Raw genomic sequence first — 114,935 nt, 5'->3', positions numbered from 1 at the left:
AGCGCTTCCACAACGAGACACTCGAGCTCAGAGCACCGTACTTCGCAGGCAGGCCGGCCGCCACGCTGCTGGAGGTGTCGCGGTTGATCGACCCGCGCATGCTGGTCGAGATAGAGGCGGTGGTGCATCTGCCGCAGCAGGCACCATGAGCGAGGCGCAAGTCGATGCGGGCGCGTTCCTGCGCCGCGAGACCGATGACCTGCTGTCGGCGTGCACGGGCTGCGCCCGGTGCGTCGAGGTGTGCCCGGTGGTGCCGCATGGTGCCGCATCAGGCGCTGATCCGCGCCAGGTGATCGGCGGTGTCCTGGACCTGTTGCGCGAAGGGCAGGCCCCGGAGGCGGCCTCGGCGGACTGGTTGCACGGCTGCAACGGATGCGGCGACTGTGTTCCCGCATGTCCTGAAGGCGTCAATCCCCGCCGCCTGCTGATGCTGGCCAGCATGCACGACGCCGCAAGGGAAAGCCGGACGCCGCAGCTGTTCAGGCGCATGGCACGCTCCATCAAGCTGATGATCGCCATGCAGCTGCTGCCCCCCGACTACGCACGCCTGTTCAAGCCGGTGCGTCCCCGCAAGTCGCAGATGGTCTTCTACACCGGCTGCAACGCGCTGCGCACGCCCAATCTGCTGTTCAACACCATGGCGGTCCTGGACGCCCTGGAGGTGGACTACGAAGTGGCCGGCGGTCCCTCGTCCTGCTGCGGCGTCATCGCCTCCAAATGGCAGGGCGAAGTGCAGGTGGGGGGACGTGTCACGGCGCACACGCTCAGCCGTTTCGGCGCATTCGAACCGGAAAAGGTTCTGAACTGGTGTCCGACCTGCGACCTTCATCTGAACGAAACCCTGCACGGCTTTGCGCCGCGCACGTACGACTTCGATCACGTGACGTCCTACTTCGTGTCGCGCGCCGACCGGCTGAAGGCGCTCTTCGTGCACCGGATACCGCGACGCGTGGTGCTGCATGCCCATCATGGCGTGCCCGAGGTCGGCCGCAACGTCGAGGCATTGTTGCGCGCGATCCCGGGGCTGGAGGTGGTCGAGACGGTGCTGGAGTCGTCCTACACCTGTGGCGGTTCCGGCTGCTCCAAGACGCCGACGCTGCAGGCAGAGGAGCACCAGCACCTCGTGGACCGCGTGAGGTTCCACAAGGCCGACGCGCTGGTCACGCTCTATCACGGCTGCCACATGGCCTTCATCGGCCTGGAGCGCACCGAAGCCTTCGAGGTGGTGAACTTCACCGAGCTTCTTGCCCAGGCATTGGGGCAGGCGCCGCACCCGGACCGGTTGAAGGCGCTGCGACACCTGGAGGACTGGAAAGCCATCGTGGAGGCATCGCAGCCATTGCTGCAGAAGAACGGGCTGTCCGTCGACAGCGAATGGCTGGAGCGCCACGGCGCGGAAATCTTTGCGGTCTCCGAATTCAAGGGCGGACTGGACTGCCTGGCCCACGAGGCGCCGCAGGGCGACCCGAAAAGCGCCGTCCATGCGCCCCATCCCGCCACAACCGAAGGTACCCCATGAAGAACTCGATCCGACTCATGCTCGCACTGGCCGCCACGGCCTGTGCCGTATTGCCCTTGCGCGCGCAGGAGACGTTCCCGTCCCGACCGGTGCGCATCTTGGTGCCGTTCACCGCTGGCGGGCCGACCGACGTTCTCGCCCGCATGCTGGGCGAACGCTTGTCCGAGAAGTGGAAGCAGCCCGTGGTGGTGGAGAACCGCGCAGGTGGAGGCTCCACCATCGGCACCAACCTGGTCGCCAAGGCGCCCCCGGACGGACACACCATCGGCATGGTGGTCATGGCCCATGTGGTGAATCCGGCCATCCGAAGCGACTTGCCCTACGACACGCTGGGGGACCTGGCCGGCCTGAGCCAGATCACCACCTCGGCATGCGTTCTGGTCGCCCATCCGTCGCTGCCGGCCAACAGCGTGGGCGAGCTGATCGCGCTTTCCAGGACCCGGCCCGACTCCCTGAGCTACGCCACGCCAGGCGCCGGTACGCTGAACCACATGTCCGGCGCATTGCTGAACGCGATGGCCGGCACCGACCTGCTGCATGTGCCGTATGGCGGCAGCGCGGCCGCCCATGCCGACGTGCTCAGCGGGCGGGTTCCCCTGATGTTCGATGTCTGGGCGCCTGTGAAGGAGTACGTCCGCGGGGGCAGGCTCAAGGTGCTTGGCATCACGCTGAAGGAGCGGATGGCCAGCGACCCCGCGTACCCTGCGATTGCAGAGACGGTGCCGGGCTTCGAAGTGGTGTCCGCTTTCGGCATGGTCACCTCGAGCAAGGTGCCGCGGCCGCTGATCGACAAGCTCGGTGCGGACATCGCGGCGGTCGTGAAAGAGCCGGCTTTCGCGGCGAGGGTGCGGGATTTCGGGATGGAGCCGGTGGGCAGCAGCCCTCAGGAATACGACCGGTTCATCCGCTCGGAGGTCTCTCGCTGGTCCCGGGTGGTACGGGAAAGCAACATCAAGGTTCAGTGAGCTCCGCATGACCGCAATCACCACTCAGCGCGTCACGTCCGTGCGCCACTGGAACGACACCCTGTTCAGCTTCACCACCACGCGTGCACCCGGACTGCGATTTCGCAATGGCCATTTCGTCATGGTGGGGCTGCCGGTAGCGGGAAGGCCGCTGATGCGCGCCTACAGCATCGCCAGTCCGAACCACGCGGAGGAACTCGAGTTCCTCAGCATCAAGGTGCGCGATGGCGCGTTGACCTCGCGGCTGCAGCACTTGAACGACGGCGACGAGGTGCTGGTGGGGAGCAAGGCGGTGGGGACGCTGGTGCTCGACGACCTGCGACCGGGCCGCAACGTCTACCTGCTGGCCACCGGCACGGGTCTGGCCCCGTTCATGAGCCTCGTGCGCGACCCCGAGATATACGAGCGGTTCGAGCGCGTGGTTCTGGTGCACGGCGTGCGGTACGTGAGCGAACTGGCGTACGCAGAAGAGCTGCAGTCGCGCCTGCCTGGCGACGAGTACCTGGGCGAGCATGTTTCACGCGGCCTCGTGTACTACCCGACCTGCACCCGAGAGCCATTCAAGGCGACGGGCCGCATACCGGCGCTGATTCGCAGCGGACAACTGTGCCGGGACCTGGGGCTGCCCCCGCTGTCGCCCGAGCGCGATCGGGTGATGGTGTGCGGAAACCCGTCTGCTTTGGCAGAAATCCGCGCCGAGCTGGACGCCCGTGGGTTCGAAGCGTCGCCCTGTACCGGCGAGATGGGCGACTACGTCTTCGAGCGGGCATTCGTCGACAAATGAGCTACGTCGTCACCGAGGCCTGCATCCGGTGCAAGTACACCGATTGCGTCGCGATCTGCCCTGTGGATGCGTTCCGTGAAGGGCGCAGCATGCTGGTCATCGATCCGGCGGTCTGCATCGACTGCGGCGTGTGTGAGCCCGAATGCCCTGCCGGGGCCATCGCGTTCGACATGGATGCCGCGCCACGCTGGCGCGATCTGAACCGGCGGCTCGCGGCCGAGTGGCCGGTGATCACGAGCCCCAGGCCTGCGCCACCGGACGCCGAGCGCTTCCGGGACGAAGCCGACAAGTTCGATCGGTATTTCGACGGGGCTGCGGCATAGTGAGCGGCAATGGAACAACAGCGGATCGACCCCAAGTGGAACCAGGCGCTGCACGGTCTGAGCCATGCAGAGGCGGAGGCCGTGCACGGCCTCATGCGTGCGCGCTCCTATGCGCCTCGCTCACTGATCTTCAGCCAGGGAGAACCCAGCGATACGCTGGTGGTGGTACGCAACGGGCGTGTGCGCCTGTTCATCATCTCGCCCGAGGGGGACGAGTTCACGTTCAGCATGCTCACGGGCGGCAGCATCCTCGGGTTGGCCGCAGCCGTGCTGCAGCGCCCCCGCATTCTGTCGGTGGAGGCGGCCGGGCCTGTGGATGTGTCCATTCTGTCCACCTTCGACTTTGCGGCCTGCCTGGAACGGATTCCCCGCTTCTCGCACAACATCACCCGCCTGCTGGCCCTGCTGGCGGTGGAGAACATCGAGCGCAGCGCGCCGCTGGTGCTCGATTCAGCCTCGCAACGGCTCGGGCGCATTCTCGTGGCCTTGGCCACCCGCACGCCGGGGGGCAAGCAGGCCGTGCACGATCTCACTCACGATGACCTCGGAAAGATGATCGGCGCGAGTCGGACCTGGGTGAGCCTGACGCTCGCGGACTTCGAACGCCGCGGTCTTGTGAACCGCCAGCCAGGTTGCATCGCGATCCTGGACCCTGCCGGATTGACGCGCTGAGCGCGCCCGAGGCGCTTGCACAACCCATGGAGGCAACTGAATGAAATTCGCGACCTACCGCGACGGCTCGCGCGACGGGCAATTGGTGCTGGTAACCAAACGGCTGGACAGGGCAGTGTTCGTCGCAGACATTGCACAGACGCTGCAAGGCGCGCTGGACCGCTGGATGGCGGTCGAACAGGATCTGAAGCTGCGGGCCTCACAGCTGGAAGCCGGACGACTGGCGGGGGCATTCCCGTTCCAGGCATCCATGTGCATGGCGCCGCTGCCGCGCGCCTACCAATGGGCAGACGGCTCAGCCTATCTGCATCACGTCGAATTGGTACGCAAGGCCCGGGGTGCGGCCATGCCGCCCGAACTCTACAGCGACCCCCTCATGTACCAGGGGGCCAGCGACGGCTTTCTCGGACCCAACGAGGACATGGCGTTCGACAGCGCTTCATGGGGCATCGACTTCGAAGCCGAATTGGCGCTGGTGCTGGGAGACCTGCGCGCGGGCGCAACGACCGAAGAGGCATCCAGCGCGGCGCGACTTGCGGTCCTCGTCAACGACGTCTCGTTGCGCGAGCTGATCCCCGCCGAACTGGCAAAAGGTTTCGGCTTCGTTCGCAGCAAGCCGGCATCGGCGTTCGCGCCCGTGGCGGTAACGCTCGATGAATTCAGCACCGCGTGGGATGGGCAGCGCCTGCACCTGAATCTGGCTGTCTGGCGCAACGGGGAACAGGTGGGGAGTCTCCGCAGCGGCGACGATATGCATTTTTCGTTCGCTGAACTCGCCGCGCACCTTTGTTGCACGCGCACCGTCTGCGCCGGCACATTGCTGGGCGCCGGTACCGTCTCCAACCGCCGAGCCGACGCGGGATATGGCTGCATCGCGGAGCAGCGGATGCGCGAGGTGCTGGAGGGAGGAGAGCCTGTCACTCCCTATCTGCGGGATGGCGAGACCGTGCGGATCGAAGCCTTCGACGCAAGCGGCCATACCGTCTTCGGCGCGATTCAGCAAAGGGTCGCAGCACCCCGATAAGGGGTGGTGCCAGAGAACGGTCAACGCTGCCGAAGTTGGCCGCTGTCGCGCGCCTGGGCATAGCCGAGGAAAGCTCGCAACTGGGGAGGTCGCACCGGCTTGATGATCACGGGCAGATCTGCCGCGCGCGCCGTCATCAAATTGACGCTGGCGACGTCGCCGGTGATGATCACCGCGGGCAGCCCGGGGTCCTCGAGTGCTGTGCGCAGGGCTTCGATGGCATCGATGCCACTCGCCTGCAGGCCAAGCCGCAGATCCACCACCAGTGCGTTCGGACGAAAGCCCGTTTCCAGCAAGCCCAGCGCGCCCGCCATGTCGCTCGCAGCGCGGACCTCGGTGCCCCAGGAAGCCAGCAGCCCTTGCAGCGCCTGCCGCGAACTCTGGTCGTCATCGACCACCAGCACGCGCGCCGCCAACGCAGTGCTCGATGACGCGGCGAGCCGCTCGGCATCGTCCGGCCGGCCGCCTTCGGCGACGTCGGCCATCGGCACCTGCACTTCGAAGACGCTGCCTTGCCCCTGCAGGGACCGCACGGTCACGCCCAGGCCGAGCAGTTCGCTCAAGCGCTTGACGGTCGCGAGGCCGAGGCCGTAGCCCAGGCGGCGGTCGCGCGCGGGGTTATCGATTTGATAGAACTCGTCGAAGATGTGCGGCAGGTGCTCGGGCGCGATGCCGATCCCTGTGTCCTCGATGGCCAGGCGCAACCGGCCGTTGCCACCGGAATGGCTCCCGATGATCCGCACCGTGCCGCTGCGCGTGTAGCGGATGGCGTTCGCCAGCAGGTTGGTGATCACGCGCGTGAGCAGGGCGGGGTCGCTGCGGACCATGGCGGGGTCGATGGCCATCTCGAACTTCAGCCCCTTGGCTGCGGCCACCGCCTGGTGGGGCCGACAGCAATTGCGCAGCAGGTCGTCGATGGCGAATAGCGCCCATTGCGGGCTGATCGACTCGGCATCGGCCCGCGTGATGTCCAGCAGGTCGTCCACCACCTCGGTCATGCCGTCGGCACAGGCCACGAGCTGCTCCGAAAGCGCTTGCACCTGGGGCTGCGTGCTGACGGTGTGCAGGGTCTGCGCGAGCAGTGCCATCGCGTTGAGCGGCTGGCGAAGGTCGTGGTTGGCCGAGGCGAAAAAGCGCATGCGCGCCGCAACGGCTTCTTCGGCGGTCTGGCGGGCCGAGCGGCTGCGCTCGTTTTCGGCGCTCAGCGCAATCACCAGTTCCGCATTGCGCCGGCGCTGCGCCTGGATCTCGTGCAGCGCGCGAGACAGCTCCCTGGAACTCAGCAGGGTGTAGACGCCGATCAGCGTCACGATCAGCGCCATGGCCAGGTGGTAGTTGCCGCCAAACCAGATGTCGCGCAGCACCAGGGGGCCGAGGATGAGGCCCACGTAGACGATGGCCGACCGTTCCATCGTCGAGAGCCGGATTGCCCCGCCGAGCGAGACGGTGACCATCGCGATGTGAAGGATGGCCTCGGCCTGCGGTGGTCCGTCTTTTTGCAGCAGGACGCACAGGACACCCCATGACAAGGCCAGGCTCTGGCTGCTGGCCATGATGGGTAGCGCCATTGCCGCGAGGTTGGATCGAAGGCCGGGCCGCAGCACCCAGGCCACCCAGATGCCGGCCCGCACGGCCACGAGAAAGCAGTAGACGGCGAACCACGCCTGCACGCGCGCGCCGTCCGCGCCTGTCGCGTACTCGCGGTAGCAAAGGTAGCCGCCGAGCGCGGCCAGCATCCACACCCAGGGCGTGGTGCGGATCATCTGCTCGACCTGCTGGAGCTGGAGGTCCGAGAAGCGCAGGCGCGCGGCGATGACGCCGCGCACACCGGGCACGCTCGGCGCTTTCAGCGGGGCTGCCGCTGGAGCCGAAGGTTTCATCGCGGCTCCAGCAGCAGCCCCGCGCGCCGCGCCTGGACCAGAAGGTGGGTGCGATTGCGCGCATCCATCGTGTCGAGCAGTGCCGTGATGTGGAGCTTGACCGTGCGCTCCGCGATCGCCAGTTCGGCGGCGATCTGCTTGTTCTGGCGGCCTTGCGCCACCAGCAGCAGCACTTCGAGCTGGCGCGGAGTGAGGCTCGCGACCGGCAGGCCGGTGCGCGAGGGCAGCACATCGAAAGACTCGCCACCGGCAGCCACCTCGTCCAGCGCCGCCGCGATCTGCGCCACCGACCGCGATTTGCCGATGAAGCCGGCTGCGCCCGCGGCGCGTGCGCGTGCGGCAAGTGCCGGCTCCTCGTCGCCCGAGATCATCAGGCGCGACACGAGGGGATGCCGAGCGCCGAAAAGGCGCAAGCCTTCGAGCCCGTCCTCGCCGCCCAGGCGGTAGTCGATCAGCACGATGTCGGGGGCGCATTGCGAGGCACGCTCCACACCCTCGCCCAGCGAGAGCGCGGTCTGCACCTCGAAGTCGGGACGGGCGTGCGTCAGCGCATGCGCAAAGCCGACACCGAACAGCGGGTGATCGTCGACAAGCAGGAGTTTCATGGTGCCGTGATTTCGGGTGCGGGCCCGGCCCGCACGCTCTCCTCATAGGGCGCCATTGTTGTCCACACCGACGGGTCGGCGCAGCACCGGCCTGCGCGAAGCCTCAGCGGCAGCGACCGGCGGCGCGCGGACGGGGGTGCATTGCTCTGGCAGAGGTCATGCCGGAAGCCTATCGGGACACCTTGCGCCGGCCCATAGCACCTTCGGGCATGTGCCCCAAGGTGCTATGGGCCGCACACGGAGCCGTCTCTACGATCCGGCCTTCTTGAACGAACAAGCAGAAGGCGCCGGGCCCCGGCGCCAGCGGATGAGGAGAACACGGACATGACGAAGACGAGCAGTTGCGGACGGTGGATGGTGTGGGGAGGAGCGCTGGCCCTGTTGGCCGCCTGTGGCGGTGGCGGAGGATCGGGCGGCGGCGCGCTGCCGCCCTTCGGCATCCTCCCGCCCGCACCCCCGCCGGTGGCGGTGGCCCATCGCCTGGAGGTCGACATCACCGGCAACGGCCGCGTCGGATCGCAGCCCGCGGGCATCGACTGCACCGATCGCTGCAGTGCGGATTTCAGCGCAGGTACCGAGGTCGTGCTTGCAGCCACGCCGGCCGCGGGACAGGTACTCGGCAATTGGGGTGGCGCGTGCAGCGGCAACGCCAGCACCTGCATCGTGCGGATGGACGCAGCGCTCGGTGTGACGGCCGCCTTCGTGGCCGCGCCGCCGGCGATCGGCTGGGGCGATGCGTCGGCGCTGTCGGCCGGCGGCGCCAGCCTGCCGAAAACCGCGATCGACGCCCAAGGGCGTGCGCTGGTCGTGTGGCGCCAGGTCGAAGGCAGCCCCCAGGAAGATCGCCTGTGGGGCAGCCGCTACCTGCCCGGGAGCGGCTGGACCGCGCCGCAGCGCCTCGAGGCCAACGCCGGCAGCGTGCGCGACATCCGCATCGCCATCGACAAGCCCAGTGGCCGCGCCGTCGTGCTGTGGACCCAACTGAGCTCCGTGACGGGCTACGACTTGTGGGCGCTACCGGTCGACCCTGCGGGCGGCTGGGGCAGCCCCGCTCTGCTGGAGACCGGCACCGGCATCGTCGGCAACGCCAGCGTGGGCATCGACGCCAGCGGCAACGCCGTCGCCGTGTGGTCGCAGATCGGGCCGGCCACGCGCTTCAGCATCTATGCCAACCGCTACACCTGGGCCGGTGGCTGGGGCACCGCCGCACTCATCGAGACCAACGAGGTCGTCGGCAGCGTGGATGGCGACCCGGCGGTCGTGGTCGCGGGGTCGGGCGAATCGGTTGCGGTGTGGAAGCGCTCAAACGGCGGCAGCGCCTCGCTCTGGACCAACCGCGCCAATGCGAACGGCACCTGGGCCACCTCGATCGAACTCGTGCCGGACACCGGCACCGCGCACTCCATCGGCGCCCACGACCTGGCGATCGACGCCACCGGCAGCGCGCTGCTCGCCTGGGGCCAGGCCGACCTGCCCGGCGGCAGCAACCAGTGGGAGAGCGCCGTGTGGTTCAAGCGCTTCTCGGCAGGCGCGTGGCAGAGCGGCACCGCACGGGTGGGTGCACCGTTCGTCGCCACGCAAGCGTTGTTGAGCACGCCCGTGCTGCGCATGAACGCGGCCGGCTCGGCGGTCGTGAGCTGGGGCCGGCTGGACAACGCGCTCATGGCTGCGACGGCGGCACCAGGGGGCGCTTTTGGCGCGGACCATGTCGTGCGGGCGGCCGCTTCACCGGCGCTGGCGAGCTTGCCTGCACTGGGCCTGGACGACGCGACCAACGCGCTGGTGGCGTGGGCGCAGGCCAATGGTGCTGGGACCAGCGACCTCCATGCGGCCCGATACACGCTGGCAGATGGCTGGGGCATGCCGGTGCTTCAGGAAAGCACCGACGAAGTGGCTGCCACGCCCGACCTGGCGATGAATGAGCTGGGGAATGCGGTTCTGGCGTGGCAGCAATTCGAGCCGGCGAGCGGGACGCGCATTCTGGTACGGCAGTACGGTTCCGGCCGATAAGCCTTGCGGTCCTGCGCGTCTTCAACGCCTGGCCTGCCGGCCAGCCGCGCCCCACGCGCGCCCCCATGCAAACCAAACGTCACATTCCAGTCACGCACCCCAGATACCCTCGCGCCCTAAATGACACGTACTTCCGCATCGGGCAGTGCCCTGACACTGTCCTGGTGCCTCGTCATGGCGCTGGTGGTGAGTGCAGGTCTCGCCGCCGCACAGGCCGCCTCGGCCGGTGGCATGGTCATGCGGTTCGACCTGCCGGCCCAGCCGCTCGAGATTTCTCTCTCCGTCTTCGGCCGCGTCACGGGCCACTCGGTACTCGTGGCGAGCAGCGTCACGGCCGGCCGCGAGGCTGCCGCGGTGCATGGCGACTTCACGCCGCGCGAGGCGCTGCAGCAGTTGCTGGCCGGCACCGGCCTGGTGGCGCGCTATTCGGGCGCCGACGCGTTCACGCTCGTGCCCATCGCGCCGCGCGACGAGGGGGAAGTCGCGCAAGGCCTGACACCTGAAAGTGAGAGTGCAGCGTCAACCACCGAAGCCGCCCGCGCGCAGGCCGGCTATGCGGGGGTGCTGCAGGCCTCGATCACGCGCGTGCTCTGCATCGCGCAGCCCGACGCTTTCGGCCGTTACCGCCTCGGCCTTCAGCTGTGGATTGACACGGCGGGCACGGTGAGCGACGCGCGCGTGCTGCAGGGCAGCGGGCTGGCGCCGCGCGACGCGGCGGTGCTCGCGAGCCTGCGCGCGATGGCGCTCGATGCACCGCCGCCGCCGGGCCTGGCGCAACCCCTGACGATCCTGCTGACGCCGCGCGCCGACCCCGCGCGCGACTGTCGTCCCTACGAACGCGCCGCGCGAGCGCGCTGAAGAAAAAGCAGCAAGGCCCCCGCGACCATGCCCGATTCGATCAAGGCAGCGCTGCGCGCGCTGTTCCTCTCGCGCTATGCGCAGTTCAGAAAGCACCTGCAGATCCGGCTCGGCTCCGAAGACCTGGCCAATGACGCGCTGCAAGAGGCCTACCTGCGCGTGGAGACCAGCAACGTGCGCACGGCGGTGCGCTATCCCTCGGCCTACCTGTTCCGCATCGCGCTCAACGTGGCGGAAGACCAGCGCAAGCGCAATTCACGGTTGCTGAGCGTCGGCGAGGTCGATGCGCTGCACGACATGGTCGACGAGATGGCCGACCCCGCGCGCGGCGCCGAGGCACGCAACGAGCTCGAGGCGCTGGAGCGCGCGCTGGCCGAGCTGCCGCGGCGTCGCCGCGCGATCGTGCTGGCCGCGCGCGTGGACGAGATGCCGCACAAGGACATCGCGGCGCGCTATGGTGTGTCGGCGCGCACGGTCGAGAAGGAATTGCGCGCCGGGCTGGCGCATTGCTGCGAGCGATTGGGAAGAGATTTCATCCAGCGCTTCGGTCCCGGCGCGGGAAAACAGTCTAAGCGTGATGGCAGCTGAACGACCCGAAGAATCATCCGCGGAGACCGACCCCATGAACGCCACGCACCTTCAACGCGAAGCGCAAGCCTGGGTCGTGCGGCTGGGCTCGCACCAGGTGACGGACGAGGATGCACAAGCCTTTCGCCGCTGGTGCGCGCAGAGCCGCGCGCATGCCAACGCCTTCGTCCAGGCGCGCGAGGTCTGGCAGGCCATGGCGCCGGCGGCGCTGCGCGTGCGCCGGCACGAACAGCAGCAACAACAACGCAGCAAGGCCGATGCGCGCATGCCCGTCGCGGGACGGCGGGCGCTGCTCGGGAGCGCGGTCGCGGCGTCGGTCGCGTACCTTGCGGTCTCGCCACCGCTCGGGCTGTGGGCGCCGGCCACCGAATGGGGCGCCGACTACCGCACCGGCACCGGCGAGCAGCGCGAGGTGGCCATGGGCGGCGGCACGGTGCTGCAGCTGAACACGCAGACGCGCGTCAACGTGCAGCGCGCCGGCAGCGGAACGGGCGAGGGCGGCGATGTCATCGAGCTGCTGGCCGGCGAGGCCGAGGTGCTGGCCGGCGCCTCGGGCGCGGCACGCATCACCGTGGCGGCCGCACAGGGCAGGGTGTCGGCGCTGCGGGCGCGCTTCAACATCCGCCACCTCGACGGCGAGGTCTGCGTCACCTGCCTGGCGGGCCAGGTCGAGGTGGCGCGCGGCACGCAGCAGGTGCGGCTGGCCGAAGGGCGGCAGCTGCGCTACGGCGCCGCCGGCCTGGGCAGGCCCGCGTCGGTGGACACCGCGCCCGTCAGCGCATGGCGGCGCCGGCAGCTGGTGTTCAACGAAGTGCCGCTCGCCGAGGTGGTGGCCGAAGTCAACCGCTACCGGCGCGGCCGGCTCGTGCTCACGAGCGAGGCGCTGGGCCGCAGCCGGGTGCAGGCGAGCTTCTCGATCGACCGGCTCGACGACGTGGCGTTCCTCGTGCGCGACGTGTATGGCGCCGAGCTCACGCAGCTGCCGGGTGGCATCGTGCTGCTGGGCCTGCCTGCGAACGCCTGAGCGCCGCGCGCATGAAGATTTCGTGACATGGTGCAGTCGCGCCCGGGTGCCGCTGTCATAGATCGGTAGACCACGGGCCGGCCGATTTCCGGGTGCGCTTCGTGGCAGCGATCGAACAGCAGCAATGAAACACGAACCCCTGGAAGTCCGCATGCAACGCAGCAGCAGCACCCGCAGCACGGTGGCCCGGCGCCCGCGCACGAATCCGTCGTCCCTCGCCTTGCCCTTTGCCTTCGTTCCGAAGGCCCGGCTCACTCCCATGGTCCACGCGATCGCGCTGATGCTGGCCGCGGGCGCGGCGGCTTCCTTCGATGCCCAGGCGCAGCAGGCCTTCAGCGGCGCCTGGATGGCGCAGAAGAACATGGCGCAGAGCGCCGCCATCGCCACCGGCCGCCTGCCCAACGGCATGCCGGCCTCCATGCTCACCAGCCCGCAGGCACAGCAGCAGCGCGCCAACGAGCAGCTGCAGCGTTCCATCGGCAACCTCAACCTCACGGCGCGCACCATCGCGGCGCAGCAGGCCGCACAGGAAGCCGCCCGCCGCGCGGCGCTCGCGGCCGGCGGCGGCGTGCCCGACGGCATGGCCGAAGGCGGACTGCGCGTCGACACGAACAGCCTCACGTCCGGCTGGGCCAACGCGAATGCACCGGTGCAGACGCAGGAGGGCGGGCGCACGCAGGTCACCGTCACGCAGACCGGCGAGCGCGCGGTGCTGAACTGGGAAAGCTTCAACGTCGGGCGCAACACCACACTCCGGTTCGAGCAGCAGCCGAGCTGGGCCGTGCTCAACCGCGTGAACGATCCGCAGGCACGGCCGTCGCAGATCCAGGGGCAGATCCAGGCCGACGGCACGGTGATGGTGGTCAACCGCAACGGCATCGTGTTCAGCGGCAGCAGCCAGGTGAACACGCGCAACCTGTTGGCCTCGGCCGTGGGCATGACCGACGCGCAGTTCCAGCGCGGCATCTACAGCCAGGCGCTGGGCACGGGCCATGTGCCCACGCTCGCCAACGACCTCGTGGTCACTCCCACTGACTCGTCCCACGGCGCGGCCACGGCCGACGTGGTGGTGGAGGCGGGTGCGCGCATCGAGACGCGCAAGCCGCAGTCGGTCACCGAGGGTGGCGGCTATGTGCTGCTGGCCGGCCGCGAGGTGCACAACCGCGGCGCCATCGTCACGCCGGCCGGGCAGGTCACGCTGGCGGCCGGCGACAGCTTCGTGATCCGCAAGGGGCTGGGCACCGACGGCAACCTGCAATCGAGCACGCGCGGCAACGAGGTGACCCCGGCGCGCGTCGAGGGCAGCGCGGCCGGGCGGGTGTCGAACAGCGGGCTGATCCAGGCGCTCACGGGCGACATCACGCTGACCGGCCACAGCGTCGAGCAGGCCGGCGTGCTGGTGTCGAGCACCGGCGTCAACACGCGCGGCACGCTGCACCTGAACGCGGCCGGCGATGCCGACGCGCGCGTCACGCTCGCGCCGGGCAGCGTCAGCGCGGTGCTGCTCGACGACAGCAACGCGACGGCGCTCGACGTGCAGCGCGACACGCTGCTGAAGGAGTCGGCCATCCTTTCGGACGGCGCCTACAACCGGCGCGACCAGTCGCTGGTGCAGATCGCCTCCAGCGGCGACGTGGCCTTCGAGGCCGACTCGATGACGCTCGCCACCGGGGGCCAGGTCAACGTGACCGCGGCGCGCCGCGTGCAGCTGGCCGAGCGCGCCGCCATCGACGTGGCGGGTGCGGTGGGCGTGCGCGTGGCCATGGCGTCGAACAATGTCGAGGTCAACGTGCAGGGCAACGAGCAGCGCGACGCGCCCGGCAACCGCGACAGCAAGAACCTCAACAACGCCAACCTCTGGATCGACCGCCGGTACCTGGTGCGCGTGCCGGCCGGCACCCAGGGCCATGCGACCGACCGCTGGTACACCGGCGGCGGGCTGCTCGAGGTGAGCGGCTACCTCAACACCGACGGCCACGGCATCGGCGAATGGGCCGCCTCGGGCGGCACCGTGGCCTTCGGCGGCGGCGAGCTGGTGACGCGCACGGGCTCGGCCATCAACGTCTCGGGCGGCTCGCTCGACGTGCAGACCGGCATGCTCAAGCAGAGCTGGCTCAAGGGCCGCGACGGCCGGCTCTACAACCTGTCGAGTGCGCCGGGCGACATGCTCTACGACGGCGTGTACCGCGGCTTCGAGAGCCCGCATGAACGCTGGGGCAAGAACACCACCGATTTCTTCTACAACCCGTTGATCGCGCCGCGCGAGCGGCTCGAGAACGGCTACACCGTGGGCCGCGACGCGGGCCGCGTGATCGTCGGCACGCGCTCGGCGGTGCTCGAAGGCCACATCGAGGCCACGGCGTTCCAGGGCGAGCGGCAGCGCAATGCGCCCGACGCGGGGCTCGACGGCTACCGGCAGTCGCAGAACGCGGCGCCACGCGCGGGCCAGCTCGTCATCGGCCGGCTGCAGCCGGCGGTCGATGCCGCCACCGGTGCGCTGCGCGACAGCCCGCAGGCGCTGGCCGAGCGCATCGACATCGGCGCGGTGCAGCGCATCGCGCAGGACCTGCAGCTCGACGACGCGCTGCCCGCCGAGCTCGACGGCAAGATCGGCATCGACGCGGGCTGGCTCAGCGACCTGCGCCTCGGCGGTTTCAAGGCCTATGCCACAGGCGGCATAAGCGTCGACGCCGACGTGACGGTGGCGCCCGGCGGCAGCATTGCGCTGCATGCCACGCAGGTCGACGTGAATGCCGACCTGACGGCACGCGGCGGCAGCATTGCGCTCGGCAACATGGTCGGCCGGCTGCAGACCGGCAGCACCACCAACTGGATCGACCAGCCGATCGCCGCGGCGCCGCCCGAAGGCTACACGGCAGGCGTCACGCTGGCCGGCGGCACCAAGCTCGACACGCGCGGCCTGTGGACCAACCTGCGCACCGAGCCGGCCGACATCGGCGGCCTGCCCTACGTGAACGGCGGCAGCGTCTCGATCGCCAGCACCGGCGACCTGCGGCTGCATGCCGGCTCGGTGATCGACACCTCGTCGGGCGCCGCGCTGATGGCGAACGGTGCGCTGCAGGGCGGACGCGGCGGCGACATCACGCTGCGCTCGAACCAGTACGACAGCACCGGCCGCGGCGCGGGCGTGCTGCTGCTGGACGGCATGCTGCGCGGCCACGGCGTCAAGGGCGGCGGCACGCTGACGATCGACACCGGCATCGGCGTGGCCATCGGCGGCGGCGTGCTCGCGCATGCGGGCCGGCTCACGGCGGGCGAGGCGGTGCCGGTGCACCTCACGCTGGCCGAGGCCTTCACCGTTCCCGCCGGCACCGCGCTGCCCACGGACTTCAGCTACATCGCCAACACCGTGGCGCCGGGCGAGGCCCTGAAGGTGGCGCCGATGTTCACCGCCACGCGCAGCTACACGCTGCCGGCCGCCTGGGTGGTGCCGGCCGCGACCGTGGCCTGGGAATATGTCTACGTCTACGCGAAGAGCGGCACCTTCTACCCGAGCGGCAGCACCGTGCCTGCGGGCACCGAGCTGGTCAACATCAACGGCACGATGGCGCCGGGCTATGTGGTGCCAGCCGATGCGTTCCCCAACGGCATGCCGGTGGCCGACTACACCGCCACGGTCGCCGCGGGCACGCCGTTCGCGCGCGACGTGGTGCTCGGCGAAGGCGCACTGCTGCTGGCCGGCAACCGGCTGCCGGCCGACGTGGCGGTGAAGCCGCTGCTGGTGCTCGACGACGGCCTGTTCCGCAGCGGCTTCTCGCGCTACGCGGTCAGCGCGCAGCAGGGCGTGCAGGTGGCCGCTGGCGCGCGGGTCGACGTGGCGATGCCCGTGCTGCGTGCTGACCCGGCAGCGGCCCTGGCCACGGCCACCGGCGCCGATCCATCGGCCGTGCTGCAGCCGTGGCTGCCGCCGCTGTGGCAGGAAGATCCGCTCGCCGGCGTGCTCACGCAGCGCGCGGGCGCCGACCTGGCGCTCGGCGCGGGTTCGGTCAACAGCCAGGCGCCGCTGGTGGTGGGCCGCGGCGCCACGATCTCTGTCGATCCGGGCCGTTCGCTCACGCTCACGGGCAATGCGCAGATCACCATCGACGGCACGCTGAATGCCTGGGGCGGCCGCATCGGCGTGCTGCCGGGCGGCTTCGGCATCGGCAACGACGCAGACCGGCCGTCGGGCACGGCCAATGCCACCTCGATCTGGATCGGCGACAACGCGGTGCTCGACGCCGCGGGACGTGCGACGACGGCCATCGATGCGCGCGGGCGCAGCTACGGCCAAGTGGGCGAGGGCGGGCGCATCGAGATCGGCGCGGCCCATGTCGACGGCGCACGCGAGGTCGATGCGGCCGACGCCTTCGTGGTGCTGCGGCCCGGTGCGCGGCTCGATGCCTCGGGCGCGGCCGCACGGCTCGACGTGCCGGGCTACGGCGTGCGCGAGGTGGCCACCGACGGCGGCGTGATCGCGCTGAGCTCGTACCGCGGGCTGTTCCTCGACGGCGACATGCGCGCCGCGGCGGGCGGCGAGGGCGCGGCCGGCGGCACGCTGGCGCTGAACCTCGAAACACCGAACTACGGCCCGGTCGGCCGGCAGGACCTGAAGGGCATAAACGTCGAGGACGCGGTGCGCGTGCCGCGCGAACTGGTGCTGGCGCAGGTGCAGGGCGACAGCGGTCTCTCGGGCGAACTCGCACCCGGCGAGCGCGAGGCCGCGCTGGCCTTCGGCCGCGCACGCATCGGCGTGGACCGCATTGCCGCGGGCGGCTTCGACAATCTCTCGCTGCTGGCCAACGGCCTCGTGAGCTTCGACGGCAGCGTCGACCTGCGCCTGGGCCAGAGCCTGCACCTTGCGGCCAGTGCCATCGGCCTGGCCGAAGGCAGCGCCGCCGATGCGCAGGTGCGCCTGGCCGCGCCCTCGATCCGGCTCGCGGGCAGCACGCGCGGCCAGGAAGAGGGCGAGATCATGCCGAACCCGGTGCGCGGCTCGCACAACAGCGGCGCCGGTGCCGGCGCGCTCGGCCTGCCGCTGGTGGCAGAAGGCTCGGGCCTGGCGCTCGATGCGCAGCTGATCGACATCGTCGGCCAGTTCAACGTCGGCGCGCGCGGCAGCATCGTGCAGAACGCGGACGATCCGCTCGCGGTCGAGCGCCTGGCCTTCGACCAGATCGTGATGCGCACGCGCGGCGACCTGCGGCTGTCGCAGGCTGCGGCGTTCCATACGCCCGGCAGCCTGCGGCTCGCGGCCTCGCAGATCTATCCCGCCATGAACGACAGCGGCAGCTTCGTGGTGGGCGAGCGCGGTGCCTTCAACGAGTTCGGCACGCTGGAGCGCGAGTTCGATCCTGCGCGCAGCCTCGACATCGAACGCATCGATCCCACGGCCGCGCTGCCGGCGCAGCCGTACTCGGTGTTCGGCCGGCTGAGCTTTGTCGCGGCCACCATCAACCAGGGCGGCGTGGTGCGCGCGCCACTGGGCGAGATCGTGCTCGGCGCGGTCGGGGTGCCGGTGCTCTCGGGTGCAGTCAACCTGCTGCCCGGCAGCGTCACCTCGGTCAGCGCCAACGGCCTCACCATGCCTTACGGCGGCACGCTCGATGGGCTGAGCTACCTGCACGACGGCAAGGACGTGGTGTGGAAGGGCGTGGGCAACGACCCGTCGGTCACGCTGGCCGCGCACGCGGTGGACGTGCAGCAAGGCGCGGTGCTCGACCTGCGCGGCGGCGGCGAGCTCACGGGCGCGGCGTTCCTCGCGGGGCGCGGCGGCTCGACCGACGCGCGCCTGAATCCGCTGGTGCAGACCAGCGCGCGCGGCAGCTTCACGCTGCCGGGCCTGGCCACCAACCCGGTGTACGCCATCGTGCCCGGCGCGCAGGCAGGCTACGCGCCGCTGGTCAACGAGCACGGCGCCGGCGACCCGGCGCTGGGCCGCCAGATCACCATCGGCGCGGGCGTGCCGGGCCTGCCCGCCGGCACCTACACGCTGCTGCCTTCGACCTTCGCCCTGCTGCCCGGCGCTTTCCGCGTCGAGCTCAACGGCCTCGCGGCCAACCTGCCGCCCGCGGGCGTGACGGTGCCGATGCGCAACGGCTCCTACGCGGCCGCCGCGCAAATGGGCACGGCGCACACCGCGCTGCGCGATGCGCTGCCCACGCAGGTGTTCCTCACGCCGGCCGACACGCTGCGCAGCTATTCGCAATACAACGAGACCAGCTACGCCGCCTTTGCCATCGCAATGGCCGAGCGCAACGGCGTGCCGCGCACGGTGCTGGAGCGCGACGCGAAGATGCTGCGCTTCGACCTGGTCGCGCCCAGCCGCGCCGGCGCGATCGAGGCCATCGGCGACGTGCCCGCGCTGCGCTTCGCCGGCCAGGCCGACTATGCCCCGGCCGCGGGCGGTTTCGGCGGCAGTGCGCTGCTGGTCGGCGGCTATGGGCAGAGCTACGAAGTGCTGGCCGACGGCGCCGCACCCACGCCCGACTTCGCGGGCGTCTCGGTGCATGCCGGCGCGCTCAACGCGATCGGTGCGCCGCGCCTGGGCATCGGCGCGCTGCCGAGCGTCTCTTACATCGACCACACCGGCAGCTCGCAGCGCGCCAACATCGCGCGCTTTCTCACCGGCGCCAGCAGCATCGTGCTGCGCGAGGGTGCAGTGCTGCGTGCCGGCGAGGTCTACCTCGTCACCAACACCAAGACCGGCGGCATCGTCGTCGAGCAGGGCGCGGGCATCAACACGCTGGGCCGCGGCCGTGCGGCCTGGGATTCGCGCGACGGCTTCGTCTATGCGCCGGGCACGGTCAGCGTGCTGGCGGTGTCCAATGGCTGGCTCGACCTGCTGGCGCCGGAGTTCAGCACCTCGCCCGACGCCGGCGCGGGGCGCATCGACATCGGCGTCTGCGCCACCGGGTCGCTGTGCCAGGGCACGACACAGCTCTATTCCGAGGGCACGCTGGCCGCTTCCACCGACCAGAGCTTCGAACTGCGCGACGGGGCGCGCTACGGCACGCGCAACCTCGTGCTGTCGGTGGGCGGCATCAACGTCGGCAGCGACGCCGCACTGGCCGCTGCGGCCGCGCGCAACGCACTGCCGCCGGGCCTCACGCTGAACCAGGACATCCTCGACCGGCTGCTGCGCGGCGACACCGCGAACGGCGCGCCCGCGCTCGAGAACCTGGTGCTCACCGCGCGCGACGCGGTCAACTTCCACGATTCGATCACGCTCTCGACCATTGACCCCGCCACCGGCCGCTCGTCGCTCGAGCGGCTGGTGCTCGGCGCGCCGGCGCTCTACGGCGCGGGCGGTGCCGATGCGGTGGCGCGCATCCACACCGGCATCCTGGTGTGGAACGGCGCCGCCACGCCACCGGGCCTGGTGGCCGCGGGCGGCGCGGGCACAGGCAGCGGCCGGTTGCAGATCGACGCCAACCAGATCGAGTTCGGCTACGGCCCCAACAGCCGGCCCGACACCCTCCACGGCGTGGACCGCCTGGTGCTCGGCTTCAAGGACGTGGTGTTCAACGCCAGCGAGCGCGTCACGGCCAACCACACGGGCTCGCTCTCGGTGTACCAGTCGCAAGGCGCCTGGGACGATGCGTCGAAGGGCTTCGCCTTCAGCGGCGGCAACCTGCGCATCGAGACGCCGCTGCTCACCGGCCAGGCCGGCTCGGTGAACAGGATCAAGGCGGGCGGCGACATCATGGTCGCCGCGCCGGGTGGCCTGGCGGCACCTGCACTCGCGGGCCCGGCGCTCGCCGAGGCGCTCGGCGCGGAGATCGGCCTCGACGCCGGCGGCCGCCTCACGCTCGACAGCCGCATCGCGCTGCCGAGCGGCAAGCTCACGGCCTCGGCCGGGGGCGACCTGCGCCTCGAAGACGGCGCGCAGCTCGACCTGGCGGGCCGCCGCATCGACTTCTTCGACGTGCCCAAGTACAGCTGGGGTGGCGATGCGATCCTCGAGAGCCGCGGCGGCGACGTGCGCCAGGCGGCGGGCTCGCGCATCGACCTGTCGGCCGAGCACAACCGCGCGGGCAAGCTCACGGTGCTGGCACTGAGCGAAGGCGCAGGCACGGTCGCGCTCGACGGCGCCATCGCAGGTGCGAGCAGCGGCGTGTACGACGCGGGCGGCACGCGCGTGCCCTACGCAGCCGGCGGCGCCGACATCCGCGGCCAGCACATCGACGACTTCGCGGGCCTGAACCGGCGCCTCACCGAAGGCGGTGTCGTCGGCAGCCGCAGCTTCCAGCTCAAGCAGGGCGACCTGGTGCTGGGCGACGAACTCAAGGCGCGCGAGATCAGCGTCTCGGTCGACGGTGGCCGGCTGGCCGTCGACGGCACGGTGGACGCGAGCGGTGCGCAGGCGGGCAGCATCCGCCTGGCCGCGCGCGACGGCGTCACGCTCGGCGCCGCGGCGGTGCTCGACGCGCACAGCCGCATGCTGCGCCTGGACAGCTACGGCCAGGTGATCGAGGCGCCCAACCGCGCCGTGATCGAGATCGATGCCGGCAGCGGCCGGCTCGTGCTCACGAGCGGCGCGCGCATGGATGTGCGCGCGGGCACCGACGGCGCGGCGCTGTCGCTGGGCACGGTCGAACTCAGTGCCCAGCGGCTGGGCGGCGCGCGCGGCAACGACATCGCGATCGACGCGGGCGGCACGCTGCAGATCGACGGCGCACGCGCCGTCACCGTGAACGGTTTCTGGACCTACAAGGACGCCGTGCCCGGCACCGATGCCGCGGCCGACGGCCGGCCCTACCAGGTGGTGAACCAGGCCTACCTCGACGCCAAGCATGCCGACAGCCAGGCCTTCATGACCAACGTGCTCGCCAACGGCGGCCTCATGAACGCACGGCTAGCAGGCCTGCGTGCCTACGGCGACGCCTTCCACCTGCGCCCCGGCGTCGCGATCGCGAGCGCCACGCCCGACGGCGATCTGCACATCGACGGCGACATCGACCTGTCGGGCCACCGCTATGCCAGCGTGAACCCGCACACGCCGCAGACCGGCGTGCACGGCTCCGGCGAATCGGGCGCGCTGGTGCTGCGCGCGGGCGGCAACCTCAACGTGTACGGCAGCATCACCGACGGCTTCGACACCTCGGTGCTGCAGCCGACGCCGAGCGACCGCGGCTGGGTGCTCATCAAGGGCCGCGTGCCCTGGGGCGGCGACCTGGTGGTGCCGCGCGGCGGCATGGCCGAGCTGGCCGAGGGCACCTTCTTCCAGCCGGGCCGCACGCTCAACTACGCCTTGCCGATGCAGGCCATGAGCCTGCGCGCCGGCACCGTGCTGGCCACGACCGCCACGCTGGCCGAAGACTTCGTGCTGCCTGCGGGCACGGTGCTCGGCGGCGCGGTGCGCGATGCGGCGGGCAACGTGCTGCATGCGGCCGGCACCGTGCTGGCCACGGCCGTGACGCTGCAAAGCGGCATGAAGCTCGACGCCGGCAATCGCCTGCCCGGCGGCGCGCGCGTCGCGGCCATGACCTGGCCGGCCGGCGTGCCGCTGCCGTTCCCCATCGGTGCCGTCAACGACACGCCGAGCCCCGACTACAACGGCGACGGCGTGCCCGACCAGCCGGCCAACGGCGTGATCCTGGCCGGCTCGCTGAAGCTCGCCAAGGGCGCCGTGGTGCCCGCCGAGACCTTGGTGCTGCTGCCGGACGGCGTCGACTTCGTCAACCTGCGCCCGGCCGATGCCGCCGGCGACCAGGGCCGCAACCTGGCGCTCGCGCCGATGCTGGCCGAAGGCTCGCAGTCGTGGTCGATGCGGCTCGTGGCCGGTGCCGACACCGGCGCAGCCGACACCCGCGCGCTGCGTGCGCGCCAAGCGAACGGCCAACTGCTACTGGCCGACACGCACTACGGTATGGGCAGCGGCCTCACGCTGCAGCTGCCGACACCGGGCGTGCCGGGGCAGTTCTATTGGATGGGTGACTCGCTCAACCAGATCGGCTATGCGCCGGGCACCCGCATCAACCTCGACGAATGGGGCGGCGAAGAGGCGGTGCTCGCGATCAACGACTGGGGCCTGGGCAACCTCGTGACCTGGGCGCCCGAAGGCGAGCAACCGAAGACCGTGCCGCTGCCGGCCACGCAGCAGCTCTTCAGCGTGCTGCGCACCGGTACCGGCGACCTCGACCTGCTCGCGGGCGGCGACTTCACGATGAGCTCGCCGTATGGCGTGTACACCGCCGGCACGCAGGCCCGCGGCGTGGGCGCGGCCTACAACCTGCCGCGCGCCACGGTGGGCGGCACCGTGCTCGGTGCCGACGGCGCGGCGTACGAACCCTTCGTCGACGGCGGCACGCAAAGCCTCTACCGCGCCTGGTATCCGGAGCACGGCGGCAATGTACTGGTGCGCGCTCAGGGCGACGTGCGCGGCGACCTGATCGGCCGGCCGGGCAGCCAGACGCGCCCCGACGCCATCGGCGTCATCCGCCCGATGGGCGCGAGCGCCGACGTGGGCAACTGGCTCTGGCGCCAGGGCACCGGCAGCACGGTGGCCGGCAGCGAAGGCGTGCCCACCGCATGGTGGATCAACTTCGGCAGCTACGTGCCCGGCCCGAGCACCGCCTACGACCTGTTCGGCACCGTGCCGTTCATGACGGGCTTCACCGGCATCGGCACGCTCGGCGGCGGCAACCTCGTGCTCGAGGCCGGCGGCGACGCGGGCATGCTGAGCCGGCGCATGGACCTGCTCGGCACGTTCGTCGCGCGCAGCACCGGCCTCAACCTGGTGGTGGGCGGCAGCGGACGCGTCTCGGCCGATGGCCAACAGCTCACGCTCACCGGTGGCGGCGATCTCGACGTGCGCATCGGCGGCGGCCTCAATCCGGTGGCCGAGCTGCGTTCGTTCCCGAACGGCGCCGACATCACGCCCCAGACGACCTGGCGGGGCGCACGCCCCGACCTCAACAGCACCTTCGTCAACCTGCGCGGCGCGCTGCGCATGCAGGCCGGATCGGTGGGCGGCCTCGAGCTGCGCTTCGACCGCGCCGACCCCGAGGAATCGCGCGCCTACGAGGTCTATACCGCCACCTCGTCGATCGCGGGCGGCGGACCGATGCTGGTGCCCGGCGATGCCGCGGTGCAGATCGACGCGCGCGGCGACCTGGTGCTGGGCGGCGTGGCCGACGCCGGCCGCGTGGCGCAATTCAACAACGGCACGCCATTCGTGGGCGAAGGCGAGCAGCGCCCGGGCGACGGCTACAGCTGGTTCTCGTTGTGGACGCCGGCCAGCGGCATCGACCTGTTCAGTGCCGGCGGCAACCTCGCGCCGTCGAGCGCCATCGCCGGCTACCGTACCCGCAGCGACGCGCAGCCGACCGACGGCCGCTTCGTCGTGCCGTCGATGTTCCGCGCGGTTGCGGCGAGCGGCAGCCTCTACTACGGCAACGCGATCACCGGCGCCATGGACGGCAGCAACAAGCCGGTGCAGCCGGGCACCGGCGTGGTGCTGGCACCGCCGCCGGCGGGGCCGCAGTTCACCGGCACGGGCACGGGCGGCTTCGAGCTCATGGCGGGCGATTCGATCTATGCCGGCGGCTACAGCTTCACAGCGTCGGGCGCCGACCCTACCGCGCTGCCGACCCCGTTCAATCCGGGCTTCAGCGGCAGCCTCGAGCAGGTCTGGTTCGGCATGCGCAAACTCAGCAACGTGAGCCCCGATGCGCTCGCGCCGTCGGTGTTCCTCTCGCCCTTCCGGCCGGGCGAAGACAACCAGGTCTATCCGCTCTTCAGCCTCGCGCCGTCGGGCGCGTCGGGCTACAGCGTGCCCGGCCGGCAGCCGGCGCGCTTCTACGCGCTCGAAGGCGATTTGATCGGCGTGCGCACGGGCGCCATCGTCTACCGCGGCCGCGGCGCCAGCGGCGGCTCGGCCGGCGAGGAGTCGACCTGGTACGAAGGCGGCGGCCCGGTCGCGCTGCGCGCGGGGCGCGACGTCGTCAACGCGGGCACCGGCCTGGGCGAGTACGAAGAGGTTCCGGTCGGCGCGCTCGGCTGGACCACGCAGGTCAACCGCGCCGATGCCGGCGCACCGCTGAAGCCGATCGCGGTCGAACTCGGCAGCGCGCGCGGCAACCTGATCGTGCACAACGACCCCGACGACGTGTCGGTGGTGTCGGCCGGGCGCGACGTGCGCCACAGCAGCTTCTACGTCGCCGGCCCCGGCCTGCTCGAAGTGACGGCCGGGCGCGACGTGTACCTGGCCGACAAGGGCGAGCTCAAGAGCATCGGTGCCGTCGTGAACGGCGCGCCTGGCGAGCGCAGCAGCGGCGCGGGCATCGCGGTGGCCGCGGGCGTGGGCGCGAGGGGGCTCGACTTCTCGGCCTTCGCCGCGCGCTACCTCGACGCAGCCAACCTGGCCGAAACGGGCCGGCCGCTGGCCGACCAGCCCGGCAAGGCCGTGGCGGTGTACGGCGGGCGCCTCACGCTCGCGCAATGGCTGCAGGCGGAGTTCGGCTACGGCGGCGACGAAGCCGGTGCGGCGGCCTACCTTGCCGGCAAGCAGGCCGAGATCGACCGCGCACGCGCAGGCGCTTCGGGCAACGCCGCGCCGGCGCGCGACCTGCAGCGCGAGTACGGCCAGCGCAGCCAGCTGCACCTGGTCAACTGGCTCGAGGAGCGCTTCGGCGATGGCAAGCGCAACGGCCTGGGACTGCGCTTCGACGCCGCGACGATGGACGCGCGCGGCTTCTTCGCCGCGCTGCCGGCCGAGCAGCAGCGCGCCTTCCTGCGCCCGGTGTACTACGCCGAGCTCAAGGCCGCCGGCCGCGAGTACAACGCCGCGGGCGGCCCGCGCGAGGGCAGCTACCTGCGCGGGCGCGAAGCCATCGCCACACTGTTCCCCACGCACGACGCCGAAGGCAAGGCCATCGACTACCAGGGCGACCTGACGATGTTCAGCAGCGCGCGCTACTTCGAGGACACGGTGACCGCGATCCCGACCACACGGCCGAAGCCCGGCGTGAATTACCTCACCGAGGCCGAATGGATCGCGCTCGGCCGCCCCTCCTACGACGTGCCGCACTACGAGGTGCAGGACGCCGGCATCCACACCGACTTCGGCGGCGACATCCGTGTGATGGTGCCCGGCGGGCGCACGCTGGTGGGCGTGGACGGCGGCTTCGTGCCGGGCGAAGGCTCGGGCGTGCTCACACAGGGCACGGGCGACATCGAGATCTTCTCGAACGGCAGCATCCTGCTGGGCCAGAGCCGCGTCTTCACCACCTTCGGCGGCAACATCCTCGCGTGGTCGGCGGGCGGCGACATCAACGCGGGCCGCGGTTCCAAGTCGACCGTGGTCTACACGCCCCAGCGGCGCGTGTACGACGACCTGGGCGGCGTGACGCTGTCGCCGAACACGCCCAACACCGGCGCGGGCATCGCCACGCTGAACCCGGTGCCCGAGGTGCCGCCGGGCGACATCGACCTGATCGCGCCGCTGGGCACCATCGACGCCGGCGAGGCGGGCATCCGCGTCTCGGGCAACGTGAACCTGGCGGCGCTGCGCGTGGTGAACGCCGAGAACATCCAGGTGCAGGGCGAGTCCACCGGCATTCCGGTGGTGGCCGCGGTGAACGTGGGCGCACTCTCCAACGCCAGCGCCGCGGCCTCGCAGGCCGCCACCGCCGCGCAGGAGGCGGTGCAGCGCGACCGCACCGCGCAGCGCCAGGCGCTGCCGTCGGTGTTCACCGTGCGCGTGCTGGGCTTCGGCGGCCAAGTCGGCGAGGGCGGCGCGGGGGAGGGCGGTGGCAGCAGCAGCAACACGCCGCCCGCACGCGATGCGCGCGCGAGCTACGACCCCGAGGGCGTGGTGCAGGTGCTCGGCGCCGGCACGCTCACGGCCGCGCAGAAGCAGGCGCTGACGCCGGGCGAGCGCGGCGGGCTCGTGCGCTGAGGAAGTGGGTCAGGGGCGGTGGACTGAAGGGATGGGGCGGGTGTCGCGGTGCACCGGGGAGCGCGGTCGGTCGCCGCGGCAGAATGCGACTGCCGGCTGCACGCGACCAGCGCCGGACGGTCGAAGCTGTTCTTCGAATTGCTGCCTGAGGAGCCACCGTGTTCTCCCATGTCTTTGTGAGCGTCGGAGATTTCGAGCGCGCCTTGCGCTTCTACAGCGCGTTGATGGACAGCCTCGGCGTTGAATTGCGCTTTTGCGAGCGCGAGCGGCCATGGGCGGGCTGGCACAGCGCAGGTGGGGCACGCCCCTTGTTCGTCATCTGCAAGCCCTTCGACGGCCAGCCCCACCACCCTGGCAACGGGCAGATGACCGCCTTTGCCGCGGCCTCCAGGGAGATCGTCCGAGCGGCATACCGCGCGGGGCTGGACCACGGCGGAACCTGCGAGGGCCCGCCGGGCCTTCGCCCCGAGTACCACGACAACTACTACGGCGCGTATTTTCGCGACCCGGACGGGAACAAGCTGTGTGTCGCGTGCCATGTGGCGACGGGGGATGGTGCATGAGCTTGTCGCCAGCTTGGTTGGGACAAGGTTCGGCCAGATCCGGTCCTTCAGCTTTGCGCTCGTAAGCCGACAGTCGGGCGGATGCAATCGCGCTTCGCGATGGCCCCCCTTGAGGTTCTGCCGTTCAGCGAGTGACACGTCGAGGGAAGGACTGGGCCGAACAAGCGAACAAACTTCGTTGGCTCAGGGCCCACCTGCCGTGACTCGAAGATCGCACAGGTGGTTGTTGCATGCGCATACAGCTTTCCGTCGGGCCCGATGATCCTGGCTTCGGAGGTGCCGACCTGCCGACCGACGTGCAGAGCCGCGCCCACGCAGCGCAGCGCAGCGGGACAGTCTTCGTGTGGGCCGCGCGCACGATGTTTAGATTGATCTGGCTGGTCGTGTAGCCTCGTCCGGCTGGTAGCTTGGTCTGCACCGCGCAGCCGAGTGCGAGTCGAGCAGGGGCGCGTACCAGCCCCCCCTGCACCGATCCCTGCGGGTTGTAGTGCTTGAGCTGCGGCGTCGCCTGGAAGACCTCATGGCGATCCGGCTGACGGAGTGGAATGGGGCTGAGCCAGCAGCACGGCTCACTTCGGCGACAGCACGCGGAACGGGCGTGTCCCGATCTCTGCACCCGTCACCGCGTCGATCGCCACCGGCTCTATGTCAAGGCCGGTCTCGGCATCCAGGTAGCGCGCCAGTTTCCCTTTGCCACGGTACTTGCGGCCCCAGGCGCCGATCATGAAGAGCACCGGCAGGTAGGCGCGTCCGGCCTCGGTCAGCAGGTACTCCTCGCGCGGCGGGCGCTCCGAGTACAGGCGCTTCTCGAGCAATTGCTCCTCAGTCAGCGCCGCCAGGCGCTTGGTCAGCATGGTCGGGGCGATGCCCAGGCTCTTGCGGAACTCGTCGAAGCGGGTCAGACCGACAGCTGCGTCTCGCAGGATCAGCATCGACCAGGCATCACCGAGCACATCCAGGGCACGCGCGATGGGACAAGGATTCGCGGAAGAATTCGCCGAGTTCATATCATTTCAGTATTTACTTACTACTATATCGATACTAACATGTGCCCTCAGACGGTCCACACACCAATGGGCCGTGCTGATGGCTACGACTCTTCCAACCCGTCGACCTGTCCGGAGAACCCACGACATGACCAAGACCATCCTCATCACCGGCGCCTCGTCCGCCTTCGGCCTGATGCGCGCCCAACGGTTGCACGCGCAAGCCTTCACCGTCATCGGCTGAGTACCATGAAGCACTACCTCTGCAAGTTCATCCCGCCGCGCGCGGATTTCCTGCCCACGATGTCGGCCGACGAACGCGAGTGGATGCAGCAGCATGGCCGCTACCTGGACGAGTTGCTCGATCAAGGCCTCATCGTCGCCCATGGCCCGGTGATGGACCCGGCCGGCGGCTACGGCGTCTCGCTGTTCAGCATCGCCGACGACCAGGAGATTGCCGCGCTCACCTCGGCCGATCCGATTGTCAGGAATGGCGTCGGCCATTGCGAGCACCACCCCATGCTTCACCTGAAGTCCCGTGCCTGAACGCCGCGGAATTTCGAAGGAACATCATGAAGATCCAAGGTTCTGTCGCACTCGTCACGGGTGCCAATCGCGGGCTGGGCGCGGCGTTCGCGCGCGGGCTGCTCGCCGCCGGCGCGGCCAAGGTCTATGCCGCCGCTCGGGACCCCGCCAGTGTCACCGTGCCGGGTGTGGTGCCCGTGCGGCTGGACGTGACCCAGCCCGACCAGATTGCTGCACTCGCCCGCGAATTGACCGACGTGAGCCTGCTGGTCAACAACGCCGGCATTGGCGGCTCCGGCCCAGTGCTGGACCCGAAGGCGATCGACACGCTGCACCGGCAGTTCGAGACCAACGCAGTCGGGCCGCTGCGCATGGCGCAGGCCTTTGCGGGTACGCTGGGCGAGCGCGGCCACGGCGCCATCGTCAACGTGATCTCGGCGCTGAGCTGGGTCACGCTGCCAGGCGCGACCGGCAGCTACAGCGCATCGAAGGCTGCCGCCTGGGCGCTGAGCAATGCGATGCGGCAGGAACTGCGGGCACAGGGCACGCAGGTGCTGTCGCTGCATGTGGCCTTTATGGACACCGACATGGCGCGCGGCGTACCGGGGCCGAAGGCTTCGCCTGACGAAGTCGTGCGCCAGGCCCTTGCGGCGCTCGAAGCCGGGCAGTCGGAACTGCTGGCCGACGACATGACGCGCAGCGTGCACGCCGGGCTGACACCCAGCCGCCGATGTACCTCGGAATGGTCGGGTGAGCGGCGCGGGCTCGAAAGAGGAAGTCCGCTTTCCCTCGACCGGTGCTTGAGCTATGGGCCCCTACCGGCTGTACGGCTCGCTCCAAAGCAGCCGCTCGCGTCGCTGCCACGCCACGTCGTTAGTCTCCAGTGGCGCGGAACCCGTTTGGTCGTTAACACAGGAACGGCACGCCGGTGTTGTGCAGCACGATGGCTGAGCCAGTTTGCGCGTCCGACCTCCGTTATCTGTAGCGACCTCGGCCTAACGCGCGTTTGCCGCCACGACGGCTCTTAGCGTGCGCTTCTGCTCCGCGATGCCCTGCCGCGTTTTCCGAGGGCCCACGGCTTGTTCGCCGTAACGAAATTGGTGACCGCCTACATCGGCGGAAGGTCGGTGATTCGAGTGTCGGCAATGGTCTCGGCGAGCCGTGGCCGAACAGCGCTGCGGGCGTCGAAAACCCGGGCTGGACCTCGCCAGCAAGCACGCGGCGTGCTGCCTCCGCAGCCGCCATCGCCGTGATGGTATAGCCGTTGACCGTATCAAGCACTGAGCGCACCACCGTCCCATCCGCAGCGACATGAACGAAGGTTTCGACGTCGGAAACCCCGGTGGCGCGATGAATGGTTAGGAGGTCTGGCAACGTCACAGGAAACGAAGACTTCAGGCCCTTGCCGAAGTCGAAGTCACGCAGCTCCTCAGGGCCGCGAACAACCAGCCGGCCATCTTCGAGGCGCAACGTCTCCGTGACGATCGCACGTGCAGCGGCATGGCTGGCAAGGCTACCGAGCATCGCGACGCTGCCGCCGCTTCCGGGAAGAAGCATAGCGCCAGCGCCACGGGCTTGCTCGTCCAGCGCAAGCGCCTGTCGATACGTGTCGAGTTCGGCGGAGAAGTCGAGGTAGTGGACACCGCAACGGATAGCGGCGGACATCAGCGGCTTGGCCGTGATGGTGAATGGACCCGCGGTTGTTAGGGCGCCGCGACGTTTCGTGCGCAGCGAATTCGATACGGGCGAGATGCTCAGGGCTCTGCTTTCTCGAGGTCGGCGTCGATGTGGGAAATCAACCCTCCCTCCATGACCGTCAGCTCAAGCAGGCCAATCTCGTGGCCGAAATCACCGGCGAAATCGACCCGCACCCGTGCTTGGTCCCTGCCAACTTGCTTGATGGACAGGAAGCGCGTCACCGTGTGGTAGCCGATGAAGTAGCGTTCGATGTAGTCGCGAATCCCCTTGTGGCCCTCGAAGCTATGGCCGGTGGAGGGGTCGTCGATGACCGCCTTCTGCGTGAACAGGGCGAGCGCGCGCTCGACGTCGAAAGCGTTGGTTGCGTCAATCAACGCCTCGGCTATTGCATGCAGGTTGTCCTTCTTTTGCGGCATCGCTCAGCGTCCGTGTTGCCAGCTCTTGTAGACGAACTCGAGGCTGTAGCCGTCGAGGTCCCGGACCTGCGCCGCGTAGTAGCGCGGGTCGTAGTGAAGCTGCGCTCCGGGCGGATGAATCTCGGCCCCGCCGGCCGCCAGAGCAGCGGCATGGGCCTGCTCGACCATCTCTTCGGAATCGGCAGCCAAGCCGATGTGCACCGCGCCGGGCGCCGCCGCTCCCTGCCGAAGCCAAAAGAACATCCGGCCCTGCGCGCCAAATCCTTTCAGGTCTGGATGCCTCGGCGGGCCGTCCTTGCCGTCGTAGTCGTGCCGGTTGGTGATTCCGAGAACAGGCAGCACCCGCTCGTAGAACGCGATGGAACGGTCAACGTCGGTGACCGTGAGAAAAAGGTGGTCGAGCATGTGGGTCCCTTCAAATCGTGTAGCCACCGGCGACTTCGATGCTCTGGGCGTTGACCCACCGGCCGTCCTCGGTCAGCAGCATGGCAATCACACGCGCGACCTCTTCAGGCTCGCCGACTCGCGCCAGCGCAGTTTGCGAAGCCAGCAGCGTCTCGAACTCGGAGGTCAGGCCGCCACCGAGCTGGGTGCGGATGGCCCCCGGCGAGACGGCGTTCACCCGGATGCGGCGCTCGCCGAACTCCTTGGCCATGTAGCGGGTCAGCACTTCCAGGCCGCCCTTGAAGGCGGCGTACGGCGCGACGCCTGCAGTGACGACTCGGGTTGTTGCGCTGGTCATGTTGACGATGGCGGCACCGTCCTTCAGCAACGGCAGCAGGGCCTGCGTCAGGAAGAACGGTCCTTTCAAGTGCACATCCATCAGGCCGTCGAACTGAGCCTCGGTGACGGTCTCGATGGGGCTGTAGAGGCCGTAGCCGGCGTTGTTCACCAGGCCGCCGAGGCGGGCTTCTCTCCACTTCGAGGTGAGCACCTCTTTCACGGTCTGCCGGAAGGCGGCAAAGGTCCCGATTGCGGCCACGTCGAGAGGAAGTGCTACGGCGCGGCCGCCAGCCTCGGCGATTCGACGAACGACGCCCTCTGCCGCGTCCGGGTTCTGCTTGTAGGTCAGGATGACGCCCAGTCCACGACGAGCGCATTCGATAGCGGCGCTCGCGCCGATGCCTCGGCTGCCTCCGGTGATGACGATGGTTTCCATGCATTGCTCCAGTGGGTTTCAGTGCCTCCACGATAGGTTTTTGCTCGCGCCGCCGCCCACCTGTTTCTGCCTCGTTCGTGCCTATTCCTGCTTCATCCCTTGTGCCGGGAGCCCGGCCGCAGTCCAATCGCTCCATGGAAGAACAGTTGAACGAGCTTCGAAGGTTGGCGGCTCATGCACAGAACAAGCGGACTGAAACGGGCATTCCCCGTGTGGCGATGGTGCAGGGGGCCATTCCGGAGCATGAGCTTGCTGCCGTCTATGACCCCATGGTCAATGTCATCTTGCAGGGTAGCAAGTCGATGACCGTGGGCGGGCAGACGCTGCACTACGACCCGGCCACCTACTTCGTGATGTCCATCGGCCTCCCGGCGGCGGGAGTGGTGCGCAGCGCCAACTCGGGTGCCCCGTACCTTGCTGTGAGTCTCACGCTAGCGCCCGCTGTACTGACCAGCTTGCTGTCCGATTTGCCTGAAACTGCCGACTTCGCCGGCCAAGAATCAGCCTTCTCGGTGGCAGCAGTGACTCCGGAGTTGCTGGATGCCTGGGTCCGGATGCTGCGGTTGATGGGCCATCCCGCGGACATCCCGGCGCTGGCCCCGGCCTATGAGCGCGAAATCCTCTACCGAGTGCTGCAGGGGCCCATGGGCTGGATGCTGCGCGACATCGCGACGCCGGAAACTTCCTTGGCGCGAATCAACCGCGTGGTCCAACGTATTCGCGAAGAGTTTGCGCGCCCTTTGCGCATGGAGGAACTCGCCGAGGATGCGGCCATGAGCGTCTCGGCGTTCCACCGTCACTTCAAGGCGGCAACGACACTCAGTCCACTGCAGTACCAGAAGCAGACCCGCCTGCTGCAGGCCAGAACGTTGCTGATTTCCGCCGGCGCCAACGTCACTTCCGTTGCACATGAGGTGGGGTACGAAAGCCCAACCCAGTTCAGCCGGGAATACGCGCGTGCCTTCGGGTTGCCTCCTTCGAAGGACGCTGCGCGAATTGCCGCAAGCATGCGATGACCACTACTCAAGAGGTCGAAGCATAAGGGGCGCGGTGTATTGCAGACTTTCTTGCCGCCGTCGAAGATACGCGGCAATGCAACCGACAACGGTTCTGAGTTCGATGTCGCTTGTGCGCCCGATGCCGCCATTCAGTTTGCTCAAAGCGGTCGTCCATGGCTAAACAACGCAGCTCTGCCGTGGGTCCTGTTTACTCAGGCTGCTGACAGACGACCTCCACGTTGATGCCGTCGGGGTCTAGCACGTAGGCAGCATAGTAGTGCTCGTGGTAGCGCGTCCGAATTCCTGGAGGCCCGTTGTCGGACCCGCCGGCCTCCAGCGCGGCCTCATGGAAGGCATCAACGAGAGCCCGGCTCCGCGCCGCGAAGGCGATGTGCGTGCCCGCTCCAGGGGGCTCGCTATCGTGGATCCAGAGAGTTGGGTAGTCATCCTTTCCGAAACCGTGGCGTGTGCCCCCTGTGCGGGTGCGCTGGGGCCCGACGGTGATGATTCGGGTGATGCCCAACGGCGCAAGCGCAAGTTCGTAGAAGCGCCGCGATGCCTCTGCATCGCTCACGGCAAATTCAATGTGGTCCAAGAGTGTCATGGTTGTACGGCGCTCTGCTCAGGCGGTATGCAGGAACGACTCGAAGGCTCGGCCGGCGAGCTTTGCGACAGACACTACGCGGGCCCTAGTCATCCCGGCGCGAGCCGCTGCTGAAAGGCCCTGCAAGGTTGTCACGACGTAGTCGGCGAGCTCCCGCGCACGCTGTGGCTCACTTTGGCTGATGTATCGCTCGATGAAGGTGGCGGCTGCCTGCCCGTAGGCGCTTGCCAAAGCGCGGGCATGTGGGTCGCTCGCGCGCATGCCTTCGGTCGCCATACAGCCGCGCTTGGTCTTTGACTTGGTGTACAGCACGGCAGCGTGCAACAGAAAATCCTTGATTGCTTCAGGCAGTGGTCTGGTCGGGGTCAGGATCTTGTCTGCGGGCAGGTTGGCTTCCTCCACGTAAACAGCTAGGCACTGCTCGAACAGGCCGGCCTTGCTGCCGTAGGCAGCGTAGAGACTCGGTGGATTGATATCAAGGGCGCGTGTGAGCTCAGCGATACCTATCGCGTCGTATCCCCGTTCGTGGAAAAGGTCCTTGGCGACGACGACGCCTGCCTTACGGTCAAAGGCGTGCCGGGGTGGTTGGCCCGATGGGCGCTTGGCAGTGGCCTTGGACGTTCCTGGATCTCTTTGCTTCATTGTTCTACAGGCTCCTTCGACGTTCCTCGAGAGACGCATGACCGAGGCAAGAGCGTTGCAAGTGCCAGGGCTTTACGTCGGACCGGCAAGGGGTGGGTTGAAGCGTGCCGCCGAACGTCCACCCTCTTGCTTTAGCGATCACTATAACTTATTGTAGCGGTCACTACAACACAAGGTGCGCAATGAAAAATCTAATCGGAAAAATAGCCGTCGTGACCGGTGGTGGAAGCGGGATCGGGCTGGCCATAGCCAAACGCCTGGCGAACGATGGCGCCAGCGTGGTAATAACGGGTCGGCGGCAGGCAGTACTTGACGAAGCCGTAGCCTCACTGGGCGGCGACGCCGTTGGGATCGTTGCCGATGTCAGCCAAGCGGCAAGCAATGAGGCGCTATATGCGAATGTTCGGCGCCGCTATGGCCGAATTGATGTTCTCGTGGCAAGCGCTGGCGGAGGCGTGCATGCACCGCTCGGCCAGATTACCGAGGCTCAAATCGACCAGCAGTTCTCAACCAACGTCAAGGGCGTGGTTCTGACGATCCAGGGAGCTTTGGGGCTGTTCCTGCCCGGCTCCAGCGTGGTGATCATTGGTTCTACCGCATCCATGGACCCAGGCCCGACCATGAGCATCTATGGCGGCACCAAAGCGGCTGTGCGCAACATGGTTCGCAGTTGGGTGACGGAACTCAAGGGAACGGGCATCCGCATCAACATCTTGAGCCCTGGGCCGACCAACACTGAATCCCTGCGCGAAGCATTCGGAGATCAGGCTGACGAAGGAATGGCCTTTCTCACTGCCAAGAGCCCGCTGGGCCGCATCGGGGAGCCTGATGAGATCGCTTCGGCCGTAGCGTTTCTTGCAAGCAACGCGTCAAGCTACATCAATGGGGTGGAACTGTTCGCAGATGGCGGAGCCTCGCAGACGTAGCAAGCACGGATATCCGAAAGCCGATTGCGTTTCGCCTTTCAGCCTGAATCAGGTGAGAGGTTGAGGCGAACGACCGCTCCTTGACCCGATGGCAGTCTTCGCTGTCGGCAAACTGCCGCATTCTGCCTTCGGCGGTTCAGGCTCCGTCTAAAAGGTGCGCCACATCATCACAGGAGTCGAATCCTGCGTCCGAGACGAGGCGTTGGACACATCGAACCAAGTGAAAAGAGATGCCAGTCGTCATGCGCGACCAGCGGCGCATGGCCATCGCGCAGCTCTGGCTCGTCCGGCCATCGTCCAGCAGACGGTCCAGCGCAATGACGAAGTGCCGCAGCCGCGACACGCCGGTGGCACGGTGAAACGAGGCGGCATTGGAAGAGAGGCGGCAGGGGCGCTCGGCATGGCGGCCTGGACCGCGCGTGGCAAACACCGACCTTGAAACAAGGTCGGTGCGCCGGCTGCACGCCAAGGCAATGCGAGGGCCGCCCTGCCCGAAACCTCAGGCAGCGGCCGTCAGGCTCACGGGAACGCTGTCGCCAGCCCGGTTCGTACCGAAGAGGTTGCTTCCGGGCCGATCTCCATGAATGCATCCCCCGTCACGGTGTAGGCAGGCCAGTCCAGCGTGGCCGTGCCGGGACGCCCATGCTTTGCGAAGTTGGTCCAGAAAGTCATCGTCTGTTCCGAGATCGCGGTGTCGGCCGGTCCCCATTCCATCGCGGCCAATACGTCGGCCTCGTCGCCGGCGCTGCCTCTCACGCCGTTGCCGTTGAGGTCACCGATCGGCGGCTTCTTGCCGTCGGGCGTGAGCGTCAGGCCCAGGCTGTAGTTGGTCGCAATGCCGCGCGGGTAGTCGAACAGGTAGGGCAACTCGCCGCTGTGTCCGCTCAACAGGCCGAGCCGCGTCCAGCCGGCGGGCACGCGGCTGAACTTGTAGACGTACTGCGGCGAGCGGTAGGTGGGCGTGCGCTGCGTCATGAAGACCGGCAGCGCGGCGCGCAGCGAGGGGTAGTCACCCGAGGTCGCGCCCACCATCAGCGGCACGTCGCTGGGCATCCCGTCCGTCATGTTCTGGCCATAGGTCTTGACCAGGTAGCGGTAGTCCACATTGGGCCGGTAGGTCTCGCGCGGGATGCCGGCGTCCAGGTCGGCCTGGGTGAACGCGGTCCACGGCAGGGCACGCGCCTGCGCCAGGCTGGTGGCGCCCACGCGCGCGAACACCGCCTTGCCGATCGCTTCGCCTGTAGCCAGGGAAGACTGCGGCGTTCCCTCGGTGGCGATTTCGCTGGCACCGCTTTGCACGATGGCCTTGTGGAACAGGCCCTTTGCATCCGGCGAATTCATCAGCGAATAGACCTTCCCGCCCCCGCCAGACTGGCCGAAGATCGTCACGTTGTCCGCGTCGCCCCCGAAGGCTGCGATGTTGGACTTCACCCATTGCAGCGCCGCCACAAGGTCCATCTGCCCGTAGTTGCCCGAGCCGCCGTGGCCGCTCTCGGCACTGAGCAGCGGATGGGCCAGATACCCGAACGGCCCGAGCCGGTGGTTGACCGTGACGAGCACCACGTCCTTGGCCGGCAGGCTGGCCGCGTTGTTGTACTGCTTGGAGTTGCTGGTGAGGATGGCGAAGGAGCCGCCATGGAACCAGACCATCACGGGCAGCTTCGACGCGTTCTTGGGTGCCGTCACGTTCAGGTAGAGCGAGTCTTCGCTCATGCCGCCTTCGCCGAGCGGCTCCATCGTCGGGTTCTGCGCCGCCTGGTTGGACCACGCGGTGGCCTCGCGCACACCGGGCCAGGGCAGGGCGGCCTGCGGTGCACGCCAGCGCAGATCACCCACGGGCGGCTGCGCATACGGGATGCCCAGGTACTGCCAGGTGGTCGGCGTGGCCTCGAAGCCGCGCAGCGAGCCGCCCGTGGTGCTCACCACATGGCGCACGCTGGTCGCGCGCGCAAACTGCTCCTGCGCCGCGGTTGCCGTGCGCGCCGTGCGGGGGCGCGGGTCCAGATCGGAGAACACGTTGGCCTGCTCCAGCTCAGCCAGCACGGTCGCCAGGCTGGTGCGGAAGGCGGCCGAGGGCTGCTTGAAGTCGATGGCCGCCGCGTGTCTGGAAACCGTGTCGCGAATCGGGTCCGTGATCTGGATGCCGTTGTTCAGGTCGCCATCGGCGTCCAGGGTCTGCAGCAGCACCAGCTTGTTGCTCACCTGCGGGTCGGCGGGGGACGCAGCGCCTTCGCTGAGGCTCAGCGGCGACAGCGATTCGGCGCCGGCGGCCGAGCCCAGCACGAGTGCACCGATAGAGAAGCTGACCGTTTCGCCCGATGCGTACAGGAAGCGCCCCTCGTCATCGGTGGTGCGCGCGCCAGACACGGAGCCGCTGTAGTTCAGCCCGACCACCGGCCCGCCGGCGAAGGTGCCCGACAGCCGCGGCTGCGTGTCGGGCGCGGGCGGCGGCACGAAAGCGAAGCCGCCTCCGCCTCCGCCGCTGCCGCCACCGCAGCCCAGGATCAGGACCGAGCCGACCAAGGCGGCCGCAGCGCTTCGCGGGCTGCGCCGGTTCATGCGAGTCATTTGTGCTTCTGTGTGCATGGGGTCTCCAAAGAGAAGAGGGGATGCCGTCGGCCACATCGCCGACGGCGCGATCAAGGGCTCAGGGAAAGACGTGCGAGAAACCGGACTTGACCGTGGGCGTCGCGCCCAGGTCCACGTAGGCGTCGCTTGCGGGGGTGAACACGGGCCAGTCCACCAGTCCCGCCACGCTCGGGCTTCCGGAACGGGCGAACTGCGTCCAGATGGCCATGCTGTTCTGAACGGCCTGCAGGTCGACACCGTCGATGCCGGCCGACGCCAGGATGTCCTGCGTGTCACCGGCCGACCCCGTGACGCCATTGCCATTGAGGTCGCCGATGACCAGCTTTTGGCCGGTGGCCGGATCGATCACCAGGTCCAGCAGGTAGTGCGTCACCACGCTTTCGGGGGCGTTGAAGACATAGGCCAGCTCGCCCGAGTGATAGGTCTGCACGCCGCGCGCGCGCCAGCCACCGGGCACCTGGCTGAACAGCGCGGTGTAGTGCGGGCTTGCGCTGTGCTGTGCCATCCAGGGGAAGACGTTCTTGGCCGTCTGGATCGGATCGGGCGTGTCGTTGGTGTTCACAACGCCCAGGAAGGGCACGTCGTTGTGGGTGCGCGACTCGAAGCTCACGCGCTCGCTGTGCGGCAGGTAGTGCTTGTCGATGTTGGTGTAGGGCACCAGCGTGGCGGCTGCGGCGACGACCTCGGTCCAGGGGCGCTTGCGCATGTCCTCGACGGAGGCCGCACCCAGTCGCTTCTGCAGTTCCAGGCCGATGGCCTCGGCCGAGGCCAGCGTGCGCGTGTCCCGGATCAGCGTGCCGCTCTGGCTGATGGCCTTGTGGAAGAGCCCGCTGGCACGGGGCGAGGCCATGAGCGACAGCACCTTCCGGCCGCCGCCCGACTCGCCGAAGACTGTCACGTTGCGCGGGTCTCCACCGAAGGCGGCGATGTTGGCCTTGACCCATTCCAGCGCCATGATCAGGTCCAACTGCCCATAGTTGCCCGAGCCGCCATAGCCGCTTTCGGCCGACAGGGCCGGATGCGCGATGTAGCCGAACGCGCCGAGCCGGTGGTTCACCGAAACCTGCACGACGCCCTTCGTCACCAAGGCCTTCGCGTTGTTGAAGGGCTTGGTGTTGCTGGTCAGCGCGGTGAAGCCGCCGCCATGGAACCACACCATCACGGGCAGCTTCGACGCGCCCTTGGGCGCTGTCACGTTCAGGTACAGCGAGTCTTCGCTCATGCCACCTTCGCCAAAGCGCTCCAGCGCGGGCACCTGCGCGGCCTGGTTGGACCACGCGGTGGCCTCGCGCACGCCGCTCCAGGGCAGGGCCGCCTGCGGCGCGCGCCAGCGCAGATCACCCACGGGCGGCTGCGCATACGGAATGCCCAGGTACTGCCAGGTGGTCGGCGTGGCCTCGAAGCCGCGCAGCGAGCCGCCCGTGGTGCTCACCACATGTCGCACGCTGTTGGCGCGCACGAACTGCTCCTGCGCCGCGCTGGCCGTGCGCGCCGTGCGCGGGCGCGGGTCCGGATCGGAGAAGGCGTTGGCCTGCTCCAGCTCAGCCAGCACGGTCGCCAGGCTGGTGCGGAAGGCGGCCGAGGGCTGCGCGAAGTCGATGGAAGCGGCGTGTCTGGAGACCGTGTCGCGAATCGGGTCCGTGATCTGGATGCCGTTGTTCAGGTCGCCATCGGCGTCCAGGGTCTGCAGCAGCACCAGCTTGTTGCTCACCTGCGGGTCGGCGGGGGACGCAGCGCCTTCGCTGAGGCTCAGCGGCGACAGCGATTCGGCGCCGGCGGCCGAGCCCAGCACGAGTGCACCGATAGAGAAGCTGACCGTTTCGCCCGATGCGTACAGGAAGCGCCCCTCGTCATCGGTGGTGCGCGCGCCAGACACGGAGCCGCTGTAGTTCAGCCCGACCACCGGCCCGCCGGCGAAGGTGCCCGACAGCCGCGGCTGCGTGTCGGGCGCGGGCGGCGGCACGAAGGCGAAGCCGCCACCGCCTCCGCCGTTGCCGCCACCGCAGCCCAGCACGAGCGCGCTGCCCACGAGGGCCGGCAGCCACCATCGCTTCGATGCGCGCGCATCGAGGGTCTTCCTGTCTCTCGTCATGTTCGTCTCCTTCAAATCGGGATGTCTGCGGGCACGGCCAGCGCATGGCGCGCGCTTTTCACAGCAGCCATAATTCCACTGAATTAATTCACTTGAATTAGGGATGACCCGCCGTGCGCGTCACAATCGCGACGCCATGCCCAAGCCTCCGACGCCCGCCCAGGACACCCGCCGCGATGTCGCATGCACCGGCACGCGGGAGCGTCTGCTGCTCGAAGCCATGCGCCTGTTCGCTCGCGAAGGCATGAATGCCGTGTCGTTGCGGCGCATCGTGGCCGCTGCGGGCGCCAGCAACCTGTCGGCGCTGCACTATCACTTCGGCAATCGCGAGAGCGTGGTGCGCGAAGTGGCGCAGATGCTCAAGCGCATCCTCGAACCGCGGTGCCTGGAGCGCCTGAACGCATTGAGTGCGGACAGTGCGCGCGGCCACGGCGTGCGCGAGGTGCTGGAGGCAGCCTTCGGTCCGATGATCGACATGCTGGCCGAGCCCGGACTGGGGCGCGACGCCGTGTGTTTCATCGGCCGACTGGGTTGGGACTTCGGCGAAGAGGGGCAGCGCATCTCGGCCGACCTGCACCGCGACCTGCTCACGCTCACGCTCGAGCGCCTGGGCATGCTGATGCCCAACCTCGAGACGGAGCATCTGAAGTTCCGCCTGCTGCTCACCATGAACTCGCTGTACTACGGCATCTCGTACCGCAGCTACGCGAAGCGCTCACCGTTCGGGCCGCTGAGCATCGGCCGCCGCGGCAACGAAGCGCAGGAACGCGCCCTGTTCATGGACTACCTGGAGGCCGGCATCCGGCATCCGTCTCCGGTGCCTGCGAACGCGGCATAGCGCGATTCGCTTCGACCGACTGGTCAGGCCTCTTGGTCCGCCATGTTGCGGATCACGTCCATGAACGCCTGCACGGCCGTGCTGGGGGGCTCGCCTTGCAGTGTGATCAGGCCGAAGTCGGGTATGCGGTTGGGGAGCTCGACCGCAATGCGCGTCAGCAGGCCGCGCCGCACGTACTTTTCTACCAGCGCGGCGGGCTGCAGCGACAGCATGGTCGTGCTCTGCATCAGCTCCAGCGCGATCAGGAACGACGACGTCTCGACGATGCCCGAGGTGAGCGACAGGCCTCGGCTGTGGAAGATGTCATCCGACACCTTGCGCAGCGCCGTGGATGTCGGATACAGAATCCACGGCCAGTTCGAGAGCTCCCTCAGTCCGGTGGTGCTCGGTCCGCGCAGCGGATGGTGCACGCCTGCGGTGACCTGCAACCTTTCACCGGTCAGGTTTTCGTAGTGGAACTGGTCGCGCTGGGATTCATCGGTGAAACGGCCGATCATCACGTCGATCTTTCGCTCGGACAGCCACACGATCAGCTGATCGCTGCTTTGTTCCTGCACCTTCACCACCAGCAGCGGCCGCAGCCGCTGCAGCTCGGCCACTGCGGCGATCAGCAGATGCGCCGCCGCACCCGAGATGGCGCCGATCGACAAATGGCCGTGCCCGCCGAGCTTCAGATTGCTGAACTCGTCGACGAACTTGCGGTGGCCGTCGAGTGCCGAGTGCGCATAGCGCAACGTGAAGAGCCCCAACTCATTGGGTTGCATGCCGCGCGGCAGGCGATCGAACAGGCGCGCTTCCAGCATCTCCTCGATGTCCATCAACACCTTGGTGGCCGCCGGCTGCGTGATGTGCATCTGCTCGGCAGTCAGGCGCAGATTGCGCGTCTTTCCCAGGATGTCGAGAAACTGCAGATGCCGGAAACGCAGTCTCGAGACTTGCGCCAGCAGCAGGGGTTTGTCCGAAGTCTTGCCTGAACTCATAAGCATTTGGAATGGATGCTACCGAAAAAGTCAGTGGACCGTCAGGGGGCCGTGACCTAGCCTTCGGGTCGATCAAGCACGGCCCCGCAGAGAGCCGGCGAGTCGCGGCAAGGTCGGCGCACGCCGCGTATCCATTCCGGAGACATCATGAAAATCAGATCACTGGACCTGGCGCCGGTGCGCACCGATGGCCTGCACCAGGTGCTGCCGCAGGACGGCCTGGCCGGAACGCTCGTCGGCCGTGTCTGGCGTGCCGGCACGCCCGCGGGCCCGGCCGTGGTGGTGCTGCGCCCGGAGGGCGTGTTCGATCTGAGCAAGCACTTCGCCACCATGAGTACGCTGCTGGAGACGGACCATCCGGCGCAAGCTGTGCGTTCAGTGGCCGGCGAGTTCCTGTGCAGCGTCGATGCGCTGCTCGACAACAGCAAGGCGGAAGGCCAGGACCCCGCCGTTCCCTGGCTGCTGGCGCCCTGCGACCTGCAGGTCGTCAAGGCCGCGGGCGTGACTTTTGCCGGCAGCATGATCGAACGCGTGATCGAGGAGCAGGCCGGCGGCGACGCCAGTCGTGCGCTCGCGCTACGCAGCCAGATCACCGCGTCGATCGGCACCAGCCTGTCCGACATCCGCCCCGGCTCGGCCCAGGCACTGGCGTTGAAGAACCTGCTGCAGCAGCAGAAGCTGTGGTCGCAATACCTGGAGGTCGGCATCGGCCCCGATGCCGAGGTCTTCACCAAGGCGCCCGTGCTGGCATCGGTGGGGCATGGCCAGGACATCGGCATCCGCGCCGAATCGACCTGGAACAACCCCGAGCCCGAGGTGGTGCTGGCCGTCAACAGCCGTGGTGACATCGTCGGCGCCGCGCTGGGCAACGACGTCAACCTGCGCGACATCGAAGGCCGCAGTGCGCTGCTGCTCGGCAAGGCCAAGGACAACAACGCGTCCTGCGCCATCGGCCCCTTCATCCGCCTGTTCGATGGCCACTTCGGCCTCGATCAGCTGCGCCACGAGACCGTGCACCTGCAGGTGGCCGGCGACGACGGCTATACGCTGCGGGGCATCAACACCATGGCCAGCATCAGCCGCGACCCGGTCGACCTGGTGGCGCAGACACTGGCCTGCCACCAGTATCCCGACGGCTTCATGCTGTTCCTGGGAACGCTGTTCGCGCCCACCGAAGACCGGGACGAGCCTGGCGGCGGGTTCACCCACAAGCTGGGCGACATGGTCAGCATCCACAGCCCCTGGCTGGGCTGCCTCCTGAATCGGGTGACGCATTGCGAGGCCGCGCCGCCCTGGCGCTTCGGCCTGCGTGCATTCATCGGCAACCTGGCCGAGCGCGGTCTGCTGCAGGGGGGACGGCTGTGACGGCCGGCCACCGCCTGGAACCCGCCCGGAGTGAGTCCTTTCAACCCAAGGAGACAAGCATGCATCTGACCATCGAACGTGGATCTGCGAGGGGGCGCAGCAGACCTGGCTTCATGCGGCTTTTGATTTCGCTGCCAACCGGACTCGTGATCGCGAGCGCTGCCCTGGCGGCTGATCGGCCTTCGGATCCTGCGGCCTGGCCGGCGCTGAAGGACGTGTACAAGAACTACTTCCTGATCGGCAGCACCAATCTCGACGCGCGCAACTTCGGCGCCGAGGTGGTGCCGGGTGAAAACTCGGTCGCCGCCATGACCCTGAAACACTTCAACGCGGTGACGCCGAGCAACGCGATGAAGCCCGATTTCTGGAATGGGGGGATGAGCAATCTCACCCCCAATTTCCTTACCAATCTGACCTCGGGCATCAACGCCGACATCAGCGCGGCCAATGCGCGCGGCGTCAAGGTCACCGGGCACGTGCTGCTCTGGCACAACCAGTCGGCGCAATGGCCGGCCCCCAACGTCCTGACTTCGAACGGCGGATGGGAAACGCCGTGGGACTACGCAACGGCGAAGACCGGTCTGGAGCACTACGTGCGGACCGTGGCCGGCCATTTCGATCGGGAACCCTTCAAGGCCTACTCATGGGACGTCGTCAACGAAGCGTTCAAGGACAACCCCGACAACCCCGCCGACTGGAGGAACGCCCTGCGAACGGGCTACAGTCCCGAGGAGCGGCCGGCCCGATGGGCGCAAGCCTATGCCAAGGGTGGGAAGAGCTGGGAATACATGTATGACGCTTTCTATTACGCGCGCCAGAACACGACGGCCATCCTGAACTACAACGACTTCAACGACAACGAGCGCGCCTCGAAGGCCACGGCGATCGCTGCGATGGTCAAGGAATTCAATGAACGGTACGCGGCCGAATCGGCTGCCGGCAAGGGGCGGATCCTCCTGGACGCCAAGGGCAAGCCCAGGCCGCTGATCGACGTCATCGGCACGCAGGGGCATTGGGACATGAGGCTCAACCTCGACGCCTTCGAGCGGACCATCAAGACCTATCTCGAAACCGGCGCGAATGTCGATCTGACCGAGCTGGATCTCGCGCCGAACCTGGGCCTGGACAAAGGACAGCGGATCCAGAATGGCCCCGAAATGGAGGCCCTGTTCATGGAGCAGGGCATCCAGTACGCGAAACTTTTCAGCCTGCTCAAGGAATACGCCGCCGGCCCGGGAGGTCGTCACCCTGAGTACAAGGGAGGCGTGCACCGGGTTACCTGGTGGGGGATGACGGACCCGGGCTATCACACCAACGGGTACCCGTGGTCCAGCGTCGGCAAACCCAAGGAGGCGTACTGGGCCACGACGAACCCGGAGCAGTACCTCATCGATGCGGGCTTGCCGCCGAACGGCGTGACCGCCACTTTCAGCTATGGCGGCGAATCCTTCAAAGCCCGGACCTGGGGCGGCAAGAACGCTCAGGCGATGCTCGACATCAACGTGCCGGTCGACACGAAGAACGTCGTCTTCACCGCTGCCAACGTCTCCCTGCCCTCGGGGTTTGCCGTCGAGAGCATGAAGTTCAACCCGCCCGACTGCGCTGTGATTCCCGGCAAGCCCTGCCACGTGACGGTGACCGCGAGGGGGCCCGCACCGGCGGCTGCCCACGTGGAGAACACGGCGACGTTCGTGCTGTCCTTCGGCAAGATGACCGTCGGCTGGATGGATGCCGCCAACGCACTGGAGGCACCCCTCTCGTATGCGGAAGTCCGCTTCAGTGACGGTGTGACCCCATTCAAGCAGTACAAGACCTCCTACGGGAACGACGGCATGGCGAGAGCGACCGGCGTCACGGAAATGAAGGCGGTGCCGAAACATGGCCACAACACGCTCGTCCTGTCCTCACGAGACCCGATCAACAATCCGGTCGGACTGCGGTTGCAAAAGCATGCAGCGACGGAAAAAGCCTGGCGGCTCGCCACGAGAATCGAACCCGGGAGGACGTACATGGTCGTGTCCGGGGCGTCGGATCTCAACGGACAGACACAAGCCGCTGCTTTGACCAATCGAAGCAAGCCCGCGACCACGGCCTCGCCTGAATCGCTGTCGCGCACGCCTGTCATCGTCCGTGGCGACATCCTTGTGCCCTTGCCCAATTCGAATGCGCCCGCGAGCGAGCCCGCTCTGGCTCAGGACAACCTCAAGTTCGTCTTCGAAGAGGCAAAGAGCCCTGCAGCAGGGCCGTACGCCGCGGAGGAAGGGCACACGATGCAGAGCTTCATCCATGGCACCAATGTCTACCCGCATGTGATGTTCAGAGGCAATGGCGCGAATGGCACCGTCGTGGGGAACCAGCACTCGCTGATCACGCGCCAGACGAACGGCCAGGAGGGCTCGCAGATCGCCGAGAGATCGCTCGATCAGGCGGTCTGGTTCAACACGCCCATCGACCCGAAGACCGGCGAGATGAAGATGTTCCAGTATTCCGACAAGGACGGTGTCAAACAACACCATGTCCTGAAGGAAGTTAGCGATGGCGAGACGCCGAACAGGGACGCCGGGAACGCCATCAGCCAGCGGCAGGCATCGGTTGGCGGGTTCGTCGCCATGCAGGCGGAGGGTCCCGCGGAGGGAACGAGCGTCAAGCTCTATGCCTACGACATCGAGCCCCAGGCGCCGAACAATGAGCCGCCGCCGACGACACAGCCCCCTGCGTCGCCGGGGATGGCGATCGCCTTCCCATTCACCAGGCGCGGCGGATCGTTCGACGCGGGCGACCTCGCGCTGGCGCTGGCTGGCCTCGCAGCGCTTGCGCTCGTCCGCCGCCGCCGGCCCTGAAGCTGTGAAGCTGTGAAGCGGGCGCCGAGGTCAGTCCTCGGCGCCGGCCTTTGCCCGCGGCAAGTGCGGCCACGCGCCCTGCCAGAGGCAGAGCGCTCCTGCGCACAGCGCGCCGTACAGGTGCGCCTCGACCATCACCTCGCCGCCGATCAGCGCACGCTGCGCGTCCGAAGGCGGATGGAACATCTGCCAGCCGATGCGTGCGATGACGGCCACCATGACGATCCAGGCCACGCGATCGCCGTGCCACGCACGCGGCGCCAGCACCCAGATGAACAGCCCATAGAGCACGCCGGAGAGGCCCGCGTAGTTCGTGGCCTGGGGCGATGCAGCCATCAGCAGGATCCCCACGCCGAAGGCCAGCACAACCATCGCGGCCGCCCAGGCACGCCCGCTGCGAGTGCCTGCCGCGAACGCGGCGCACAGCGCCAGCCCGCCAGTGTTCATCAGGCAGTGCGCCCAGCCGAGATGCACCGCATGCGCCGAAAGCAGGCGCCAGTACTGCCCGTCGAGCACGGCCGCGCGTTCGTAGCGCAGCGCTTCGTACACCGGCTCACCGCCCGCCTGCAAGGCCAGTATGAGGCAGGCGAGCGCGACGGGAACGAGCCAATTGGCGAAGGACCGCTGTGGAAGAGGTTGCACGGTGGCGGATTGTGCCGTTAGCTTGCGGGTGATCGTCACGCCTTGGCAGCGGGCTCGAAGATGTGGATGGCCTCGCCGCGTGCGAGCTTCTCCACCAGCTGGGCGATGCGCCTGGCACGCGTCTCGGGCTTCACGGCTTGGCGGCCACCATCCTTGCCGCAGCGCCGGGCCCATTCAAGATGGGCTGCCGGGCGCTTCCACCTCACCAGCCAGCCCAGGGTCTCGTCGGGGTGCGATCCATAGCCTCAGCACGAACCAGGCCAGAGCGAATGCACCCACACTGAAGAGGATGTCGCCCGGCGTGCGCATCCAGACCAGCGCTTCCACGATGGGCTTCTGCATGAACGCTGCTGAACGCGCATACCAGTAACCGTGCTCAATCGCCGCCAGCAACTGCAGCGTGCCCAGTGGCAGCAAGGTCAGCACGCCCATCAGGGCCAGCCCGAGATTGAGCGACCAGAACGAAAGCTTCAGCATCCCGGTGTTCCAGACCATGTGTCCGCGCAGGCCACGCAGGCAGAACAGGATCAGTGCGATGCCCAGCATGCCGTAGACGCCGAACAGTGCAGTGTGGGCATGCAACGGAGTGAGGTTGAGGCCCTGCATGTAGTAGAGGGACAGAGGCGGGTTGATCAGGAAGCCGAACAGCCCCGCACCCACCAGGTTCCAGAATGACACCGCGATGAAAAACATCACGGGCCAGCGGTAGCGAGCCATCCAGGGCGTTGCCTGCCCCATCTTCCAGGTGTGGTACGCCTCGAAGCCCAGATAGGCCAGCGGCACGACTTCGAGTGCGCTGAAGCTGGCGCCCAGTGCGACCACCGAAATCGGCGTGCCGATGAAGTAGAGGTGGTGGAGGGTGCCCAGGACACCGCCCGACATGAAGATGATCGTCGCGAACAGCACCGCGATGTTGGCGCTTGATGTCCTGATCAGCCCCAGGCGAGTGAAGATCAACGCCATGACCGCGGTGGCAAACACTTCGAAGAATCCTTCGACCCACAAATGCACCAACCACCAGCGCCAATACTCCACCTCGGAGAGGTGGGTGTGCTCGCCCCACATCAGTGCCGATGCGTAGAAGAGGCCGATGGCGACCGTCGAAAGGAACAGCAGCCCCACGATCGATTTGGAGTGACTGGACGGTCCTTTCAAGATCGGCCACAAGGCTCGTCCAACCATCACGACCCAGAGCAGCAGGCCGATGAAAAGGTACCACTGCCAGAACCGCCCCAGGTCGGCGTACTCCCAGCCCTGGTGTCCAAACCAGAAGTTGTAGTCCAGGGGCAGGATCTGCATCACCGCGAACCACTGGCCGGCAAACCCTCCGCTCACGATGAGCAGCAGCGATACGAACAGGAAGTTGACGCCGAATCGCTGGTACTTGGGTTCATGGCCCGAAAGCGCCGGAGCAATGTACAGCCCGGTGGCCAGCCACGCTGTCGCGATCCAGAGCACCGCCAGTTGGGTGTGCCATGTCCGCGCGAGCGAATAGGGCAGGTAGTTGGACAACGCGAAGCCGTAGGCGGCCTGCCCCTCGACCTGGTAGTGGGCGGTGATCGCGCCGAGCAGGATCTGCAGAAGGAACAACGCAAGAACCACCCAGAAATACTTGGCAGTGGCGCGCATCGATGGTGTTATCCGCAGCGATGCGAAGGGATCGCTGGTCGGAACCGCGCGCGCTTCTTCGGCGCGTCCATGGGTGATCGCGTGGTGCCAGCCCAGGATGGCGATGCCTGCGATCAGGAACAGAACGCTGAAGGCCGACCAGACCCAGAGCGCCGGCGGGGGCACGTTGCCCACGAGCGGCTCCGAGGGCCAGTTGTTCGTGTATGTCACCTTCTTGGCGGTCATGCCACCGGTGTCGGGCGCGGGCAGGTCCCCAGGCTTGTCGGCGCGTTCGGTGGTGGCAGCCCACGCCGTCCACCAAAAAAAGGCGCCAAGTGCGCGCCGGTTTTCGGCCGTACCGACCGTGGATTCCTTCATCGCATACTGCTCGCGCAGCTCGGCAGTTGCGCTGTCATTGCCGAAAAGACTGACGTAGTGCGCAGCGACGATGGACATGGCGGCGGCCCGGTCACCCGTTACCGTGATCGTCCTTGTCTGGGGATCGAAAGTGTTTTCGCGCATCATTGCCTGCAGGCGACCGAGCAGGGCGGACTGCTGCTCTGCAGATAGCTGCGCGTACGTGACGTCGGCACCCTGGCCGCGCGCCCATATGTCCAGCACTGCGGTCGCTTCACGATGGAGCCAGTCCGCGCTCCAGTCGGGCGCAACGTAGGCGCCGTGGCCCCAGATCGATCCCAGCTGCATGCCACCTGTCGACTGCCAAACCTGGCGGCCTCTTTCGATGTCGCCACGGGTATAAAGGACGGCGCTGTCTTGCGCCACGACCTTCTCGGGCATTGGCGGCGCGGCGCGAAAGATCTCCCCACCAGCCCACAGCAGTACAGCGAACGAGGTCACCAGCAGAACGGCCAGCGCCGTCCAGAGCTTGCGAGTGCTGGTCATGCAAGTCTCCGTAGATTAAGAGCGACGGCGGTCGAGCGTGCGGAGACTCCAGTCAGGTGGTCGCGGCCATTGGAAAGAAAGCGGTGCATGAGACCTCCTTGGTCAGGGAACGATGCGGCGGCAGTGGCCAGCAGCTCGTGCTTCGGAGGCTTGACGACCCACTATAGGCGCTTCAGGGCGCGCACGGCACGCTCTCCATCAACAGCGCCAATGCCTGCGTTGCGCGAATCCGTTCGCCGGAAACCAGCCGGCAGCGGGCGATAGCGAGAGTCCGCCATAGAGCTGTCCGACTACAAAAAACGGTCCGCGGCCGCTGAGTTCGAGCGACATTGCGCAGCTATATCTATCGCAAGAACGACAACTTGCGCTCTCGTCGCCGGTGCGGGGTCCGCTGAAAAGCGGCCATGTTGCGCGGCGTTGCGCGTAACTCGCCGCGTACCCGACCCAAGCTCGGGCTTCGGCGCGGATGTTCGACGCCGATCCAGTGGTTTGTCGCACGCGAGGCGCGTCGATACGATCGCGCCCTTCGCAACTCCAGCACGCAATGAATGGCCTCTCCGATCAATTCTTCCCTGCTGCCCGCGCCATCGAAAAACACCCGTTGGCAGCAGCGCAGCCGGCAACATGTGTGGCATCCCTGCACGCAGAGCATCCGGCTCGAAGCGGTGCCGCCGCTGCCCATCGCAAGGGGCAAGGGCGTGTGGCTGTTTGATCACGACGGACGTCGCTACCTCGACGCGACGAGTTCGTGGTGGGTCAACCTGTTCGGCCACGCCCATCCTGCCATCAATGCTGCGTTGAAGGACCAGATCGATACGCTCTCGCATGTGATGCTCGCGGGCTGCACGCACGCGCCGGCCGTCGAGTTGGCCGAACGGCTGGCCGCGCTCAGCGGAAATGCGCTGGGCCACTGCTTCTATGCATCGGATGGGGCCTCTGCCGTGGAGATCGCCTTGAAGATGAGCTACCACGCGTGGCGCAACGCGGGCCGCAGCGGCAAGCAGCGTTTCGTCGCAGTGCGGCAAGGCTACCACGGCGAAACGCTGGGCGCACTGCATGTCACTGAGGTACCGGTGTTCCGCGGCGCCTACGGCCCGCTGCTGGCCGACGCACACCACGTTGCATCGCCCGACGCACGGGCCGCCCGAGCCGGTGAGGATTCCGTCGCGGTGGCGCGCCGTGCCGCCGCGGATCTCGAGACGCTGCTCGCGCAGCAGCATGAGTCGATAGCCGCCGTGATCGTCGAGCCGCTGGTGCAATGCGCGGCCGGCATGGCGATGCACGACCCCGAATACCTGCGCCTCGTGCGCGCGCTGTGCGACCGCTACGGCGTGCACCTGATCGCCGATGAGATCGCCGTCGGGTGCGGCCGCACGGGCAGCTTCTTCGCGTGCGAACAGGCCGGCATCTGGCCGGATCTTCTGTGCCTTTCGAAAGGCATCAGCGGTGGCTACCTGCCGCTGGCGCTGGTGATGGCGCGCGACGAAATCTACCAGGGCTTCGTGGACGACGACGTGGCGCGCAGCTTCCTGCATTCGCATTCCTACACTGGCAATGCGTTGGCCTGCCGCGCTGCGCTCGCAACGCTGGACCTGTTCGAGCAGGAGGACGCGCTACGGCGCAACCGCGGCCGTGCAGAACGGATGAACGCGCGCCTGCGCGAGGCTCTGCGGGGCATGCCGGTCGATCACCTGCGCCAGCGCGGCATGATCGCCGCCTTCGACGTGCGTGCGCCCGGATCCCGCTTCGCCGAACGTTTCCACCTGGCTGCCAGGGCGAACGGACTGCTGATGCGCCCGATCGGCGCGACGGTCTACCTCATGCCGCCGTATGCGATCGGCGAGAGCGAGATCGACCTGCTCGTCGACGGAACGATCGCCACGCTGAAGGACGTGGCAGCCTCCACCCGCACGCAAGGAGAAGACGATGTCGCGCTTGCTTGACCGCCTGCAGCACGAGATCGCAGCCCTCGACGCGCAGTCGCTGCGCCGCTTCCGGCAGATCGCCGAGACAGCCTGCGCACCCGGGCAGTCGCTCACGCTTGCCGGTTCGGCCGCACAGCGCGCGATGCTTTGCTTCAGCAGCAACGATTACCTGGGCCTCGCCGCGCATCCGGCGCTGGCCGCTGCGATGGCAGAAGGCGCGGCGCGCTACGGCACGGGCAGCGGTGGCTCGCACCTCGTCCTGGGCCACTCGCGCGCGCATGCCGAACTCGAGGATCGGCTGGCTTCCTGGATGGCCCCGTACATTCCGAAGGCGCAGAGCCTGTTCTTCTGCACGGGCTACATGGCGAACCTTGCTGTTCTCTCGGCGCTCGGCGGTGCGGAGGCCGTGATCTTCTCCGAGTCGCTCAACCATGCGTCGCTGATCGATGGTGCGCGGCTGGCCAAGGCGCGCGTCGAGCGCTACCCGCACCGCGGAGTTGCCGCGCTCGACGCACAGCTCGGCGCCTGCAACGCGCCCGTCAAGCTGATCGTGAGCGATGCCGTCTTCAGCATGGACGGCGACATCGCGCCGGTGGCCGAACTGCTCGCGCTGGCGGAACGCCACGACGCGTGGCTCGTGCTCGACGACGCCCACGGCTTCGGCGTGCTCGGCGCCACCGGCCGTGGCGTGCTGCAAGCTGCGGCGCTGCGTTCGGAACGGCTGGTGTTGGTCGGCACGCTTGGCAAGGCGGCCGGCGTGTCGGGGGCGTTCGTGGCGGCGCATCGCACCGTCATCGACTACCTCGTGCAGCGGGCGAGGCCCTACATCTTCAGCACCGCCGCGCCGCCGGCCATCGCGCATGCGCTGCTGGCGAGTCTTGCGATGATCGAGGGTCTTGAAGGCAGCCTGCGCCGCTCGCGCCTCGAAGAAAGGATCGTGCAATTTCGGCGTGGGCTCCGGGAGATCCTGCCGCCCGACGGCAGCGCCTGGTTGCCGGATTCGCCCACGGCGATCCAGCCTTTGATCGTCGGCGACAACGCACGTGCGATGCAGTTGATGGCCCACCTCGACGCCAGCGGCTTGCGCGTCGGCGCGATCCGCCCGCCGACAGTTCCTGCGGGCACCGCGCGATTGAGGATCACGCTGTCGGCCAGCCACAGCGAGGCCGACGTGGATCGGCTGGTCGACGCTGTGGGCAAGGCCTTGGCGCAGTCCTGGAGGGACGCCGCATGATGCCGCTGCGCTGGTTTGTCACGGGCACCGACACGGGCGTGGGCAAGACGCTGGTGAGCAGCGCGATACTGGGCCTGCTGGCCGCATCGGGGATGAAGGCAGTCGGAATGAAGCCGGTGGCCGCGGGCCTGAGCTTCGTCGAGGGTGAATGGCGCAACGACGACGTCGAGCAGTTGCGCGCGGCTGGCAATGCCGACGCGCCGCTGGCGCTGCGCTGTCCCTACCTGCTGCGCGCGCCGATGGCCCCGCACCTCGCTGCCACCGAAGAGGGCGTGCGCATCGAGTTGCCGCCTTTGCTGTCGGCCTTCGCGGCATTGACGCGGCGCGCCGAGGCGGTCGTGGTCGAAGGCGTGGGCGGTTTCCGCGTGCCGTTGGGCGACGATTTCGACAGCGCCGACTTGGCCGTCGCACTGGGCCTGCCGGTGATCCTCGTGGTGGGAATGCGGCTGGGCTGCCTCAACCATGCGCTGTTGACGGCCGAGGCCATCCGGACGCGCGGCCTCTTGCTGGCGGGGTGGGTCGCAAGCAGCATCGATCCCGCGATGCTCGCGCCCGAAGCCAACCTACAGACACTGCGCGCCGCGCTCGGCGCGCCCCTGCTCGGCGTCGTGCCATACCTGGCCGAGCCCGACCCGGCCAGCGCCGCGCGGCACCTCGACCTGCGGGCCTTGCGCGCCATTGCGGCGCATGCCGCATCGCGGCCCGCTGCGACATGCTGAATCGCCCGGCGCTTCAGGTTGGCTCGAGGACATCGTCAACGTGTCAGGAATTGAAGAGGCACCATCACGATCTGCGGAAAGAGCACCAGCAGCAGCAGCACGCCCAGCTGCGCCAGCAGATAAGGCAGCACCGCGCGGATCACCGGCTCCATGCGCACCCTGGCGACCCCGCAGACCACGTTGAGCACGGTGCCCACGGGCGGGGTGATCAGGCCTATGGCGTTGTTCATGATGAACAGCACGCCGAAGTAGACGGGGTCGATCCCGGCCATCTTCACGATCGGCATGAGCACCGGCACCATGATCAGGATCGTGGGCGCGAAGTCCAGCGCGGTGCCCACCACGAAGACCAGCACCAGGATGACCAGCAACAGCAGCGTCGGGCTGTCCACCAGCGGCTGCAACAGGTCTGCGACCACCATGGGGATGCTCGCCGCGGCAATCAGCCAGGCCGAGACCTGCGCCGCGGCGACGAGGAACATCACGACTGCCGAGGTCTTGCCGGCCGCCAGCAGCAAGGCGTACAGCTGCGCGACCTTCAGCTCCCGGTAGACGACGAAGCCCACGAACAGTGCGTAGAACACGGCAATGACGGCGGCCTCGGTCGGCGTGAAGTAGCCCGCCTTCAGGCCGCCCACGATGATGACCGGCAGCAGCAAGGCCCAGAGGCCCGCAAAGGTGGCTTGCCAACGCGCGCGCAGCGGCATCTTCTCGCCGCGCGGCATGTCGCCGCGCCTGGCCTGGAAGGCCCAGGTCAGCACCAGCGCCACGGCCATCAGCAAGCCGGGCACGATACCGGCAATGAACAGCTTGGTGATGGAGATGTTTCCCACGACGCCGAGCATGACGAAGCCGATGGACGGCGGGATGATCGGCGCGATGATGCCGCCCGAGGCGATCAGGCCCGAGGCACGCGGGATGTCGTAGCCGGCCTTGCGCATCATGGGGATCAACAGCGCCGCCACCGCTGCCGTGTCGGCGATCGCCGAGCCGGACAGCGACGCCATCAGCACGCATGCGAAGACGGCCACATACCCCAGGCCGCCCTTGAAGTGGCCGACCCATGCGCTGGCCACGTTCACGATGCGCCTGCTGATGCCGCCGGCGTTCATCAGCTCACCCGCAAGCACGAAGAACGGAATGGCCATGAGAGGAAAGCTGTCGGCGCCCGACAACATGTTCTGCGCCATGATCTGCGCATCGAAGAAGTCCATGTACAGCATCATGGCCATGCTGCAGGCCATCAGCGCAAAGGCAATCGGCACGCCCAGCGCCATGGCGGCGAGCAGCGCAACAACGAAGATGGTGACGATCATGGCTGTGCGTCCTCAGTCCGTGCTGCCGGTCTGCAACAGTGCCTGCGCGCTGGTCTTTCCGAGCAGCAGGCGCACCATGTTGGCCAACGCCATGATGGCAATGGACGCTGCGCACAGGTAGGCCACCGAATACACCACGGCCAGGGAGATGCCGGTCACCAGGCCGATGTTGGCTGCGTTGAGCGCGTACTGCCTGATCAGGCCCCACAGCAGGACGGCGCAGCACCCGAACACCAGGCCCTGGGCCAGCACCACGGCCACGAACTGCGCCTTGCCGGTCAGCCGGCGGACCACCATGTCCACGCCCATGTGGCCGCCTTCGCGCATCGCGAGGATGGCGCCCAGGAAGGTGAGCCAGATGAACATGAAGCGCGACAGTTCTTCGGAGACGTTGATTCCCGAATCGAAGAAGTGGCGCAGCAGCACGTTGCCGAACACCATCAGGCACATCGCGGCCAGGCACAGGACCATCACCAGTTCCAGCGCCTTGAAATACCAGTGGATCAGTCGTTTCATTGCTGTCTGTGCACGTTCAAGAAGACGGGGCAGCCACGGGCTCGGCCCCGGAGAAGATCTTTCCGGGGTTCATGATGTTGTGCGGGTCCATGGTGCGCTTGATCTGCCGCATGAGATCGACCGGGGCGCTGCCCAGTTCGTCGAGCAGGAAGCCTTGCTTGTGCAGGCCGATCCCATGCTCGCCGGTGCAGGTGCCGTCCATGGCCAGGGCGCGCGCCACGAGGCGTGCGTTGAGGTGTTCGGCCTGGTCGAGTTCGGCCTGGGAGGCGCCGTCGACCAGCATCTGCACATGGAAGTTGCCGTCGCCCACATGGCCCACGATGGGCGCGAGCATGCCGCTGCGCTGAAGGTCGTGCGCGGTCTCGGTCACGCAGGCGGCCAGATGCGAGATCGGCACGCACACGTCGGTGACCACCGAGCGGCTGCCCGGACGCAGTTGCAGCGCGGCGAAATAGATGTTGTGCCGAGCCTCCCAGAGCCGGCTTCGTTCCTCGGGGCTGCTGGCCCACTGGAACTGCGCACCGCCACCGTCCGTTGCAATGCTCTGCACCACGTCGACCTGCTTGCGCACGCCCGCTTCGCTGCCGTGGAACTCGAAGAACAGATGGGGCTGTTCGGGCAGCCCGGTCTTGCTGTACAGGTTGAGCGCCTTGATGGCCACGCCATCTGCAAACTCGCAACGCGCGATGGGCACGCCCATCTGGATGATCAGGGCGACGGCTTCCACCGCCGCGTGGATGTCCGCGAAGGCGCATACCGCCGCCATGATGCTCTCGGGCTGGGGATAGAGCCTGACGGTGGCCTCGACCAGCACGCCGAGCGTGCCTTCGGAGCCGACGAACAGCCGTGTCAGGTCGTAGCCGGCAGCCGATTTCCTGGCCCGGCGTGCGGTCTTGATGACCGCGCCATCGGCCGTGACGGCGGTGAGGTTGAGCACGTTCTCGCGCATCGTGCCGTAGCGCACCGCATTGGTTCCCGACGCGCGCGTTGCGCACATCCCGCCGAAGCTCGCATCGGCGCCGGGGTCCACGGGAAAGAACAGGCCGGTGTCGCGAAGCAGCGCATTGAGCGCCTTGCGCGTCACACCGGGTTGCACGGTGGCGGTCTGGTCCTGCGCATGGATGGCCAGCACCTGGTCCATCTGCTGCAGATTCAATGTCAGACCCCCCTGCGCGGCCAGCGTGTGGCCCTCGAGCGAGGACCCGGCGCCGTACGGCACCAGGGGCACGCGATGCACGCGGCACAGGTTGACGATGGCCACCACTTCCTGCGTGGTGCGTGCGAATGCGACCGCATCGGGCGGCATGGCCGGCAGGACCGATTCATCGCGGCCATGGTGCGCGCGCACGGCGGCGCTGGTGGACAGGCGATCGCCCAGCAGCTGGCTCAGGTTCTCGAGAAAGACGGCAGGCAGTGGAGGGCGGGAATTCACAGTGGAGCGGGAACGTTATTGGGCGGCGCGAACGCGGGCGATCTCGCTGCGAACCAGGGTCATGAACTCGGGCCCGATCTTCTCCAGGTGCGGCGCGATGGCCGGCGGCACGCGGTCGCGGATGGCCTGCAGATCGGCGGCGGAGAACTGGGTCACCTGCATGCCCTTGTCCTTCATGCCCTGCAGCGCGCTGCTGGCCTCGGCGGCCGTGGTCTTGCGCTGGAATGCGGTGGCCCTGGCGGCGGCGGTGGTCATCATCTGCTTCTCGGTCGCCGAAAGGCTGTCCCAGAATTTCTTGGACACCGCAAAGATCAGCGGCGAGTAGACGTGGCCCGACAGCGTCATGTACTTCTGCACTTCGTAGAAGCGCTGGGTGTACATCAGCACGACGGGATTCTCTTGCCCGTCGAACGCCCGCGTTTCCAGTGCCACGAAGAGTTCCGACCACGGCAGCGGCGACGCATTGGCGCCGATCGCCTTGAAGGCGTCCAGCGTGAGCGGGTTGGGCTGGGTGCGCAGCTTCAGCCCCTTGAGGTCGTCCAGGGTGTTGACCGGGCGCTTCGAATTGGTGATGTGCCGAAAACCGTTCTCCCACCAGCCCAAGACATGGATGCCGACACCGGCGAGCTTGTCGTTCAGGTGCTTGCCGACCGGTCCGTCGAAAACGGCGTGGGCTTCGGCTTCGGTGTTGAACAGGAACGGAACGTCCTGGAACCCCAGCTCCTTGACCTGGCCCAGCAGCGCCAGCGCGCTGCCGGTGTAGAACTCCTGCACGCCGCCCTGCAGCGCACCCAGCATCTGCGGGTCGGGCCCCAGCGCCTGGTTGGCGATGACGGCGGTCTTCATCTTGCCGCCGGTCGCTTTTTCCATCTCGGCCGAGAACATCCGGGCCGCCTGCCCCGCCGGGTGCGCGTCGGCCATGCCGTGGCCGAAACGCGCGGTGCGCGCCTTGATGTCCTGCGCACCCGCGCTCCATGGCGCCAGCACCGCGAGCGTGCTGAAGGCTGCAGTGGAAATAAATCGGGACCAGTTCATGGTGTCTCCTCAGTGGTTGACGGGCGGGTGGGACGCGGGCCTGCTCTGCACGCGATTGCGCAGAAGGCCGATGCCTTCGATCTCGACCTCGCAGACGTCGCCAGGCCTCATGTAGAGCTTCGGCTCGCGCGCATGCCCGATGCCCGAGGGGGTTCCGGCGACGATGAGATCGCCCACTTCAAGGGTGATGGCTTCGCTGATCGTGACGATCAGCGATTCCACGTCGAACACCATGTCGCTGGTGTTGGCCGATTGCACGGTCTGCCCGTTCAGTCGCGTCTCCAGCAGCAGGCCGCGGGCGCCCGGCGGCAGTTCGTCGGCCGTGACCAGCCAGGGTCCGAAAGCGCCGGTGCCGTCGAAGTTCTTGCCGACCATCCATTGCGGCGACTTGAACTGGTACTCGCGCACGCTGCCGTCGTTGAAAACCGAATACGCCAGCACGTGCGACAGTGCCTGCTCGCGCGTGATGCACGCACCTGCCTTGCCGATCACCACGACCAGTTCGCCTTCGTAGTCCAGCGTGTCCGAGAGCGCGCTGTGCAACATGGGTGCGTCATGCGCGACCAAGCTGGTGGTGAAGCGGGAAAAGAGCGTGGGGTAGTCCGGCTGTACAAAGCCGCTTTCTTCCGAGTGGTCCCGGTAATTCAGCCCGACACAGATGATCTTGGCGGGACGACCGAGCGGGGCCAGCAATTGCACCTGCGCCAGGTCCAGCGCAGGCTGTTGGTGCATCACGGATGCTGCGGCATCGAGCGCCGGCCGGCCCTGGCGGATCAGGTCGTCGAGTGCGCCCGGATACGCGAGGGCGCTTTGCGTCGTGCCGTGCCATGCGTCGCCAGCCGCGTCGTGGACCGCCCAGCCTTCGCGTCCTTCCGACAGAAAACGCAGCAATTTCATGTGTCTCTTTCCTTTGAATGACCTGAACTTTGTTTTCATCAGGTGATATGTATAATTTAGCTAACAATATATTATTCGGCAGCTAGTACATACCCGGATAAAATTTCAGAGCCATGCTGCCTACCGCCAAACCCACGCAGGCCGAGACGGTCTGTCGCCTGATACGCGCCGAGATCCTCGACGGTCAGTTGCCTGCCGGGGCAAAGCTGAACATCGGCGCACTGGAGAAGCGCTTTGAGGTCAGCCTCGGGGCCATTCGGGAGGCTTTGTCTCGCCTGAGTGCGGAGGGCATGGTGATCGCCGAGTCCCATCGCGGCTATCGGGTCAGTCCGGTCAGCCGCGAAGAACTGCTGGACATCACCCGCACCCGCGTCGAGATCGAGTCGTTGTGCCTCGCGCAGGCGATGAGGCTGGGCGACGTCGAATGGGAATCGCGCATCGTCGCTGCCGCCCATCGCATGGAACGGCTTCAGGACTCGCCAGCCGACGCGGAAACGCGGGTCACCGACGTCTGGAGCCATTCGCACAAGGAATTTCATGAAGCGCTGGTCAGCGCGTGCCCCAGCCCCTGGCTGCTGCGGCTGCGCAAATTGCTGCACGAGCAGAGCGAGCGCTATCGCCGCCTTTCGGCCCCGCTGGAAACCGACACCCGCGATGTGCGCGGTGAGCACCGCCGCCTGACCGAGGCGGTGCTGAAGCGTGACGAAAAAGCGGCCCTCAAAGAGCTGGAACAGCATTTCCTTGCAACGGCCGAGATCATCTTGCGATCGCCTCTGCTTGCAGCACCCCAGAGCCGTCCGTCGTCTTCACGTGCTTCTTCTGCGCCGCAATAGAAGCGTGCCAGGTCCGCCTCGTCGAGATCACGCCTTCGCAGCGGGCTTGAAGATGTGAATGGTCTCGCCGCGTGCGAGCTTCTCCACAAGCTGGGCGATGCGTCGGGCGCGCGTCTCGGGCTTCACGGCAGTCTGTATCCGCCACAGCACCGCGTAGCGATTGGCCGCATTGATCGTTGCAAAGAAGGCCTTGGCGCTCGGCTCGGCTTCGAGCGCCGCCAGCAGGTCCTCCGGCACGGTGGACGTGCGCGCGCCGTCGTAGGCCCGCGCCCATCGTCCGTCGGCCTTGGCGGCCTCGATCTGCGCGTGGCCCGACGCCTGCATGCGGCCCGCCTCGATGAGCGCCGCGACCTTGTCGACGTTGATCTTCGACCAGACGCTGCGCGCGCGCCGCGGCGTGAAGCGCTGCAGAAAGTGCTGGTCGTCGAGCCCTTTCTTCTGGCCGTCGATCCAGCCCCAGCAGAGCGCGATCTCCACCGCCTCGGGGTAGGTGACGCTGGGCTCATCGGCGCCCCGCTTGGCGATCTTGAGCCAGAGGCCGTCGGAGGTGGCGTGGTTCTTCTTCAGCCAGGTCTCGAAGGCCTTGGCGTTCTTGAACAAGGTCGGGGATGCGTCGGGTTGGACGGGTGGTTTGGCGGCGGGCATCGCGTGGAGTGTGCCGCAGCGAGCGAGCCGACACGCGGTTGACATCGACGCCGGCCAGGCTTACGCCTTTTCACGTTTCGAGACCACGAAGATGCCCGACATTGTTCCTCTCGACCTTCCTGGTCGTCGTCGATTTTTGCGCTTGTCGCTCGCGAGCGGTGGCGGCGTGTCCGTCGCCAGCTTCGTTGCAGCCTGCGGGGGCGGCAGTGACCGGATCGTTCCCGTATTGGGGGCGGCACAACCTCCTGTCCCTGCGCCCGCACCAGAACCTGCACCGACGCCTGCACCCGAACCCGCACCGGCGCCGTCCGAGCCGCCCCGTTCGACGAGCCCGTTCGAAGCCATGTCCGAACTGCAGCCCGCCGATGCCAATGGCGTGATGCTGCCCCAGGGTTTCAGCTCGCGCATCGTGGCGCGATCGGGCCAGCCCCCGTTGCCGGGCAGGCCGGCCTGGCACGGCGCTCCGGATGGCGGGGCGTGTTTCGCCGCTGCAGATGGCGGCTGGGTCTACGTCAGCAATTCCGAACTGGCCCTGGACGCCGACATGAAGCCTGCCGGTGGCGCTGGTGCGCTGCGCTTCAGCAAGGATGGCGAACTGATCGACAGCTACCCGATCCTCAAGAACACCGGAGGCAATTGCGCTGGCGGAAGCACGCCATGGGGCACCTGGCTGTCCTGCGAGGAGTTCGAGCTGGCCCCGAACGATCCGCTGGTCGCGTTGATCGGCCGAAGCGCCGGCCTGGTGTGGGAGTGCGATCCGTTCACGCCGTGGGTCGACGGCCAGACGGGACGAAGCTTCCCCGCGCTGGGCCGCTTCTCGCACGAGGCGGTGAGTGTCGATCCATTCAACCGCGTCCTCTACCTGACCGAGGATTCCAGTGGTGGCCGCATCTATCGCTTCGTCTGCGATGCGACCGACTGGCCGGAGGGGCTGGACCGGCCGCGCTTGCAGAACGGCAAGCTGCAGGTGTTGCAGCTTCGCGGCCTGCCTGCAAACGCCGAGGTGATCGCCGCCGCAGCAACGGCTGGGCTCGACATCGACAAGCCATGCGCAGTCGACTGGGTCGATGCCCTCCATCCCGAGCAGGGCCAAGGCTACGTCCGCCTCGCGGTGGCGCCCGCGGAAGGCGTCGTCCCGCCGGGCACCTTCTTTCCGAAATGCGAGGGGACCTGGTACTTCAACGGCATCGTCTACTTCGCTACCCAGAGCAACCACCGCATCTGGGCTTTCGACGTCGCGAACCAGACGATCGAGGTCATCTACGACGGCAACAAGAACTCGGTCGACCCGGTCACTTTCGCCGTCAACCGGCCTGACAACATCACGATCACCGCGCTCGGCGAAATCATTGCCACCGAGGATGGCGGCAACCTGGAAGTCGGCATCGTGCGTGCCGACCGCAGTGCCCAGGTGATCGCGCGCCTGGTCGGACACAACGCAAGCGAAACCACCGGGCCGGCCCTCTCTCCGGATGGGACGCGCCTGTATTTCAGCTCGCAGCGCGGCACGACGGGCAGATCCGAGGATGGCATCACTTTCGAGATCGTCTTGCCCCGCCCGGCGCGGTGACGACGCCAAGGTGAAGAGTCTGCTCAAGGCCTCCCGATCGGGAGGCCTTTTTTCTTGATGAAGTTTTCGTGACAAACCGCAGTCGTTGCGTACGCCACGCGTCTAGGTAACCGTACGCAGCAGCGACATCGAGGCTCTCCATCATGAGCCGCTGCAAGCGAGCTTCATCCTTGAGAACCGAGCTGTAAATGCATGACATGAAGAAGAGCCGGCCACCGCTGTGCTGGAAAGCGGTGTGGCTGGCAGTGATGGCGCTGGGCAGTCCGGCGGCAGCCCTGGCCCAGGAGGCCGCGGCCCCCGCAGAACCCGCCCGCAAGGTCGACATCGCCGAGTACATCGTGCGCGGCAACACCGTGCTCGATGCGCGCGCCATCGAAAAGGCGGTCACGCCCTTCCTCGGGCCCGAGCGCACGCTCAAGGATGTGGAAGCGGCGCGCGACGCGCTGCTCGCGGCCTACCAGGCAGCGGGCTACCAGTCGGTGTACGTCGACCTGCCCGAGCAGCAGGTGACCCAGGGCGTGGTGTTCCTGCAGGTCAACGAGACCCGCGTGGGCCGCGTGCGCGTGGTGGGCGCCGAATACAACTCGCCGCTCGACGTGCGCGACCAGGTGCCGGCGCTGAAGGAGGGCGGCGTGCCCGACTTCAACCAGGCGCAGGCCGAACTCGCAGCGCTCAACCGCGGCCCGAAGCGGCAGGTGATGCCGCTGGTGCGCCAGGGTGCGATGCCGGGCACGATGGACGTCGACCTCAAGGTCCAGGACTCGAGCCCATGGCGCGGCAGCGTCGGCCTCAACAACGACTACAGCGCCGACACGCGCAAGCTGCGCGCGACGGCCTCTCTGGGCCACGACAACCTCTGGCAGCTGGGCCACAGCGCCTCGCTGAGCTTCTTCGGCGCGCCGCAGGACCTGAGCCAGACCCAGGTGTTCTCGGCCTCGTATGCGGCGCCCATCTCGGGCACCGCGTGGAGCGTGGAGGCCACCGCCTTCGTGTCCGACAGCAACGTGGCCACCGTGGGCGGCACCGACGTCCTCGGCAAGGGTCACTCGATCGGGGTGAAGGCCACCTATACCGTGCCGAACGCGGGCAACTGGTGGCACGCGTTCAGCGTGGGCATCGACTTCAAGAACAACAAGGAGGCGCTGAGCCTGAACGGCACGGCCGACACCGTGCCGCTCAAGTACGCGCCGGTCACGCTGTCGTACACGGGCTTCCGGCAGTCGGACAAGAGCCAGCTCGGCGTGGGCGTCTCGCTGGTGGCGGGCACCAGCAGTTCGTTCAACTACGGCAGCGACTGGGCCGCGTTCGACTACAAGCGCTACAAGGCCTCGCCGAGCTTCATGGTGCTGAAGGCCGACCTCAACGGCACGCACACCTTCGGCGGCGGCCAGCAGCTGTCGTTCCGCTTCAACGGCCAGATGACCGATTCGCCACTGGTGTCGAGCGAGCAGATCGCCGGCGGCGGCATGAACTCGGTGCGCGGCTATCTCTCGGCCGAAGCCACCGGCGACTACGGCGTGGTCGGCTCGGTCGAGCTGCGCAGCCAGCCGCTGACCTTCCTGGGCAGCACGGTCGAGAACTGGCGCGTGTATGCCTTCGCCGATGCGGCGCGGCTGCGCCTGAAGAGCCCGCTGCCCGAGCAGGACGAGCGCTTCTCGCTGTATTCGGTGGGCCTGGGCACCACCTTCAAGGTGGGCACGTACCTGTCGGGCCGCGTCGACATCGGCTATCCGCTGATCGATGGTCCGCGCACCCAAAAGCACGACACGCGCGTGAATTTCAGCCTCACCGCGAGCTATTGAAGCGCACGGCTTTCATCCGCCTTCTTTCCTTCGCTCATTCCTTTCCTTCTTTCTTGTCTCTCTCTACGAGCTTTCCGGAGAACCCTGTCATGCGACGCATTCTTTTCATCGTGCTCACCCTGCTGAGCACGCTCTTGCCGGGCCTGGCCCACGCCTGGTGGCAGGCCGAATGGGCCTACCGCAAACCCGTCACCATCGACGGCGGCCCGCAGGCCGGCGCGATCGGCAGCGATGCCGGCCGCGCGCCGGTGCTGGTTCGCCTGCACACGGGCAACTTCAAGTTCGAGGGCGTGAGCGAGACGGGCGCCGACCTGCGCTTCGTGGCGGATGACGACAAGACCGTGCTGAACCACCAGATCGAGCAGTTCGATCCGCTGCTGGGCATGGCGCTGATCTGGGTCGACGTGCCCAACGTCTCGGCCGGCACGCCGCAGAAGCTGTGGATGTACTACGGCAACCCGAAGGCGCCCGCATCGGGCAACGGCCAGCGCAGCTTCGACCCCGACTACACGCTGGTCTACCACTTCGCCGAGGCGGCCGTGCCGCCGCGCGACACCACCGCCTACGGCAACCACGGCCAGACCGCAGCCGTGCCGGTCGAAGGCACGGTCATCGGCAAGGGCGCGCAGCTGGGCAGCGGCCCGCTGATGCTGCCCGCAACGCCGTCGCTCGCCGTGGCGGCCGGCGGTGCGCTGACCTTCTCGGCCTGGGTCCGGCCCGATTCGCTCGGCGCCAGCCAGGCGATCTATGCGCGCCGCGACGGCGCGGGCGAGTTCGTGGTGGGCATCGACCAGGGCGTGCCCTTCGTGCAGGTCAACGGCCAGCGCAGCACGCCGGGCCAGCCGATCCAGGCCGGCCAGTGGTCGCACCTCGCGGTCAAGGCCGAGGGCGAGAGCGTGGCGCTGTACGTGGGCGGCCGTCCGACGGTGACGCTGGCGGCCAGACTGCCGGCGTTGAACAGCGCGGCCGCGCTCGGCAGCGACGCACCGGGCAGCCTGCCGGTTGCGGCTGGCGCGCAGCCCGCGGCCGCCTTCGCGCCCTTCACCGGCGCGGTCGACGAAGTGCGCCTCTCGAAGGTGGCGCGCACCGACGCGCTGCTGCTGGCCGATGCCGTGTCGCAAGGCGCGGAGTCCCGCCTGACGGTGTTCGGTGCCGACGAGCAGCAGGCCGGCAAGAGCCACTTCGGCTACATCCTGGCCGCGATGCCGCTGGACGCCTGGATCGTGGTGGGCCTGCTGGGCCTGATGATGGTGCTGTCGTGGGCCATCATGATCGGCAAGGGCCGCAGCTACGGCGCCACTTCGCGCGCCAACGCGGCCTTCATCGAGCACTTCCGCGAATCCGCCGGTGCCCCGCTCGACCGCCTGGCGGTGAGCAACACCGTGCCCGAGCGCGTGCGCGCCGACTCCTCGCTATGGCGCCTGTACGAAGTGGCCATCGACGAGATGCGCCGCCGCCATGACCGCGGCTACGACCTGAGCGCCGTATCGACCGCCACCATCGGCGCGATCCGCGCCGCCATGGACGGCGTGATGGTGCGCGAGACCGAGCGCATGTCAAAGCGCATGAACTGGCTGTCGACCACCATCGAGGGCGCGCCCTACGTGGGCCTGTTCGGCACCGTGATCGGCATCATGCTGGTGTTCGTGGTGGCGGCGATGGCCGGCGCGGTGGACATCAACTCGGTGGCCCCGGGCATGGCGGCGGCGCTGCTGTGTACCGCGGCCGGCCTGGGCGTCGCGATCCCCGCGCTGTTCGGCTACAACTGGCTGGCCTCGCGCTCCGACGCGATCGGCGCCGACATGGCCGTCTTCGTCGACGAGTTCGTCACGCGCCTGGCCGAAGAGCAGGGCGAGGGCCGCTCGCTGCCGGTGGCCGTGGCCAAGCGCGCCTGAGTCCGCAACGCCATGGCCAACAGTGCAGCCAAGTTCGCCGTGCGCAAGCGCACGGGCGGCATCAACATCACGCCCTTCGTCGACGTGCTGCTGGTGGTGCTGGTGATCTTCATCCTCACCAGCAACGCCAGCATTCCGGGCATCAAGGTCGACCTGCCGAAAGCCAGTGCCTCGGTGGCACTCGAGAAGCCCAAGACCAAGGCGATCACGATCGACAACGGGGGCAACGTGTTCCTCGACGCCTATCCGGTGACGCTGCCCGAGCTCGAGGAGCGCCTGCGCACCGAGAAGGCGCTGTCGCCGGACTTCCCGGTGATCGTGCGCGGCGATGCCAGCGTGCAGTACGCCAAGGTGGTCGACGTGCTCGACCTGCTGCGCCGCATCGAGCTCAACCAGATCGGCCTCGTGACCGGCAAGCAGAAGTGAGGAGCGGAGCGTGAAACCTCGCGATCCGACCTCCGGCCTCTGGCGCCGCTGGGGCGGCACGGCCATCGGCCTGGCGATCTTCGCCGCGCTGGTGGCGCTGGTGTGGTATCTGCTGTCCGACACCGCGAGCACCAAGCGCGTGGTGGCCGATGCGCCGATGCTGATGCTGCCGCCGCCGCCCCCACCGCCGCCCGAGCCCGAGAAGCTGCCCGAGCCCGAGCCGGAAAAGATCAAACCCGAAGTGGTCGAGCCCGAGCCCAAGCCGATCGAGCCGCTCGAAGCCCCCAAGGACGACGCGCCGCCCAGCCCCTCGAAGGACCTGGGCGACCCGGTGACCATGGACAGCGCGGGCGAAGCCGGCAACGACGCCTTCGGCATCCAGGCCGGCAGCGGCGGCGGCATGAGCGGCACCGGCGGCGGTGGCGGCGGCGGCCTGGGCAGCGGCTCGTATGCGCGCTATGTCTCCAGCCTGCTGCAACAGGCCCTGTCGCGCGATGCGCGCACCCGCCAGCTGGTGTTCGACGACATCCAGATCGACCTGTGGCTCGGCGCCGACGGCCGGACCACGCGGGTCCAGCTGGTGCGCGGCACCGGCACCGGCGACATCGACGAGGCGGTGCTTGCGCTGGTGCGCAACCTCGACCGGCCGGGCGAGACGCCGCCGGCGTCGCTGCGCTTTCCGATGCGCGTGTCCATGAAGGGGCGCCGCCCATGAGCGCCGCGACTTTCCACGCGGCCCGTGCCGATGCCCTGCCAGTCCCATTCAATCCTGTGAACGAAGCGATGAACCATCTCACCAACATCCAGAGCCGGGGCGCCATGCCGACCCTGCGCAAGTGCGCGCTCGCGGCGGCCGTGGCCTCCGCGTTCGTCTTCGCGGCCGCCGGCGCCCATGCGCAGTCGGCCGCACCGGCACCCGCCGAGACCGCCATGGTCAAGCTGATCCGCGGCCTGATCCAGAGCGGCACGCTCGCCAAGGACGTGGGCGAGGCGCTGCTGGCGCAGGCCCAGACCGAGGCCATGGCCGCGCAGCAGGCGCAACAGCGCATCGCCGCCTCGGCCACGGCCGCTTCGGCAAGCACCGCCGGCGGGCTGCGGCTCGAAGCCGGCGACGTGCGCGTGCCCTACATCTCGCAGACCGTGCGCGACCAGATCCGCGACGAGGTCAAGACCCAGGTGATGGCGCAGGCCAAGGACGAAGGCTGGGCCGCGCCCAACGAAACCCCCGAGTGGAGCAAGCGCATCCGCCTCGAAGGCGACGTGCGCATCCGCAACGAATCGCGCAGCTACGCGGGCAACAACAGCAACATCGAGATCAACTGGCCCGCGCTCAACGACGGCAGCGGCTACGACGTCAACCCCAACACCAACCTCTCGCTGCCGTCGATCCTCAACACCCGGCAGGACCGCCGCAACCTGTTCCGTGCACGTGCGCGCCTGGGCGTGCTGGCCGACCTGTCGGAGAACACCAAGGCCGGCGTGCGCCTGGCCTCGGGCAGCGACGAGAGCCCGGTCTCGACCACCCAGACGCTGGGCGGCGGGCTCGGCAAGAAGAGCGTGTGGCTCGACCAGATGTGGATCTCGCACAAGCCGGTCGACTGGCTGACGGTGACGGGCGGGCGCTTCGGCAATCCGTTCATGTCGAGCGACCTGGTGTTCTCGAACGACCTGAACTTCGACGGCATCGCCGCGCAGTTCGACAAGAAGCTCGCGTCCAACCCGGACCTCTCGCTGTTCGGCACGCTCGGGCTGATCCCGCTCGAATACTCGTCGGACAATTCGCCGAGCCGCAGCCAGGAAAAGATGGCGAGCGAGAACAAGTGGCTGCTCGGCGCGCAGATCGGCGCCGACTGGAAGATCAACGACGACAACCGCGTGCGTGGCGCGCTCGCGTACTACAACTTCCGCAACATCAGCGGCCAGGTCTCGCAGCCCTGCGCGCTCTACGCCGGCGCCGACGGCTGCAGCACCGACTGGTCGCGCCCGGCCTTCATGCAGAAGGGCAACACGCTCATGCTGCTGCGCGACATCGCGCTCGATCCGCTCAACCCGGCCGGCACGCCGCAGCCGCAGTACGTGGGCCTGGCATCGCGGTTCCGCCTGATCGACCTGAACCTGCGCTGGGACACCGCGGTGGCGGGCAACAACCTGCGCCTGGACGCCAACTTCGTGCGCAACACCGCGTACGACGCGAACGACATCTGGAGCCGTGCGGGCGCGCGCGGCGCCATCGTCAACAACTTCGGCCCCACGGGCGGCACTGCGCAGAGCGACTTCAAGAGCGGCGGCAACGCCTACATGCTGCAGGCCACCTACGGCAAGCCGTCGCCCTCGGCGCGCGGCGACTGGAACGTGCTCGCGGGCTACAAGCGCATCGAGCCCGACGCCATGCCCGACGGCTACAACGACTCGACCTTCCATGGTGGCGGCACCAATGCGCGCGGCTACTTCCTGGGCGGCTCGTATGCGATCGACAAGAACATGTGGTTCACCGGCCGCTGGATCTCGACCAAGGAAATCTATGGACCGCCGCTGTCGATCGACACCCTGCAGCTCGAATTCAATGCGCGATTCTGAGGAGGCCCCCGTGTCCAGAAAACATCTTTCGGCGCTGGTGCTGGCCGTGCTGGCCGCGACGGCCGGCATGGCCCACGCACAGCAGGCGCAGGGCCAGAGCATGGAGGAGCGGCTGCGCGCGCAATTGCGCGTGACGACCTCGCAGCTGCAGCAGGTGCAGAACGAGCTGGCCGCGCTGAAGGCCGGCCAGCCCGCGGGTACCGGTGCCACGGCCGCAGCTGCCGCGCCGGCGCCGGCCGAACTCGAGGCGCTTAAGAAGGAGCTGGCGCAGAGCCAAGCGCAGCTGTCGGCCGAGCGTCATGCGCGCGGCCAGGCCACCGCCGGCACCGAGCAACTGCGCCAGCAGGCGCAGGCCGCCAACGAAAAGGCCGCCGCTCAGGTGGCGCAGTACCGCGGCGCCTACGACGAGCTGCTGAAGATGGCGCGCGCCGCCGAGACCGAGCGCCAGCGCCTCGCGGGCGAGGCCGCGATGCAGCGCACCGCCCTCACGCAGTGCGAGGCCAAGAACAAGCAGCTCTATGCGGTGGGGCAGGAGATCCTGCGCGCCTACGAGACCGTCGACCTGGGCAGCGTGCTCGCATCGCGCCAGCCCTTTGCCGCGCAGAGCCGCGTCAAGTTCGAGCAGATCGCGCAGCAGTACGGCGACAAGCTGTACGAAGGCAAGTTCGACGTGCGCGCGGTGAACACGCCCGCGCCCGCGGCTGCCGCTGCCGCCACAACGGCGGCCCCCGCCGCGGGAGACAAGCCATGAAGCGCACCAAGTCGTCGTCCACCGTGTTGGCGCAGGGGCTTCGCGCCGCCGCCGGCGTGGTGCTGGTCTCGTCGATGGGCGTGGCCGCCGCGCAGGCGCCCGCACCGGGTCAGGCCGTGGTCGCGCGCCTGGGCGACGCCACGGTCCGGCAGGACGAGGTCGAGCGGCTGTTGCAGGCGCTGCCCGAGGCCGAGCGCACCGCCGTGAAGGCCGACCGCGCGAGCCTCGACGCCTGGCTGCGCCAGCGCCTCGTGAGCGAGGCACTGCTGCGCGACGCGCGCGCCAAGGGCTGGGCCGACCGCCCCGAGGTGAAGGCGCAGATCGATGCCGCCGTGCGCGAGGTCACGTCGCGCATCGTGAGCAGCAGCTACCTCGATTCGGTGAGCCAGGTGCCGGCGGGTTTTCCGTCGGACGCCGAACTGAAGGCTGCGTACGAGCAGGGCAAGGCCAATTTCAACCTGCCCGCCGCCTACCGCGTGGCGCAGATCTACCTGGCCACGCCCGAGCGCGATGCCGCCGCCATGGCCAAGGTGCGCGACACGGCCGCAGCGATCGCCCGCGAGGCGCGCGCCGGCGACTTTGCCGCCCTGGCGCGCGCGCGCTCGCAGGATCCGCGCAGCGCCGAGCGCGGCGGCGAGGTCGACACCCTGCCGCTCGCGCGCATCCTGCCCGCGCTGCGCGACACCATTGCGAAGCTCAAGGTCGGCGAGGTCAGCGAGCCCGTCGAGGCCGAGGCCGGCTTCCATGTGGTGAAGCTGCTCGGTATCCAGCCCGCGCGCACCGCCACGCTCGACGAGATGACGCCGCAGCTGCGCGCCGCCCTGCGTCAGCAGCGCCAGCAGCAGCTGGTGCAGGCCTTCCTGGCGCAGCTGGCGCCGCCGGCGCAGCTGAGCATCGACGCCGCCGCGCTCGACGCGGCACTGAAGAAGACGAACTGAACAACCCAAGCCCAAAGGCTCCTGAATGACCAACAAATCTTTGACGACGAACACCGAAGCGGCCGACAGCGCCGCCGCTGCAACGAACCTCGACCTGCTGCTGGACGCCGTGACGCCCGAGCAGGTGTCCGACGCCATCAAGGCGGCCGGTGCCGCCGTCACCGCCATCGAGCAGGACGGCGTGGTGCGCCTGCACAGCGCAAGCCACGGCATCGGCTTCCAGGTGCTGTGGGGCAACCCCGTCACCACTACGCAGTACGCGGACTTCACGCTGAGCTGCCCGCTGCGCGTGCAGGGCGGCACGCTGCCCGACTCGGTGCCGGCCGCCTGGCACCGCACCAAGCGCTTCGCGCGGGTGGCGCAGCACGGCGACTTCGTGGTGCTGGAGATGGACGTGGTGGTGGCCGGCGGCGTGAGCCCGACCTACCTCGCGTTCGCGATGCGCCTGTGGATGCAGATGATGGGCGAGTTCTTCCTGCACCTGCGCAACCACACGCCGGCGGCCGAGGCGCGCGGGGATGCCGCGAATGCCGAGGCCGCCACGGCGCCCGAGGGCGTGGCCGCCGCTGCCGTGTGATGGGCATGGCGGGCGTGACGATGCACCAGGGCACCGCGGCCGGTCCGTCGGCGCTCGCGGCCATCGAGGCGACGACGCGCCAGGCCGAGCGCGCGCGCCGTGCCGAGGCGGTGCGCCTGCGGCAGCGTGCCGCGCTGCTGGCGCTCCTCGTGCAGACGATGGCCGAGCTGCAGATCTCGATGGCGGAACTTGGTGCAGCGCGCCGCGCGGCCCAGCCGGCCAGGCAGCAGCGGGTCAAGCCCTCCGCGCGGCAATGACGCCCGGCACCTGCGCGGCCGGCACCGGCCGCGCGAACAGGTAGCCCTGGGCTTCGTCGAAGCCTTCGCGCGTCACCGCCTGCAGCTGCGCCTCGGTCTCGACACCCTCGACCGTGGTGGCGATGGCCAGCGCCTTTCCGATGCCCGCCACTGCGCGCATGATCGCGAGCGACTTGCCATCGGGCAGGTCGGCGATGAAGCTGCGGTCGAGCTTGATCTTGTCGAACGGAAAGCTGCGCAGGTAGCCAAGCGACGAGTACCCGGTGCCGAAGTCGTCCATCGCGATCTTCACGCCGAGCTGGCGGATCTGCTGCAGCGTTCGCAGGTTCATGTCGTCATTGCCCAGCAGCACCGACTCGGTGATCTCGAGCTGGAGGCGCGAAGGGCCCAGGCCCGAACCCTCGAGCGCGTTGCGCACCGTGTCGACGAGGTGGCCGACGCGGAACTGCACTGGCGAGAGGTTCACCGCCACCGCGATGCCGTCGGGCCATGCCGCGCATTCGCGACAGGCCTCGCGAAGCACCCACTCGCCGATCTCGGTGACGAGCCCGGTCTCCTCTGCGATCGGGATGAACTCGGCCGGCGGGATCATGCCGCGCTCGGGGTGGCGCCAGCGCACCAGCGCCTCGAACGCGGTGATGCGGCCCGATGCGAGGTTGACGAGCGCCTGGTAGTGCACCTCGAACTCGCCCTTGACGAGCGCTTCGCGCATCGAGAGCTTCAGCGCCTGGCGTGTCTGCAGCTGCGCGTCCATGCTGTGGACGTACCTGAAGAAGCTGCCACCGCCCGTGGCCTTGGCCTGGTGCAGCGCCACCGCCGATGCCCGAATGACCTCGTCGGCCGCGTCGCCGTCGTCGGGCGCCACCGCCACGCCGACGCTGGCACCGATGCCCACCTTGTGCCCGTCGAGTTCGAAGGGGGTCAACAGGACGCCCATGAGCCGGCGGGCGACCGCGAGCGCATCGTCCGGCTTCTGGAGGCCGGTGCAGGCGATCGCGAATTCGTCGGCACCGAGCCGCGCGAGCGTGTGGTCGTCGGCGCCCATGCACAGCCGCAGCCGCTCGGCCACCTCCCGCAGCAGCAGGTCGCCGGTCGCATGGCCGTAGGCGTCGTTGACGGCCTTGAAACCGTCGAGGTCCAGCGTCAGCACCGCGACCGGGGCCGCGCGACCGGCCGCGTCGGCGAGGTGCCGCTGCAACGCCTCGCGGAAAGCCACGCGGTTCGGCAGCCCCGTGAGCACGTCGTGGCGCGCCATGTGCGACATCTGCTTCTGCGCCTGCAGCCGCTCCTCCTCGGCATGGCGCCGCTCGCTGACGTCGCGCCAGATCGACACCATGCGGCTCGGCGTCCCGGCGCTGTCGAGCACGGGCGCCGCGATGACGTCGAGCCAGCGGTGCGTGCCCTCCGCATCGACGGAGTCGAGATCGATGCGGGCGGTGCCGCCCGCGCGCACCACGTCGAACATGGCGCGCAGTCTCTGCAGCCGACCGTCGGGAAAGATCTTTTCAAGCACCGCGCGGTCGGCAAGCTCAGCGATGTCCACGCCGATCATGCGCTGTGCCGCCTTGTTCATCAGCAGCGTCCGTCCCGACAGGTCGAGCATGCTGATGCAGTCGGGACTGCTGTCGAAGATGCCCTTGACCGATGCCTCGCTTTCGCGCAGCGCGTCGACTGCGGTGCGCTGCGGGTGCACGTCCTCGAGCAGGCCGTACCAGCGCACGATGCGGCCGTGCTCATCGCGCCGTGGAGCCGCCCGGCTGCGGTGCCACCTGTACCCTCCCTTGGCGCTCTGCACGCGGTATTCGGCATCGAAGGGCGTGCCATCGACCAGTGACGCCTGCCATTGGACCTGCACGCGTTCGAGGTCGTCGGAATGCAGCACCGATTCCCACCCGACGCCCAGCCCGCTTTCGACGCTGGTGCCCGTGAGCAGCGGCCAGCCGGGCCCGGCCTCGATGACTGCGCCGGACGCATCGGCGATCCACGGGATCTGCGGATGCAGTTCGACGAAGGACCGGTAGTGGGCCTCGCTGTCGCGCAGCACCCGCTCGGCCGTGCGCAGCGCGGTGACGTCGGAGATCACCGCCACGAGCAGCCGTCCCTCGGCACCGATGAGTTCGACCGGCTGCTTGCAGGTGAACAGGATCCGTGTGGAGCCGTCCGCCAGGGTGATCTCTTCCTCGAAGCTGCGCGCGTTGCCGCTGGCGAGTATCTCGAGGTCGACGGCGCGGATGCGGTCGGCCGTCTCCGCGGGCAGCACGTCGTGATCCGTCTTTCCGAGCGCGCGCTCGAGCGGGATGCCGAGCAGCGCGCAGGCGGGCGCGTTGAGGTGCACGAAGCGCGAGGCCTCGTCCTTGATGATCACGGCGTGCCCGACGCTGTCGAGGATCGCTGCCACCGGTACCGAGGGGTCCAGCAGATGCGCCGGCGAATGCGCCGCCCGGTAGTCACCCATGTCGATGTCCTTCCTCTGAAGAGGATCTCCCAAGGCATGCATGGTAGGTCACTGCCAACCCGCCCTGGCAGGACGGATTCGGGCCGGCGCGTCAGCGGTGACTGTCGTGGCGCCGCTTCGGCCTCAGGCTGCCACGGCGGCCGCGCCCTGGCGGATGCCCATCGCCCTCAGGGTTTCCCCGATGGCCGCCACCGCGCCCGGAATGCCCGCATCGCCGAAGTGCCCCATGCAGCCGACGCGAAAGGTCTCGACCTGGGTCAGCTTTCCGGGGTAGAGGATGTAGCCGCGCTGCTTCACCTGCTGGTAGAAGGCCTTGAAGTCGTAGGCCGGATCGTCGGGTGCGTGGAAGGTCACGATGATCGGCGCCTGGATGGCGGGGGCTAGAAAGCTGCGCAGGCCGAGCGCGGCCAGGCCGTCGACGAGCGCCTTGCAGTTGCGCGCATAGCGCGCACCGCGCGCTGCGAGGCCGCCTTCCTCGAGGTACTGGGAGATGGCTTCGTCGAGCGCCGCGACCACATGCGTGGGCGGCGTGAAGCGCCATTGCGTGGTTTTTTCCATGTACACCCACTGGTCGTACAGGTCCATGGCGAGCGAGTGGCTGTTGCCCTCGCAGCGCTCGAGCGTGGCGCGCCGCGCCACCACGAAGCCCATGCCCGGCACGCCTTCGAGACACTTGCCCGAGGCCGCGATCACCGCATCGAAGGGCGTCTTCTGCGCATCGATCTCGAGTGCGCCGAACGAACTCATCGCGTCGACGATGAGGCCGCGGCCGTGCCTGGCGGCCACCAGCGCGATCTCGTGCAGCGGGTTGAGCACGCCGGCGCCGGTCTCGCAATGCACCACCGCCACGTGCGTGATGCCCGGGTCGGCGGCGAGGGCACGGTCCACGTCGGCGGGCTGCACCTGCCCGTCTTCGGTGTAGTCGATGGTCGTGACCTTGCGGCCCAGCACGCGGCAGATCTTGACGAGGCGCTGGCAGTAGGCGCCGTTGCTCGGCACCAGCACATGGCCGTCGCGCGGCACCAGCGTGCCGATGGCGGCCTCAACCGAGAAGGTGCCGCTGCCCTGCATCGGCACGCATTCGTGCGTTCCCTTGCCGTGCACGATGTCGAGCACGCGCTCGCGGATTCGCGCGGTGATCTCGTTGAAGTCGCCGTCCCACGAGCCCCAGTCGCGCAGCATCGCCTGGCGCGTGCGGTCCGAGGTGGTGAGCGGCCCCGGCGTGAGCAGGATGGGGCTGGGGGTCGGTGTCATCGTGTTTTCTCCGAGCGTGGCGTTCCGGACGGAGAGCGAAATGTAGATGGCTGATTGAAGACTGTCAATAAAAAATTGTTGACAGTTTGCAATCCCTCGAGAAAAATTCGCCCCATGGTCACCAGCAATCACTCCGCCGCCCTCGCATTCCTCCAGTCCAGCTCGCTGCCAATGCTGATGCAGGAAGAGATCGAGCGTTTGATCATGACGGGCGAGCTCCCGGTGGGCAGCCGCATCAACGAGAGCGAGCTGTCGCAGCGCTTCAACACCAGCCGCGGCCCGATCCGGGAAGCCCTGCGCGCGCTCGAGGAAGCAGGGCTGGTGCGCAACGAGAAGAACCGCGGCGTGTTCGTGCGCGAGATCGCGTTCGAGGAAGCCGATGAGATCTACGAACTGCGCGAAGCGCTCGAAGAGATCATCGGGCGGCGCGTGGCGCTCGCGATCTCGCCCGACGCGGTGGCGCGGCTGCGCGCCATGGTCGAGGCCATGCGCTCGGCCGCGCAGGCGCAGGACGTGGCGCAGTACGCGCAGCTCAACCTGCAGTTCCACGAGATCCTGCTCGACACCGCCGGCAGCCAGAAGCTCACCGAGACCTACAAGCGCCTGGTGAAGGAGCTGCATCTCTTCAGGATGCGCGCGCTCGACAGCGGCGGCGGCTTGCGCGTGTCGGCCGACGAGCACAACCGCATCGTCGACGCCATTGCGAGCGGCAACCCCGACACCGCGGGGCGCGCGCTGCGCGAGCACGTGGCGGGCAGCCGCGCCCGCATGCACAAGGCCTTCGGCCGCACCGCGCCCGGCATGGCCGACGCAACGAACAACCCACCCCAAAAGGAAGTCTGAAATGACACCGGAGACACTCGAAGTCAATGCCAGGAGCTACCGCTGGATGGCGCGCCCGATCGTGGTCGTCTGCGTCGACGGCTGCGAGCCTGCCTACCTCGACGCCGCCATCGAGGCCGGCGTCGCGCCGGCCATCGCACGCATGCGCAAGGAGGGCGCCGACCTGCTGGCCGACTGCGTGGTGCCCTCGTTCACCAACCCGAACAACCTCTCGATCGTGACCGGCGCGCCGCCCGCGGTGCACGGTATCTGCGGCAACTACTTCTTCGATCGCGAGCTCGGTCAGGAAGTGATGATGAACGACCCCAAGTACCTGCGCGCCGGCACCGTGCTCGCGGCCTTTGCCGATGCGGGCGCCAAGGTGGCGGTGGTCACCGCCAAGGACAAGCTGCGCAAGCTGCTGGGCCACAAGATGAAGGGCATCTGCTTCTCGTCGGAGAAGTCGGACCAGGTGACCATGGAAGAGAACGGCATCGACGACGTGCTCGGCATGGTCGGCATGCCGGTGCCCTCGGTCTACAGCGCCGAGCTGTCGGAGTTCGTGTTCGCGGCCGGCGTGAAGCTCATGGAATCGGGCCGCCCCGACCTGATGTACCTCTCGACCACCGACTACGTGCAGCACAAGGCCGCGCCGGGCAGCCCCGCGGCCAACGCCTTCTACAAGATGATGGACGGCTACCTCGCGCAGCTCGATGCGCTGGGCGCGACCATCGTGGTCACGGCCGACCACGGCATGAACGACAAGCACGGCAGCGACGGCACGCCCAACGTCATCTACCTGCAGGACGTGCTCGACGGCTGGTACGGCGCGGGCACGGCGCGCGTCATCCTGCCGATCACCGACCCCTACGTGGTGCACCACGGCGCGCTCGGCTCGTTTGCCACCGTCTATGCGCCCGACGCCGCGAGCGTGCCGGGCTGGATCGAGCGCATCCGCCAGATCCCGGGCATGGAGTCGGTGCTCTCGCGCGCCGAGGCTACCAAGCGCTTCGAGCTGCCGCCCGACCGCATCGGCGACATCGTGGTGGTGAGCGAGCGCAGCACCGTGATCGGCACCGCCGCGAGCCGCCATGACCTGTCGGCGCTCGAGGTGCCGCTGCGTTCCCACGGCGGCGTGTCGGAGCAGCGCGTGCCGCTGATCTGCAACCGCCCGGTCACGGGCGTCGACGCCGGCCGCCGCCTGCGCAACTTCGATGCGCTCGATCTCGCGCTGAACCACGCCCAATAATTCTCCGGAGCACCACCCCATGAGCCAAGCCGCCCTCCAGCCAGGCAAGATTCACCGCGAGGCACTGCGCATCGCCGGAGAAAAGGTCCACCGCGACCGCACCATCGACGTCACCTATCCCTACACCGGGGAGGTGATCGCCACCGTGCCCAAGGCCACGCTCGACGACGTGCGCAACGCGCTGCGCATCGCGCGCGACTACAAGCCCACGCTCACGCGCTACGACCGCTACAAGATCCTGATGCGCGCCGGCGAGATCATCGCTTCGCGCCTCGACGAAATCTCGCGCACCATCACGCTCGAGTCGGGCCTGTGCCGAAAGGACTCGCTCTACGAAGTGGGCCGCGCCTCCGACGTGCTGCTGTTCGCGGCCAACCAGGCGCTGGTGGACGACGGCCAGGTGTTCTCGTGCGACCTCACGCACCACGGCAAGAGCCGCAAGGTCTACACGCTGCGCGAGCCGCTGCTGGGCGCCATCACCGCGATCACGCCGTTCAACCATCCGCTGAACCAGGTGATCCACAAGGTGGCGCCGGCCATCGCGACCAACAACCGCATCGTGCTCAAGCCGAGCGAGAAGACACCGCTCGCGGCCTTCCTGCTGGCCGACATCCTGTACGAGGCGGGGCTGCCGCCGCAGATGCTGTCGGTGATCACGGGCGACCCGAAGGAGATCGCCGACGAGCTGCTGACCAACGCCGACGTCGACCTCGTCACCTTCACGGGCGGCGTGCCGATCGGCAAGTACATCGCGGGCAAGGCGGCCTACAAGCGCCAGATCCTCGAGCTCGGCGGCAACGACCCGATCATCGTGATGGAAGACGCCGACGTGGAGGAGGCCGCCACGCTCGCGGCCAGCGGCTCGTACAAGAACTCGGGCCAGCGCTGCACGGCAGTGAAGCGCATGCTGGTGCACGAATCCGTGGCCGACCACTTCGTCGAGCTGCTGGTGGCCAAGACGCGCGCGCTGAAATACGGCGACCCGATGGACCCCGCCATGGACATGGGCACGGTGATCGACGAAGCCGCCGCGAAGCAGTTCGAGGCGGTGGTCAACGAAGCCATCGCCGGCGGCGCGAAGCTGCTGTACGGCAACGAGCGCCGCGGCGCGCTCTACTCGCCGACGGTGCTCGACCATGTCGACCCGGAGATGACGGTGGCCAAGCACGAGACCTTCGGGCCGGTGTCGCCGGTGATCCGCTTCAAGAACATCGAGGAGGCGATCCGCATCTCGAACGGCACGGCCTACGGCCTGTCGTCGTCGATCTGCACCAACCGCCTCGACTACATCACGCAGTTCATCCGCGAGCTCCAGGTGGGCAGCGTGAACGTGCGCGAGGTGCCGGGCTACCGGCTCGAGCTCACGCCCTTCGGCGGCATCAAGGACTCGGGCCTGGGCTACAAGGAAGGCGTGCTCGAGGCGATGAAGAGCTTCACCAACACCAAGACCTATTCGCTGCCGTGGTGAGAGGGCCAAGACCATGAGCCTGAACCTTCCCGACATCGTCGGCCTGTTCGAAACCAAGGGGCACGCGCAGTACGACGGCGAGTCCGTCACGCAGCTCGAACATGCGCTGCAGTCGGCGCACCTGGCCGAGCAGGCGGGTGCGGACAGCGCGCTCATCGCGGCCGCGCTGCTGCACGACCTGGGCCATCTGCTGCACGACTTCGGCGGCACGCCGACGCAGCAGGGCCTGGACGACCTGCACCAGTACCGCTGCCTGCCGTTTCTGCGCGGACTGTTCGGCGACGCGACGCTCGCGCCGATCCGGCTGCATGTGGATGCCAAGCGCTTTCTCTGTGCGCGCGAGTCGGGCTACCTCGAGGCGCTGTCTCCCGACTCGAAGCGCAGCCTGCAACTGCAGGGCGGCGTGTTCGACGAGGCCGCGGCCCGCGCCTTCGAGGCGCTACCCCATGCGATGGACGCGGTCCGGCTGCGGCGCTGGGACGACGTGGCCAAGCTGCCCGACGCGCGCACGCCCGACCTCGCACACTTCCTGCGGCACCTCGAACTCGCCGCGGCGTAAGCACGCATGCGCCCCTTCTGGATCGAGCAGGCCCTCTTCAACGACGGCGACCTGGCCCCCGCGCTGCAGGGCGAACAGCAGGCCGATGTCTGCATCGTCGGCGGCGGCTTCACCGGCCTCTGGACCGCGATCCAGGCCAAGCTGCAGGCGCCCGCGCTCGACATCGTCATTCTCGAGCAGGACCTGTGCGGCGCCGGTGCGAGCGGCCGCAACGGCGGCTGCCTGCTCACCTGGTCGGCCAAGTTCCTGACACTGCGCCGCCTGTTCGGCGAGGACGAGGCGGTGCGGCTCGTGAAGGCCTCCGAGGCCGCGGTCGGGCACATCGCCGACTTCTGCACCGCCCACGGCATCGATGCCGAGTTGCGGTGCGACGGCACGCTCTACACCGCCACCTCGCAGGCGCAGGTCGGCACGCTCGATCCGATGATGCAGGCGCTCGCGTCGCGCGGCATCCACTCGTACCACGCGCTGCCGCCCGACGAGGTGGCGCGGCGCTCGGGCTCGGCGCGCAACCTCGCGGGCGTGTACTCGCCGATCGCCGCCACCGTGCACCCCGGCAAGCTGGTGCGGGGCTTGCGCCGGGTGGCGATGGCGATGGGCATCCGCATCCACGAACGCACACCGATGCTCGACTTCGAACGCGGTCACCCGGTGGTGGTGGGCACGCCGGCCGGCAGTGTGCAGGCGAAGAAGCTGGTGCTCGCGATGAACGCCTGGATGGCGAGCCGCTTCGCGCAGTTCGAGCGAACGATCGCGATCGTCTCGAGCGACATGGTCATCACCGAGAAGTGCCCCGAGCTGCTGCAGCGCATCGGCCTGACGGACGGCGTCTCGGTGCTCGACTCGCGCACTTTCGTCTACTACTACCGCAGCACGGTCGACGGCCGCCTCATGCTGGGCAAGGGCGGCAACACCTTCGCCTGGGGCGGGCGCATGGCCCGGGTGTTCGACCAGCGATCGCCGTACGAGGCACAGCTCACGCAGGCGCTGCATGCGTTCTTTCCGGCGCTGCGCGACACGCCGATCACGGCGAGCTGGAACGGGCCGTCCGACCGCTCGGCCACGGGCTTTCCGTTCTTCGGGCGGCTCGACGGCGCGCCCCACATCTACTACGGCTTCGGCTATTCGGGCAACGGCGTCGGGCCGACCTACATGGGCGGGCAGATCCTCTCGTCGCTGCTGCTCGACCAGGACAACGCCTGGACGCGCAGCCCGATGACGCACGGGCCGCTCGGCCAGTTTCCGCCCGAGCCGCTGCGCTACGCGGGATCCATCGTGGTGCGCAACGCGATCCGCCGCAAGGAGCGCGCCGAGGACGAGAACCGCCAACCCTGGCTGGTGGACCGCATGCTGAGCAAGCTGGCGAACGCGGCGGGCAAGGCCGACAAGGGCTGAGAAGCACCGCGGCGGCAGGGCGTCCGCGCGGCAAGACTTTCGGCAATTCTTGCGGAGCTTCAGCGTGCGCCACCCGGTACGTGCGCACGCGCGGACGGGCATCCCGCTTGCCGCGCAGCCAGGAATGTGCAAACTGGCGGCTTGCGCCCCACCTGGAACTGGAACGGAATGAAGATGACGGACAGCAGAGCCCGATCGGTCGACCCTCATCACGCGGCGCACGGCGACCGCCCGCTGCCCGAATCGCCAGCCCTGGAGGCGGGCGTTGCCCGCACCTACGACCGGCTGGCGCCGCTGTACGACACCGTGTTCGGCCAGGTGCTCGAGCCCGGGCGCAGGCGCATGGCCGAGTGCGTTCGCACGCTGCAGCCGGCCTCGCTGCTTGAGGTCGGCGTGGGCACCGGCCTGGCGCTGGCCGGCTACCCGCCCGAATGCCGCATCGTCGGCATCGACCTGTCGCACGACATGCTCGAGCGCGCCCGCGAGCGCGCGGCCCGGCTGCCACAGCACCACATCGCCATCGAGCACATGAATGCCGAGCGCATGCGCTTTCCCGACGCCAGCTTCGACTGCGTGACCCTGCCTTACGTGCTGTCGGTCACGCCCCGGCCCGCCGAGCTCGTGCGCGAGGCGCGGCGGGTGTGCAAGCCCGACGGAACGCTCGTGGTGCTGAATCACTTCAGCGGCAGCAAGGCGTGGTGGCTGCTGGAACGCGCCGTGCGCTCGGCGGCCGAGCATGTGGGGTTCCGCTCCGATTTTCGCTACGACGAGCAGATCCTTGCCCACGACTGGCAGGTGCTCAGCGTGGAGTCGGTCAATCTGTTCGGGCTGTCGAAGCTGGTGGTGTTGCGCAATGCTGCGCGCTCGCAAGGCGTTGCTGAAGAAGCGCCATGGTTGCCGTCGCATCCCTGACGCCCACTGCGAGCTTTGGCTGCTGCCCGACAGAGATCAGAAGGTAGCCGCCCGCTCCACGGTCTACGAAAACCCGACCTCCGGACCTGGCGCTGAACCAGCCCGATTGAAATCCGGGCAGCCCGAGCCCGTTGACTCTCATGCCGATCACATCCTCTGTGCTCCCGGGCCTGATCTCCTCCACGCCGGTGATCTCGGCGAGCTTGACCGTGCGCGCGTAGAAGGTTGTCTTGAGCGCGATCTCGTCCTTGCCGAGCGTCAAGGACCGGCGCAGCAGCGCGCCACCGAGCACAGCACCCGTGATGACTGCGATGGTCACTATCGCCCAGAGCACGACCGTGTTCGCCGCGGGGGCGTTTTGGCGCAGGAGTGCCCAGCTCGCAATGACCGGACCGATGGCGACGGCTGCAACCAGGAAGAGGATCGATTTGAGTTGCAGTGGCTGGAGTGTCATTTGGCCGCAAGACTTTACTCGCCTCAAACTGAGCCGGCTCGGCGCAGCACAGCGTTGACCAGGATGTCGAGGAAGATGTCACGGAAAAGCGGGAGGCACTGGTTGCCGCATCGAGTTGTTGGGTATTTACCCGCGGCGGCGCGTCGCTGCGGGCATTCACTCTGTTGATTCGCGGGTGGCTTGCCTATATTCCGGCGTCATGGCTTCCACTTGGCTGCTCGACGTTCCACCGGCAGGGCACATGCTCGATGCCGCGGCGGTGGCGCGCCTGCTCGACGCGGGCGACGGGCGGGCGCCGGCGCGCGAGATGCTCGACTTCGTGAACCAGGTCCTGCCGGTGGAGTACATCTCGCTCGTCGAGTACGTGGATGGCGTGCCTTCGCAGGTCGAAGGCCATTCGACGGGGCGCCACGCAAACATCACGGCGGAGTGCTTCTCGCTCTACAAGCGCCGCTTCCGCCAGGCCGACGAGCTCACGCGCCTGGCCGCGCGCATGGTCGGCGAAGCCTCCTCACATGCGCCCGTGACCGCGCTGCTCTACGACGTGGCGGACATTCCCGACCCAGGTTGGCGCGACCAGATCTTCGTGGGGCGTCAGCTCACCGGCCGGCTGAGCTTTCTCTATGCACCGCTGCCGCGCACGCTGTTCGCGATCAACCTCTACCGCGACGCGCATGACGGCCGGTTCGAAGCTGCCGACGTCGAGCAGCTCCTGGGGCTGGCGCCGATCCTTAAGAGAGCGCATCGCAACGCGCTCTTCGCCCACCTCGCGTCGCCCGATGCCGCGCTGCGCGGGCGAGAGATCGAGCGCACGCTGCAGCGTACGGCGCCGCTGCTTTCGCCGCGCGAGCGCGCGGTGTGTGCGCGGATCGCCTGCGGCATCGGCACCGACGGCATCGCTGCCGACCTGTGCATCGCGGCGTCGACCGTCGCGACGCTGCGCAAGCGCGCCTACGCCAAGCTGGCGATCCACGGGCGGCAGCAGCTCATGCGCTTCATCCACTGAGCGGCAGGCCCGCGCGGCCGACGCGGCCCGGGTGCGCTTGTACCCTTCTGCGGGGACAGACGGCACGGCCTGCGTTTTCTACATTGCCTGGACATCACGGAGACAGGCATGTGGATTCGAAACTGCTGGTACGTCATTGCATGGGAGCACGAGGTTCCCGCCGAAGGTCTGTTCACGCGGCGCGTGCTCGATGAGCCGATCCTCGTCTACCGCACTGCCGATGGCGGCCTGGTCGCGATGCAGGACCGTTGCTGCCACCGCCATGCGCCGCTGTCGCGCGGACGCCGCGAAGGCGACTGCGTGCGCTGCGGCTACCACGGGCTCAAGTTCGACGCGGCCGGCATCTGCGTCGAAGCGCCCGGCCTCGCGGGCATTCCCGCCAAGACGCGCGTGCGGACCTATCCGGTGGTGTCGCACAACCAATGGATCTTCGTCTGGATGGGCGACCCGGCGCTGGCCGACCGCGCACTGCTGCCCGACAACTTCTCCTGCGACCATCCCGACTGGTCGTACAAGCCCGGCTACGTGCACTACGACACGCCCTACCTGCTGGTCTGCGACAACCTGCTCGACTTCTCGCACCTGAGCTATGTGCACGAGGGCACGCTGGGCGGGTCGACCGCGATCGCGCAGGCGGTTCCGAAGATCGAGGCGGTCCCGCGCGGCATTCGCGTCACGCGGCATGTTCCGGACGTGCCGCCCTCGCCATTCTGGAGATCGTTCCAGGCCTTCGACCGCAACGTCGACCGCTACTTCATCTACGACTTCGTGCTGCCGGGCACCTTGCTGATGCACTCGGGCGGGGCGCCAGTGGGCCAGGCCGAGGGCGACCTGCGCGGCGGCGTGCAGTTGCACAGCTGCCAGACGCTGACGCCAGAGACCGAGACCACCACGCACTACTTCTTCCAGCAGTCGCACCGCAGCAGCATCGGCGACCCGGCCGTGACGGAAGCGATCTACCGCGGGCTGGTCACCGCCTTCGAGGAAGACCGCGAGACGATCACGGCACAGCATCGCAACATCGACCCCGACGTTCCGATGCTGCTGCTCGGCATGGACCAGGCCCTGGTCCGCTATCGCCGCCTGCTGCAGCAGGAGGTCGAGCGGGAGTGCAGCGCGCCGTCGCCGGCGCGCGCAACGGCCTGAATTCGACCGCCTGAAACACACAAGAAAAGGAGACCCCCGATGCGCCGCACCTTCCTGGCCCTGAGCCTGTCGACCGTCCTCTCGGCATTGCCCGTCGCCGGCTTCGCCCAAGCCACCTTCCCGACCAAGCCGATACGCATCGTCGTCACCGCGCAGGCCGGCGGCGCCAACGACTTCGTGGCGCGGCTGATCGGCGAGCGTGTCGCCAAGTCGCTCGGCCAGGCGGTGGTGGTCGACAACAAGGCGGGCGCCAACGGTGCCGTGGGCTTGGGCGAGGTGGCCCGGGCTGCGCCCGATGGCTACACGATCGCCGTCACGCTGGGCGACTCGCTTATCAACAACGTCGCGCTCTACAAGAGCCTGCCCTACGACCCGCAGCGCGACTTCGTCTTTCTCACGCAGGTGGTGCGCAGCCCCGCCATCCTGTCCGCCAACCTGGCGCTCGGCGTGAAGAACATGGACGACTTCAAGAAGCTCGCCGCCAGGCCCGGCCAGCAGCTGAGCTACGGTACATGGGGACCGGGCGGGCTCGGTCACCTGGCGGGCGAGGCGCTCAATCGCAAGCTCGATGCGAACATGGTCCATGTGCCGCAGCGCGGTGAAGCGCCGGTGATGGCCGACCTGCTGAGCAACACCGTGAGCGTCGGCCTCACCTCGGCCGGCCTCGCGCGCCAGCATGTGCAGGCCGGCAAGATCGTGCCGCTCGCGATCATGGGGCGCGAGCGCTCCGCGGTGCTGGCGCAGGTGCCGACGATGCGCGAGCTCGGCTTCGACGACCCCTTGTTCGAAGCCGCGGTCTGGATTGCCTTCGTTGCGCCTGCGAAGACGCCGCAGCCCGTCGTCGAGCGCCTGACCGCCGCTCTGCGCGCCGCGGCCGCGATGCCGGATGTGCAGGCGAAGATGGCCGAGCGCGGCCTCGAGATGCTCAACACGACGCCGGAGGAGTTCAGCCAAAGCTACAAGCGGGACTTCGAGGTGATCGTCAAGCGGATGCGTGAGTTCGGGATCGAGGCGCAGTAGGGCAGGGCCTAGACTGTCCGGATGTCCCAGACCCACGCCCCTTTCGGCGACGCAAGCGCTGTCGCCAACTACGCCGAGAAGACCGCCCGCCTGGTGCCGGGCGTGCACGACCTCCACAAGATGGCGGCAGTGCTGCTCGCCGAGCGCGCGCCGGTGGACGCGCACGTGCTCATCGTCGGCGCGGGTGGTGGCCTGGAGTTGAAGGCGTTTGCCGAGGCCGCTGCGCAATGGCACTTCGTCGGCGTCGATCCCGCACAGCCGATGCTCGACCTGGCGCAGCAGACCCTCGGCCCGCTGATGGCGCGTGTCGCGCTCCACCATGGCTATACCGACACCGCGCCGGAGGGGCCGTTCGATGCCGCGGCCTGCCTGCTGACGATGCACTTCCTGAGCCTCGAGGAACGCGGCGCGACCTTGCTGGAGATCCGCCGCCGCATGCGCCCGGGCGCGCCGCTGGTCATGGCGCACCTGAGTTTTCCGCAGTCGCCGGAAGCGCAGAAGTCGCTGTGGCTCTCGCGCTATGCGGCCTTTGCAGCGGCCTCGGGTGTCGCGCCCGAGAACGCGCGCCATGCGGCCACGGCAATCGGCGAGCGCCTGCCGCTGCTCGCGCCGGCGCAGGAAGAAGAACTGCTGAGCGAAGCCGGCTTCACGGACGTGCAGTTGTTCTATGCGGGGCTGGCGTTTCGGGGGTGGGTGGCGTGTGCCTGAAGGCTCGCGAACAGGACACTAACCCCTGGCAGCCTGCTCGATCGCCGGCTGCAGCTTCGCCAGGAACCCGTCCATGGTCTGCTCGCGCAAATCCACCGCCTTGGCACCGCCGCCGGCCACGACCGTCACATCGCTGATGCCGATGACATTCAGGATCAGCCGCAGATACTGCGTCGCGATATCGCGGTCGCGGATCGGCGAGCCCTCGGCGTAGACGCCACCGGAGGCGAGCAGCACCGTGGCCTTCTTGCCCTTGACGAGACCCTGGCCGTCGAAGCCGAGCGTCAGTCCCTTGCGCACGATGTGATCGACCCATGCCTTCAGTGCGGCCGGCACGTTGTAGTTGTAGACGGGCGTTGCCACGACGATGTGGTCGGCAGCGAGCAATTCGTCGACCAGGCAGTCGGACAGCCGCAGCACGCGCTTCATCTCGGGCGAGTGCTGCTGCGGCGGCGTGAAATAGGCCTCCAGCCAGGGGGCGGTGACGAACGACAGGTCTGTTTCTGCGAGATCGCGCACGATCACTTCGCCATCGGGATGCGCGGCGCGCCAATCCTGGACAAAGCGCCGGGTCATCTGGCGCGAGATGGAGTGCTCGCCGCGGGGGCTGGTCTCAACGACAAGAAGCTGGGTCATCAATGGTTCCTGAGAATGCCAGCCGAAGAAATTGGGCTGTTCGGAGTGATTGGACCGTGCGCTACTCATCAGGGGAAGAGATAAAAATATGATGATTTTCATCTGAATATATGATGGTTCATGATCGGAACCCTGACCCTTGACCAGCTGCGTGTTCTCGTCGCGATCGCGGATGCCGGCAGTTTCTCTGCCGCCGGCCGCACGCTCAGGCGGGCGCAATCGGCGATCAGCCAGGCCGTCGCCGCGCTGGAAACAGTGCAGGGCGTTGCGCTGTTCGACCGGCGCGGCCACCGGCCCCAATTGACCGAGGCCGGGCGCGTGCTGGTCGACCAGGCGCGGCTGGTGCTGGCGAGCGCTGCGCGTTTCGAGGCTGTCGCGGCGAGCACGCGCGGCGGGCTGGAGCCGGAACTCGCGCTCGCGATCGATCCGTTGGTGCCGACGGCGCCCTTGATCGAAAGCTTGCGCGCGCTCAGCGATACCTTTCCCGATCTTCCGGTGAGCTTCTCGACCGAAGGACTCGGCGGTTCGCTGCGGCGGCTGCGCAACGGTTCGGCAGCGTTGGCCATCTGCATGCTCCTGCCTGCCGTGCCCGAGGACATCGTTGCCCATCCGCTGCTGCGCATCGGGATGCGTGCCGTCGTGGCACCGACGCATCCATTGGCTGCGCTGAAACGGGCAGCGACGCCCGGCGACCTCGAGCCCCATGTTCAACTGGTGCTCTCCGATCCGGTGGACCCGTCCGGGCCCAGCTACGGACTATCGAGCGCCAGGTTGTGGCGCTTCGTTGACCTGGGACGTCGCCTTGATTTCCTTCTTGCCGGATTCGGATGGTGCCGGATGCCCGAGCATTTGGTCGCCGGTCCGCTCCAGGCAGGGCAATTGAAGGTGCTCAAGGTCCAGGACGACCCGACGCCGCGCGAGGGGCTGATGATCTATGCGGCCCACCAGCGCAACCGCGCGCTCGGGCCGGCTGGCCGCTGGTTGCTCGACGACCTCCAGCGGCGTCTCAAGGCCTGATTCAACCCGGCAGGGCCTGCTTGATCGCCTCGCCCGCAAGCCGCGCGGTGGCCAGCAGGCGGTCGAGACCTTGCCCGTGGCGCGCGCTCGCCGAGAGCCCGGCCATAGTCGTGCAGACGAAATCCGCCAGCCGATCCGCTTCTTGCGGGTACTGCTCGGCGATGCAGCGACGGATCACGTCTTGCGCAGCCGCATGGAAGCCGCAGGCTGCGCCACGCGCCTCTGGGTCGTTGGCGCGTGTGCCCTCGAGCACCATGCACCCCGTCGCGTGGGGGTCGGCGGCGTAGCTGCGAGCGGCATGCTCCAGCACCTGCGCGAGCGATTCCGCCAATGGACGGTCGGCGCCCAGGATCTCCGAGAGCGGGACAGCGCCGGTCTTGGCGTAACGATCGAGGATCCGCGCGTACAGGCCGGCCTTGCTGCCGAACGCCGCGTAGAAGCTCGGCGGGTTGATGCCGAGCGCCTTCGTGAGGTCGGAGACGCCGAGCGCGTCGTAGCCGCGCTCGTGGAAGAGGCGCTGCGCGGTCGCGACGGCTTCGTCCGGATCGAATGCGCGTGGCCGGCCACGGGTGCGCGCAATATCTGTAGTCATGATTACAAAATCCTTGACATGGACCAAAGGGAATTATGTATCATGCACTACATTAATATGAAGGAACACCATGTCAGCGTTCAAAGGCAAGTCGGTTTTGGTGCTCGGCGGCAGCCGGGGAATTGGGGCCGCCATCGTACGGCGCTTCGTGGCGGACGGCGCGAGGGTGGCGTTCACCTACGCCGGCTCACCGGAAGCGGCACAGCGCCTGGCCGAGGAAACCGGCAGCACGGCGCATTCGACGGACAGTGCCGATCGGGACGCCGTCATTGCCCGGGTCCGTGACAGCGGCCCGTTGGACGTGCTCGTGGTGAACTCCGGCATCGCGATCTTCGGCGACGCGCTCGAGCAGGACCCGGACGCGGTGGATCGACTGTTCCGCATCAATGTCCATGCGCCGTACCACGCCTCGGTGGAGGCCGCGCGGCAGATGCCCAGCGGCGGGCGGATCATCGTGATCGGTTCGGTGAACGGTGACCGGATGCCGCTGCCCGGCATGGCGTCCTATGCGCTGAGCAAATCCGCGCTGCAAGGAATGGCGCGCGGGTTGGCACGCGACTTCGGACCGCGTGGCATCACGATCAACGTCGTGCAGCCCGGTCCGATCGACACCGATGCGAACCCCGAGAACGGTCCGATGAAGGACCTGATGCACAGCTTCATGGCCATCAAGCGCCACGGGCGCTCGGACGAGGTGGCGGGAATGGTGGCCTGGCTGGCGGGCCCCGAAGCCAGTTTCGTGACCGGGGCCATGCACACGATCGACGGCGCTTTCGGGGCTTGACCGGCCAGCAGCCCGCGTTGAGAAGCGGGAAGAAGGTGCTGATGGCTTTCTGCGGAACCACGCCACCTGCGAAGCCGATGCAGTTCGTCGATGAGCTTCGCGCGCGTCTTCAGACGGGGCTCACGGGCGTTCACTTGCAGAACTGCCCTGAGCGCTGAGGCCCTCGATCACGGCGCGCGGCACCGGCCTTTCGCTCCTCATGGAGCATGCGTCTCGCCCGCCAGCAAGCTACGAATAGTGGATCTCATGCGGGTGAAATGGAACGCCTCGCTCCATTCCCACCAGCTTCACTCTGACGCAGTCTCCGCTCATGCCGGTGATGACGCCACTCACGCCCGCTACTTTGACCAATCCGCCGCGGCGTGCGGGGACGGAAAACTTCTGCCGAATGCGGGCGAGCGTGTCGTTCTTCTTAACGGCCATGTGTGTCCAGGTGAGCGAGAAAAAAACCCAGCGCGCAGCTGGGTGTAAACCTGGGTGCGGTGGTGCATCCAGGTCCCGCAGAGGGAGCGGGGAGAACTTAAGTTATGCCCGCCCCGGGATTCTGAGCGTCGGACAAGGGCCCGGCTCCGATCGCTGGATCGGCTGACACGCCAATTCAAGCCCTTCGAAGGCTTTCTTGCGCTCAACCGCGGAGATAAGCCGGTTTCTGCGCACCAGGTCACGCTCTGGCCACATCTTTGCCAGAACGCGACCTTTTGTTAGCAAATCCTCATAGAGTCCGTTTTTACTAACTTTCCGGCACACGAGTTTGTGCTTGAACGTTCGCTTCTGCCCTGGCGACTCGCTGCGCAGCGGTGTCACCCAAGGGAGCAGAGTGCCATTCCACAAGATTGATGGAGGCAGGGTCGTGGCCGCGCGCAATTCAGCGCAGCCCGACGCCTTGCCTCAGTACCTCGCACAGAAAGTGCGTGTCTTACCCCCCATCGTTTGCATGCTGGCTTTCGGCGCTTCGGCGGCGCTTGCCAATCCGAAAGGCATCGAGCCGCCGGCCGCCGCAGAGCGCAGCACGGCGTCATACGACGCCCGCCAACACGACGAACTGATCGACGCGCAACGCGTTGGCCGCATCTCGGCCGCACAGGCATTGGCGCAGCTGAAGGCGTGGCTTGCCATGCCGCTCAGCAATGCCCAGCGCCAACGCGCGGTGTCCGACGCGGTCGTGATCGCGGTCGACGACCGCCAGTTCGCCGAAGCGGTGGTCCTGGGCCGCGAGCGGTCGCCCGCCGGATTGCACGACTACGCGCTGGGTCCATTGGCAGGTGCTGCACGCCGCACGCAAGACCTTGCGCTGCAAGGCGAAACCGTCGCGGTCTGGCGGGAACGCCTGCCCGCAGCGCGGGCGCCGCGGATCCACGAGGGGTTCTGGCGTCTCGACAGCGGTGACACCGCCCGTGCCAGAGACATCCATCGTGCGCTTGTGGAACCCGCGCCCACGGAAGACGCGGAGCGCGTGGAAGGGCTCGAACTCCATGCGGCCATTGCGCGTGCCGAGGGCCATCCGCTGCAAGCGCTCGCGGCGTACACCGAGATCGCCGCGCTGCAGCCCGAAGGACGTGACGCGCAACGCGAGGTCGTATTTCTGATGGCTTCGAGTGGCGCGGCATCGGCCGCTTTCGACGACGCCGAGGCGGCAGAACGGGCGCACCCCGGGACTTTCTCTGCGCTGGCCTTGTCCACGCTGCAACACCAGGCACTCGCCCAGCAATTGCGCTGGGCCGTGCGCGAACGCGACGAACTCATGGGCGCTGCCCGGGTGGTTGCGCTCGACAAGGTGCTGGCGCAACAGCAGGGCGCACTGGCTCGGATCGATGCATCGGCGCCGCGCGCCGAGCCTGCGGACACCGAGGCATGGCGCACGCTACGTTTGCGCCTGGCGTGCGATCGCCTGCTGGCCCTTGTCGAACGCGGACGCCCGTCCGACGCCATTGCGCAGTACGAGATGCTGCGCGAGAGCGGCACCGATCTCCCGCCGTACGCACTCGGCGCGGCGGCGCGCGCCTTCGCGGAAGAACGCCGCTCGGCCGAGGCCGTGCCGTTGTTCGAAGCGGCTGTTGCCGCGGGCGACGCGAACCTGCCAGTGCCCGATCCGCTCTACCTGGGGCTGGCCTATGCCTACCTCGACACCGGCCGCTTCGAAGAAGCCGACGCACTGCTGACGCGGATCGAAGCCGCCACGCCGGCGCTGATGCGGCTCGCGCCGGAAGCCGGCCGGCCCAATGACCAGTACACCGACATCAACGGCATGCGCGGCAAGCTGCTGCTCTACGGCGACCGGCACGCACTCGCGCAACGGCGCTTCGCCTTGTTGACCGGCGAAGCGCCGCTCAATGCCGAATTCGCCGCCGGTGCCGGTCTCGCCGAACGGTTGCGCGACCATCCCGAAGCGGCGCTCGCGCGCTTCGAGGCGCTTGCCGCCGACCAACCTCATGACATCGGCGCGCGCGCCGGCCATGTCGAGGCGCTGCTCGACGCGGGCGAGTTCGCTGAAGCGCGCCGCCGCGCCGCATCGCTCGAGGCGGACGCGCCGGACACGGCGCAAGTGCGCGAGCTGGGCCGCATGCGACGTGCGTTCACGGGTCCTCTGCTCGAGGTCGATGCCGAAGGTTCGACGGGAGGTGGTGCGATCGCAGACCGTGAATGGCGCGTCGACAGCCGGCTCAGTTCGGGCCTGATCGACGACGAATGGCGCATCTTCTACGACCAGTCGCTCGGGCGCGGAGACACCTCGATCGGCAACGCCCGCTGGGCGCGCAGCGGCATCGGCCTGAACTGGCAGCGCGGCCGCTGGCTGGCGGAGGGCGCCGTACAGCGCTCGAACGCCGGGCCGTACCGGTCCAGCATGGCCGGTCGCCTCGACTACCGAGCGGGAGACGCATGGCGGCTCTCGGGCACTTTCGATGGCGACAGCAAGGAACTGCCATGGAAGGCGCGCGTGGCCGGCGTCGGCGCACGCGAAACCGGTGCCGCCCTGAGCCATGTCGTCGACGAGGCGCGCCGCTTCGATCTGCAATGGCGGCGGCTCGACTTCAGCGACGGCAATCTGCGCAACGGCCTCGACTTCACCTGGCACGAACGCTGGGTCAGCACGCCACGCTTCCAGCTCGAAACGCGGCTCGGCGCCGGCGCCAGCCGCAGCCAGCAGCAGGAGGTGCCGTACTTCAGCCCGTCGAGCGACGCCAGCGCGCAACTGACCGTGCGCGCGCAATGGCTCAACTGGAAAAGCGACGACCGGCAGTTCTTTCAGGCCATCGAGGCCACCGGTGGCCGCTACCACCAGGCCGGCTTCGGCACCGGCCCGCTCTGGGCCCTGCGCTACGAACACAAATGGGCCCTGGGCCCGAAGTTGACTCTGCGATACGGGCTGGGTATTTCCAGCCATCCCTACGACGGTGTGCGCGAACGACAGCGCAGCGTCTTCATGAATCTTTCGATGCCTCTGCCGTGATGCGAACCCACCTCTTTCCCTTCCTGCGCGCCGCCGCTGCCTGGCTGCTGCTGGGCCTTGCGCTCCCGGGCCAGGCGCAGCCGCTGCCGCCGGCCGACGCCGACGATGGCGTGAGCTTTCGCGTGCTTTCCTTTCACGACGTGCGGGGCGACGTGCGAGCGAGCTTCGAAGACTCACCCGACGAAACCGCCATCGACGAGCGCACGCTCGCCGATGTGTTTGCCTGGCTTCAGCACAACGACTACCACCCGATCAGCCTGCAGCAGGTGATCGATGCGCGCGCCGGCGGCAACCCGCTGCCTTCCAGACCCGTGCTGCTGACCTTCGACGATGGCTACCGCAGCGCCTATACCAAGGTCTTCCCGCTGCTGCAGCGCTTCAAGTATCCGGCGCTGCTGGCGTTGGTGACGGGCTGGCTCGAGGCACCGGAGAACGGCAACGTCGCCTACGGCGACAAGCCCGTGCCCCGCGGCAACTTCCTCCGCTGGAGCGAAGCCGCCGAAATGGCGCGCTCCGGCCTGGTCGAACTGGCGAGTCACAGCGACGCGCTGCACACCGGCGTGCAGGCCAATCCCCAAGGCAACATGCTGCCGTCGGCTGCGACCCACCGCTACGATCCGGCCACCGCCGGCTATGAGGACGACGCGACCTACATGCAGCGCATCGAGTCGGACCTGCGCCGCAGCCGGCAGATCATCGAGGCGCGCACCGGCGCCAAGGTCCGCGCGATCGTGTGGCCCTATGGCGCCTACAACGCCGTGGCACTGAAGGCCGCCGAACGCGCAGGCATGCCGGTCGGCTTCACGCTCGACGACGGGCCGAACGCTCCATCGGTGCCGCTGTCTCGCATTCGCCGCGCGCTGGTGGCCTACGACAACGAAGGGCCGGACTACGCCCGGCTGCTGCGCAGCCCCGTCGGCGGCGAACTGCGGCCGATCAACCGGGTCATGCATGTGGACCTGGACTATGTCTACGATCCCGACCCGGCGCAGCAGGAACGCAACCTCTCGGCATTGATCGACCGCGTGGCCGCGGTACGGCCGCGCGCGGTGTTCCTGCAGGCCTATGCCGATCCCGACGGCGACGGCGTGGCCGATGCGCTCTACTTTCCGAACCGCCAGCTTCCGACAAGGGCCGACCTCTTCGGCCGCGCGGCCTGGCAGTTGCGTAGCCGCACCGGCGTGAAGGTCTACGCGTGGATGCCGGTCATGGCGTTTCGGCTGCCGGCATCCAACCCGCTGGCGACGCACACGGTGCGCACCACGGACGGCGGCACACCGGTCGACCGCTACCACCGGCTGTCGCCCTTCGATCCGGCGGTGCGCTCGCTCGTGGGCGACATCTACGAAGACCTGGGGCGCCATGCCTTCTTCGAGGGCCTGCTGTTCCATGACGATGCCACGCTCTCGGACGACGAGGACGCAAGCCCCTCCGCGCTCGCTGCCTACGGCCACTGGGGCCTGCCGGCCGACGTGGCCGCCATCCGGGCCGATCCAGCGTTGATGGCGCGCTGGACGGACGCCAAGACGCGCTACCTGACGGAATTCACGCAAGAGCTCGCCGCGCGCACGGGTGCCTGGCGGCCGGGCCTCGAAACCGCGCGCAACCTTTACGCGCGGCCGGTGCTCGACCCGGCCGCGGAGCAGTGGTTCGCACAGAGCTACGAGGCTTCGCTCGCCGCCTACGACTACGTGGCATTGATGGCCATGCCCCGCATGGAGCGCGAGGACGATGCGAACGCCTGGCTTTCGCGCCTGGCGCGCCGGGTGGCGTCCACGCCGGGCGGCCTGGACGGCACCGTGTTCGAACTGCAGGCACGTGACTGGCGCACCGGCAAGCCGGTGGCCGACGAAGAACTCGCGCGCCAATGGGCGCTGCTGCATCGCATGGGCGTGAGGCACCTGGGCTACTACCCGGACGACTTCCTCAACAACCAGCCTTCGCTGGAGGTCGTGCGCCGCGCGATCTCGGTGCGCACCCAGCTGCCGCGCGCCCTGCCGATTCAAGCCACGACACCCGCAGCCAGCACTGCGCCAGAGAGCCGCTCGCCATGAACACCTTTCACGACCTTTCGCAGATGCTGCCATCGCTGCTGTTCGGCTTCGTCTTCTACTACCCGTTCTTCATGGCGTACGTATGGATGGCGGGTGGGCTGTCGCACGCCTGGTTCTTCGAGCGCCGACGGGACGTCGACATCGATCCCCTGGAGACGCTTGCATCGCAGCCCCTGGTCACCGTGGTGGTGCCGTGTTTCAACGAGGCACCGCACCTGCGCGAGGTGATCGAGCAGCTGATGCGTACGCGCTATCCGAACTTCGAGGTGATCGCGGTCAACGACGGCAGCACCGACGGCACAGGCGACCTGCTCGACGCCATGACGGCGGAATACAGCCGGTTGCGGGTGATTCACAACACAAGCAACCAGGGCAAGGCTGTGGGTCTGAACACCGCCTGCCAGCTCTCGCGCGGCGAATACATTCTCGGCATCGATGGCGATGCGCTGGTGGACGTCAACGCCATCGCATGGATGCTCAAGCCGATGCTCGACTCCGAGCGCATCGGCGCCGTGACCGGCAATCCGCGCATCCGCACCCGCACCTCGTTGCTCGGACGCATGCAGGTCGGCGAGTTCTCCTCGATCATCGGCCTCATCAGGCGCTCTCAGCAGCTGGTGGGCACCTTGTTCACCGTCTCGGGCGTGATCGCGATGTTCCGCCGCCGCGCGGTGATCGACGTGGGCTTCTGGAGTCCCGACGTGATGACCGAAGACATCGACATGAGCTGGAAGCTCCAGCTCGGCGGCTGGCAGCTGCGCTTCGAGCCGCGCGCACTGTGCTGGATCCTCATGCCCGAGACGCTGCGTGGACTCTGGAACCAGCGCGAGCGCTGGGCCCTCGGGGGCATACAGACCATGCTGCGCTACACCACCCGCATCCTGCGGCCTCGTCACTGGCGCATGTGGCTGATCTACGCCGAGTACATGGTCAGCGTGGTGTGGGCCTATGCCATGGCGCTCGTTCTGATCATCGGCGTTCTGCGCCCCTTCCTGCCCGCCGGATCGGCGTGGCATTCGGCGCTGCTGCCGCACTGGCAAGGCACCTTGCTCGCGATGACCTGCATCCTGCAGATGCTGCTGAGCCTGTGGATCGACCGTCGCTACGACCGAGACCTGATGCGCTATTTCGTCGGGACCATCTGGTACCCGATCGCTTTCTGGACCATCACCATGGCGGCCACGGTGGTCGCCTTACCTAAGGCCCTGTTGCGCCGTCGCGGCAAGCGCGCGGTGTGGACGAGCCCTGACCGAGGAGTTTCCAATGCACCCTGAATCCAATCTACACATCCAAGCCACCACCACCACCGCCGGTACCGACGCCACGCCACCCGTGCGGCGCCGTTCCTGGGGGCAGCCCGCGGGAGAAGAACCGATCATCGACGCCGCACGCATTCCGCTGCGCGCCTTCGGTGACGGCCGCTCGCCCCTGCGGACCCTCGCCATGTACCTGTGGCTGCGCGTGCTGCGCCCCGCAGTGAACGTTGCTATCTGGTTCTGTGCTGTCTGGTACGCATGGCCTTACGTGCTCGGCGCACGCTCGCAACCCGAAGTGCTGCATCTGCTGGGACTGTATGCCCTCGTCATCGGCGCGATCCTCGCGTCGATGCTGGCCATTGCGCCGCTGCGGCGGATGCAGCGCCGGCGCGCAGCACCTGCCGACGAGGCGCATTCGTCGCTGTTTGCCTTGGCGTCGTACATCTCCGTGCCACCTGCGCGCCTGTCGGCCTGGCAGCGCGCGCGGCAATTGCTGGTGCAGCATGATCTGCACGGCCATCTGCATGATGCACAAGACACGACGCCGGGCCTGCTGGAGCCCGCGCTGCGCCCGGCACCCACGGCGCGCTAGTTCGGTGGCTTCGTCCGTTCAACGGACGAACGACTCGACCTTCACCGGCAGCTCCGGCGCAACCCACCCGTAGTCCGTCCCCAGGGCATTGCGATTGCTGCTGCCGCCATGCCATCGAAGGTGCAGCAAGTCGGCCAATGTCCAGCCCATCCAGTCGGCCCGGAAGGGCCGTTCGCCGATGGCCGGGTGGGGCGACCACTCGGGGCTGTTGCGCCAGATGACCGCCGGTATGCGGTAGCCCGATGCCGTCGAAGGGCTGTGGCCGGCATGGTCACTGCCGTGGCCGACTTCCTGCCCGTGGTCCGACAGGTACAGCCATGCCCGATACTCGTTCGGGCGGCCGATCCGGCGCGTGAGCTGCAGGGTCTCGGACACCACGAAGTCGTGATAGAGCATGGCCGAGTCGTACTCCTGCCGGAACTTTCGCACCCAGGCCGATCGACCGCGCTTCTCGAGCCCTTCTTCCACATCGTCGATCCGGTCGTCGAAAGGGTTCTGGCCCGCGGGAAAGCGAAGGCTGTAGTGCGGGTGCGCCCCCATCAGATGGACCACGATGAGCTTGCGCTCGGTCGGGTCTTCGAGCGCTTCCTGCACGCAATCGAGCAGTTCTCCGTCGAGCGAAGCGCCGGCCCGTCCCGGCACGCGGTTGACGATGTCGACGATGTCGGCCAGCTTCGCGTGCTGCTGTTCGATCGCCACGTCGTCGTGATTGCTCATCCACCAGACCTTGTAGCCGGCGGCGCGCGCGAGCGCCAGCACGTGCTGCGGCTGCTCGCTCTGCGGCTGGCCGAAATTGAACATGTTGCGCAGCGAGGGCAGGGTGCTCGCATCGACCGACCAGGCATTGCGCATGACGACCATCTTGTCTTGCAGCTGCCCCTTGTGGGCCTGCATCCTCGGCGTGGTGGCGCGCTGGTAGCCGTAGAGCGACATGTTGTCGCGATTGATGCTGTCGGTGATGACGAGCACCACGGTCGAGGGCCCTTCCTTGTCGATCACCGGCGCGACCGACCGCGCACGTGCGTGCGCGGCTTCGCGCTCCTCGTGCTGGTCGGCCCAGCCGGCGCGGAGCTTGTGTACCGCGTCGTGCCAATTGGCCCAGAACAAGACCGGATGGAGCCGGCGCCACGGCTTGCTGAGGTGCGCGATGCTCCCCACGACGAGCACCAGCGCAACGACCGCGACAACGCCGCGGGGCCAGCGATCTGCCTGTCGCATGCCATGGCCGGCCGACCGCGCGACGATCAGCGCGGCCACGACGACCGCGCCCGACCAGATCAACATGGCGCGCCAATGCGTGGCGAGGTATTCGTAGGTCTCGCGGCTGTTGGTGTTGGCCGCTGCAGCCTGCACGAAAGAGCTGTCGGGCGCGGCCTGGTAGGTGTCGAGCAGGTAGGCGCGGAGCACGCCGTCGAACGTGAAAGCCATGGCCCAGAGCCAGATGGCCACGGTGCGGAACCGATGCAGCACCGGGCTGCGTATCGGCCAGAGCATCCACGCCAGGGCCGGCGCGGCGAGCGCGACGAGCTGGGCGATGCGCCGCCCGTCATGGCCCAGCACGATCATCGCGAGCAGCACGGCCGCGATCGCCGCGAAGGCGAACCAGACACCCCGATAGGCTGCGCGAGCGGGTTCGCGGAGGCGGTCGGCTTCGGGGTGGTTCATGCGCGGTGGATTCTGGCAGAGCGAACCGGCCCGGAAGGTCGGCACCGTCAACACGCCGTAACAAGATGTCTGTCCAATGTGTGCATCTCCCTTGCCGTCCCGCCAGCAGGACGGTCGAACCATGCCTGCGACCACCGACCCCATCCCCCACGCCCTTGCTTCCCCGCGCTCCAACGTTCTCGCCCGTCGCCTGCTGCTCACCTTCGGCACCGTCGTGCTGCTGACACTCGCAGGGGCCGGCATCGGCATGGCATCGCTCGCCAAGATCGACGAGGCCACGCGCGAGACCATTCTCCAGAGCGGCGTCTCCGAGCGCATGGCCGAGGACGCCTATCGCCTGCAGTCCATCAATGCCGAGCGCTACAAGGCCATGGCGCTGAGCTCCGAGCCGGAGGTCGGCGAGATCCTGGCCGCCGACATCCAGGCGACCGACGCCCGGTTCCATGCGCGGTTGCAAGCGCTTGCCGGCCGGCTGCGCTCGGACGCCGACCGCGAGCGGCTGGCGACGGCCGAAGCCGCGGCCCGCGACTTCAATGCCGCCGTCAAGGAGCTGGTGGCGGCGCGCGATTCGGGCCTCACCGAGCGCATCCGCACGGTGTATGCGCAGCGCTTCCAGCCGAGCGCCGCCGCGCTGCTCGCGGCCGTGTCGGGGCTCGCCGGCTCGCAGCGCGCAGCCATCGACGCGGCCGGCCGGCGCATCGAGGAATTGAGCGCGTCGGCCCGCCTGGCGCTGGCGCTGTTCGGCGCCGCCGCGCTGCTGCTCGGGAGCGGATTGGCGCTGTGGCTGGTGCGCAGCATCTGCCGTCCGATCCGGCTGGCGGGCGACACGGCGCAGCGCGTTGCGCGGCTCGACCTGCGCGACGACATCCAGGGCCATGCGCGCGACGAGGCGGGGCAGATGCTGCTGGCCCTCGGCGCGATGCAGGGCGCCCTGCGCCAACTGGTGGCGCGCGTGCGCGAGTCGGTGCAGGGCGTGCGCAGCGCCGCCGGCGAGATCGCCCACGGCAACGCCGACCTTTCGGCACGCACCGAGAACACCGCCGCCAGCCTGCAGCAGACGGCCGCGGCGCTGGCGCAATTGATGCATGGCGTGCAGCAGTCGAGCGAGGAGGCAGCGCGCGCCGAGAAGATGGCGGGCACGGCCGCCGAGGTGGCCGTGCAGGGCGGCGAGGCCATGTCGCAGGTGGTCGGCACCATGCAGGACATCCAGCGCGCCTCGCACAAGGTGGCCGACATCGTGGGCGTGATCGACAGCATTGCGTTCCAGACCAACATCCTCGCGCTGAACGCAGCCGTCGAAGCCGCGCGGGCCGGCGAGTCGGGCCGGGGCTTCGCGGTGGTGGCCGCCGAAGTGCGCCAGCTGGCGACCCGCTCGGCCGCCGCCGCGCGCGAGATCAAGAGCCTGATCGGCGACACGGTGCAGCGCGTCGAAGCCGGCACCGCGCTGGTCGACGGCGCCGGCCGCACCATGGCCCGCATCATGGACTCGGTCCATCTGGCGGCCGGCACCCTCGGCACGATCACCGCCGCGGCCGAGGCGCAGAGCCGGGAGATCGCGCAGGTCAACAGCGCGGTCGCGCGCCTGGACCAGATGACGCAGCAGAATGCCGCGCTGGTGGAAGAGTCCACTGCGGCGTCGGAAGGGCTGCACGACCAGGCGCGAAGCCTCGACGCGCTGATCAGCCGCTTCGTGCTGCCCGAGGAAGACCGTGCCGCAGCAACCGGTGCGGTGCGGCCCGGTCCCGTGCCGGTGCGCCTGCCGGGGCCCGCGCTGCGGCTGCAGCCGACCGCCGGCTGATACCGGCACAGCGCAGGCTTCGCACACCGCCCGGGCGTTGACGCCCTCCTTGTTAACAGCGACGATCCCAGCCCGGTGCGGCTGGCACCGGAGGAAAAGAGGGCTCGTCATGCGATTGGACAAACTTCGCCGTGTGCTCATGGCGCTCGGGTGCTGCGTGCTTCTTGCGGGCGTGTCTGCCTGCGGCGGCGGTGGAGGAGGTGGGGGCGGCGGTGGCGTGCCGATGCTGCCGCCGACCAGCGGCGCGCCGGTACAGCCGCCCGCGCCCTCGGGTGATGGCCGTGTCGTGAGCGAGAGCATCACCTCGAGCACCAACGGCGTGACCTACCCGATCACGATCTTCATTCCGGCGGCCTACGAAGCTGGCAGCGATGCGTTCCCCACCATCTATGCGCTCGATGGCGACGCCACCAACGGGCAGCCCGACACGCGTTTCATGAACCTGCGCAACATCCTGCTGAAGCGCGGGACGAAGGCGCTCCTGATCGGCATCGGCAACACCGCGCGCAGGCAGGAGGACTACAACTTTCCCGGTGCCGACGCCTACCACGCCTTCCTCGCGAAGGAGCTGATTCCCTTCATCGAATCGAAGTACCGGGCCGATCCGAAGATGCGCATGCTCACGGGCCTGTCGACGAGCGGCAACCTCGCGGCCTCGGCATTGTTCCTGGAAGCGCCCGACAACCTGGTCTTCTCGCATTTCATCTCGATCGAGGCCGCCTTCTGGCAGCAGCAGTCGCATCTCTACCAGCTGGAGCAGAAGATGTTCGACGCCTTGGCCGGAAGGCCGCTTCCCGTCACATTGATCCTGGCGCACTGCGACAGAAACTGCAACGGGCCGCATGTGAAGGCCATGTACCAGCGCATTTCAGACCGCCACTATCCAGGGCTGCAGCTCATCGAGACCGAGTTCGGCGCGAGCCATGTGGGCGCGGACGTTCTCGCGTTCGAAGACGCGATGGTGCGGATCTTCGAGTAGGCCGAAGAAGCCGCGTCACGCGCCGTGCCGCGCGCGTCAGGTGCCATGCACCAGCCGCTCGAACACGTCCTGCGCGCCCATCTGTCCGCCCTTGAGCATGATCTCCATCCCGTCGAGCGCCGCATCGTCGCTGTGCATGCGGCACAGCGAGGCGCCGGCGCCCAGGTCGGCGATGTAGGAAAGCCCCCAGGCATCGAGCGCCTGCACACCGTGGCTCGAGGTGTCGCCGCCTGCGATGCCGATGCGACGCAGCGGCGCCATCGCGAGCACGCGGGCCAGCAACTCGCCGCCGGCGCGCGCGAGTGCCTGGGCGTTGACTTCTGCCGGCGGCATGTCCGCAGCGGGCGCGCGGGTGCATGCCAGCACATGGCGGCCGTGCGCGAGGCACTGCGTGATCTCCTCTGCATGGCGCGCGAGCGTGGCGGCATCGCGCTGCGCGAGGGCGGGCGTATCGAGCCAGACGATGTCGAAGGAGCGCGCCGCGGCGACCTGCCGCGCGGTCACCGGCGACAGGCTTCCCGCCAGCACCAGCACGGGCCCGTGCGCCGGCGCCACCGTGGGCCGCTCTAACACGCGCGCGCCGGCGTCATCACGCGGCGCCATCGCGCTTCCGAGCGCATCCACCACGCTGCTCGGTCCCACGGCCAGCAGGGTAGCGCTGCGCGCACGCGCCCAGAGCACCTGGCCGATGGCAGCGAGCTGCTCCGCGTCGGCCACGTCGAACAGTACCGCGTCCGCGGGCGGCGCATCGAGCGCCTGCTGCAATGCGCTGTCGAGCGCCTCGGCGCCCTGCGACGCCGCGGTGAACGGCATCGAACACACATCGGCCAGCCCCTGCTTCGCAAGGTGCAGCCGCAGGTCAGATTCGTCCATCGGCGTCACCGGATGCCGGCGCATCGTCGGATGCCGGTCGATGCGAAAGACCTCGCCGCCGCTGCCCGCGGCCGCGAACAGGTGGCCGAACAGGCAGTAGCGGCCCAGGTTCGGCTGCCCGCCCACCACCGCGGTCCACGGCGTCTCGACCGCCGCGCGCAGCACGCGCACCGCGGCACCGATCGAGCCGATGTGCGGTGCGCTGTCGAAGGTGGAGCAGGTCTTGTAGTGCAGCACGCGCGCGCCTTTCAGCGAGCGGAACAGTGCGGCCACGGGCCGGAGCTCGGCCTGCATCTCCTCGGGCGACATCGCGCGCGCCGCGCCGGCGATGCCGAGCACATCGAGCGGGCCCGCCGCGTCGAGCCGCGCCGCATCGGGCGTCTTCAGGAACAGCAGCGCGCGCAGGCCCGCGCGCGCGGCGGTGCCGAGCGTGTCGGTGGCACCGGTGAAATCGTCGCCGTAGTAGACGACGGCCGGAGGCGGCGTCATGGCTTGCCGAAGAAGGCGAGGGCGCGCGCGAGTTCGGGCGCGTGCTTCGCGGCGTCTTGCAACGCCGTGCCCGCGCGCGCGGCCGCCCAGGCCTGGCGGATGCTCGTGACACCCGCTGCCGCGCCATCGGGATGCGCGAGGATGCCGCCGCCCGCCATGAAGAGCAGGTCGTCGCTGCCGATCGCGGCCCAGGTCGCGGGCACCGTTCCGGCCCATTGCCCCGACGAGAACGCCGGCATCACGCGGTCGTCGATGCCTTCGGCCAGCGGCGTGAAGCAGTCGCGCGCCGATTCGACGACCTCGCTGTCGGGCTGCGAGAACTTGCCCTGCAGGCCGTGCACATGCATGTGGTCGACGCCGGCCAGCCGCCAGAGCGTCTGGTAGGCCTGGAACGAAATGCCCAGCAGCGGATGGCGCGACAGCGCGCCGTAGCCATTGCGGTGGCCGTGCAGCGCCAGGCCGGTGTGGCGGCGCAGGGTCTGGATGCCCGAATGGCCGCACCAGTTGAGGCTGGCCATCACGCACGACCCGCCTTCGCGCTCGACGAGGTCGGCATGCCGCTTCATCGCATCGGTCTCGTCGGTGATGTTGAACGCCACCATCACATGCTTGCCGGTGCGCTCATGGTGTGCGCGCACCACGGCCATCACCGCGGGCACGCGCTCGGCGAGCGGCGCATGCGCAGGGTCGGCGCAGACCTCGTCGTCCTTGATGAAGTCGACGCCGGCAGCGCAGAGCCTGGCGACCAGCGCCGCGGTCTCGTCGGCGGAGAGCCCCACGTTCGGCTTGAGGATCGTGCCGACCAGCGCACCGCTCGCCACGCCCGTGGCGCGCCGCGTGCCCGCGATGCCGGCGCGCGGAAACTCGAAGCGCGCGCGGTAGGCGGCGGGGAGCTGCAGCGATTCGAGCCGTAGGCCGGTCACTTCGCCCAGGTCGTACAGGTTGCCCGACACCGTGGCTGAGAGCGTCGGCAGGTTGGCGCCGATGTTCGCCACCGGAAACGAAATGTCGACGTGCGCGCGCCGCCACGGCCCGCGCATGCCCTTGCGTTCGAGCAGCGCATTCGGCAGGCTCGGCGCCTCGGCGGGTGCCAGCTCGGTGATGGCTTCGACCGTGGCGCGCGCGCGTTCGCGCAGCGCATCGGTCTCGCCCTCGACCCGCGTGAAGGTGCCGCACGACTGCTCGCCGGCCATCACCTCGGCCACGGCGGCCGGCGCGAGCGGCGTCTCGATCAGGTAGCGCGCGCGGACGCGATCGGGCGCCATCGTCACAGCGTGCTCAGGTCGGGAAAGGGCCGCACCGGCGTGCTGCCGTCCCAGCCCTCGGAGGCGCTGCGGATCAGGTCGAACATCTTGCCCTTGGGCCCCGCCACTTCGGAGAGCTCGATCACCGTGCCCGGGTGGTACTCGGTGTCGAAGTAGATGAAGCGGCCGCGCTCGCCCACTTCACCGCTCATCACGGGCTTGAAGCCCTGCGCGGTCAGGCGCGCCAGGTCGGCGTCGTAGTCGGCCGTCCAGTAGGCCACGTGCTGCAGCCCCGTGCGCCCGGCCTGCAAGAAGTCGCGGTACATCGAGGGCACGTCGTTGCGCGTCTGGATCAGCTCGACCTGCACATAGCCCGAGTTGGCCAGCGCCACCGAGTTGTGGGGCTCGTGCGCCTCGCCGTTGTAGCGGTAGTTCTTGATGGGCACGCGCGGGTTGTAGAACCACGGGCCAACGCCCAGCGTGGTGCTCCAGTAGTCCATGGCGGCCTCGATGTCGTGCACGACATAGCCCAGCTGGCGAATCTCGCCGAGGAATCGACTCATTGCGGTTGGCTCCGGTGATGTGAGTGTGTTGTTGTGTGGAAATCAGAACTTGAGGAAGCCGGTCGAGAACCACGGGAACGCGGCCACGATCACCAGGCCCACCAGCAGCGCGGCCATGTAGCCCCAGATGTGCCGGATGCCTTCGTCGGGGTTGACCTTGCTGACCGCGCAGGCGCCGTAGTAGCCCACGCCGAAGGGCGGCGCGAACAGGCCGATGCCCATCGCGAAGATCACGACCATCGCGTAGTGCACCTCGTGCACGCCCGCGGCCTTGGCAATCGGAAACAGGAGCGGGCCGAACAGCACGATCGCCGGAATGCCCTCGAGCACGCTGCCCAGCACGATGAACGCGACGATCGACACGGCCAGGAAGCCATAGGTGCCGCCGGGCAGGGCGCCCATGATGCGTGCCAGGTCCTGCGAGAAGCCCGACTGCGTCAGGCCCCAGGCCATGGCCGTGGCGCAGCCGACGATGAAGATGATCGCGCCCGAGAGCGAGGCGGTGTCCACGAGCATCGGCTTGATCCGCTGCCAGTCGAACTGGCGGTACACGAAGAGCCCGACCAGTGCCGAGTAGACGATGCCGATGGTCGACACCTCGGTGGCCGTGGCCACGCCCTCGACCACGGCGGCGCGGATCACGAAGGGCAGCAGCACCGCGGGCAGCGCGACCAGCAGCAGCCGGCCGATCTCGCGCTTGCTGTGGCGCGCAACGCCGCTCAGGTCTTCATGGCGATAGCGCCACCACACCACCACGCACAGCGCGGCGCCCAGCACCACGGCCGGCAGCAGGCCGCCCGTGAACAGCGCGGCAATCGAGATGCCGGTGACCGAGCCGATGGTGATGAGCACGATGGACGGCGGAATGGTCTCGGTCTGTGCGCCTGTGGCCGACAGCAGCGCGACCAGGTCGCCGGGCTTGGCGCCGCGCTTGACCATCTCGGGGAACAGCACCGGCGCAATCGCGGCCATGTCCGCGATCTTGGAGCCCGAGATGCCCGACACCAGGTACATCGCGCCGATCAGCACATACGACAGGCCGCCGCGCACATGGCCCAGCAGGCTCGCGAGAAACTGGATCATTGCGCGCGCCATGCCCGTCATCTCGATCAGCGCACCCAGAAAGATGAAGAGCGGCACCGCCAGCAGGATCAGGTGCGACATGCCCTCGTCGAGCCGGCCCACCATCACCAGCAGCGGCGTGCGCGTGGTGAGCGCCAGGTAGCCGAAGGTGGCGAGCGCGAACGAGAACGCGATCGGCACGCCCGACAGCACCGTGGCCGCCACCACCACCACGAAGAAGATCACCAGGTTGAACTTGCCGAGCGACGCGAACAGCGGCGCAGCGAGCCAGAAGGCGCCTACCAGCGCGGCCATGCCGAGCACCGCGACCGCGATCTGCCGGCCCGTGCACATCCGCAGCAGGCGCAGCAGCGCCATCACGAGCATGATGCCGATGCCGGTCGGGATTGCGGCGGCGCGCCAGGCGTTGCTGATCTCCAGCGCGGGCGTGACGATGAACGACTCTTCATAGGCGTAGTCGACCGACGGCCAGACGATCAGCACCAGGAACGCGATGGAGGCCGCAATGGCGAAGGCATCGAGCAGGGCGCGCGTCGAAGGCCGCACCGTCTGCAGCAGCGCGGTCATGCGCATGTGCTCGCCGCGCCGCAGTGCCACCACCGCGCCGAGCATCGACAGCCACAGGAACAGGATGGACGCGAGCTCGTCCGACCACACCAGCGGCGCATGGAACACGTAGCGCGACACCACGCCCGCGAACAGCACGCCGATCTCGGTCAGCACCAGCAGCGCGGCCACGGCCTCGACCGCGCCGCCGAGCACGCGGTCGGCGCGCGCGGCCATGCGGCTCAGCGCGTTGGCCGGCAACCCGGCACCTGCGCCGCCACCGGGAAGGGGCACCGCGTCGAAAGTGGATTCATGCACCATGGCGGATCAGGCCAGCTTGCCGACGGTGCCTTCGAGCAGCGCCCACGCCTCGGCGCCGAAGCGGCCCTTCCACTCGCCGTAGAAGCCCGACTCGCGCAGCTTGGCGCGAAAGCTGTCGGCCGCGGGCCGGTTGATGGCGAGGCCCTTGGCCTGCAGGTCGCCGACCACCGATTCGTTGAGCTTCTTGATGTCGTCGCGCTGCTGCATGCCGGCGTCGTTGATGGCGCGCGCCACGATGGCCTTCAGGTCGTCGGGCAGGGCCTGCCAGGCGCGTCCGTTGGCAATGAACCAGTAGCCATCCCAGATGTGGTTGGTGAGCGAGCAGAACTTCTGCACCTCGAACAGCTTGGCCACCTGGATGATCGGCAGCGGGTTCTCCTGCGCATCGACGATCTTGGTCTGCAGCGCCGAATACACCTCGCTGAACTGCAGGCTCGCGGGCGCGGCGCCCAGGCCCTTGAACATCGAGATCGACAGCGGGCTCACCGGCACGCGGATCTTCAGCCCGTCCATGTCCTGCGCATTCGCGACCGCGGCCTTGCTGCTCGTGGTCTGGCGAAAGCCGTTGTCCCACATCTTCTCGAAGGCGTAGAGGCGCGACTTGGCGATGGCACCGCGCACGTGGGCGCCGAGCTTGCCGTCCATCGCGGCCCACACCTGGCTGTAGTCGTTGAAGGCGAAGCCCACCGCATTGATGGCCGCCACCGGCACCAGCGTCGCGATCACCAGTGCCGAGGGCGTGAAGAACTCGATGCCGCCCGAGCGCACCTGCGCCAGCATGTCGGTGTCGCCGCCCAGCTGGTTGTTGGGGAAGATCTTGATCTCGACCCGGCCCTTGGTTTCCTTGGCAATGCGTTCGGCCGCTTCCTGCGCGCGGACGTTCAGCGGATGGCTCAGCGGCAGGTTGTTGCCGTACTTGTACGAGAACTCGGCTGCGCGGGCGATGCGCGGCACGGCCGAGACGATGCCGGCGGCCGGCAGGGCGGAAAGCGTGCGCAAGGCACTGCGACGGGTCAGCGAGGTCATGTTTTGTCTCCAGGATCTTCGGAAATCGGTTGATGCAATCTGATGTATAGGATTGCTCGGGCCACGGCGAAGATAAAACCATGCATCATTCGGGTCAAACTCAAGTCTGATGGTTTTTGATGTATGCGGGATAACCCTTCAGCTCCTTCCGATGCGCGCCGCGCCCGCGTGGTTGACATCGCCCGTGCGGCCCAGGTGTCGACCGCCACCGTCGACCGCGTGCTCAACCGGCGCCCCGGCGTGCGCGACGCCACCGTGCAGCGCGTGCTCAAGGCAGCGGGCGAGCTCGACTACCTGCCCGGCCCCGCGCTCTATGCCGCACTCACGCCGCCGCCGCTGCGGCTGGTGTTCCTGCTACCGGCCGGTACGAACCGCTTCATCCGGATGCTGGGCGACATGGTGGGTTATTCGCAGGAGCACTGGGCGCCGTTCAACGTGCAGTGCCGCACCGTGTTCATCGAGAGCTTCAACCCACACGAACTGGCCGATGCGCTGCGGCGCCACGGCCAGCGCTGCGACGGCATCGCGATGATGGCGCTCGAGCATCCGGCGGTGCGCGAGGCCGTGGCCGCACTGGCGGCGCGCGGCCTGCCGGTGGTCACGCTGATCTCGGACCTGTCGAATTCGGAGCGGGCCGCGTTCGTGGGGCTCGACAACCGCGCGGCCGGCCGCACTGCGGGCTACCTCATCGGCCGCTTCATCGGCGCGCGTGCCGCCAAGGTGGCGCTCATTGCGGGCAGCCTGAGCTACAAGGCGCACGAGGAGCGCGAGGCGGGCTTCCTGCACGTGATCGACGAGATGTTTCCGAAGCTCGAGGTGGTCGGTTTGCGCGAAGGGCAGGACGACGCCGGCAAGAACTACCGCCAGACGCGCGCGCTGCTCGAGCAGCACCCCGACATGGGCGGCATCTACAACATCGGCGGCGCCTCCGACGGCGTGGCGCTCGCGCTGAAGGAAGCGGGGCGCGAGCAGAAGGTGGTCTTCATCGGACACGGGCTCACGCCCGACACGCGCACGCTGCTCATCGACGGCAGCATGGACGCCGTGATCACCCAGAGCCCGCACACCACGCTGATGAACTGCGTGCGCATCTTCGCCAACCTGCGCGACGGGCGCGAGGCGCTCGGCGGCGTGGAGACCACGCGCAGCCAGGTGATCTTCAGGGAGAACCTGCCGTAGCGCGGCGGGCTACGTGCGCAGGATCTTCTCCATCGGCTTGCCCTTGGCCAGTTCGTCGACCAGCTTGTCGAGGTAGCGGATCTTCTGCATCAACGGATCGTCGATCTCCTCGACGCGGACACCGCAGACCACGCCCTTGATCAGCGCAATGTTCGGATGCAGGGCCGGTGCCTCGCGGAAGAAGGTTTCGAAGTCGTTCTGTTGCGCGATCTGCTGCCGGAGCCCTGCCTGGTCGTAGCCGGTGAGCCAACGAATCACCTGGTCGACTTCTTCCTGCGTGCGGTTCTTGCGCTGCGCTTTCTGGACGTACATCGGGTACACCTTCGCGAACGGCGTCGTGAAAATTCGATGGGTTGCCATCGTGGGTCCTCCTGGATTCCAACCGTCGAGACGACATTCTCCGGCATCATCGGCGAACTCGAGTGCCGGGCGACGCCCGCCAGCCTGCTCCAAGTACTCTACAAAGCCGTCGAAGGCATTCAACAAGGGCTGGAACCGGGCCGCATCGCCTTCCAGTTGGCACAAGGCGTAGCAGGTCGCTTCCAGCGTGGACAGTTGGTCGGGCCGATGGGCTTTGCGGATACGGTAGTGCGAAGGCGGCAGGTTGTGCAGGGCCAAGCGGGGCAACTGTTGCAGTGGCGGGCTTTGGTAGAGCATCTTTCGGCTTTTGCGCCAGGTGCCGTCCAGCACGATCAGGCGCAGGCGCGACAGGGCGTGCGGCCACTCGGGCGGTAGCGCGGGTGGGACCGGCAGGTCCGGGGCGGTATCTTGCAGACTGTCCGGGTACAGCAGCAGCGTGTGCTTGCCGTCCACTGGCCAGACGGGCGCGGCAAATGCCTCGCCCACCACCACGCGGCAGTGCGCCAAGCTGAGGTGCAGCAGGCGGGCACTGCCTTTGGCCTGTTGTACCTCCAGCGGGTGTTGCAGCACCAGTACCTCCACTGCGTGGGCGGTGGGCGCGACCCAGCGGCAAATGCAGGCGCTGAGCGGGCGCAGGCAAGCGGTGCACTGGGGGCGTGGAACCAAAGCGGCGGACATGGCTGGATTTTATTGAGCGTGCCTGGCTTGAGAATGTGGGGCAGGAGATGTCTCTTGGCTTTTGCGCGATGACTGCAGCTTTGGAAAGTATCGGGAGACCGCAGCAGCGAGCCCAACTGAGACCCCTGGCGCAAAGTTTCGGTCCCTAAACTGCACAGGAGATCGACATGGACGCTTGCACAATCGCCGCACCGCGCTCCCCCTGGAACAAGGACAAACTCGTCGGGCAGAAGCGGCCATTCAAGCTAAAGGAAATCTGGGCGATCCGGACACGGCTCCAGTTGTCATGCCGGACCCGCGACCTTGCGCTCTTCAACCTCGGTATCGACAGCAAGCTTCGAGCATGCGATCTGGTCAAGCTACGAGTGCGCGACGTGGCCAATGGCGATAGGCCGGCGGCCCGCGCGAACGTGATCCAGCAGAAGACCGGACGACCGGTCCAGTTCGAACTCACCGAGCCAACCCGCACTGCGGTGTCGGGTTGGATTCATTCGGCGCATCTTCGTCCCGAAGACTTCCTTTTTCCTAGCCGGGTTCATGCGTCGCCACACCTCGGGACACGGCAGTACGCGCGCATCGTCGACCGTTGGGTGGAGGAGATCGGCCTTGACTCTTCCGACTACGGCACCCACTCGATGCGCAGGACCAAGGCTTCCTTGGTCTACCGCCGCACCAGGAACCTTCGCGCAGTGCAACTGTTGCTCGGGCACACCAAGCTTGAAAGTACCGTGCGCTACCTTGGGATCGAAGTTGAAGACGCCTTGGAAATAGCCGAACAGACGGAAGCCTGACCTCTCTGGCGCCCCGGAGCGACGGGGCGCTGGAGAGGGCAGAATGCGGCCAGAAGCAGTCATCTGAACTCCGCTCAAGCGACCAAAAAAACACCTCGACAGTGGGGGTAGAGTGAGGAGCACAGCGTTGCTTTGATGACCAGCATGAAAATCCCTTCTCACCAGCCTGCGGCATTGCGCCCTTCCCGCTGGGCCCATTGGCTCATAGCGGCATTTGCAGCCGTGCTTGTTCCATCCGTTGAAGCGTCCCAGTCCATGGGTTGCAACGGGGCACTCGTGAGCAAGGGTGACTCGCCCGTGTCGTTGCTTCAAAAGTGCGGCGAACCGGTCTATCGCCAGGGCGTTTGCGTCCCGATGCTGCAGCTAGGCTGGGTGGTGACGCCTTATCGCGCGGGAAGTCCTGGTGCGATTCTCGCGAATCAGTGCGTTCCCATGGAGGAGTGGACATACGACCGGGGACCAGGCACGTTCTTCGGAGTTGTTCGCATCTACAACGGCGCAATCGAATCCGTGCGCGACGGCGACCGCAACCGATGAGGGCCGCGGGGCGCCACGCTGGCGGCTGCAACCGGCCAGAACCGGACGTACGCGGTTCCAAACAAAATTGGGTCGAAAGCAGACGCTCAATGAAATCCTACGACCTTGAACTTTTCGCTGACTATTTCCAGTTCTATCTCCAGGACGAGGCTGCGGACGCAAACCTGGGAGAAGCTTGGGACGAGGCAGCAACGGAGCGGATGTTTGTAGTCGCGACCGGGATGATTGGCATTGGCACCGCTCGCAACATGGACGTCCCTGTCACGCTTGAGGTCCATGATGCAGAGCCTCCCCATAACCTCGCAGACTTCGACCATGTCGTTGAAGGGGCGTTGGTCGTCACCACAGGCCCTCTGGTGGTCGCCGGCTGCACCGATTATTTCCCCGATGCTGATCGCATTCCGCTGAAGCCGGGCATCTATCGAGTCAGGCTGTCATCTTCTGGGCTAAGTACGCTGTCGGCGGACGGTCTCGACGGCAACGATCATTACCTTGTTCAACTCTGGTTAGGTTCTCCTGGTGAGCCGACCGTGCTGAAGCAGCGTTCGGTCTGACCAAAGGGCAGGGAGCGGCCAGAAGCCGACGGTCGACTTCCCCCTCCAGTTCGCTAGTAGGTGAACTGGACCGAGTACTTCCGTCGCCGCCGTCCGTCTGGTTGACGCAGCACGACGCAGAGCGCCAAACGGTCCCACGCTCACGGAATAGGTCGGCGAGAGCGTAGAGGCTCGAATAGATTGCCTCGGTCGGGCTAACGGGCTCGGGCAGCCCGTCTGGCGACGTGATGACAATGGTCATCCGCTCCTTCGAGCCTTGCTGTTCCCGGTCGGCGACAAGGCTCGCCGACTTGCACCATTCCGGGGTCGCAGCAATGAGGGCATCGCTACCGTTGCGTCGAGCGGTGCTTGCTTTTTGAGCCATTCGTCCATCTATGATTCCAACGAGCCGTGTCCGCCTGAAAGGTAGCACGCCGCCGGCTCCAGCCGGCCCGAATCGGCCGGTCGTTGCGCCCTGCCAGTGGCTGAACCCAGACGTTCTCCAGCAAGTTATGGCCTCCCCTTGCGCACGGTCGCTGTGCAGTCTCCGAAACCGATCCGACGGCGTCCCGGGCGCTCGCAGTAGCCTCGCAGTGTCACCGTGTCGTCATCGTGCAGGAAGAGACGCTCCTCACCATTTGACAGTAGCAGTGGATGCCTTCCACCTTGTGTGATTTCCAGCAGACACGCCGCCTGACCGGCGCCCTCGCCGGACAGCGTCCCCGTTCCAAGCAGATCGCCCGACATCAGGTTGCAGCCGTTGACGGTGTGGTGTGTCACGAGTTGAGCCACCGTCCAATACGCCGCCTGGGCGAGGCCGGTGCGAACGATGCAGTCGCCGCTCTGACCCCGAGCCCGCATCTGCGGCGTTTGTAGCCAGACCTCGAGCGTCACATCGATTGCACCGATTTCACGGCCCGATTGGCTTTCCAGGTATGGCAGCGGCTGAGGCTCATCGGGTGACCGAACGAAAGGTGTGCGGAATGGCGCCAGAGCCTCCAGCGTCACGATCCATGGCGACAGTGTCGTGGCGAAACTCTTCGCGAGGAATGGCCCCAGCGGCTGCGCCTCCCAAGCCTGGAGATCACGTGCGCTCCAGTCGTTCAGGAGCGTCAGCCCTGCAATGTGCTCCTCGGCGTCGTCGATGGGGATCGCATCGCCTTGTTCATTGCCTCGGCCAATGACGATGCCCATCTCCAGTTCGAAATCCAAGCGGTCGCTCTGCTGCATCGAGGGCACCTCGGCACCTGCAGGCTTCACCTGCCCGTTGGGTCGCGCGAAACCGCGCCCGCTGACTTGTATGGAGGACGCACGTCCGTGATACCCGATGGGGACCCACCGGTAGTTGGGCAACAGCGGGGTGTCAGGTCGCGAAAGGCGGCCGGTGTTGGCCGCGTGATGGATGCCGATGAAGAAATCGCTGTAGTGGCGAATGTCGCAAGGCAGGCCCAGTTCGACATCACTGATCGGAGCCAGCCATGACGCGATGCGCGCGCGGTCGACGTTGCCGCGCAGAAGGGCCTTCGAGATCGCCTGCCGCAGCGTATGTCGCTGGGCGCTGGCCAATGTCAGCCAGTCGCCCATCTCCGAACTGTGGAAAAGCCCGGCGCCGTGCACGTCCAAGACTTGATCACCGATGGCTACGCCGATCGACCACGGATCGGATGCATCCCGTCGGAACCTGCCATAGGGCAAGTTCTGAATGGGAAATGGAGTGTCGGGCGCATTGGCGCTCTCAACCCAACTGACGAGGTCAGGCGAGTTCGTATTGAACGGGGCGGTCAAGGTGGTCCTTGGTGGTCGAGTGTGCTGTTTGCTCGCGAGCCGGCACCCGGGTCCGCCCCCGGCAACGGGGAGCGACCGGGAAAAGGGCTTCAGTGGTCGCGGGAGGGGATTAGCGGCAACATCAGGTGCGAGTCGTAGCGACCGCCAGTGAGGATGGTGTTCTCGCCGCCGAAGAGATCAGGCTTGCGATCCAGCGGGTCGGTATGCAGGAACGGCCCTGACCCTTTGCGCGGCTCCGTCGCGCCCTCGCGTTCGAAATCTTGCGCGTCAACGCGCACTGCAAGCCGATACCGTCGTGGTAGCACGATGGACGTGGGCCAGATTTCCACCTCCACCCGGTAATCTTCGCCTGGTGTTAACGGCTCGATTTCGGTATGCGTGTGAAACGGCTGCCCCGGCCTTGACCGCGCGGGGTCGGTCTTGCGGTGCGAAGCGCGCAGCCACCCTTGCGCGACAGGCACCTGTGGATCCGTCGCGCCTCGGAAGAGCACTTCGCCGCCATCTGGGTCATACGCTCGGACAGTGACGAAAAGATCCATGTCCTTGGTGCTTGAGCGAATCCACACGACCAGTGATAGCGGTCCGGTGAACTCTGTCGGTGCCTCCATCGGAGAGCTCACGAACTCGACACCGCGCCCTGGCGCAGAGTACGAAGCTGTAGCGATCAAACCGAAGGGCTCGGACGCCAGCTTGCCCGCCTGGGCATCAAGGTAAAGCTTGGTCCATTGCGTTCGAGCGATGGGCCATTCATGTTCAAAGCGCTGCTCGTACCGGTCCGGATGGCGCACCTCCAGCATGACAGGAGGTTGTTCGTCCCATCCGTTGGGCTCATCCTTCAAGAACCTGTCGAAAAAGCGCTTTTGCATCTGCACGTATTCCGGCAGATAGAAGGATTCCCAATGCGTGCCACCGTGCATCTGCAGCCACTTCTGCCGCGAACCTGCACCAAGGAAGCCCTGCACGTTGCCGCGAAGATGCAGCCCCATGCCGCCCCAGTTTCCTGCGGACAGGACCGGCACCTCGATGTCCGCGAGCTTCGATGATCTAGCGGCGTACCAGTCGTCGACGAGCGGATGCGACCTGAACTCATCGATGACATCCACCCGGTTCGAGCGCAGAGCGTCAGCGCCCAACGCCTCGCCGGTGCTCGTTGTACCCGTCTCCCGGTCGATGTAAGGACTGTCCGCGTTGCCGTTCTGCACTGAAAGGATCTGCTTGGGGAACCAGAGTTCGAAGAAGAAATTGCCGAAGATCCCGCCGTGATGACTGGCATCGCGGTACATGTCGCTGGCCCCTTCCCACGGGCAGATTGCCGCCAGATGAGCAGGACGACGTGCGGCGACCTGCCACTGATTCATCGCGTAGTACGAGATGCCAAGGAGGCCCACCTTGCCGCTCGACCATCCCTGCACGCCCGCCCATTCGATGCAGTCTGCGTAGTCGTCTACTTCCTGCGGCGACCACACCCACAGCTTGCCTGGCGACTCGCCAGCGCCCCGGCTGTCGACGACCACGATCGCATAGCCCCAAGGAACCCAGCGCTCTGGATCGGCCACCTCCCAGCGCAGGTACTTTCCGGAACTGCCTTCCGTGTCGATACCCGGGTACAAGCGTTTCAGTTCGTCCCACTGCGGCTTGAAGGCATCCTCGAAATGCGCGTCTTTGCCATAGGGGCCGTGCGTCATCAGGACCGGCACGGGTGTGTCCCCGTCCGGACGGAAAACGTTCGCCTTGAGGACCGCGCCGTCGCGCAGGCGGATCGGTACATTCTTTTCAAAGATCATGGGTCTTCCGATCTATGTCACTGAAACAGTGCGACTGCGCGCGTCCAGCCCGCCGAGCCGCCGCGGATCTTGGCCGGAAAGCAGGACAGGAAGAACCCGTTCGGCGGCAACACTTCCAGGTTGTGCAACTTCTCAAGGTGGCAGTAGCCGATGTCGCGGCCTGCCTTATGACCCTCCCAGATCACTGCCGGGTCTTTGTCTTGCTTGTAGCGCTCGGCGGTGTACACAAAGGGGGCGTCCCAACTCCAAGCGTCCGTACCGGTCACGCGGACACCACGCTCGAGCAGGTACATCGTTGCGCCATAACCCATGCCACACCCTGCCTGCACAAAATCCGGCTTGCCGTAGCGGCTGCCCGCGCGCGTGTTGATGACCACGATCTCCAGCGGCTTCAGCGTGTGGCCGATGCGCCTCAACTCTGCCGCGACGTCTTCTGCTTGCACTACATAGCCGTCCTCGAAATGACGGAAGTCAAGCTTCACCCCTGGTTGGAGGCACCATTCAAGAGGTACCTCGTCGATGGTGATCGCCGGCTCACCATGGTTCATCGTGGATGCAAAGTGCCACGGTGCATCGAGGTGCGTGCCGTTGTGGGTGCTGAGCTCCACTTTTTCCACCGCCCACGCTTCGCCGTCGGGCAGGTCTCCCGCCTTGAGCCCGGGGAAAAACTGCGCCAATCGGCTGAAGCTTTCCGTGTGGTTCATGTAGTGGATCTTCGGCGCAAACGCTGGTGGATCCGAAATCACTTCGTTCTCGAGAAAGATGGAAAGGTCGACGATTTTCTTGAACATCACGAATCCATTTCGATGCCGAGTGGAGGCAGGATGCGCTGGTAGCGAGCGAACTCCTTTTCGAGATAAGCCTTGAATCGGTCAGGCGGCATACCCGAGACCTTGTTGCCGAACGTGACCATTTTTTCCTTGAAGCCAGGGTCAGCCAGCGTCTTCGCGACGCCTTCGTAGAGTGAAGCCAGCACCTGGGGCGGCATCTTCGGCGGCGCAAGCATGCCGATCCACGCGGGAATGTCGATATCGGGCATACCCAACTCGGCGAACGTAGGCACGGTCGGCAGCGTCTCTGCGCGCTGCGCCCCCGTGATCGCGAGCGCCTTGATCTTCTCGGCCTCGATGTACTGCATCACCGACGATGGCGCGATGAACGAGACGTCCACGACACCACTGATCAGATCCGTGAGAGGCGTTCCTTTGTAGGGGACGTGGATCAGGTCGATGCCGGCCTGCTTGGCGAACAGGGCACCGACCACATGCGTCGTGTTTCCATTCCCCGCTGACGCGTAGCTCAGCTTGCCAGGTTGCTTCTTTGCTGCGGCTACGAACTCCGCGAGGGTATTGAAGGGTCCGTTCGCCCGGTGCAACAGCGCGAAGCCGTAGGTCGAGTACACCATCGACAAGGGGGTAAAGCCATCGATCGGGTTGTACGGCAGCTTCTTCATCAGCACCCCGTTCGTCAGGTGCCCCCCGGTGGTCCAGAGCACCACGGAGCCGTCGGGTTTCGCACGCGACACCTCCGACGCACCGATAGTGGTGGCCGCGCCCGGTTTGTTGTCAACGATGCACTGCCGACCGGTCACCTTTTGATAGGTGTCGGCGAAGATGCGCGTCATCCCGTCGAGGGCGCCGCCGGCAGGGAACGGCATCACGATCCTCATCATCTCGGGCAGATCCGTCGTCGCCGCTTTAGACGTGGGCGCTGCAAGCGCGACTGCAACGCCTGCAAGCGCCTCTCTTCGATTCAACATGGGCTTGTCTCCTATGGCACCGGCCGGCGCTGACTAGGCCGAAAGCCGGTAACGGGCGCATTCTAGACAAATAAAACATCTGTTTCAATCAAGTGTTTCTACGCATCTCCGAATCAGCTTGCGCGATTGAAACAAGTGATTGACTCGATGATGCAGAATGCCCATGACCATCGCGCGCCGCACTGCCGTGGCACGTATTGACCCAATTCCTTTGCCTCGCTTGGACATGCCAGGACGAACA

At 67.7% G+C, this 114,935-nt stretch carries 93 protein-coding genes and 2 pseudogenes (2 of these 95 running past the window's edge); 57 read left to right on the top strand and 38 right to left on the bottom strand.

The genetic code is table 11. The annotated features are described in order from the left end of the window. The 7 genes in view from AC3A6R_RS15120 to AC3A6R_RS15090 are tightly spaced (at most 40 nt apart) and all read left to right on the top strand, a layout consistent with a single transcriptional unit that may run on beyond the window. A protein-coding gene (locus AC3A6R_RS15120) for a RidA family protein (protein ID WP_487860452.1) crosses the window boundary here: on the top strand, positions 1-149 show its final stretch. 253 nt of this gene lie to the left of the window's left edge; only the last 149 of its 402 coding nucleotides appear in the window; its start codon lies beyond the left edge, outside the window; its stop codon occupies positions 147-149. Then, the gene (locus AC3A6R_RS15115) at positions 146-1,519 is read left to right on the top strand and encodes a (Fe-S)-binding protein (protein WP_487864758.1); all 1,374 of its coding nucleotides are present in this window, start codon (positions 146-148) and stop codon (positions 1,517-1,519) included. Before AC3A6R_RS15120 ends, AC3A6R_RS15115 begins: the two co-directional genes overlap by 4 nt. Next, the gene (locus tag AC3A6R_RS15110) at positions 1,516-2,484 is read left to right on the top strand and encodes a tripartite tricarboxylate transporter substrate binding protein (RefSeq protein WP_487864757.1); all 969 of its coding nucleotides are present in this window, start codon (positions 1,516-1,518) and stop codon (positions 2,482-2,484) included. The genes AC3A6R_RS15115 and AC3A6R_RS15110 overlap by 4 nt, the downstream gene beginning before the upstream one ends. 7 nt (positions 2,485-2,491) lie before the next feature. Beyond that, positions 2,492-3,268, top strand: coding sequence for a ferredoxin--NADP reductase (locus tag AC3A6R_RS15105; RefSeq protein WP_487864756.1), 777 nt, complete (start codon positions 2,492-2,494; stop codon positions 3,266-3,268). Beyond that, positions 3,265-3,591 carry a ferredoxin FdxA gene (gene fdxA, locus AC3A6R_RS15100; protein WP_487860456.1) on the top strand — a complete coding sequence of 109 codons (327 nt, stop codon included), beginning with the start codon at positions 3,265-3,267 and terminating at the stop codon, positions 3,589-3,591. The genes AC3A6R_RS15105 and fdxA overlap by 4 nt, the downstream gene beginning before the upstream one ends. Before the next feature lie 9 nt (positions 3,592-3,600). Next, positions 3,601-4,263: a Crp/Fnr family transcriptional regulator gene (locus tag AC3A6R_RS15095; protein ID WP_487864755.1), complete on the top strand. Its 663-nt coding sequence runs from the start codon at positions 3,601-3,603 to the stop codon at positions 4,261-4,263. Between the two features lie 40 nt (positions 4,264-4,303). Continuing rightward, complete coding sequence (locus AC3A6R_RS15090; protein ID WP_487864754.1) at positions 4,304-5,287, top strand: fumarylacetoacetate hydrolase family protein; 984 nt, start codon at positions 4,304-4,306, stop codon at positions 5,285-5,287. Between the two features lie 20 nt (positions 5,288-5,307). Here AC3A6R_RS15090 and AC3A6R_RS15085 read toward each other — a convergent pair whose 3' ends face one another. Together AC3A6R_RS15085 and AC3A6R_RS15080 are read right to left on the bottom strand one after the other, a co-directional pair. Then, on the bottom strand, positions 5,308-7,167 hold the full coding sequence (locus tag AC3A6R_RS15085; RefSeq protein ID WP_487864753.1) for an ATP-binding response regulator: 1,860 nt from the start codon (positions 7,165-7,167) through the stop codon (positions 5,308-5,310). Continuing rightward, a complete protein-coding gene (locus tag AC3A6R_RS15080; protein ID WP_487860460.1) occupies positions 7,164-7,772 on the bottom strand; it encodes a response regulator transcription factor in 609 nt (202 codons plus the stop codon). Before AC3A6R_RS15080 ends, AC3A6R_RS15085 begins: the two co-directional genes overlap by 4 nt. Before the next feature lie 324 nt (positions 7,773-8,096). Here AC3A6R_RS15080 and AC3A6R_RS15075 point away from each other — a divergent pair, with 324 nt between their 5' ends. From AC3A6R_RS15075 to AC3A6R_RS15050, 6 genes are all read left to right on the top strand, one after another. Beyond that, entirely contained in the window at positions 8,097-9,782 is a 1,686-nt protein-coding gene (locus tag AC3A6R_RS15075; protein WP_487864752.1) for an InlB B-repeat-containing protein, read from the top strand. Between the two features lie 120 nt (positions 9,783-9,902). Then, entirely contained in the window at positions 9,903-10,640 is a 738-nt protein-coding gene (locus tag AC3A6R_RS15070; protein ID WP_487864751.1) for a TonB family protein, read from the top strand. Positions 10,641-10,667: 27 nt separating this feature from the next. After that, entirely contained in the window at positions 10,668-11,228 is a 561-nt protein-coding gene (locus AC3A6R_RS15065; RefSeq protein ID WP_487860463.1) for an RNA polymerase sigma factor, read from the top strand. Positions 11,229-11,262: 34 nt separating this feature from the next. Then, positions 11,263-12,252, top strand: coding sequence for a FecR family protein (locus tag AC3A6R_RS15060; protein ID WP_487864750.1), 990 nt, complete (start codon positions 11,263-11,265; stop codon positions 12,250-12,252). Positions 12,253-12,376: 124 nt separating this feature from the next. Then, on the top strand, positions 12,377-26,155 hold the full coding sequence (locus tag AC3A6R_RS15055; protein WP_487864749.1) for a filamentous haemagglutinin family protein: 13,779 nt from the start codon (positions 12,377-12,379) through the stop codon (positions 26,153-26,155). A gap of 158 nt (positions 26,156-26,313) precedes the next feature. After that, positions 26,314-26,718: a VOC family protein gene (locus AC3A6R_RS15050; RefSeq protein WP_487864748.1), complete on the top strand. Its 405-nt coding sequence runs from the start codon at positions 26,314-26,316 to the stop codon at positions 26,716-26,718. A gap of 569 nt (positions 26,719-27,287) precedes the next feature. Here the strand turns inward: AC3A6R_RS15050 and AC3A6R_RS15045 are convergent. Next, positions 27,288-27,725 carry a winged helix-turn-helix transcriptional regulator gene (locus AC3A6R_RS15045; RefSeq protein ID WP_436316789.1) on the bottom strand — a complete coding sequence of 146 codons (438 nt, stop codon included), beginning with the start codon at positions 27,723-27,725 and terminating at the stop codon, positions 27,288-27,290. A 228-nt stretch (positions 27,726-27,953) separates the two neighbouring features. Here AC3A6R_RS15045 and AC3A6R_RS15040 point away from each other — a divergent pair, with 228 nt between their 5' ends. Continuing rightward, complete coding sequence (locus tag AC3A6R_RS15040) at positions 27,954-28,250, top strand: YciI family protein (protein WP_487864747.1); 297 nt, start codon at positions 27,954-27,956, stop codon at positions 28,248-28,250. 26 nt (positions 28,251-28,276) lie between these two features. Beyond that, positions 28,277-28,948 (top strand): annotated as a pseudogene (locus AC3A6R_RS15035) (SDR family oxidoreductase); the annotation flags it as partial. Positions 28,949-29,204: 256 nt separating this feature from the next. On the opposite strand, the gene AC3A6R_RS15030 reads toward AC3A6R_RS15035, so the two are convergent. The 4 genes from AC3A6R_RS15030 to AC3A6R_RS15015 form a co-directional block, all read right to left on the bottom strand. Further along, complete coding sequence (locus AC3A6R_RS15030; RefSeq protein WP_487864746.1) at positions 29,205-29,894, bottom strand: saccharopine dehydrogenase family protein; 690 nt, start codon at positions 29,892-29,894, stop codon at positions 29,205-29,207. Between the two features lie 89 nt (positions 29,895-29,983). Further along, entirely contained in the window at positions 29,984-30,343 is a 360-nt protein-coding gene (locus AC3A6R_RS15025; protein ID WP_487864745.1) for a nuclear transport factor 2 family protein, read from the bottom strand. A 3-nt stretch (positions 30,344-30,346) separates the two neighbouring features. Continuing rightward, complete coding sequence (locus tag AC3A6R_RS15020) at positions 30,347-30,748, bottom strand: VOC family protein (protein WP_487864744.1); 402 nt, start codon at positions 30,746-30,748, stop codon at positions 30,347-30,349. A 10-nt stretch (positions 30,749-30,758) separates the two neighbouring features. Next, positions 30,759-31,502 (bottom strand): SDR family NAD(P)-dependent oxidoreductase, encoded by a 744-nt coding sequence (locus AC3A6R_RS15015; RefSeq protein ID WP_487860473.1) that lies wholly within the window; start codon positions 31,500-31,502, stop codon positions 30,759-30,761. Positions 31,503-31,636: 134 nt separating this feature from the next. Between AC3A6R_RS15015 and AC3A6R_RS15010 the strand changes: the two genes are divergently transcribed. Beyond that, a complete protein-coding gene (locus tag AC3A6R_RS15010) occupies positions 31,637-32,518 on the top strand; it encodes an AraC family transcriptional regulator (protein ID WP_487860474.1) in 882 nt (293 codons plus the stop codon). 190 nt (positions 32,519-32,708) lie between these two features. On the opposite strand, the gene AC3A6R_RS15005 is transcribed toward AC3A6R_RS15010, so the two are convergent. Both AC3A6R_RS15005 and AC3A6R_RS15000 read right to left on the bottom strand, forming a co-directional pair. Continuing rightward, positions 32,709-33,104 (bottom strand): VOC family protein, encoded by a 396-nt coding sequence (locus AC3A6R_RS15005; RefSeq protein WP_487860475.1) that lies wholly within the window; start codon positions 33,102-33,104, stop codon positions 32,709-32,711. Positions 33,105-33,122: 18 nt separating this feature from the next. Next, positions 33,123-33,746 (bottom strand): TetR/AcrR family transcriptional regulator, encoded by a 624-nt coding sequence (locus tag AC3A6R_RS15000; RefSeq protein WP_487860476.1) that lies wholly within the window; start codon positions 33,744-33,746, stop codon positions 33,123-33,125. A 182-nt stretch (positions 33,747-33,928) separates the two neighbouring features. On the opposite strand from AC3A6R_RS15000, the gene AC3A6R_RS14995 reads away from it, so the two are divergent. Continuing rightward, positions 33,929-34,672: an SDR family NAD(P)-dependent oxidoreductase gene (locus tag AC3A6R_RS14995; RefSeq protein WP_487860477.1), complete on the top strand. Its 744-nt coding sequence runs from the start codon at positions 33,929-33,931 to the stop codon at positions 34,670-34,672. 519 nt (positions 34,673-35,191) lie between these two features. Here the strand turns inward: AC3A6R_RS14995 and AC3A6R_RS14990 are convergent. Together AC3A6R_RS14990 and AC3A6R_RS14985 are read right to left on the bottom strand one after the other, a co-directional pair. Then, entirely contained in the window at positions 35,192-37,240 is a 2,049-nt protein-coding gene (locus AC3A6R_RS14990) for a carboxylesterase/lipase family protein (RefSeq protein WP_487864743.1), read from the bottom strand. A gap of 79 nt (positions 37,241-37,319) precedes the next feature. Beyond that, positions 37,320-39,353, bottom strand: coding sequence for a carboxylesterase/lipase family protein (locus AC3A6R_RS14985; protein ID WP_487864742.1), 2,034 nt, complete (start codon positions 39,351-39,353; stop codon positions 37,320-37,322). 136 nt (positions 39,354-39,489) lie between these two features. Here AC3A6R_RS14985 and AC3A6R_RS14980 point away from each other — a divergent pair, with 136 nt between their 5' ends. Further along, positions 39,490-40,191, top strand: coding sequence for a TetR/AcrR family transcriptional regulator (locus AC3A6R_RS14980; protein ID WP_487864741.1), 702 nt, complete (start codon positions 39,490-39,492; stop codon positions 40,189-40,191). A gap of 23 nt (positions 40,192-40,214) precedes the next feature. On the opposite strand, the gene AC3A6R_RS14975 is transcribed toward AC3A6R_RS14980, so the two are convergent. After that, positions 40,215-41,177, bottom strand: coding sequence for a LysR family transcriptional regulator (locus AC3A6R_RS14975; protein ID WP_487864740.1), 963 nt, complete (start codon positions 41,175-41,177; stop codon positions 40,215-40,217). 141 nt (positions 41,178-41,318) lie between these two features. Here AC3A6R_RS14975 and AC3A6R_RS14970 point away from each other — a divergent pair, with 141 nt between their 5' ends. Together AC3A6R_RS14970 and AC3A6R_RS14965 are read left to right on the top strand one after the other, a co-directional pair. Continuing rightward, positions 41,319-42,536 (top strand): fumarylacetoacetate hydrolase family protein, encoded by a 1,218-nt coding sequence (locus AC3A6R_RS14970; RefSeq protein WP_487864739.1) that lies wholly within the window; start codon positions 41,319-41,321, stop codon positions 42,534-42,536. Between the two features lie 59 nt (positions 42,537-42,595). Further along, the gene (locus tag AC3A6R_RS14965; RefSeq protein WP_487864738.1) at positions 42,596-45,376 is read left to right on the top strand and encodes an endo-1,4-beta-xylanase; all 2,781 of its coding nucleotides are present in this window, start codon (positions 42,596-42,598) and stop codon (positions 45,374-45,376) included. Positions 45,377-45,406: 30 nt separating this feature from the next. On the opposite strand, the gene rrtA is transcribed toward AC3A6R_RS14965, so the two are convergent. The 3 genes and pseudogenes from rrtA to AC3A6R_RS14950 all read right to left on the bottom strand — a co-directional run bounded on the left by rrtA (position 45,407) and on the right by AC3A6R_RS14950 (position 48,529). After that, positions 45,407-46,018 carry a rhombosortase gene (gene rrtA, locus AC3A6R_RS14960; protein WP_487864737.1) on the bottom strand — a complete coding sequence of 204 codons (612 nt, stop codon included), beginning with the start codon at positions 46,016-46,018 and terminating at the stop codon, positions 45,407-45,409. Positions 46,019-46,053: 35 nt separating this feature from the next. Further along, positions 46,054-46,155: pseudogene (locus tag AC3A6R_RS14955) on the bottom strand (YdeI/OmpD-associated family protein); the annotation flags it as partial. A gap of 37 nt (positions 46,156-46,192) precedes the next feature. Further along, entirely contained in the window at positions 46,193-48,529 is a 2,337-nt protein-coding gene (locus tag AC3A6R_RS14950) for a nitric-oxide reductase large subunit (protein ID WP_487864736.1), read from the bottom strand. Between the two features lie 548 nt (positions 48,530-49,077). On the opposite strand from AC3A6R_RS14950, the gene bioA reads away from it, so the two are divergent. The 3 genes from bioA to bioD are packed head-to-tail and all read left to right on the top strand — an operon-like array spanning position 49,078 to position 52,407. Next, the gene (gene bioA / locus AC3A6R_RS14945; RefSeq protein WP_487864735.1) at positions 49,078-50,472 is read left to right on the top strand and encodes an adenosylmethionine--8-amino-7-oxononanoate transaminase; all 1,395 of its coding nucleotides are present in this window, start codon (positions 49,078-49,080) and stop codon (positions 50,470-50,472) included. Then, positions 50,456-51,688: an 8-amino-7-oxononanoate synthase gene (gene bioF / locus AC3A6R_RS14940; RefSeq protein ID WP_487864734.1), complete on the top strand. Its 1,233-nt coding sequence runs from the start codon at positions 50,456-50,458 to the stop codon at positions 51,686-51,688. Before bioA ends, bioF begins: the two co-directional genes overlap by 17 nt. Beyond that, entirely contained in the window at positions 51,685-52,407 is a 723-nt protein-coding gene (gene bioD, locus AC3A6R_RS14935; protein WP_487864733.1) for a dethiobiotin synthase, read from the top strand. Before bioF ends, bioD begins: the two co-directional genes overlap by 4 nt. Before the next feature lie 35 nt (positions 52,408-52,442). Here the strand turns inward: bioD and AC3A6R_RS14930 are convergent, their stop codons facing one another. Genes AC3A6R_RS14930 through AC3A6R_RS14910 form a run of 5 tightly spaced genes read right to left on the bottom strand, consistent with a single transcriptional unit; the run spans position 52,443 to position 57,603 of the window. After that, a complete protein-coding gene (locus AC3A6R_RS14930; protein ID WP_487864732.1) occupies positions 52,443-53,723 on the bottom strand; it encodes a TRAP transporter large permease subunit in 1,281 nt (426 codons plus the stop codon). Between the two features lie 12 nt (positions 53,724-53,735). Next, positions 53,736-54,239 carry a TRAP transporter small permease gene (locus AC3A6R_RS14925; protein WP_487860489.1) on the bottom strand — a complete coding sequence of 168 codons (504 nt, stop codon included), beginning with the start codon at positions 54,237-54,239 and terminating at the stop codon, positions 53,736-53,738. 16 nt (positions 54,240-54,255) lie between these two features. Then, the gene (locus AC3A6R_RS14920; RefSeq protein WP_487864731.1) at positions 54,256-55,671 is read right to left on the bottom strand and encodes an FAD-binding oxidoreductase; all 1,416 of its coding nucleotides are present in this window, start codon (positions 55,669-55,671) and stop codon (positions 54,256-54,258) included. Positions 55,672-55,686: 15 nt separating this feature from the next. Beyond that, positions 55,687-56,706: a TRAP transporter substrate-binding protein gene (locus AC3A6R_RS14915; protein WP_487860491.1), complete on the bottom strand. Its 1,020-nt coding sequence runs from the start codon at positions 56,704-56,706 to the stop codon at positions 55,687-55,689. Positions 56,707-56,715: 9 nt separating this feature from the next. Next, positions 56,716-57,603, bottom strand: coding sequence for a fumarylacetoacetate hydrolase family protein (locus tag AC3A6R_RS14910; RefSeq protein ID WP_487864813.1), 888 nt, complete (start codon positions 57,601-57,603; stop codon positions 56,716-56,718). A 113-nt stretch (positions 57,604-57,716) separates the two neighbouring features. Here AC3A6R_RS14910 and AC3A6R_RS14905 point away from each other — a divergent pair, with 113 nt between their 5' ends. Continuing rightward, a complete protein-coding gene (locus AC3A6R_RS14905) occupies positions 57,717-58,436 on the top strand; it encodes a GntR family transcriptional regulator (RefSeq protein ID WP_487860493.1) in 720 nt (239 codons plus the stop codon). A 27-nt stretch (positions 58,437-58,463) separates the two neighbouring features. On the opposite strand, the gene AC3A6R_RS14900 is transcribed toward AC3A6R_RS14905, so the two are convergent. Then, on the bottom strand, positions 58,464-59,081 hold the full coding sequence (locus tag AC3A6R_RS14900) for a YdeI/OmpD-associated family protein (RefSeq protein ID WP_487864730.1): 618 nt from the start codon (positions 59,079-59,081) through the stop codon (positions 58,464-58,466). Here AC3A6R_RS14900 and AC3A6R_RS14895 point away from each other — a divergent pair. From AC3A6R_RS14895 to AC3A6R_RS14850, 10 genes are all read left to right on the top strand, one after another. Further along, positions 59,020-60,651 carry an alkaline phosphatase PhoX gene (locus AC3A6R_RS14895; protein ID WP_487864729.1) on the top strand — a complete coding sequence of 544 codons (1,632 nt, stop codon included), beginning with the start codon at positions 59,020-59,022 and terminating at the stop codon, positions 60,649-60,651. The genes AC3A6R_RS14900 and AC3A6R_RS14895 overlap by 62 nt on opposite strands. Before the next feature lie 188 nt (positions 60,652-60,839). Beyond that, a complete protein-coding gene (locus tag AC3A6R_RS14890; RefSeq protein WP_487864728.1) occupies positions 60,840-62,453 on the top strand; it encodes a ShlB/FhaC/HecB family hemolysin secretion/activation protein in 1,614 nt (537 codons plus the stop codon). Between the two features lie 89 nt (positions 62,454-62,542). Beyond that, a complete protein-coding gene (locus AC3A6R_RS14885; protein WP_487864727.1) occupies positions 62,543-64,348 on the top strand; it encodes a DUF2341 domain-containing protein in 1,806 nt (601 codons plus the stop codon). Between the two features lie 12 nt (positions 64,349-64,360). Then, complete coding sequence (locus AC3A6R_RS14880; protein WP_487864726.1) at positions 64,361-64,774, top strand: ExbD/TolR family protein; 414 nt, start codon at positions 64,361-64,363, stop codon at positions 64,772-64,774. 10 nt (positions 64,775-64,784) lie between these two features. Continuing rightward, positions 64,785-65,489, top strand: coding sequence for an energy transducer TonB family protein (locus AC3A6R_RS14875; protein ID WP_487864725.1), 705 nt, complete (start codon positions 64,785-64,787; stop codon positions 65,487-65,489). Then, positions 65,486-67,351 carry a putative porin gene (locus AC3A6R_RS14870; protein ID WP_487864724.1) on the top strand — a complete coding sequence of 622 codons (1,866 nt, stop codon included), beginning with the start codon at positions 65,486-65,488 and terminating at the stop codon, positions 67,349-67,351. Before AC3A6R_RS14875 ends, AC3A6R_RS14870 begins: the two co-directional genes overlap by 4 nt. A gap of 10 nt (positions 67,352-67,361) precedes the next feature. After that, positions 67,362-68,102: a hypothetical protein gene (locus AC3A6R_RS14865; RefSeq protein WP_487864723.1), complete on the top strand. Its 741-nt coding sequence runs from the start codon at positions 67,362-67,364 to the stop codon at positions 68,100-68,102. Further along, positions 68,099-69,040 carry a peptidylprolyl isomerase gene (locus tag AC3A6R_RS14860; protein WP_487864722.1) on the top strand — a complete coding sequence of 314 codons (942 nt, stop codon included), beginning with the start codon at positions 68,099-68,101 and terminating at the stop codon, positions 69,038-69,040. The genes AC3A6R_RS14865 and AC3A6R_RS14860 overlap by 4 nt, the downstream gene beginning before the upstream one ends. 25 nt (positions 69,041-69,065) lie before the next feature. Then, entirely contained in the window at positions 69,066-69,617 is a 552-nt protein-coding gene (locus AC3A6R_RS14855; protein ID WP_487860502.1) for a YbjN domain-containing protein, read from the top strand. Between the two features lie 20 nt (positions 69,618-69,637). Then, complete coding sequence (locus AC3A6R_RS14850) at positions 69,638-69,874, top strand: hypothetical protein (protein ID WP_487860503.1); 237 nt, start codon at positions 69,638-69,640, stop codon at positions 69,872-69,874. Here AC3A6R_RS14850 and AC3A6R_RS14845 read toward each other — a convergent pair. Both AC3A6R_RS14845 and AC3A6R_RS14840 read right to left on the bottom strand, forming a co-directional pair. Then, positions 69,852-72,329: a sensor domain-containing protein gene (locus AC3A6R_RS14845; protein WP_487864721.1), complete on the bottom strand. Its 2,478-nt coding sequence runs from the start codon at positions 72,327-72,329 to the stop codon at positions 69,852-69,854. The genes AC3A6R_RS14850 and AC3A6R_RS14845 overlap by 23 nt on opposite strands. A gap of 123 nt (positions 72,330-72,452) precedes the next feature. Then, positions 72,453-73,583: a 2-aminoethylphosphonate--pyruvate transaminase gene (locus tag AC3A6R_RS14840; protein ID WP_487864720.1), complete on the bottom strand. Its 1,131-nt coding sequence runs from the start codon at positions 73,581-73,583 to the stop codon at positions 72,453-72,455. A 114-nt stretch (positions 73,584-73,697) separates the two neighbouring features. Between AC3A6R_RS14840 and AC3A6R_RS14835 the strand changes: the two genes are divergently transcribed. The 6 genes from AC3A6R_RS14835 to AC3A6R_RS14810 all read left to right on the top strand — a co-directional run bounded on the left by AC3A6R_RS14835 (position 73,698) and on the right by AC3A6R_RS14810 (position 79,988). Next, on the top strand, positions 73,698-74,426 hold the full coding sequence (locus tag AC3A6R_RS14835) for a phosphonate utilization associated transcriptional regulator (RefSeq protein WP_487864719.1): 729 nt from the start codon (positions 73,698-73,700) through the stop codon (positions 74,424-74,426). A 1-nt stretch (position 74,427) separates the two neighbouring features. Further along, the gene (gene phnA / locus AC3A6R_RS14830) at positions 74,428-75,654 is read left to right on the top strand and encodes a phosphonoacetate hydrolase (RefSeq protein ID WP_487864718.1); all 1,227 of its coding nucleotides are present in this window, start codon (positions 74,428-74,430) and stop codon (positions 75,652-75,654) included. 19 nt (positions 75,655-75,673) lie between these two features. Beyond that, complete coding sequence (gene phnY / locus AC3A6R_RS14825) at positions 75,674-77,122, top strand: phosphonoacetaldehyde dehydrogenase (RefSeq protein ID WP_487864717.1); 1,449 nt, start codon at positions 75,674-75,676, stop codon at positions 77,120-77,122. Positions 77,123-77,135: 13 nt separating this feature from the next. Beyond that, a complete protein-coding gene (locus AC3A6R_RS14820) occupies positions 77,136-77,681 on the top strand; it encodes a phosphonate degradation HD-domain oxygenase (protein WP_487864716.1) in 546 nt (181 codons plus the stop codon). A gap of 6 nt (positions 77,682-77,687) precedes the next feature. Continuing rightward, complete coding sequence (locus tag AC3A6R_RS14815) at positions 77,688-79,076, top strand: FAD-dependent oxidoreductase (RefSeq protein ID WP_487864715.1); 1,389 nt, start codon at positions 77,688-77,690, stop codon at positions 79,074-79,076. A 174-nt stretch (positions 79,077-79,250) separates the two neighbouring features. Next, the gene (locus AC3A6R_RS14810) at positions 79,251-79,988 is read left to right on the top strand and encodes a class I SAM-dependent methyltransferase (RefSeq protein WP_487864714.1); all 738 of its coding nucleotides are present in this window, start codon (positions 79,251-79,253) and stop codon (positions 79,986-79,988) included. Here the strand turns inward: AC3A6R_RS14810 and AC3A6R_RS14805 are convergent. Next, a complete protein-coding gene (locus AC3A6R_RS14805; protein ID WP_487864713.1) occupies positions 79,891-80,442 on the bottom strand; it encodes a PH domain-containing protein in 552 nt (183 codons plus the stop codon). The genes AC3A6R_RS14810 and AC3A6R_RS14805 overlap by 98 nt on opposite strands. Positions 80,443-80,641: 199 nt before the next feature. Between AC3A6R_RS14805 and AC3A6R_RS14800 the strand changes: the two genes are divergently transcribed. From AC3A6R_RS14800 to AC3A6R_RS14785, 4 genes are all read left to right on the top strand, one after another. After that, a complete protein-coding gene (locus AC3A6R_RS14800) occupies positions 80,642-81,448 on the top strand; it encodes a helix-turn-helix transcriptional regulator (protein WP_487864712.1) in 807 nt (268 codons plus the stop codon). A gap of 108 nt (positions 81,449-81,556) precedes the next feature. Next, entirely contained in the window at positions 81,557-82,594 is a 1,038-nt protein-coding gene (locus AC3A6R_RS14795) for a Rieske 2Fe-2S domain-containing protein (protein ID WP_487864711.1), read from the top strand. A 39-nt stretch (positions 82,595-82,633) separates the two neighbouring features. Beyond that, entirely contained in the window at positions 82,634-83,614 is a 981-nt protein-coding gene (locus tag AC3A6R_RS14790; protein ID WP_487864710.1) for a Bug family tripartite tricarboxylate transporter substrate binding protein, read from the top strand. A 21-nt stretch (positions 83,615-83,635) separates the two neighbouring features. Next, positions 83,636-84,322 carry a class I SAM-dependent methyltransferase gene (locus tag AC3A6R_RS14785; RefSeq protein ID WP_487864709.1) on the top strand — a complete coding sequence of 229 codons (687 nt, stop codon included), beginning with the start codon at positions 83,636-83,638 and terminating at the stop codon, positions 84,320-84,322. Positions 84,323-84,340: 18 nt separating this feature from the next. Here AC3A6R_RS14785 and AC3A6R_RS14780 read toward each other — a convergent pair whose 3' ends face one another. Beyond that, a complete protein-coding gene (locus AC3A6R_RS14780; protein ID WP_487864708.1) occupies positions 84,341-84,958 on the bottom strand; it encodes an FMN-dependent NADH-azoreductase in 618 nt (205 codons plus the stop codon). A 120-nt stretch (positions 84,959-85,078) separates the two neighbouring features. Between AC3A6R_RS14780 and AC3A6R_RS14775 the strand changes: the two genes are divergently transcribed. Beyond that, positions 85,079-85,975, top strand: coding sequence for a LysR family transcriptional regulator (locus AC3A6R_RS14775; RefSeq protein WP_487864707.1), 897 nt, complete (start codon positions 85,079-85,081; stop codon positions 85,973-85,975). 1 nt (position 85,976) lies between these two features. Here AC3A6R_RS14775 and AC3A6R_RS14770 read toward each other — a convergent pair whose 3' ends face one another. Beyond that, positions 85,977-86,567, bottom strand: a complete 591-nt coding sequence (locus tag AC3A6R_RS14770; RefSeq protein WP_487860519.1) for a TetR/AcrR family transcriptional regulator — start codon at positions 86,565-86,567, stop codon at positions 85,977-85,979. A 70-nt stretch (positions 86,568-86,637) separates the two neighbouring features. Here AC3A6R_RS14770 and bdcA point away from each other — a divergent pair, with 70 nt between their 5' ends. Next, the gene (gene bdcA, locus AC3A6R_RS14765; protein WP_487860520.1) at positions 86,638-87,351 is read left to right on the top strand and encodes an SDR family oxidoreductase; all 714 of its coding nucleotides are present in this window, start codon (positions 86,638-86,640) and stop codon (positions 87,349-87,351) included. A gap of 228 nt (positions 87,352-87,579) precedes the next feature. Here bdcA and AC3A6R_RS14760 read toward each other — a convergent pair whose 3' ends face one another. Next, positions 87,580-87,774, bottom strand: coding sequence for a hypothetical protein (locus AC3A6R_RS14760; RefSeq protein ID WP_487860521.1), 195 nt, complete (start codon positions 87,772-87,774; stop codon positions 87,580-87,582). A gap of 511 nt (positions 87,775-88,285) precedes the next feature. Here AC3A6R_RS14760 and pgaA point away from each other — a divergent pair. Genes pgaA through pgaD form a run of 4 tightly spaced genes read left to right on the top strand, consistent with a single transcriptional unit; the run spans position 88,286 to position 94,701 of the window. After that, positions 88,286-90,799, top strand: coding sequence for a poly-beta-1,6 N-acetyl-D-glucosamine export porin PgaA (pgaA, locus tag AC3A6R_RS14755; RefSeq protein WP_487860522.1), 2,514 nt, complete (start codon positions 88,286-88,288; stop codon positions 90,797-90,799). Then, complete coding sequence (gene pgaB, locus AC3A6R_RS14750; protein WP_487864706.1) at positions 90,799-92,853, top strand: poly-beta-1,6-N-acetyl-D-glucosamine N-deacetylase PgaB; 2,055 nt, start codon at positions 90,799-90,801, stop codon at positions 92,851-92,853. Before pgaA ends, pgaB begins: the two co-directional genes overlap by 1 nt. Next, positions 92,850-94,127, top strand: coding sequence for a poly-beta-1,6-N-acetyl-D-glucosamine synthase (pgaC, locus tag AC3A6R_RS14745; RefSeq protein WP_487860524.1), 1,278 nt, complete (start codon positions 92,850-92,852; stop codon positions 94,125-94,127). The genes pgaB and pgaC overlap by 4 nt, the downstream gene beginning before the upstream one ends. After that, positions 94,117-94,701 (top strand): poly-beta-1,6-N-acetyl-D-glucosamine biosynthesis protein PgaD, encoded by a 585-nt coding sequence (pgaD, locus tag AC3A6R_RS14740; RefSeq protein ID WP_487860525.1) that lies wholly within the window; start codon positions 94,117-94,119, stop codon positions 94,699-94,701. The genes pgaC and pgaD overlap by 11 nt, the downstream gene beginning before the upstream one ends. An 18-nt stretch (positions 94,702-94,719) precedes the next feature. On the opposite strand, the gene AC3A6R_RS14735 is transcribed toward pgaD, so the two are convergent. Next, positions 94,720-96,366 carry a phosphoethanolamine transferase gene (locus AC3A6R_RS14735; protein ID WP_487860526.1) on the bottom strand — a complete coding sequence of 549 codons (1,647 nt, stop codon included), beginning with the start codon at positions 96,364-96,366 and terminating at the stop codon, positions 94,720-94,722. A gap of 121 nt (positions 96,367-96,487) precedes the next feature. On the opposite strand from AC3A6R_RS14735, the gene AC3A6R_RS14730 reads away from it, so the two are divergent. Then, positions 96,488-98,164 carry a methyl-accepting chemotaxis protein gene (locus AC3A6R_RS14730; protein ID WP_487860527.1) on the top strand — a complete coding sequence of 559 codons (1,677 nt, stop codon included), beginning with the start codon at positions 96,488-96,490 and terminating at the stop codon, positions 98,162-98,164. A gap of 109 nt (positions 98,165-98,273) precedes the next feature. Further along, positions 98,274-99,143, top strand: a complete 870-nt coding sequence (locus AC3A6R_RS14725; protein WP_487860528.1) for an alpha/beta hydrolase — start codon at positions 98,274-98,276, stop codon at positions 99,141-99,143. A 36-nt stretch (positions 99,144-99,179) separates the two neighbouring features. Here AC3A6R_RS14725 and AC3A6R_RS14720 read toward each other — a convergent pair whose 3' ends face one another. From AC3A6R_RS14720 to AC3A6R_RS14700, 5 genes are read right to left on the bottom strand one after another with little or no spacing between them, the layout of a single operon-like run. Beyond that, the gene (locus AC3A6R_RS14720; protein ID WP_487860529.1) at positions 99,180-100,505 is read right to left on the bottom strand and encodes a four-carbon acid sugar kinase family protein; all 1,326 of its coding nucleotides are present in this window, start codon (positions 100,503-100,505) and stop codon (positions 99,180-99,182) included. Beyond that, positions 100,502-101,770, bottom strand: a complete 1,269-nt coding sequence (locus AC3A6R_RS14715) for a ribulose-bisphosphate carboxylase large subunit family protein (protein ID WP_487860530.1) — start codon at positions 101,768-101,770, stop codon at positions 100,502-100,504. Before AC3A6R_RS14715 ends, AC3A6R_RS14720 begins: the two co-directional genes overlap by 4 nt. A gap of 2 nt (positions 101,771-101,772) precedes the next feature. Then, a complete protein-coding gene (locus AC3A6R_RS14710; protein WP_487860531.1) occupies positions 101,773-102,312 on the bottom strand; it encodes a VOC family protein in 540 nt (179 codons plus the stop codon). A 42-nt stretch (positions 102,313-102,354) separates the two neighbouring features. Beyond that, positions 102,355-104,262 carry a TRAP transporter large permease gene (locus AC3A6R_RS14705; protein ID WP_487860532.1) on the bottom strand — a complete coding sequence of 636 codons (1,908 nt, stop codon included), beginning with the start codon at positions 104,260-104,262 and terminating at the stop codon, positions 102,355-102,357. A 6-nt stretch (positions 104,263-104,268) separates the two neighbouring features. After that, a complete protein-coding gene (locus AC3A6R_RS14700; protein WP_487860533.1) occupies positions 104,269-105,288 on the bottom strand; it encodes a TRAP transporter substrate-binding protein in 1,020 nt (339 codons plus the stop codon). Between the two features lie 123 nt (positions 105,289-105,411). Between AC3A6R_RS14700 and AC3A6R_RS14695 the strand changes: the two genes are divergently transcribed. Then, complete coding sequence (locus AC3A6R_RS14695; RefSeq protein ID WP_487860534.1) at positions 105,412-106,467, top strand: LacI family DNA-binding transcriptional regulator; 1,056 nt, start codon at positions 105,412-105,414, stop codon at positions 106,465-106,467. A 9-nt stretch (positions 106,468-106,476) separates the two neighbouring features. On the opposite strand, the gene AC3A6R_RS14690 is transcribed toward AC3A6R_RS14695, so the two are convergent. Continuing rightward, positions 106,477-107,505 carry a DUF2200 family protein gene (locus AC3A6R_RS14690; protein WP_487860535.1) on the bottom strand — a complete coding sequence of 343 codons (1,029 nt, stop codon included), beginning with the start codon at positions 107,503-107,505 and terminating at the stop codon, positions 106,477-106,479. Positions 107,506-107,672: 167 nt separating this feature from the next. On the opposite strand from AC3A6R_RS14690, the gene AC3A6R_RS14685 reads away from it, so the two are divergent. The 3 genes from AC3A6R_RS14685 to AC3A6R_RS14675 all read left to right on the top strand — a co-directional run bounded on the left by AC3A6R_RS14685 (position 107,673) and on the right by AC3A6R_RS14675 (position 109,387). Then, positions 107,673-108,296, top strand: coding sequence for a tyrosine-type recombinase/integrase (locus AC3A6R_RS14685; RefSeq protein WP_487860536.1), 624 nt, complete (start codon positions 107,673-107,675; stop codon positions 108,294-108,296). Between the two features lie 135 nt (positions 108,297-108,431). After that, the gene (locus AC3A6R_RS14680) at positions 108,432-108,833 is read left to right on the top strand and encodes a DUF2845 domain-containing protein (protein ID WP_487864705.1); all 402 of its coding nucleotides are present in this window, start codon (positions 108,432-108,434) and stop codon (positions 108,831-108,833) included. Positions 108,834-108,922: 89 nt separating this feature from the next. Beyond that, positions 108,923-109,387, top strand: a complete 465-nt coding sequence (locus AC3A6R_RS14675; protein ID WP_487860538.1) for a hypothetical protein — start codon at positions 108,923-108,925, stop codon at positions 109,385-109,387. A gap of 489 nt (positions 109,388-109,876) precedes the next feature. On the opposite strand, the gene fahA is transcribed toward AC3A6R_RS14675, so the two are convergent. From fahA to AC3A6R_RS14655, 4 genes are all read right to left on the bottom strand, one after another. Continuing rightward, positions 109,877-111,151, bottom strand: coding sequence for a fumarylacetoacetase (gene fahA / locus AC3A6R_RS14670; RefSeq protein WP_487860539.1), 1,275 nt, complete (start codon positions 111,149-111,151; stop codon positions 109,877-109,879). Between the two features lie 89 nt (positions 111,152-111,240). After that, the gene (locus tag AC3A6R_RS14665) at positions 111,241-112,935 is read right to left on the bottom strand and encodes a CocE/NonD family hydrolase (RefSeq protein WP_487860540.1); all 1,695 of its coding nucleotides are present in this window, start codon (positions 112,933-112,935) and stop codon (positions 111,241-111,243) included. A 17-nt stretch (positions 112,936-112,952) separates the two neighbouring features. Next, the gene (locus tag AC3A6R_RS14660) at positions 112,953-113,726 is read right to left on the bottom strand and encodes a cyclase family protein (protein WP_487860541.1); all 774 of its coding nucleotides are present in this window, start codon (positions 113,724-113,726) and stop codon (positions 112,953-112,955) included. Next, on the bottom strand, positions 113,726-114,694 hold the full coding sequence (locus tag AC3A6R_RS14655) for a tripartite tricarboxylate transporter substrate binding protein (protein WP_487860542.1): 969 nt from the start codon (positions 114,692-114,694) through the stop codon (positions 113,726-113,728). The genes AC3A6R_RS14660 and AC3A6R_RS14655 overlap by 1 nt, the downstream gene beginning before the upstream one ends. A gap of 163 nt (positions 114,695-114,857) precedes the next feature. Here AC3A6R_RS14655 and AC3A6R_RS14650 point away from each other — a divergent pair, with 163 nt between their 5' ends. Beyond that, positions 114,858-114,935, top strand: partial view of a TetR/AcrR family transcriptional regulator gene (locus tag AC3A6R_RS14650; RefSeq protein ID WP_487860543.1) — the 5' end (the start) only. 654 nt of this gene lie beyond the right edge of the window; only the first 78 of its 732 coding nucleotides appear in the window; its start codon is at positions 114,858-114,860; the stop codon falls past the right edge of the window.

It is taken from the genome of Variovorax sp. Soil_C_19, assembly GCF_057657255.1.
Note: the sequence above shows the minus strand (reverse complement) of the source record. Positions and strands in the feature narration are given on the sequence as shown.

Excerpts from the sequence above, each read along its gene's own strand:
- AC3A6R_RS14975 (WP_487864740.1), bottom strand. The coding sequence starts at position 41,177 with ATGCTTATGAGTTCAGGCAAGACTTCGGACAAACCCCTGCTGCTGGCG.
- AC3A6R_RS14785 (WP_487864709.1), top strand. The coding sequence starts at position 83,636 with ATGTCCCAGACCCACGCCCCTTTCGGCGACGCAAGCGCTGTCGCCAAC.
- AC3A6R_RS14730 (WP_487860527.1), top strand. The coding sequence starts at position 96,488 with ATGCCTGCGACCACCGACCCCATCCCCCACGCCCTTGCTTCCCCGCGC.
- pgaB (WP_487864706.1), top strand. The coding sequence starts at position 90,799 with ATGCGAACCCACCTCTTTCCCTTCCTGCGCGCCGCCGCTGCCTGGCTG.
- AC3A6R_RS15095 (WP_487864755.1), top strand. The coding sequence starts at position 3,601 with ATGGAACAACAGCGGATCGACCCCAAGTGGAACCAGGCGCTGCACGGT.
- AC3A6R_RS15075 (WP_487864752.1), top strand. The coding sequence starts at position 8,097 with ATGACGAAGACGAGCAGTTGCGGACGGTGGATGGTGTGGGGAGGAGCG.
- AC3A6R_RS14680 (WP_487864705.1), top strand. The coding sequence starts at position 108,432 with ATGACCAGCATGAAAATCCCTTCTCACCAGCCTGCGGCATTGCGCCCT.
- AC3A6R_RS14795 (WP_487864711.1), top strand. The coding sequence starts at position 81,557 with ATGTGGATTCGAAACTGCTGGTACGTCATTGCATGGGAGCACGAGGTT.
- AC3A6R_RS15020 (WP_487864744.1), bottom strand. The coding sequence starts at position 30,748 with ATGCTCGACCACCTTTTTCTCACGGTCACCGACGTTGACCGTTCCATC.
- AC3A6R_RS14690 (WP_487860535.1), bottom strand. The coding sequence starts at position 107,505 with ATGTCCGCCGCTTTGGTTCCACGCCCCCAGTGCACCGCTTGCCTGCGC.
- AC3A6R_RS14820 (WP_487864716.1), top strand. The coding sequence starts at position 77,136 with ATGAGCCTGAACCTTCCCGACATCGTCGGCCTGTTCGAAACCAAGGGG.
- AC3A6R_RS14970 (WP_487864739.1), top strand. The coding sequence starts at position 41,319 with ATGAAAATCAGATCACTGGACCTGGCGCCGGTGCGCACCGATGGCCTG.
- AC3A6R_RS14925 (WP_487860489.1), bottom strand. The coding sequence starts at position 54,239 with ATGAAACGACTGATCCACTGGTATTTCAAGGCGCTGGAACTGGTGATG.
- pgaC (WP_487860524.1), top strand. The coding sequence starts at position 92,850 with ATGAACACCTTTCACGACCTTTCGCAGATGCTGCCATCGCTGCTGTTC.
- AC3A6R_RS15005 (WP_487860475.1), bottom strand. The coding sequence starts at position 33,104 with ATGACACTCTTGGACCACATTGAATTTGCCGTGAGCGATGCAGAGGCA.
- pgaA (WP_487860522.1), top strand. The coding sequence starts at position 88,286 with ATGCTGGCTTTCGGCGCTTCGGCGGCGCTTGCCAATCCGAAAGGCATC.
- phnA (WP_487864718.1), top strand. The coding sequence starts at position 74,428 with ATGACACCGGAGACACTCGAAGTCAATGCCAGGAGCTACCGCTGGATG.
- AC3A6R_RS15110 (WP_487864757.1), top strand. The coding sequence starts at position 1,516 with ATGAAGAACTCGATCCGACTCATGCTCGCACTGGCCGCCACGGCCTGT.
- AC3A6R_RS15045 (WP_436316789.1), bottom strand. The coding sequence starts at position 27,725 with ATGAACTCGGCGAATTCTTCCGCGAATCCTTGTCCCATCGCGCGTGCC.
- AC3A6R_RS14775 (WP_487864707.1), top strand. The coding sequence starts at position 85,079 with ATGATCGGAACCCTGACCCTTGACCAGCTGCGTGTTCTCGTCGCGATC.
- AC3A6R_RS14725 (WP_487860528.1), top strand. The coding sequence starts at position 98,274 with ATGCGATTGGACAAACTTCGCCGTGTGCTCATGGCGCTCGGGTGCTGC.
- AC3A6R_RS14900 (WP_487864730.1), bottom strand. The coding sequence starts at position 59,081 with ATGCCCGCCGCCAAACCACCCGTCCAACCCGACGCATCCCCGACCTTG.
- AC3A6R_RS14840 (WP_487864720.1), bottom strand. The coding sequence starts at position 73,583 with ATGACACCGACCCCCAGCCCCATCCTGCTCACGCCGGGGCCGCTCACC.
- AC3A6R_RS14905 (WP_487860493.1), top strand. The coding sequence starts at position 57,717 with ATGCTGCCTACCGCCAAACCCACGCAGGCCGAGACGGTCTGTCGCCTG.
- pgaD (WP_487860525.1), top strand. The coding sequence starts at position 94,117 with ATGCACCCTGAATCCAATCTACACATCCAAGCCACCACCACCACCGCC.
- AC3A6R_RS14660 (WP_487860541.1), bottom strand. The coding sequence starts at position 113,726 with ATGTTCAAGAAAATCGTCGACCTTTCCATCTTTCTCGAGAACGAAGTG.
- fdxA (WP_487860456.1), top strand. The coding sequence starts at position 3,265 with ATGAGCTACGTCGTCACCGAGGCCTGCATCCGGTGCAAGTACACCGAT.
- AC3A6R_RS14665 (WP_487860540.1), bottom strand. The coding sequence starts at position 112,935 with ATGATCTTTGAAAAGAATGTACCGATCCGCCTGCGCGACGGCGCGGTC.
- AC3A6R_RS14800 (WP_487864712.1), top strand. The coding sequence starts at position 80,642 with ATGGCTTCCACTTGGCTGCTCGACGTTCCACCGGCAGGGCACATGCTC.
- phnY (WP_487864717.1), top strand. The coding sequence starts at position 75,674 with ATGAGCCAAGCCGCCCTCCAGCCAGGCAAGATTCACCGCGAGGCACTG.
- bioA (WP_487864735.1), top strand. The coding sequence starts at position 49,078 with ATGGCCTCTCCGATCAATTCTTCCCTGCTGCCCGCGCCATCGAAAAAC.
- AC3A6R_RS14990 (WP_487864743.1), bottom strand. The coding sequence starts at position 37,240 with ATGACTCGCATGAACCGGCGCAGCCCGCGAAGCGCTGCGGCCGCCTTG.
- AC3A6R_RS15025 (WP_487864745.1), bottom strand. The coding sequence starts at position 30,343 with ATGCCGCAAAAGAAGGACAACCTGCATGCAATAGCCGAGGCGTTGATT.
- AC3A6R_RS14720 (WP_487860529.1), bottom strand. The coding sequence starts at position 100,505 with ATGACGCCGCCTCCGGCCGTCGTCTACTACGGCGACGATTTCACCGGT.
- AC3A6R_RS14700 (WP_487860533.1), bottom strand. The coding sequence starts at position 105,288 with ATGACCTCGCTGACCCGTCGCAGTGCCTTGCGCACGCTTTCCGCCCTG.
- AC3A6R_RS14710 (WP_487860531.1), bottom strand. The coding sequence starts at position 102,312 with ATGAGTCGATTCCTCGGCGAGATTCGCCAGCTGGGCTATGTCGTGCAC.
- AC3A6R_RS15040 (WP_487864747.1), top strand. The coding sequence starts at position 27,954 with ATGAAGCACTACCTCTGCAAGTTCATCCCGCCGCGCGCGGATTTCCTG.
- AC3A6R_RS15000 (WP_487860476.1), bottom strand. The coding sequence starts at position 33,746 with ATGAAGCAAAGAGATCCAGGAACGTCCAAGGCCACTGCCAAGCGCCCA.
- AC3A6R_RS14715 (WP_487860530.1), bottom strand. The coding sequence starts at position 101,770 with ATGGCGCCCGATCGCGTCCGCGCGCGCTACCTGATCGAGACGCCGCTC.
- AC3A6R_RS14815 (WP_487864715.1), top strand. The coding sequence starts at position 77,688 with ATGCGCCCCTTCTGGATCGAGCAGGCCCTCTTCAACGACGGCGACCTG.
- AC3A6R_RS15055 (WP_487864749.1), top strand. The coding sequence starts at position 12,377 with ATGAAACACGAACCCCTGGAAGTCCGCATGCAACGCAGCAGCAGCACC.
- AC3A6R_RS14965 (WP_487864738.1), top strand. The coding sequence starts at position 42,596 with ATGCATCTGACCATCGAACGTGGATCTGCGAGGGGGCGCAGCAGACCT.
- AC3A6R_RS14685 (WP_487860536.1), top strand. The coding sequence starts at position 107,673 with ATGGACGCTTGCACAATCGCCGCACCGCGCTCCCCCTGGAACAAGGAC.
- AC3A6R_RS14845 (WP_487864721.1), bottom strand. The coding sequence starts at position 72,329 with ATGGGTGACTACCGGGCGGCGCATTCGCCGGCGCATCTGCTGGACCCC.
- AC3A6R_RS14735 (WP_487860526.1), bottom strand. The coding sequence starts at position 96,366 with ATGAACCACCCCGAAGCCGACCGCCTCCGCGAACCCGCTCGCGCAGCC.
- AC3A6R_RS14760 (WP_487860521.1), bottom strand. The coding sequence starts at position 87,774 with ATGGCCGTTAAGAAGAACGACACGCTCGCCCGCATTCGGCAGAAGTTT.
- AC3A6R_RS15015 (WP_487860473.1), bottom strand. The coding sequence starts at position 31,502 with ATGGAAACCATCGTCATCACCGGAGGCAGCCGAGGCATCGGCGCGAGC.
- AC3A6R_RS14810 (WP_487864714.1), top strand. The coding sequence starts at position 79,251 with ATGACGGACAGCAGAGCCCGATCGGTCGACCCTCATCACGCGGCGCAC.
- AC3A6R_RS14850 (WP_487860503.1), top strand. The coding sequence starts at position 69,638 with ATGCACCAGGGCACCGCGGCCGGTCCGTCGGCGCTCGCGGCCATCGAG.
- AC3A6R_RS15065 (WP_487860463.1), top strand. The coding sequence starts at position 10,668 with ATGCCCGATTCGATCAAGGCAGCGCTGCGCGCGCTGTTCCTCTCGCGC.
- AC3A6R_RS14675 (WP_487860538.1), top strand. The coding sequence starts at position 108,923 with ATGAAATCCTACGACCTTGAACTTTTCGCTGACTATTTCCAGTTCTAT.
- AC3A6R_RS15060 (WP_487864750.1), top strand. The coding sequence starts at position 11,263 with ATGAACGCCACGCACCTTCAACGCGAAGCGCAAGCCTGGGTCGTGCGG.
- AC3A6R_RS14885 (WP_487864727.1), top strand. The coding sequence starts at position 62,543 with ATGCGACGCATTCTTTTCATCGTGCTCACCCTGCTGAGCACGCTCTTG.
- AC3A6R_RS14835 (WP_487864719.1), top strand. The coding sequence starts at position 73,698 with ATGGTCACCAGCAATCACTCCGCCGCCCTCGCATTCCTCCAGTCCAGC.
- AC3A6R_RS14860 (WP_487864722.1), top strand. The coding sequence starts at position 68,099 with ATGAAGCGCACCAAGTCGTCGTCCACCGTGTTGGCGCAGGGGCTTCGC.
- AC3A6R_RS14950 (WP_487864736.1), bottom strand. The coding sequence starts at position 48,529 with ATGACCAGCACTCGCAAGCTCTGGACGGCGCTGGCCGTTCTGCTGGTG.
- AC3A6R_RS15070 (WP_487864751.1), top strand. The coding sequence starts at position 9,903 with ATGACACGTACTTCCGCATCGGGCAGTGCCCTGACACTGTCCTGGTGC.
- AC3A6R_RS15010 (WP_487860474.1), top strand. The coding sequence starts at position 31,637 with ATGGAAGAACAGTTGAACGAGCTTCGAAGGTTGGCGGCTCATGCACAG.
- AC3A6R_RS14980 (WP_487864741.1), top strand. The coding sequence starts at position 39,490 with ATGCCCAAGCCTCCGACGCCCGCCCAGGACACCCGCCGCGATGTCGCA.
- AC3A6R_RS15105 (WP_487864756.1), top strand. The coding sequence starts at position 2,492 with ATGACCGCAATCACCACTCAGCGCGTCACGTCCGTGCGCCACTGGAAC.
- AC3A6R_RS15090 (WP_487864754.1), top strand. The coding sequence starts at position 4,304 with ATGAAATTCGCGACCTACCGCGACGGCTCGCGCGACGGGCAATTGGTG.
- bioF (WP_487864734.1), top strand. The coding sequence starts at position 50,456 with ATGTCGCGCTTGCTTGACCGCCTGCAGCACGAGATCGCAGCCCTCGAC.
- AC3A6R_RS15030 (WP_487864746.1), bottom strand. The coding sequence starts at position 29,894 with ATGTCCGCCGCTATCCGTTGCGGTGTCCACTACCTCGACTTCTCCGCC.
- AC3A6R_RS14695 (WP_487860534.1), top strand. The coding sequence starts at position 105,412 with ATGCGGGATAACCCTTCAGCTCCTTCCGATGCGCGCCGCGCCCGCGTG.
- AC3A6R_RS14910 (WP_487864813.1), bottom strand. The coding sequence starts at position 57,603 with ATGAAATTGCTGCGTTTTCTGTCGGAAGGACGCGAAGGCTGGGCGGTC.
- AC3A6R_RS14655 (WP_487860542.1), bottom strand. The coding sequence starts at position 114,694 with ATGTTGAATCGAAGAGAGGCGCTTGCAGGCGTTGCAGTCGCGCTTGCA.
- AC3A6R_RS14770 (WP_487860519.1), bottom strand. The coding sequence starts at position 86,567 with ATGACTACAGATATTGCGCGCACCCGTGGCCGGCCACGCGCATTCGAT.
- AC3A6R_RS14995 (WP_487860477.1), top strand. The coding sequence starts at position 33,929 with ATGAAAAATCTAATCGGAAAAATAGCCGTCGTGACCGGTGGTGGAAGC.
- AC3A6R_RS14915 (WP_487860491.1), bottom strand. The coding sequence starts at position 56,706 with ATGAACTGGTCCCGATTTATTTCCACTGCAGCCTTCAGCACGCTCGCG.
- AC3A6R_RS14985 (WP_487864742.1), bottom strand. The coding sequence starts at position 39,353 with ATGACGAGAGACAGGAAGACCCTCGATGCGCGCGCATCGAAGCGATGG.
- bioD (WP_487864733.1), top strand. The coding sequence starts at position 51,685 with ATGATGCCGCTGCGCTGGTTTGTCACGGGCACCGACACGGGCGTGGGC.
- AC3A6R_RS14855 (WP_487860502.1), top strand. The coding sequence starts at position 69,066 with ATGACCAACAAATCTTTGACGACGAACACCGAAGCGGCCGACAGCGCC.
- AC3A6R_RS15115 (WP_487864758.1), top strand. The coding sequence starts at position 146 with ATGAGCGAGGCGCAAGTCGATGCGGGCGCGTTCCTGCGCCGCGAGACC.
- AC3A6R_RS14930 (WP_487864732.1), bottom strand. The coding sequence starts at position 53,723 with ATGATCGTCACCATCTTCGTTGTTGCGCTGCTCGCCGCCATGGCGCTG.
- AC3A6R_RS14870 (WP_487864724.1), top strand. The coding sequence starts at position 65,486 with ATGAGCGCCGCGACTTTCCACGCGGCCCGTGCCGATGCCCTGCCAGTC.
- AC3A6R_RS14890 (WP_487864728.1), top strand. The coding sequence starts at position 60,840 with ATGCATGACATGAAGAAGAGCCGGCCACCGCTGTGCTGGAAAGCGGTG.
- bdcA (WP_487860520.1), top strand. The coding sequence starts at position 86,638 with ATGTCAGCGTTCAAAGGCAAGTCGGTTTTGGTGCTCGGCGGCAGCCGG.
- AC3A6R_RS14790 (WP_487864710.1), top strand. The coding sequence starts at position 82,634 with ATGCGCCGCACCTTCCTGGCCCTGAGCCTGTCGACCGTCCTCTCGGCA.
- AC3A6R_RS15085 (WP_487864753.1), bottom strand. The coding sequence starts at position 7,167 with ATGAAACCTTCGGCTCCAGCGGCAGCCCCGCTGAAAGCGCCGAGCGTG.
- AC3A6R_RS14705 (WP_487860532.1), bottom strand. The coding sequence starts at position 104,262 with ATGGTGCATGAATCCACTTTCGACGCGGTGCCCCTTCCCGGTGGCGGC.
- AC3A6R_RS14880 (WP_487864726.1), top strand. The coding sequence starts at position 64,361 with ATGGCCAACAGTGCAGCCAAGTTCGCCGTGCGCAAGCGCACGGGCGGC.
- AC3A6R_RS14805 (WP_487864713.1), bottom strand. The coding sequence starts at position 80,442 with ATGACACTCCAGCCACTGCAACTCAAATCGATCCTCTTCCTGGTTGCA.
- AC3A6R_RS15080 (WP_487860460.1), bottom strand. The coding sequence starts at position 7,772 with ATGAAACTCCTGCTTGTCGACGATCACCCGCTGTTCGGTGTCGGCTTT.
- AC3A6R_RS14780 (WP_487864708.1), bottom strand. The coding sequence starts at position 84,958 with ATGACCCAGCTTCTTGTCGTTGAGACCAGCCCCCGCGGCGAGCACTCC.